This window comes from Corynebacterium sp. MSK158, from assembly GCF_030229085.1.
Taxonomy (GTDB): Bacteria; Actinomycetota; Actinomycetes; order Mycobacteriales; family Mycobacteriaceae; genus Corynebacterium.
Genome location: NZ_JASPHJ010000009.1, coordinates 1 through 112,304, shown reverse-complemented (window position 1 = coordinate 112,304; position 112,304 = coordinate 1). Strand labels below are relative to the sequence as shown.

Genomic DNA, 112,304 nt, shown 5'->3' with positions numbered 1-112,304 from the left:
GATGCAATATCGAAATCAGACCCTTGAAGCCCTAACCGCCTAGAATTAAACCAGTCCAACTTTCGGGGGCCAGTTCAGAAATTGGGGGCGGATTCTCTCTGCGGGGTTGTTTGGTCGTGTTGTTTTCGGGCATGGCTGCTAGCCGACTGGGATTTTACCCGGTCGGCTATCTTTACTCTTAGTGTCTAGGCTGCTAGGTCTTCCTGTGATGGTGCGGGATCGTGGTAGTGCTCGTGGTTGCGCATCATGGCGTAGAGGACGTTGAGCCGTCTGCGGGCTAGTGCTACTACTGCGGCGTTGTGTCTCTTGCCTTCACGGCGCTTTCGTTCATAGAATTGCCGGGAACGCTCGTGGAATCTGATGGATGCAAAAGATGATTGCCATAGGGCGTTCTTTAATTTTTTATTGCCAGCTCGGTTCAGTGAGTTCGACATGATCGAGGTCCCGGACTGGTTTGTCCGAGGTGATAATCCAGCGTAAGAGGCTAGGTGCCCAGCTGTCGGGAAGTCGGTCATGTCGCCCGCGGTCATGAGAATTTGTGCTGCCGTCTTTGGTCCGATTCCTGGCATGGATAGCAGGATTTGGGTGTGGGGGATGTCGTTGATGAGCTCGATGACTTCCTGCTCGATTTGTGTGCGGTGCTCGAGCTTTAAAAGCGCGTCCTTCGCCGACATTGCTACGCCCATTTCGGCATAGTGTGCACCAGCAATGGCAACTGTTTGCTCAGAGATGGCAGCGAAAATGGCATCGAGGACAGGTTCAGGATTGCGTGCCTTATAGCGTCGAGCGAAGGCAGCTGCCTTGGCCTTTCCGAGGCGTTTTATCTTGGTCGGTCCGCCGTAGCGTGCAAGTAGGTGCAGAACCCACTTGCGGTGAATTATCTGACCGCGAAGGGCCTGTTCGAATTGCGGGTAGCAGCCTACTAGTGCACTTCGAATCTGATTGATGAGCCTGGTGTAGGAGCGTGCTAAATCTTCGTCGATACCGTTGAGGACCTTCAGCTGGAGGAAGGCTTCTTCGACGCGGTCGACGCTGCGGAGGGATTCCGGAAGGTTCTTTGCAGCGTGGGCGATGATATAGGCGTCCCGGATATCAGTTTTGGCATTGCCAGCGTGGATGCGCGAGAGTTGACGCATAGCCAAACCGGGAAGGTAGCGCACGTCGATCCCGAGTTCTTGAGCAACCGCGACAGTTAGTCGACCAATGTTATTGGGCTGGTCCACGACGACAAGGACCTTGTGGTCGTGTGCGCTGAACGCTGAAAACAGTGCGCGCAGGGATTTTTCGTTTTGGTTGATGCGCTTAGATAGCACCTGGGTGCCGTCGATATCTAAGACGCAAGCGTGGTGAAAGTATTTACCGACGTCCATGCCGATGACATAGTCGTAGGTCATGCCAGACCTCCTAGCGAACTGAATGAGTATGGGACTTATTTCATCGCTGGTGGTCGGACATACTTCACGCTGGCATCCACATTACTTTGAGACCTCGCACATTCTGTGCGGGTCAGGTTCCTATTAGCAGTCTGGAGTATGTCACTGCCTTCGGCGGCATCACCCCCCCCCCGGATCATTATCAGACAGGGACGAAAACAAGCCATACCGAAGCCAGCGACTAGTTCCACTGCCCCAAGGCAGAAGGAACGCAGACAAACATAACCTGCCCCAGCATGGGGCTAGGAGTACGAATCCTGAGTCCCTTCAAGCGGAACTGCCAACAACGTAATGGGCGTTAGTGCGTCTTAGCGTTGGCCGCGTCAATTGCTAGACTATTTCTTCGTGATTGTAACCAATGATTTCGAAGTCAGGGTAGGAGCGCGCACGCTTCTCGACGCCCCCGGGCAGCACCTCCGCGTGCAGCCTGGCGACCGAATCGGCCTCATCGGCCGCAACGGCGCGGGCAAGACGACGACCATGCGCATTTTGGCAGGGGAGACGGAGCCTTATGGTGGTTCTGTGACTCGCTCGGGCCCCATTGGTTATTTGCCCCAGGATTCCCGCGAGGGAAATATCGAGCAAACGGCGCGCGAGCGCGTTCTTTCCGCACGCGGTCTGGATGATCTTAAGCGCCGAATGGCCAAGCAACAAGAGCTCATGGAATCGGCCACAGACGATAAGTTCCGGGATAAGGCTATCCGTAAGTATTCCCGCTTGGAGGAGCAGTTCGAGTCGCTCGGCGGCTATGAAGCCGATTCCGAATGCGCGCAGATTTGCGATAATTTGGGCCTGCCACAGCGCGTCTTAGATCAGAAGCTCAAGACTCTCTCGGGTGGCCAGCGTCGCCGTGTGGAGCTGGCACAGATCCTCTTTGCAGCTACTGAAGGCTCCGGCAAATCCCAGACCACGCTGCTCTTGGATGAGCCGACTAACCATTTGGATGCCGACTCTATTACGTGGCTGCGCCAATTCCTGTCCAAGCATGAGGGCGGGCTCATTATGATTTCCCACGACGTCGAACTGCTAGAAGCCGTGTGCAACAAGGTGTGGTTCCTTGACGCAGTCCGCGGTGAGGCCGATGTGTACAACATGGGCTATAAGAAGTACCTCGATGCCCGTGCTACCGATGAAGCGCGGCGTCGCCGAGAGCGCGCCAATGCCGAAAAGAAGGCGTCTGCACTGCAAAAGCAGGCGGCCAAGCTCGGTGCTAAGGCAACCAAGGCCGCTGCGGCAAAGCAGATGCTCCACCGTGCTGAACGCATGATGAGCGAGCTGGATGAGGTTCGCGTGGCCGATAAGGTGGCCAATATTAAGTTCCCCGAGCCGGCGCCGTGCGGCAAGACGCCAATGAATGCCAAGGGCCTGACCAAGATGTACGGCTCGCTGGAGGTTTTCGTGGGCGTAGACCTCGCTATCGACAAAGGCTCTAGAGTGGTCGTTCTCGGCTATAACGGTGCAGGTAAGACCACCCTGTTGAAATTGCTCGCCGGTGTGGAACGCACCGATGGTGAAGGTGGCATCGTCAGCGGCCACGGCCTGCGCATCGGCTACTTCGCGCAGGAGCATGACACCATCGACCCGGATAAGTCCGTGTGGCAAAACACCATCGATGCCTGCCCGGATGCGGATCAGCAGGAGTTGCGCAGCCTGCTTGGTGCCTTTATGTTTTCCGGCGAGAAGCTTGAGCAACCGGCGGGTACCCTCTCCGGCGGCGAGAAGACACGCCTTGCACTGGCCGCCTTGGTCTCCAGCCGCGCGAATGTACTGCTGCTCGATGAGCCCACCAATAACTTGGACCCAATTTCACGCGAGCAGGTGCTTGATGCACTGAAAACGTATACGGGCGCTGTGGTGCTGGTGACGCACGACCCGGGTGCGGTTAAGGCACTGGATCCGGAACGCGTGATCATCATGCCCGATGGTGATGAGGACCTGTGGTCCGATGATTATATGGAGATCGTGGAGCTAGCTTAGGGATATATGAAGACACTGCTGGAGAGGATGCCCGCCTGGCGGGAAAAGTTTTGGCTCATTCCTGCCGTGGCGGTGGCCCTCGCCGCAGTCGGTGCGGAAATGCTCATTGCGGTGGGTAGCAATTTTAATGTGTCGGCCACGCCCTTTTATGACGGCAGCGCCGATAGCGCGCAAGGGATTTTAAGCGCGGTAGCAACCTCGTCATTATCCTTGGCCGGCACCGTCTTTTTCATCACCCTGACTGCGCTGTCGGGCGTGGTCACGGTGATGGGACCACGCCTCCTGCACGAGTTTTTAAAGGATCGCTCCATTCAATCCACGTTGGCGATCTATCTGGCAACCTTTATTTTTGCGCTCTTGTCCCTGCGCGCGGTCCGTACCGGCGGCGGTGGGGAAGAAGAATATGTTCCTTCCCTCAATGTAGCCGTCACGGTGCTGCTGGCCATCGCCTGCGTTGTCTTCCTCATCTACTTCATCGTGCATATTGCGCAATCGATCAGCATGTCCCACGTGGTGCACGTGGTTGCCCAAGATGTAGAAAGCCACATGCGCCGGCTCATCCGCCGCGGTGAGGAGGAAGAGAAGGTAAAAGCGCCGGGGCCAGAGTTCTACACGAACGCGCAAAAGCGCCGCAGTAGTGAGACTGGCTATCTCAAATTCGTGGACTATGACGCCATCGCGCAGGCTGCAGCGCAAGAGGATTGCGCGGTGCACCTCGGCGTGGCACCGGGAGACCTAGTGCTGGAAGGCGAGGTCATTGCCCACGGCGTGCCACGGTTGCCGGAAGATATTGAACAGCATATCGTGCTCACGCAGCACCGTGAAAACGCCTCCGCCCACGATCCTCGGTTTACCGCCCGGCACCTCGCAGAAATTGCTGCCCGCGCTTTGAGCACCGGCGTTAATGACCCATTTACGGTAATTGACATCATTGACCGCTTCACCCAGATCCTCACCGTGATTGGGGATAAGCGGCTTCCGCAGGGCATTGTGCATGTGGGCGGCGAGTTTCGGCTGGATTATCAGACCTTTAGCTATGCTGAAATCGTTGAGGCGATGTTTGCACAGATTCGGCGTGATGCGGCCGATAATGCGGAGATTTACCTCAGCATGCTGGATAACCTCGCTAAGGTCGTTGCCCTTCTTCGCACAGCGGAACGCCGGCGCGTGCTTGACGACGCCGCCCGGGCCATCTACTCCGATGCCCGCCGCCAAGTAGGCGGCGAGGTGGAGCTGAAACAGTTGGAGGCTTCCTACCAGCACTTTCAGGCCAACCTAGCTGCGTGGGCGGAATCCGATAAGCCGGGCGAGGAGCACGCCGCGGACTAGACCGCGGCGTGGTTGTTGCTGGCGCTAGTTGCGGAATCCGTGCACCGGGGCCGGAATGAAGCCGCCGCGGTTAATGAACTGCGCATTGCCCACCTGATTGACCGGGATAACTGGGGCGTAGCCGAGAAGCCCACCGAAGCTGACCTCGTCGCCTACCTGGGCGCCAGGTACCGGGATGACTCGCACTGCGGTGGTTTTATGGTTCATTACGCCAATGGCGGCCTCATCGGCGATCATGCCCGAGATCGTCGCGGCCGAGGTATCGCCCGGCAGGGCAATCATGTCAAAGCCAACCGAGCAAATAGCGGTCATGGCCTCCAGCTTGTCCATAGAAATGGAGCCGGACTTGACCGCGTCGATCATGCCTTTGTCTTCGGAAACTGGGATGAAGGAACCAGACAACCCGCCCACGCGGGAACAAGCCATCATACCGCCCTTCTTAACGGCGTCGTTAAGCAGAGCCAAGGCTGCAGTAGTGCCGTGGGTGCCCACCTGGTCTAAGCCCATGTGCTCCAAGATGTGCGCAACCGAATCGCCCAATTCGGCGGTGGGGGCAAGCGAAAGGTCGATGATGCCGAAGGGCACTCCCAGGCGCTCCGAGGCCATGTTGCCCACCAGCTGCCCGGCGCGAGTGATCTTGAAAGCAGCCTTCTTCACCTCTTCTGCAACCTGGTCTAAGCTGGCCCCCTCGAGCGAGCCCAAGGCACGGTCGACCACACCCGGGCCAGAAACGCCCACGGAGACCACACAATCGGGTTCCTCAATGCCGTGGAAGGCGCCGGCCATAAAAGGATTATCTCCCACGGAGTTAGCAAAGACCACGAGCTTGGCGCACGCTATGGCGGAATCATCCTTAGTTAGCTCGGCCGCTTCCTTGATGACCTCGCCCATTTTCTTCGCCGCATCCATGTTTATGCCTGCGCGGGAGCTGGCGATGTTTACGGAGGAACACACAACGTCCGTTGTAGCCAGCGCTTCCGGAATGGAGCTGATGAGTTTTTGCTCCGCGGTCGTGGCGCCCTTTTCTACTAGGGCGGAATAGCCGCCCACGAAGTTGACGCCAACCTCCTTGGCTGCCTTATCCAGCGCCTTCGCTGCATCAACGGGGTTTCCCTCTACGCCGGCCACCACCAACGAGATGGGGGTTACGGAGATGCGCTTATTGACGATGGGGATACCGAGCTCGCCCTCGATGCCTTCGCACACCTCGACGAGGCGCTCTGCCTGCTGGGTGACCCGGTCATAGATGGCCTGGCAGGTAGCCTCCATGGTGGAGCGAGTGCATCCGAGGAGGGAAATGCCCATGGTCACGGTGCGGATATCGAGACGATAGTTCTCAATCATCTCGATGGTGTCCAAGATATTGGTGGTATTAAAACGCGTACTCATTCTAAATCTCGTTCATGGCGGTGAAGAGGTCTTCGGACTGAATGCGGATGGACTGGTGCTTTTCCTCCGCCACGGGGCGCATGCGCTCCTTGATGGTCTGGATGGAGACCTTGTCCGCATCGAATTCGACGCGCAGGATCATGGTGAAGTATCCGCCCATGAGCGTCTGGGAGACGTCGATGACGTTGATATCGAGTTCTGCAAGGGTAGTGGTCACCGCGGCGATGATGCCGGTGCTATCGGCGCCGGTGACGGTCATAATGGCATACATGCAGACAAGTCTATCTGCTTGCCGGGCACGCCGCGGTGGTTTGTGCGTGCCAGATAGGTGAGGGCGTCTGCACGCCGGCCGCGCCGTTGTTACGGTGGGGAGGCATGACTGATAAGAAGAAGATTCTGTACATCGGTGGACACGGCAAGGTCGGACTGCTGACCGCCCCTAAGCTGGTTGACGCCGGCCACGAGGTCCACTCCCTCATCCGCAACCCAGAACAGAAGCCCGAGATTGAAAAGATCGGCGCGACCCCGGTTATGGCGGATATTACTGAACAAACCGTGGATCAGTGGGCAGAGCTTTTCGCCGCTTATGACGCTGTAGTCTGGGGCGCCGGCAATGGCGGCCGCGGTGGAGCAGACCTCACCTGGGCCGTCGACCGCGATGGCGCGCTCGCTACCCTCGACGCCATGGACAAGCTGCAGCAGGAGGGCAAGAATGTGCCTGCCTATGTGATGATCTCTTATGTCGGCTCCCAGGTAGCAACCACGGATCCTGCCGATGAGAAGTGGTATGCCTATGTGGAGTCGAAGAAGGAAGTAGACAACCGCCTTGTACAGGCCAGCTTCCCGCACCTCATCCTCAAGCCAGCGATGCTGACCGAGGAACCAGCCAAGGGCATTGAGCAGATTGAGGATAAGATGCTGAAGGAGTCTATGACTTCTTCCCGCGAGCTGGTTGCGGACGTCATCGTCGAGGCCCTCGGCCGCGAAAACCTGCCGCAATCCCCGCTTGCCTTCGTTGATGGCGACACTCCGGTGAGCTCTATCAAGTAGGGCGCTAGACTGGCTGGCGCTATGACTACTAAGCCACCAGCTGTACTTATTGATTGCGATCCCGGCATCGATGATTGCCTCGCCCTTATGTACTTGGCGGGTTTGCATCATGCCGGTGAGATCGAGCTGGTGGGGGTTACCACCACGGCCGGCAACGTCGAGGTCCACCAGACCGCGGCTAATGCCCGCTGGATTTTGGATCTTTGCTCGCTTGCCGACGTCCCCGTAGCCCTCGGCCTACCCCTACCGCTCAAGGTGGATCTCACCACCACCCCTGAGACCCATGGCCCGACAGGGCTGGGCTACGCACATGCTCCCGCTGCCGCCGCCAAGCTGCAACAGCGCGATTGGCAGCAGGTATGGGAAGAAGCATTAGCCACCCACGACGGTCTGCAGCTGATCGTTACTGGACCGGTCACCAACCTTGCGGCTTTCGAAGCAACCCATAGCGAGGCTGCCGCGCGCTTCGGTGCCATCACCATCATGGGCGGCGCGGTCAATTACCGCGGAAACACCACGCCAACTGCCGAGTGGAACTTTTGGGTGGATCCACACGCCGCCGCCCAACATTTTCATTCAACCGCCCCACGCGTTCTCACCACGCTGTGTTCCCTCGAAGTAACGGAACAGTTTCTCATTACTCCGCAGCGCTTAGACGAGGTCCTAGAATTGTTGGGGGAGCACCCCACGGCACAAATCCTGCCAGACGTGCTGCGCTTTTATTTTGAATTCCACCAGGCGCAAGGGGAGGGATATCAAGCTCAAATCCACGATCTCTTGACCTGCATGATTGCTCTCGGGCGCATTAATTTCGGCGCGGTAGAAACCACCGTAGACGTCGAGGCGGAATCGTTACTGCTGCGGGGCACGAGCGTTGCGGATTTGCGCAACCATTGGGGCCGCGCCCACAACGCGCGGCTGGTAACAAGCGCAGACATGGAGGCCGCACACCACGAATGCGCGCGGGGATTGACGCTATTGGCTTCGCATTAGTGGCTTTTGACACGCAGAACCTCTACTATTATCCGCGGCGCACGTGCCGTGCGAGCTCGCTTTCCGAGGTGACATAGGAAAGCAGCACCATCCGCGGTCGGCGTTTACTTTGCCCATTTTTCGGTATATGGATTTGGACTTTTACTGTGTCACAGCTTTCTCTCACCCCCGCCCGCAAGGCTATGGTCATCGCGGGTGCGCTCATCGTCGCCGCGACCTGGATTTATCTGGTTCTTCTGCGTCCTACTGATTGGGATTCCGTTGCCGGATCGACAGAGGCGCTCATTACCCTCGCCGGTTATCTCGTTGGCGCCACGCTCCTTCTAGCCGGCACCGTTCCGGCGCTACCGGCGCGAACCATCGCCATCATCCCGGTAGCGCTAGTGCTCAATATTGTTGTTGGCGAAATCATCGGTTCTATCGGCGTTCCGCTGTATATCGACTCCGTGGGAACAATCCTGGTAGCCGCGCTCGCGGGACCCATTGCCGGATTGGCTACCGGTACATTGTCCTCCGTCGTATGGGGGCTGTTGAACCCTGCCGCCCTGCCCTTCGCCGCCGTGTCCGCCGCCACGGGGTTCCTCTCCGGACTGGTAATCAAGAAGGGCGCTTTCACCAAGGTGTGGTGGGTTATTCTCAGCGGCGCCGTCATCGGCATCATTTCCGGTATGCTCGCCGCACCAGTGGCTGCCTTTGTTTATGGCGGTACCGCTGGTCTTGGTACGGGCGCAGTTGTTTCGCTCTTCCGAGAGCTGGGCAATTCCCTCATCGCCTCGGTTACGCTGCAGTCCTTTATTTCGGATCCCCTGGATAAGGCACTGGTCTTCCTCATTGTCTGGGCAGCGGTCAAGGCACTGCCGCAGCGCACCCGAGAATCCCTCCAGCCACGTTAATGCAAGGCCTTCATCCCGCCACCGTTGTCACCATCGCGGCTTGCGGCTGGATCCTTACTTTGGCGCTGGATACCCCGGTGGCGTCGGCAAGCGTAGTGCTTCTCGCCCTAGCCTGCGGTACTGCCGCTACCCGCAACGCCTCCGTGATTTTGACAACTATGGCGCTAAGCGCCCCGGCGGCCCTTTCCATGCTGGTCATTCACGCCCCCTACGGTGATGACCCAGTGCTGCCACTGGTAACAAGCGACGGCCTGGTGCTCGCCGCCACCCTCAGCCTGCGGTTCTGCGCCCTCATGGCCTGCTTCATCGCGGCCATGGCAGCGCTGCGCATTGCTGATATCGCCAAATGGCTGCAAGTTTCGCGCGCTGGCCACAAGGTCGCATATATCGTTGGCGCCTCCCTGCAAACCCTGCCCCAAGGTGCGCACGCTTGGCGTTGCGTCCGTGAGGCCAACCAGCTCGCCGGCATCACCGTGACCTGGCGCAATACCATCTCGCGCGTCATTATTCCCGTCATCGCTCGCCTCCTCACCCAAGGAACCCAACGTGGCCAGGCCCTAGCCGCCGTCGGATTCGACCAAGAAGGGCAACGCACACTATTGCGTCCTGTTGCCGATTCCATAGTCTCTCGAGTCGTACGCCTAGTCATTCCGCTAGTTAGCTTTGCGGTGGTGATTGCAACATGGATCTAGCCCGCATTAAGCCCACCCCAGGGGCCATCTATCAAGTACTCGTCGAACCTGACAAAGCCGCCGAAGACGTGGCCGTGGAACTAGCGGAGTACCTATCTACCGAAGCCATCATCGGCACGGATGCCTCAGCACAGATTAGCTTCCTGCGGGAAACCTGCATCGAAGAAGTAGTTTTAGGCCTCGAGAATGCCGGCGTGCCTGCCCCTGAAATGCAGCGGCGCGGGGAGCGAATGCTTCGCGCTGTAGGACTGTCTGACTACTGCGAACATGACCCAACACAGCTATCCGGTGGCCAAACACGCAGGCTTGCGGCTGCCTGTGTTGCCATTCGCGAGCCAAAAGTCATGATTGTGTGCGAGCCTGCAGCCGGGCTGGACGCTAATTCGCGCACGCAAGTGGTTCGCCTCTTGCAGGCAATGCCGGGGACTTGCGTGATTTCCGTTTCTAGTTCCTCCTGGCCAGAGTTGGGTGGCGACATCATCGGAACAGACCCACTCGTAGCGGACCTCGACTTACCACGGGTTTCTCCAAGCCCCCGGACTGGGAGTATCGGTCCACTAACGGCACACAGGGGTGCAGTAAAGAAGAAATGGTGGCATTTTTCTCAGCCCACCGGCACGTCCTTCAGCGTCGGACCGGTAGAAATCCCTATCACGGAATCTGCGGTTACGTGGCTGCGAGGCGATAATGGCAGTGGCAAGACAACGCTCCTGCGCGCTGCTGCTGGGCTCGATGGCGCCGGATTAGTCCCGAATCCACCTGCTCTTGCCCTGCAATCGCCGTTTGATCAGGCGGTGTTTCCAACGGTGGAGGAGTTCGTCCCCAATGACACCTTGCGCAACCTGTTGGGACTTAATCCTGCAGATCATCCTCTCGATTTATCATCGTCTCGTTTGAGACTTGCGCAAATTGCCCACGTGATCGGGCAGCACCGACAGGCGGTCCTGCTCGACGAACCAGACACCTTGCTTTCCGCTGCCGACCGCTGGCTCATGCACCAATTGATCCACCATGCACTGCAGTCCGGCAGCGCCCTCGTGGTTACCTGCCACGATCCTAAGTTTGTGGCAGAAATAGAAACCTATGCCCAAGTGGCGGAAAAGACAGTGCCGGTGCCGCAACATTAGGCGCATACAACACTGCTCCCGGCTACTTCCAACATCAGTTTAGAAGCAGCTGGGAGCAGAAGTAGGTGTATGGGGTTACTGTGGGCTCGCCTGAACACCGCGGATGGATTGCTCTACTAAGTCAAGAACATTTTCCAGCTCCGCGGTATCGCCCAAGGCAAGCCGGTTAATGAATCCGTCCATGAATACCTCAAGATAGATGGCTAAGGTATCGATTCCTACATCATCTCGTAGGCGACCCTTATCCGCATTAGATGCCAATCGTGCGCGAACGGCTTCATCACGAACCGATTGATTTTCTTTCCACCGAGCGGCGAACGAGGGGTCAGTGCGTAGCAGGGAGGTGATTTCCAAGCGAGTGGCGAGCCAATCGTGGCGCTCAGGATGCTGGAGCATTTCTCGCATGACTTCTACCAAGCCATTTTGAGCCACGACTTCGGCCTGACGAGCGGCATCTTCTTGCGCCAAGGCAAGGAATAGCGACTCTTTGTCACCGAAGTGGTGAAAAATTGCGCCACGTGACTTACCCGTCGCTTGCTCCAAAAGCCGAACAGTCGCTCCCTCGTACCCGTGCTCTGCAAAGCAGCGGCGGGCACCTACGAGAATGTCGTGCCGGCGGCGGCTAAGTTCAGATTCGCTCACGATGGGCATAGTAGGGAACTCTCCTTAATGGGGGATGTCTAAAGAATCTTTAATCAGTAATTTTAAATAAGAAATAAAATCGACGTGACGAAACGCGGGGCCGCATTGCCCTTCCTGGGGAGGGCGGTGCAACCCCGCGTTGTCGACAGAACTTAGTCCTTTAGCTCCCCTCGGGTGGGCTAAAGGACTGCGCGAAGACGCTTAGTTCTTGACCATCTGACGCAGAACGTACTGCAAGATGCCGCCGTGGCGGAAGTAGTCAGCCTCACCCGGGGTGTCGATGCGAACGTCAGCATCAAATTCGACGGCCTCGCCGGACTCCTTGGTAGCGGTGACGTGGACGGTCTTCGGGATGGAGCCATCGTTGAAGGCGGAGATACCCTCGATGTCGAAGGTTTCCGTACCATCCAAGCCCAAGGACTCGTGGGACTCGCCCTGCGGGAACTGCAGTGGGATAACACCCATGCCAATCAGGTTAGAGCGGTGGATACGCTCGAAGGACTCAGTAATAACAGCCTTCACGCCAAGCAGGTTGGTGCCCTTAGCGGCCCAGTCACGGGAAGAACCAGTGCCGTACTCCTTGCCAGCAATGACAACGAGCGGGATGCCGGCTTCCTTATAGTTCTGGCAAGCATCGAAGATGAAGGCCTGCGGGCCGCCTTCCTGGGTGAAGTCACGGGTGTAGCCACCGGTGACGTCTACCAGCTGGTTAGCTAGGCGAATATTCGCGAAGGTACCGCGCATCATGACCTCGTGGTTACCGCGACGGGAGCCCAGGGAATTGTAGTCCTGGCGGGCAACGCCGTTTTCATCGAGGTACTGCGCAGCCGGGGTGCCCGGCTTAATAGCGGAAGCAGGGGAGATGTGGTCAGTGGTGACGGAATCGCCCAGCTTTGCCAGCACGCGTGCGCCCTTGATGTCTTCAACCGGGTTCGGCTCGGTTGGCATGCCATCGAAGTAAGGAGCCTTGCGGATGTAGGTGGAATCCTCATCCCACTTGAAGGTCTCGCCCTCCGGCACGTCCAGGGCGCGCCAAGCATCGTCGCCCTTGAAGACGTCGGCGTAGTCGGCCTCGTACATCTCGCGGGAGATAGCGGACTGGATGGTGTCCTCAATCTCCTGCGGGGATGGCCAAATGTCCTTCAAGAAGACATCGTTGCCTTCCTTGTCCTGTCCCAACGGCTGAGCGTCAAAGTCAAAGTCCATGGTGCCGGCAATGGCGTAGGCGATGACCATGATTGGAGAAGCCAAGTAGTTCATCTTGACATCCGGGGAGATACGGCCCTCGAAGTTGCGGTTGCCGGAAAGTACCGCGGTGGCAGCGAGGTCGTTCTCGTTGATGGCTGCAGAAACCTCGTCCGGCAGTGGGCCGGAGTTACCGATACAGGTGGTGCAGCCGAAGCCGGAGAGGTAGAAGCCCATGGCTTCGAGGTCCTTCCACAGGTCTGCACGCTGGAAGTAGCCATCAACAACCTGGGAGCCAGGAGCGCAGATGGTCTTAACCCATGGCTTGGACTGCAGGCCCTTTTCTGCTGCCTTACGGGCGATAAGGCCTGCGCCCACCATAACGGATGGGTTGGAGGTGTTGGTGCAGGAGGTGATAGAGGCAATGGCAACCATGCCGTGGTCCAAGGTGAACTCGCCACCGTTTTGGGACTCCACGGTAATTGGGTTGGAGTGACGGCCCTTCGCGCCAGTAGCCGAGGACTCGCCGTGACCCTCGCGGGCCTTGTTCAGGCCGCCGGTGACGTCTTCCATAGCTGGAGCGCCGCCTTCTGCGGACATGCGCTTTGCCTCGACAGAGGATTCGTCAACGCAAACCTCGTCGGTGGTGTAGTTAGCCAGATCCTTGCGGAATTGCTCCTTGGCTTCGGTCAGCAGGATTCGGTCCTGCGGGCGCTTCGGGCCAGCGATGGAAGGTACAACGGTGGACAGGTCCAGCTCGAGGTACTCGGAGTACTTTGCTTCTGGAGCGTCCTCCTCCAGCCACATTCCCTGTGCCTTGGCGTAGGCCTCGACGCGGTCGATCTGCTCCTGCGGGCGGCCGGTGAGCTCGAGGTACTTGGTGGTCTCCTCGTCAATCGGGAAGATCGCAGCGGTGGAACCGAACTCAGGGGACATGTTGCCGATGGTGGCGCGGTTTGCCAGCGGGACAGACTTAACACCGTTGCCATAGAACTCAACGAACTTCTGAACAACGCCGTGCTCGCGCAGCATCTCAGTGATGGTGAGAACGACGTCGGTCGCAGTAACGCCGGTAGGAATCTCACCGGTCAGCTTGAAGCCTACGACCTTTGGGATGAGCATGGACACCGGCTGGCCGAGCATGGCAGCCTCTGCCTCGATGCCGCCGACGCCCCAGCCCAGAATGCCCAGGCCGTTTTCCATGGTGGTGTGGGAGTCAGTACCGATACAGGTATCCGGGTAAGCAAGGCCCTCGTTGTCGAATACAACGCGGGATAGGTACTCGATATTTACCTGGTGGACGATGCCGGTTCCCGGAGGAACAACGCGGAAGTTGGAGAAGTTCTCAGCACCCCAGCGGAGGAACTGGTAGCGCTCTTCGTTACGCTGGTACTCAATCTCAACGTTCTTTTCCAACGCATCGGTAGAGCCGAAAGCCTCAACGATGACGGAGTGGTCAATGACCATTTCGGCCGGGTTGAGAGGGTTAACCTGATCCGGGGTGCCACCCAGTGCGGAGACGGCCTCACGCATGGTAGCGAGGTCAACAACGCAAGGAACACCAGTAAAGTCCTGCATGAGGACGCGTGCCGGGGTGAACTGGATTTCGGTGTCCGGTTCTGCTTCCGGATCCCAGTTTGCCAAGGCGTTAATGTGATCCTTGGTTACGTTCTTGCCGTCCTCGTTACGCAGCAGGTTTTCTGCCAGCACCTTGAGGGAGTAAGGCAACTTCTCCAAGCCGGAGACGGTGTTGATGTCAAAGTAGTCATAAGACTTGCCGTTGACGTCAAGGGTCTTCTTGGCCTCGAAGGAGTTCAAGCTTTCAGTCACAGGGAGCTCCATTCCTTGTTAATAAACAGTGTGTTCTGTTTGGTACTCGCCGCCTGTCGTCACAGCGGGGCAGTGCTCAGCGTCAGCGGTCACGAGTGTGACTCGACGCGACCATGGGGCCCGCTGTGTTGAAGGCGGCAAAGAACGCGATGGTTCACCTAGATATTGTAGAGGCTAAAACCTTCGGTCGCTGCCATTGTAACAGTACAAGCGTTCTGTTTTCATCTTTTCTAGAAATTCGGCGAGTTGAGGGGACGGACGTCTGCGGCCCGCCCGTATCTTGGGGGAGAAGAAGTTTAGGAGCCCTATATATAAGGAAGAGATACGCATGGTTCCTGCGGGCGTAGATGTAGCTGATTTGGCAAGCCAGCTGAAAGAGGACGGCGTGGCCTATACGTCCCCAGCGCTCAGCCAAGATGCACAGCTCAACGCGGAGGTAGCTCAAGGCTTGCGAGACGGTGACGGGGTGGCCGTGGTTGATGTGATGGCTGATCGGGCACCTGATGTCCGCGACATTGCCCAAGAGCTCCAGGATGCGACAGGTTTAAACACTGTCATCGTTCAAACCCCCCGCCATGTTTCTTCCGTTAGTGACACTTATAGTCGCGCTGACATTGAGTCGGTACAGGCGCAGATCCCGCCTGGGATTAAACAAGCAGACCTTCTGTCTGAGTACTACAAGGGACTAGACCAAATCAGCTTCCCTGTGGGCGCAGTAGTGGGGGCGGTTGCCGTAATCGCCATAATTGTTTTGGTCAGCTCTTTTCTGGCGGCCAGCCGGCGCGGGGTCTAGAGGTTGAAAAGACTCTATGTAAATCCCGGTTGGGGTCGGTCAGGCAAATAGGGTAGCGCGAGCACTGCGGAGCTCCACTTTTTAAAATTGGACAAATGCTCCCTTAAAATTAAGTTTGTTCGAAAAAGTATCGCGTTTCAGGGTGAAATTTTTGCGGGCCTTCGATGTGCGAAAAATTCGGGCAACCGGCCCGAAGATGGGTACCGAAGAACTCCGGGTGAATGTGAATGGCGCAGTTTCGTTCACTCACGGTGCGTCGAGAAGGTCGGTAGTGGATCGGGGAGGCAGAAGTTCGGTCTGGGCTTAGCTTGAACCTGGTACCTAATTGGGGACCGTAAATGGGGCGGGGGAGTGGTCAAAGTAAATTCTTAGGGGTTGACATCCGGTGGGGGAGTGGCTCTGTTGTCCTAGTTGTGGACGAGCTGGGGGCCGGTAGAGCGTATGGAACTCTGGTTAGACAGTGATTAAAGTCACAATAACGGGATGGTAACAGAATCATTGCAGGTTAGGTGCACATGTTGAGTCATGTGAATTAACTTGACTCACGTGAATTGCGGGAAAATTGTGCGAAATGGGCGTGTCGTGACGTAAGGTTCGGTTGTCGACTCAGGAGACATTTCTTGCTTCCTGGGTTCATGGGCTTAGCCTTGACTGTCACGAGAGAACTCGCACGGGTATGTGGGGAAGCACGCCTTGAGCGAAGGTTAGAACGTCGAGTGGCCGTTCTTGGAAGTCAATGAACTGGGACCAATCGAAAGTGATTGGGGACGCAGGCAAAGAACTTGAGCGATTGCAATGTTCGAAAAAATTACACATCAACCCACCTTCCGTTTATGAGGTGAGACGCGTTCATTAGAACTCCACCGTGTGGAAATTTTGGTGCGAACCTTTATATGGCTAAGGCTGAAAGCCTGTTGGCACAGAAGGTGCGCACGAAGAGGTCCATAGGGATAGGGTCTGGGAACGCCGAATCACTCCACAAGGGTCAGCCTCGTGCGGCCTGTTCATGGTTTGTGGCTGCTTGCCCTCGACGGCTCGGTAGTACTAAAAGGCTAGACCTTTTGGATTCCGGTCCGGCGCCGCGGCGAGGTCTGCCAGAACCCGTAGAGCAGTTCTCACGGTGCTCAGTGCAATGAAGACGTGATCGGGGCATACGGAATCGCGGGTTGTTAGACGCATCCTGGAGCGTATGTCGCGCGCAGCGCAAGAATAGAAGTGGATTTCGCAGTCGTGGGAATTTGTTTGAATAGAGAATAGTTGTAGACCATTTGTGGCCGACTTGTCGGACTCACGCAAGTAGACCTTTAGGCTCTCTTGCCAGAATGCAAGTTGTCTGTATATCGCTGTTGTGGGGAAACAGTAGCGGTTTGAGTCGTCCAGTAACGGCGCAGCAATCGTCCTTAACTCTCTCTAGTTCCAACATGAAAGCCCTAAGTCTGCTGAGGGTCCACCGAAAGAGCACACCCGGAGTGAAGTCTCAGCCAATGTAGGCAGTCCATCAACAATTACCGCTCTAGTGTCTGCGGGCACCAGGGGTTAGCTTCGCGTATCTATTGATATCTACTCGAGGCGAACCTCTAGGCCGTCCAATAAGACGTGCGATAACGCCTGTGTTTGTGCGAAATATGCAGGCGGGGAGCTCGGGCATACCTATGTCCGGAGTCTTCATGGACTCTCACTAAAGGAGCAGCGTGGGCCCAAACTAGGAGTATTTCAGTGGCCACCATTCGCCTTCCGCGCATTCGACATGTTCGCGCTTTCATTGCTGCAGTAGCAGGTACCGCAGCTATTTCAACGCTTTCCACCGTAGCCCCAGCGGGCGCCGATGAAGTATCGACGCCAAACCCGGGTACGGTCCACGATCAAAACTCAGACCACGTAGCAATTGACCGTGCGGTTGCCAACGCGGATTCACTGCAGGGTGCTGTAGAGGAGTCCCGGGCAGAGCTAGGTCGCGCGGAAGCAGATGTTTCCGGCGCGGAAGACCGTATAGCTCAGGTTCGAGCCCAGTTGGAACAAGTGAACGGCGAGCCGGGTGCTAACGAAGAGTATGTTGCCAGCTTGGAAGATGAGCTGCGCCAGGCGGGCGAGGAAAAGCGAGAAGCCGAGAATCGTGTTGCGCAGGAGCGCCGAGAGCTGGCCCAGAATGAAGCGCGACTGAACGCTACCCAAAGATTTGCGGAAGCCACTTTTGCCCGCCAGCAGCAGGCTACGTCCCAGGCGGAGGGGGCAAGCGGGGTACAGTTCTCGCAGCAGGATTCTCTTCCGGCAGCCCCAAATCAAGTAACCAATCTTGATTCTGGGAATTCTACCGATACATTTTCCGTCAATCCTCAAGACTTGACTCCAGGAGACAAGTCGCAGACCTTTACCGATGAGGTGGTAGAGGGTGGAACGCCTGAGGTTACGGGCGGCACGGACGTTGTAGAGAACCCGGAGGATTCATCCGTTGCTGAGCAGGATAAGACTACTCCAGAAGCGGACTTTGGAAACGCCCTCAATAAGGGTGCAACGCCGACGTTCCAGAACGTCGATTTCGGCACTGGATCCTCTGTGAACGATGCGCTCGGACTTGCGAATGATATCGCTGCAGCCGTTGATGAGGACGATGTGCGCACCCTCATGCAGGGCTCGTCTGACTTGCTAGGTTTGGGCAGCCCGAATACCGCACCTGCCGCCAGCGTTGACGCCCCCGAAGTGGACGAGGTGTCCGAAGTGGAGGAAAGCACCACCGGTGCAGACGCGGGCCGAGACGCTCAGATCGAGGCCGTAATTTCTCGCGCTGAGTCTCAGGTCGGCGTCCCTTATGTGTGGGGCGGTGGCGATAACAATGGTCCTACCGGTGGACTTCGAGACGGTGGCGTGGCTGATTCCTTCGGTGACTTCGGTCAGTCTGGCTTCGATTGCTCGGGGCTAGTCAAGTACGCCTACGCGGCAGCCGGCCTGGACCTTCCTCACTACACTGGTGCGCAGTACCAGCAGGGCAAGAAGGTTCCTCGCGCGAATGCACAGCGCGGTGACCTTATCTTCTACGGAGCTGGTGGAAGCCAGCACGTAGCTATCTACCTAGGCGACGGCCAAATGATTGAAGCGCCACAGTCTGGTCAGACTGTTTCAGTAGTCCCAGTACGCTGGGGTGGCGCAACTCCGGATGTCGTGCGCCTTCTCTAATCTCCAACTTTTGGTTGGTATGGTTTAGGGTATGACTGACGCACAACAGAATGCCCAAAACTTCGACGCCCTCCTCGTTCTTTCTTTCGGTGGCCCGGAAGGAAACGAGGAGGTCGTTCCTTTTTTGGAGAACGTTACCCGAGGTCGAGGTATCCCTCGCGAGCGGCTAGAAGTGGTGGGCGAGCACTATTACCACTTCGGAGGGGTAAGTCCGCTCAATGCACTTAACCGCGAAATCATCGATCATGTCGAAGGGGAGCTGAAAAAACGCGGACATAATCTACCGGTCTACTTTGGCAATCGAAATTGGCATCCCTTTGCCAGCGAGACTGCGGAGAAGATGTCTCAGGACGGAGTGCGAAGGGTAGCTGTCTTCGCTACTTCTGCATGGGGTGGGTACTCCGCATGCCGGCAGTATGATGAGGACATTCAGCAGATGCGCGAGCATCTGGCGGAGCAGGGTTTGCCGGACATTGAATTTACTAAGATTCGCCAATTCTTCGATCATCCGAAGTTCGTGGCCGAAATGACAGCCGCTGTCACAGAGGTCTGGGGACAGGTTCCGGAAGAAAAGAAGGAATCCACTCGCTTGCTGTTTACCGCCCATTCGGTTCCCGTCGCGCACGATAGTGTGGGCGGCGCGGAAGGCGATAAAAACCTTTACTCCCGCCAGGTGGCAGAGGCGTCGCGGTTGGTGGCCGCACAAGCCGGTATTTCTGACTACGACCTTGTATGGCAGTCACGTTCGGGCAATCCACGCACTCCGTGGCTCGAGCCAGACATTGTTGACCACACCACCAACATCCATAACAACGAAGGCGTGGACACGGTAGTGGTGTGTCCGATTGGCTTCATCTCAGACCATATGGAGGTCATCTGGGATCTCGATTCCGAGCTGCAGAAGGCGGCAGACGAGATGGGTGTCAAAGTTCTGCGCACTCGGACAGCGGGTCCGACTCCAAGGTTTGCGGAGATGGTGGTTGATCTCATCGATGAACTAGAGCAAGGCCGCGAGCGGGAGACCAGCGGGAGCGTGACGGTGCAAGGGTGCACAGTCAATGGTGCTCCGTGTGCAGCGGGGTGCTGCGATATCTGGTCCCGTTAACGGGCAAATTCTCCAAGCGCATAAGACACGCCCGTCATGCGCGCCTGGCGGATGTGGCGCCACAAGCGAAGCAATTGTGGATCAAGGCTGTGGTCATTGATGCGGTCAGTGACGGTTTCGATGATCGCGGCTACTCGGTCGGCCCGGGCAAAAAGCTTGGCTGCTCGAGCTGGCGTTGAGTGGGGAAGACCAGGTGTGTCATAGAAGTCGCTCAGGGTTCCCACGGTGAGGCGTGGGCTGGGCAAAGCCTCGGTGCTATACCCAGTTGCGGCGATGAGATCGGCGGACTCATTGGTTGCTTGAGAGAGGAGTGCGTCGGCTTCACCGGGGCTTAGCCAGGCGGGCGCGGGGAGCTGCTGCTTTTCGACGACCACTTGCCACGCAGTATGGCTGTGGCGAATGTGGGGTACGAGGACTAAGTTACGCAAGGGATCATTGGTACGAACTATGATTGCTCCGGCAGAACTTTGTGCGGCCGCGCTATAGGACTCCGATCCTGCAGGCAATGCGGGCGGCTCGCCTGGCCCGGACAGTGCGAGACGCACAATAGGCTCTGCACGTACACCGCGATGAGCGGTGAGCTCGGTGGTCTCCGCGCGCAGCATGGCTAATAGATCGACGAAGGGGGATTCGTCCCAGCATTCTGGACGTCCGCCTAGTTCAGTAAGCGCGTCCAGCAAGTCATCGGTGGTTTCATGTCCCCACAGCCACGAGCCAAGCCAGACGGCGGTGTTTTGTAAAGGTGACCATACTTCGGCGCGCATATCCATGGCGAGCCAGTCTAGTAGATAGACTAACGGGCCATGAGTTTTGATCCTTATGGCGGAGATATTTTTGCTGGCCACTCGCGGTCGAAGCCGCGGCAGTACCCAGAAGTGCCAGCCGAGCCCGGAATGGTAGTGGAAGTGCGCGGCGATGACTTTGTGGGTGCTGTTATGGGCGTGGATAAAACCGTTTTCGGTGAGGTGGTACGCCTTGAGGATCGCCACGGCGTAGAGCGCGTCTTTAATCTGGTTAAAGGCGGGTTCCTAGTGGAAGGCAAGCCAGTGACGCTTACCCGGTACGTCGAAAAGCAGGCTCCCCGCAAGTCCAACTCCGGCTCCCGCCGCGTAGAAAACGTGGAGGCAAAGGTTGCCGCGCCATCGCGCATTTGGGTGGAGGGCGTGCATGATGCCGCCATTGTGGAAAAGGTGTGGGGTCACGACCTGCGTGTGGAAGGCGTGGTAGTCGAATACCTCGAGGGTTTGGACAACTTGGAGGCGCGCCTCGCAGAGTTTCAGCCGGGGCCAGGCCGCAGGGTCGGAGTATTGGCGGATCACTTGGTTCAAGGCTCCAAAGAAACCCGATTAACGGAAACCGTGGGAGAGCATGTCCTGGTAACTGGACACCCCTTCATCGATATCTGGGCGGCGGTAAAGCCGCAGCGCGTTGGCCTGCGTGAATGGCCCGATGTGCCTTACGGCGAGGATTGGAAAACCGGTATTTGCCGCCGCGTGGGGTGGAGCGACCCGAAGGATGGGTGGCGTCATGTCTATAACGCCGTACATTCCTTCCGCGACCTAGACTCCAGCCTGATCGGTGCCGTGGAGCGCCTCGTGGACTTCGTTACTACACCTGAGTTGAGCAAGTCCGACTTGCTCTAGGGTTGGGCCAGGTTGGCGCGTTCGATGAGGTTGACGGCCAATTGCCACCCCGCCATCTCGGCGCTCCAGCCGGCCGCCTGGAGGCGTTGTGACATGGCTTGCTTGGAAATTCCTAGTTCTTCGGCGGCCTCATTCTGGTTGAGTCCTGCGCGGACGAGCGAGGTTGCTTCGCGCCCTTCAATGGTGCGCTTGTGCAGAACGTATCCAAGCAGGGCAAAGGTGGCCGCAATATCGCTTGCCTCCGAAGCGCGGCCGCGTTTATTGAGTTTGGCGTATACCTGCCCCATGCGGGCGGATTTCCGCAATGCAGCGGTTGCTACTTGGCGCGCGCCTTCCTCATCTTCTTGGTTGCCGGGGCTGATGCCGATGCCGATGGCCCAGTCGCCGTCGGCAAGCAAGGCCATGACCACGTCGCACACGGCAGTTGCTGAATCAACTACGGCGCAAATATCTTCCACGCCGAGCACGTGGAACTCGCCCACGCCATTGAGGGTGGAAAGAGCCGTTGCAGAGCGTTGGACCAACTCTGCGCGACGCACGGAGCGGCCTCGGTAGCGGGCGTGGACAGCAAGCACAAAAATCCTCCTTAAGAAACCAATTGCGGAATAGTCTACCGCTCTCACTTGACTTATGGGCGAGTGGGTAGGCGCGAATCCATATAGAGCCCGCCCAAGCCAATGGCAGCAAAAGCCACCATGGCGATAATGATGCCGGGCGAAGTTCGGCCGGTGAGGGCATCGCCGAAAAAGACGCCCAAGGCAGTGGTCGGGATGGAGCCGAGGAGAGTGGCCACGGTGAAGTGGCTAAGCTTCACGGGTGTTAGTGCGGCAACATAATTCAGGAGGCTGAAGGGGACGCCGGCCACCATCCGCAGCGAAGCGATGGCCAGCCAGCCGCGCCGCTCTAAGTGGGCATTGATTTTAAACACTGCTGGGTGGGTTAGGTGCGGCCGGATCCAGTCTCCGAGGAGCGTGCGGACGATGAGGAGCGAGAGGGCCGCTGACACCGTCAAGGCGCACAAGGAGAGGGCGAGGCCCTTCCATGGGCCAAAAAGTATTCCTGCGGCTACCGTCCACAACGTCCGAGGAAATGGAAGCTGCGTAAATATGACATAACCTAGGATAAAAAGGAGAGGAAACCACGCACCATAGCGGGTGGAGGCGACGCGAAGCTGGGACACGTTCGGCAGATCAAAGAAGTAAAAGAGTATCGCGCCGGTGGCGATGGCGGCGAGGACGGTTATCCAACGACGCATCGACCACTGGAGAATTGACCGCCAGGCGGACTGGGCGAGCGACATGAGGAACTGGCCGAAGCTGCGCGCCCAACTCAAAAATGTGGTCATGGGGGAGATCGTAGTCCTTGTGGGAGTACTGAATAGAAAAATCCGGCGGCTACCTTAGTGGTAACCGCCGGTCCGTTGTGCCCGAGGGGGGACTTGAACCCCCACGTCCGTTAATAGGACACTAGCACCTCAAGCTAGCGCGTCTGCCATTCCGCCACCCGGGCAGGGTGTTTGTCAGCCTCTCGGCTGGGCACTCCGATACTCTATCCTGCTCGAGGCTTGCTTTACAAATCGCCAGCGTATGGTGGGAAAAGATCCAGTTGCAGGGGCGTGGAAATACATGGTTGTAAGTCTGGGTAGGGGCTTTCCACGTGTGCCGCAGAATTTATGCACGCCGCGGCGGTTACACCACATCGACATCGCCTTGTGAGGTGGGGTACAAATGGGTCTATGACTTCTTACGCAGATGATTCCCGGTTTCCTGGTCCAGATCCTTACGCACCGCTGCGCGATGTCCCTTCCTTCGTTCTCTCGTCCACTGATGTGGTGGAAGGAGACGAGCTGCAGGAAAAGCTCCGCGCCCCAGAGAGCGTATCGCCTCAGCTTGCCTGGTCTGGACTGCCGGAAGGCACCAAGTCCCTGGCCGTGACCTGTTTCGACCCCGATGCGCCAACGGCTTCTGGTTTCTGGCACTGGGCGGCGTTCAATATCCCCGTCGAGGTAAGCGAGCTGCCTACCAATGCCGGTGCCGCCGAGGACTTGGGTATTGACGGCGTCATCAGCTTGCGCAACGACTCGGGCGAGCGCACCTACTTCGGTGCGAACCCGCCTGCCGGACACGCCCCGCATCGCTACCTTTACGCCGTCCATGCAGTCGACGTAGAGAAGCTCGATATCGACCCAGATGCTTCGCCGACCGTGCTTGGGTTCAACCTGCATTTCCATGCTCTTGGTCGCGCCATTTTGTGGGGCTGGTACGAGGCGAAGTAATGGCTAGTGGCTCTACTTCATCGCAGCCTAGCCCGCCGACGGCGCTGCGGGTGGGCGGCGCCTTCATGGTGGTCGCATTCGTGTTGGTCCTCTTTGCGTTAATCTCCGTCTTCACGGATGGATGGGGTGCCGATTTCGAATGGACGTATTCCAAAGCGGCGATTATTGTCGCCGCGATCATCGTCGGGGCCTTTAGCACCATGAGCAAAAGTCAGGCGGGAAGCCGCGCGCAGGTTGCAGCATTGGTCATCGCTATTGTGATCATTGCAGCAAGCCGCTTTGTGCCCGGCGATATCCTATTCACGCAACCACAGTTTTGGGTCGTGTTCTACGCCGGCTTCGCGGTGTTGTGCGCACTGATTCTCAAGCGCAGCGCCATGTCGCAGACCTAGTCAGCACCGCAAAGATTAAGGGTCCGCCTACTTCCTCTGCGTGCAGCAGGAGAAGTAGGCAGACCTTGTGTTGAGCAACCTTGGCCTGGACTAATCCAAGGGCTTCCAAGGAAGACCAGAGCCAACCGCCTGGGAAATATTGCTCAAACCGTGGGCACGGATTTGAGCGGCAATGCCGCGGTGGATATCGCGGATCCAGTCCGGACCACCGTAGATGAGACCGGTGTAGCCCTGCAGCAGGGAAGCACCGGAAGTGATGCGCTCCCATGCTTGCTCCGGCGTGGAGATGCCACCCACGGAGATGAGGGTGAGCTGGTCGCCGACTCGCTCATTGAGGCGGCGCAGTACCTCTAGGGAGCGCTCGGCTACCGGAGGGCCGGATACGCCACCGGCACCCATCTCCTTTACCTCGGCGGCTGGAGTCTTGAGCCCCTCGCGGGAAATGGTGGTATTCGTCGCTACGATTCCGTCGAGGCCGAGCTCGAGGGCTAGGTCTGCCACGGCGTCAACGTCAGCATCAGAAAGATCCGGGGCAATTTTCACCAGCACCGGAACCGCGGTGCATTCTTGCACGGCAGAGAGAATGGGGCGCAGCGATTCCACTGCTTGCAGGTCGCGCAGGCCCGGGGTATTCGGCGAAGAAACGTTGACCACCAGGAAATCTGCCAAGTCGCCCAATACCGACGCGGAGCGGCGGTAATCTTCTACAGCATGCTCGGCAGGGGTGACTTTGGTTTTGCCAATATTGATGCCAATGACATCGCTGTAGCGACGCTTGCGCAGGTTTTCTGCGGCGGCCGCTGCACCTTTATTGTTAAAGCCCATCCGATTCAAGATGGCCTTATCGGCCTTTAGACGGAAGAGCCGCGGAGCAGGATTGCCAGGCTGTGCTTGGGCGGTGACGGTGCCCAACTCTGCAAAACCGAAACCAATGGGAGTCCACGTATCAGCAGCTGCGGCGTTCTTATCAAACCCGGCGGCAAGTCCCAACGGGCGGGGGAATTCTACTCCGAAGACCTCTTGGCGCAGCACTGGATCATTGACCGGCAGGATCTTTGCCAGGGCTCGGTTAGCTGGCCCGGCCGCCTGCAGCCCGCTGAGCGCAGTGTTAATAATCTCGTGGATGCGCTCTGGGCTCAGCTTAAACATGCCCCGCAGAGCAAGCTGGTAGGCCTGCGCGCGCAGTTGGTCAATAGTGCTGGTCATGGTGTTAAGACTCCTTCTTCAGGTGCGGGGTGTCCACGAACTGTAGCCCGTGGCCGGTGGCGGAGGCGGCGACAAAGGTGCCGTCGCCAAGCACGGCAATATTCTGCGCATCCGGCACGGTCGAGAGATCTCCGCGCAGCTCTGGTACGCCTTTGCCAATTTCATAGGCATGAGCCTTATTGGTATCGGTGGCGCTCACCCACGCCAGATTGCGCTTATTATCCCAGGCTACGCCCCACGGGGTGCCCTCTACGTTGCCGTATTGGTGCAGGCGGACGACGTCATCGGACGTGTAGATAGCCAAGCGGCCGCCCTCGGTATCGGAGGCGAGGACCACACCGTTATCGCCCACCGCGATGCTGCCGACTCCCTGGCCAACGCGCAGTCGGCCGCCCGCGCGATCATTCGTCCAGTCCACGTTTTGGATGGTGGAATCCTCTCGGTGGATGCGCACCACTCCGTCATCGCCGGAGGAATTGGGCACGGCCAATAGCTGGTCCGAGCCGGCTTCCACCTCGATATCACCGTCGCGCTTACCGTCTTTATAGACGCCTACCGTGGTGGAATCGGCCGAGGTGGCAAAGATCTCGCCGCTGGAAAGCTGGGTGGCGGCGGTAACGGGGGAGTCCTCTTCCATATCGACCTCTTGGGGAGAGTCCGGGGATGCAGGATCGATGAGGAGAACCTTGTCCGGGCAGGCGAGCACGAAGCCCGATTCCGAAGAACTGAGGTCGCCACACTCCGCAGAAATGTCTAGCGAGGTAGCCTTCTTCTCTTCAAAATCCTTCTGGCTACCGATGAGAAGCTCGTCCTTGGTGCGCACTGCCAGCGAGTCATCAAAGGCGGCAAGGTCAGTGATGTCTCCCTCAAGGTCAACCACAGTGCCTTCTGGATCCGCCTTAGCCGGGGAGGCCGCTGGGGTGGCATTGCCCTTGACCGCGGTCTCTGGATCGGCGCCCACGCCCACTTCGGGCTGGCAGGCGGCCAACGCGGTGGCGCTAAGCGCCAGCAAACTAGAAAGGATAAGTGCGGAGCCAGATTGAGATTTCACGGCTACTAATCCTAACAGCGCGCGTTGTAAAAACTCGAAGCCCAGCGCGGCTGTAGTGTGAAGCGGGTGATTTCTAATACCGCAACTGACGCTGTTTCTTGGGCGCAGGTCATTGTTTTGTCCATCGTGCAGGGGCTTACCGAGTTTCTTCCGGTAAGTTCCTCCGGTCACCTGCGCATTGTTTCCGAGCTTTTTTGGGGCAACGACGCCGGCGCTTCCTTCACCGCCGTTATCCAGCTGGGCACGGAGTTGGCTGTGCTGGTCTATTTCGCCCCAATGATTTGGCAGATTCTCTCCGGCTGGTTCCGTGGCTGGGCTGATAAGTCCTCTCGCGGCCAGGACTGGCGCATGGGGTGGATGGTCATCGTGGGTTCCATTCCCATCGGAATTGTCGGCCTCGCATTCGAGGATGCGATTCGTGGCGCCCTGCGCAACCTGTGGATTACCGCCGCAATGCTCATTCTCTTCTCCTTGGTCTTCATCGCTGCAGAAAAGATGGGTAAGAAGGAACGCAGCTTTGACCAGTTGACCATGAAAGATGCCATTGTTATGGGCCTGTGCCAATGCTTGGCGCTCATTCCGGGTGTTTCCCGCTCCGGCGGCACCATTTCCGGCGGTCTATTCCTGGGGCTGGACCGCGAAGTGGCAACGCGCTTTAGTTTCTTGCTCGCCATTCCGGCTGTGCTGGCTTCGGGGCTTTTCTCGCTTCCCGACGCCTTTTCTCCCGAATCCGGCCAAGCCGCCTCCGGCCTGCAGCTTCTGGTCGGCACTGGCATCGCTTTTGTACTGGGCTACGCCTCCATTGCGTGGCTACTAAAGTTCGTGGGCAACCACTCCTTCTCCTGGTTCGCCGCCTACCGCATTCCAGTTGGCATCCTCGTAATGATCCTCCTGGCACTGGGAGTCCTGCAGCCGCTCTAAGACACACCGCGTTAGTATGGTGGCTATGCATTCTTGGCCACTACCTTCCTTCCGCCCTGTGCCGGGTGATGCGGCACAGCTGCGCTTGTACGATTCCGCGAACCAAACCATCGCTCCCGTAGAGGTCGCAGGGGATACCGCCACCATGTACGTGTGTGGCATCACGCCCTATGACTCCACCCACTTGGGCCATGCCGCCACGTATCTGACCTTTGACCTTATCTACCGCGCGTTCCTGGATGCCGGGAAGAAGGTTCACTACGTCCAAAACATCACCGACGTGGATGATCCGCTATTCGAACGTGCCGAACGCGACGGTGTGGATTGGCGTGAGCTCGGCACTTCTCAAATTGACCTCTTCCGTTCCGATATGGAGCTGCTTTCCGTTTTCCCGCCGCAGGACTACATCGGTGCCATGGAGGCCGTCGATGAAATCGTGGAAATGGTGCAGAAGCTTCTCGACGCCGGAGCGGCCTACGTCGTAGACGACCCCGAGCACCCAGATATCTACGCCTCCATCGAGGCCACCGAGCGCTTTGGGTATGAGTCCAATTACTCTGCCGAAGAGATGCGCACCTTCTTTGCCGAGCGCGGCGGCGATCCCGACCGCCCAGGGAAGAAGAATCCGCTCGACGCACTTATCTGGCGTGCCCACCGCGAGGGCGAGCCGGCATGGGATTCGCCCTTTGGGCCTGGCCGCCCAGGCTGGCATATTGAATGTTCCGCCATCGCTACCAATCGCTTGGGGTCTTCCTTTGATATCCAGGGTGGCGGTAGCGACCTGAAGTTCCCACACCATGAGTTTTCCGCTGCCCACGCCGAGGCCGCCCTCAACGTCGATCGCATGGCACAGTTCTACGTGCATACCGGCATGATTGGCCTCGACGGGGTCAAGATGTCTAAGTCCTTGGGCAACCTCGTCTTCGTTCACAAGCTCGTCGGAGCGGGTGAGGATCCCTCCGCTATCCGCTTGGGCGTCTTCGCAGGCCATTACCGCGACGAGCGCGACTGGTCCGACGAGGTGCTCGACGGCGCTAAGCGCCGCCTCGCCGCATGGCGGGAGGCTCTTGAGCAGCCAGGAAGCATGGCAGGGGCCGAAGAGGTCGTCGCCAAGCTGCGTGCCGCAATCGCCAACGACCTTGATACCCCGGCCGCGCTCGCTGCCGTGGATGAGTGGGCAGAGGCCGACCGTGGCACGGACGAGGACGGCGCGGCCGATTTGGTTCGCACCGCACTAAATTCGCTCCTCGGCGTGCAGGCTTAGGCAAGATAGGGCAGTATCTACAGCATGAGCATTCGCGCCGATTTCCAGCCCACCGTAGATGAGTTCATTAGTGACCTGAAGTCCTTCGCCACCGGCGATTACCTCAAGGAAGAGGAAAAGGAGTTCTGGGAGGCACCGTTTGACGCCAACGTCCTCCCAGAGCTGCGCGGCCACCTTGAGCAGATGCTCGATGGGCTGGATGCACTTCCGGACGATCCAGACGGACCACAGTTGGTCACCGTCTTGTCCAAGACCGTTCGCAAGTTGGCAGATTTTAATCGCGCTCAGCACGATGCCGTTCTCGAGCCAGAGGAAAAGGAAGAGCTCTCCGAGCTTATCTATAACGCCAGCGCGGCCACCGGAGCAGACGACGAAGCCCTGTCGCAGATTCCGGAACTGGACTTTTAGTTCTGCCCCTTCCGCCTTAGTAAGCGCCAGCTCGCGCTAACTGCGCGGCTGGCTTTTGCCGCCGTGCGCCCACAGCGTGAACGGCGAAACTATTTCCTACCTGATAGAGAAAGCTAGCTTTATTCTCGTGCCGCACTCCACCGCCGCTTCCGGCCTGACTAAGCCCGCCGCCATCTTCTGGGATATGGATGGCACCCTCACTAATTCGGAGCCCCTTTGGGCGGAGGCAACGTTTTACCTTTCAGAACTGCTGGGCAAACGGCTCACTCCCACCCAGCGCCTGGCTACTGTGGGCGCGACCTTTGATACCACCTTGGCAATCTGCGCGGATAATGCGGGGGTGGTGCTGCACCCCGGGGACAGCGAGCGTTACCGCGCCCGAATGTTTGACTATGTCAAGGGCCTTTTTGCTCGCCAGCTGGAAATCTTTCCGGGAATCCCTCCACTGCTTCAGGAACTGAAAGCGGATGGGGTGCCCATGATGGTCACTACCAATACCGAGCGCAATGTCGCTGACGCTGCTATCAATGCGTTGGGGCGGCACTATTTCGTCGATACTATCTGCGGGGATGAGGTTCCTGCCGGCAAACCAGCGCCGGATATGTACCGCGAGGCCGCCCGCCGCATTGGCGCAGATCCCGCAGAGTGCTTAGTTTTTGAAGATTCCGCAACCGGCATGCGCGCCGCAGTTGATGCCGGCTGTGCGGTTATCGGTTTGCCCGAAGATGATCAGGTTCAGGTACCGACCGAGGTCACCGAAATTTCTCGCCTCCGCGATTCGCGGCACCTCGCGGGAGCTAAGGCCACTGACGTCTATGAGTGGTTCGCTAAGATTTCGGCGCGGCAGTAGAAATTCAGAGTTCCACTACATTCTCTATCTACCTGTGGAACAATAGGTAGACGTGAAGAACTTTGAGACTCTTTTCGCCGAACTGGCCGAGAAGGCCGACCAGCGTCCAGCTGGTTCTGGCACCGTTGCCGCGCTGGATAAAGGCGAGCATTTCATTGGTAAAAAGATCATCGAAGAAGCCGGGGAAGTATGGATCGCCGCTGAGTATCAGTCCGACGATGAGCTGGCGGAAGAGATGTCCCAGCTGCTCTATTGGACTCAGGTCATGATGCTCAAGCGCGGACTTACCCCTGAAGACCTTTATAAGTACCTCTAGGCAACACCCCACAGGATGGAAGGATCCGCATGATCAAGATTGCTGTACCGAATAAGGGCTCATTGTCAGAAGCTGCCGTGGAAATCCTTACAGAGGCCGGTTACAAGGGCCGCGGGCATTCCAAGGCGCTCAACGTGGTAGATGCCGATAACGGGGTAGAATTCTTTTTCCTACGGCCGAAAGATATTGCCATCTATGTCGCCCGCGGGGTCTTAGACCTAGGCATTACGGGCCGGGACTTGGCACTTGACTCTAAAGCGAGCTTTGATGAAGTTTTGCCGTTAGGCTTTGGTGGCTCCACGTTCCGGTACGCAGCCCCGCAGGGGGAGGAGTGGGATATCTCTCAACTGGCTGGGCGGCGGATCGCGACGTCGTACCCCAATCTTGTCCGCACAAACCTCGCCGCACATGGGATTGAGGCCGATGTTATTCGATTGGACGGGGCTGTAGAGATCTCCATCCGGCTCGGCGTTGCCGATGTTATTGCTGATGTCGTGTCAACTGGTACTACTTTGCGCCAGCAAGGGTTAGCGCCGTTCGGGGACCCGATCATTGAGTCCGAGGCGGTAGTTATTAAGCGTACAGGGGTAGAAGTTGCGGAGGAAGAGCAGGTAGTGCTCGACCGCATTCAGGGAATTCTGCACGCTCGCACCTATCTGATGATCGACTACAACATCGCTCAATCCAACCTCGACGCAGCTGCTGGTATTACTCCAGGGTTGACCGGTCCTACGGTGTCGCCGTTAGCGCGTGAGAACTGGGTGGCAGTGCGAGCGATGGTTCCGAAGAAGCAAGCTAACCAAGTCATGGACCGACTTTCCCAACTCGGCGCGGAAGCAATTTTGGCTTCTGATTTACGTATCGCCCGCTTTTAGGGGGAGTAATTTTTCTGGGTCGGCCCAAATAGATTCAGTCGTGGCTAACATTAGCGCTTGAGGTTACTCATTCGAATATAAGTCTCGACAGGCAAAGGAGCCGAGCCATCATGGCAAAGTCCTCTAAGAAAGAAGAAAAGGACACCAAGTCTGCAGCAAAGGACGTGAAGAAGAAGGAAGCTGACACTTCCACTCACGCTGCACAGCAGAAGGTGGCCGAACAAAAGGCACCTAAGAACTCCAGCAAGAAGACTCGCACCGAGACCGACCTTCTTGGCTCCTTGGAAGTTCCCGCTGACGCTTACTACGGTGTGCACACCGTACGCGCCATGGAGAACTTCCAGATCTCTTACGTGACCATCAACACCATCCCGCACTTCATCCGCGGCATGGTCCAGGTCAAGAAGGCGGCCGCCATGGCAAACCGCCGCCTGCACGTTCTGCCAAAGAAGAAGGCTGAAGCCATCATCTGGGCCTGTGACCAGATCCTGGAAGAGGGCCGCTGCATGGATCAGTTCCCGCTGGACGTCTTCCAGGGTGGCGCTGGTACCTCGCTGAACATGAACACCAACGAGGTTGTTGCCAACCTCGCGCTGGAGTACCTCGGTGAGGAGAAGGGCTCCTATGACATCATCAACCCGAATGATGATGTGAACATGTCCCAGTCCACCAACGATGCTTACCCGACCGGCTTCCGCTTGGGTCTGCATGCAGCAGTGGATCACCTCATTGAGCGCATGGATGGTCTGCGTGCCGCATTCCAGGTCAAGGGCAATGAGTTCCAGGACATCCTGAAGATGGGTCGTACTCAGCTTCAGGATGCGGTTCCGATGACCTTGGGTGATGAGTTCAAGGGCTTTGCCAATAACCTGAACGAGGAGCAGGCATTGCTGCGCGATGCACAGCGTCGCCTGCTCGAGATCAACTTGGGCGCAACCGCAATCGGCACCGGCGTGAACACCCCGGCCGGCTACCGCCACCAGGTCACCGCAGCTCTGTCTGAGGTCACCGGCTTGGAGATGAAGACCGCCCGCGATCTCATTGAGGCAACCTCTGACTGTGGCGCTTACGTGCTGCTGCACGCCACCATCAAGCGCGCAGCAATGAAGCTTGCCAAGATCTGTAATGACCTGCGCCTGCTGTCTTCCGGTCCACGCGCTGGCCTGGCTGAGATCAACCTGCCTGCGCGTCAGGCCGGCTCCTCCATCATGCCGGGTAAGGTCAACCCGGTTATCCCGGAGGTTGTGAACCAGACCTGCTTCAAGATCTTCGGCAATGACCATGTCGTCACCATGGCCGCTGAGGCTGGCCAGCTGCAGCTCAACGTCATGGAGCCGGTCATCGGCGAGGCACTATTCCAGTCCATTCGCATCATGGGTAACGCCGTCGACGCCCTGCACGAAAAGTGCGTCACCGGCATTACCGCTAATGCAGACGTGTGCCGTGCCTACGTGGAAAATTCCATTGGTATCGTCACCTACCTGAACCCGTTCATCGGCCACCACAACGGTGACCTGATTGCCAAGGAGTCCCTGGAGACCGGCAAGGGCGTCAAGGAACTCGTCTTGGAGAAGGGCTTGCTCGATGAGGCTACCTTGAACAAGGTTCTGTCCGTTGAAAACCTCATGCACCCAGAGTTCCGCGGTCAGCTCTTCATCGACGAGGACTAAAGACTCGGCTTTTGAGAAGCAGTAGGGCATAGCGCCCCGCATAGTAGACCCCACGGTCTCTGCCATTTTCTCTTGATGTACAAGGAATACTGGCGAAGGCTGTAGGGGTCTTTTGCGTGCATGGAATCGGCGGTAGGTAGTTTCCTTTTACGGCCCTGTGCTGGGCGAATGCGGAGAAGGATACCGACCGTCTTATAGCGAGACGCTTAATACATGTGGGAATCAACACAAACGGACAATTCGAGTGAATAAATCGACGTGATAGGTGCACAATAGAAGATGTTGAGGACGGCATGCACTCTGTATGGAGACGCGTGCCCTTAGTTTGCATACAGAGCGTATGGAGTATGTCCATGGTTATTGTTCATATAGTCATCGTTCTCGCCGCCATCTTCTTGGGCGCGAGGATTGGTTCAATTGGTATCGGTATGGCCGGCGGCCTCGGTGTGTTGGCCCTTGGTCTCACCGGTGTCCCCATTACTAGGGAAGACATCCCGTTCGACGTCATCGGTATCATCATGACCGTCATTGCCGCCATCGCCGCGATGCAGAGGGCTGGTGGCATGGACTACTTGGTGCACATTGCAGAAAAGTTTCTGCGCAAAAACCCGAAGCGGATTACGTTCTACGCGCCCATCGTTACTTGGTTGATGACGGTGCTGGCCGGTACCGGCCACACTGCATTCTCCACGCTACCGGTCATTGTTGAGGTAGCTAAAGAAGGCAAGGTTCGCCCTTCACGCCCGCTTTCCATTGCGGTAGTTGCCTCTCAGATGGCAATTTGTGCCTCGCCTATTTCTGCCGCAGTGGTTCTCCTAGCCAGCCTGTTGGAGCCAGCTGGAGTGGGCTATTTGCAGGTGCTAGCAGTCGTCATTCCGGCAACGTTCCTGTCTATTTTCCCAGCTGCGTGGATTGCTAATAAGTTTGGCAAGGAACTAGATGATGACCCGGTGTACCAGGAGCGCAAGGCGCAAGGCTTGGTTAAGCAACCACTGGGGGCTGAGAACTTCCAGCCGCCGAAGGGTGCCAAGGCTTCTGTTCTGGTGTTCCTGGTAGCCATCGTCATCGTGATGGCATGGGCCACGCTGACCTCGGAGCAGGTCGGGCTAATCGCAGAACCAACCTTGCCACGTAATGAGGCAATTATGACGGTTATGCTTACCGCGGCCACCATCATCGTCATGATGACGAAGTTCCCGGCAGGGGATGTTCTCAATACGCCGGTATTTAAGTCCGGTATGTCCGCATGTATTTGTGTGCTAGGCGTTGCTTGGTTGGGTACCAGCCTTATCAACCACTACATGGACGATATTCAGTCTATGGCTGGTAGCGTTATTGAGTCTTCGCCGTGGCTGCTCGCGGTGGTCTTGTTCTTCGCCGCAGCGCTGCTGTACTCGCAGGCCGCTACGACCAAGGCCCTCATGCCAGCAGCCCTGGCTCTGGGCGTAAGCCCCCTTACCGCAGTCGCTGCTTTCCCAGCCGTCTCGGCTCTATTTATCCTGCCGACCTACCCAACGCTGCTGGCAGCGGTGGAGATGGACGATACCGGCTCGACTCGAATCGGCAAGGCTGTATTCAACCACCCATTCCTTATCCCAGGCACGGTCAGCATCGCGGTTTCTGTCCTCTTAGGCTACGCATTCGGCCTCGTCATCCTTTAAGAGGTAGACGACAAGTCCACCCGGAAGGCGCCCCTGGAGGGCGCCTTTTTGGATCGCAGCGTGGACAGGAGGATTGATTCAATTCACTTTCTTTCAAAAATGCGGGTTATTTAACTCGCGAGCTCGGTAGGCTAAGGACATGACTACTCAGCCATCCGATGTTGAAATTGCCCAAGCCCACCACCTGCAGCCAATCGCGGAGATTGCGGCCAAGGCGGGCATTCCTGCCGACGCCGTGATTCCCTATGGCACCACCAAAGCCAAAGTCGATATCACCAAGGTGGACTATTCCAAGGAAAACCAAGGCAAGCTGGTGCTTGTCACCGGCGTATCGCCCACACCTGCCGGCGAGGGCAAGTCCACCGTGCTCATTGGCCTTACCGACGCCCTGGATCAGTTGGGTAAGAAGGCCATCGTTGCCCTGCGTGAGCCCTCCCAAGGACCAGTGATGGGTATTAAGGGCGGCGCGGCTGGCGGCGGCTATGCACAGATCGTCCCCATGGAGGACATCAATCTTCACTTCACCGGCGATTTTCATGCCATTACCTCTGCAACCAACACCCTGGCCGCCATCATTGATAACCACATCCATCAAGGCAACGCCTTGGGCATCGACCCGCGGCGCGTGACGTGGCAGCGGTGCATGGACGTCAACGACCGTGCCCTGCGCAATGTGGTGACCGGCCTGGGCGGGCCGGCTCACGGTGTGCCTGCAGAAACCGGTTTCACTATTACCGCGGCCTCCGAGATCATGGCCATCTTGTGCTTGTCCACGAACCTCGAGGACCTAAAGAAGCGCCTCGGCGATATCACTATTGGGTTCACCTATGATCAGCGCCCTGTTACTGCGCGTGATTTGAAAGCGGAAGGTGCACTCACAGCGCTCATGCGCGATGCCCTCAACCCCAACCTGGTACAAACCCTTGGCGGCGTGCCGGCCTTGGTGCACGGTGGGCCATTCGCCAATATTGCGCACGGCTGCAACTCCCTGCTGGCAACCCACACCGCACTGCAATTCGGCGATATCGTCTTAAGCGAGGCTGGGTTCGGTTCCGACCTAGGCGGAGAAAAGTTCGTCGACATCAAGGCGCGCTTTGGCGGCCTAGATGTTGCTGGCGCCGTGGTCGTTGCCACCATCCGCTCGCAGAAATACAACGGCGGTGTGGCCAAGGATAAGCTCACCGAGGAAAACCTGGATGCCCTCAAGGCGGGCATAGTCAACCTAGAGCGACACGTAGAAAACCTGCGCAAGTTCGGGATCAAACCGGTAGTCGCGCTCAACCTCTTCTGGTCCGATACCGAAGCAGAACGCGAGTTCATGCGGCAGTGGGCCGAAGACTTCGGAGTGGCCTTGGAGGAAGCCAACGTGTGGTCCGAGGGCGGCGCGGGTGCTACCAAGCTGGCAGAGACCTTGCTGGAGAACCTGCAGGGAGGCGCCAAGCAGCTCTACGATCCGCAGGAGGGAATCGAGGCCTCCATCGAGACCATCGCTCGCGAGATCTATCGCGCAGACCGTGTGGAATACGGGGCAAAGGCGCTCAAGGATCTCAAGTACATTCAGGACAATGGCTGGGATAAGCTGCCGGTGGTCATCTCTAAGACGCAGTACTCCTTCAGCGATGATGCCTCTGCTCTGGGGGCGCCGGAAGGCCATACGTTGCATGTGCGCGAATTGCTGCCGCGCACCGGCTCGGGATTTATCGTTGTGCTCACAGGCAACGTCATGACGATGCCGGGACTGCCGAAGAAGCCGGCGGCCAATAATATCGACGTCGATAAGCAGGGCACCATTTCGGGCCTTTTCTAGGCAGGTGGGGCGCTAGTCCTTCGTATCTGCCGCGGAACCCGGCCAGCCCGGGTACTGCGGCGGGGTGCCGCCAAACTCCGGGCAGAGATCCTGGTGGGCGCACCATCCGCAGAGCTTGGATGGCTTCGGACGGAAGTCCCCGGCGCGCCCGTCGGCCTCAATCTTTGCCCACAGCTCGCCGAGATCGCGCTCGAAGTATTCGAGCTCTTCTCGGTTAGGCGTAAGAAACATCGAGTCCAACACCTTGAGGTACATCAGGCGCAATTGGTGGGGAATGGTGCCTAGAATGCGCCAGTAGACCAGCGCATAAAAGCGCATCTGGAATTGTGCATCCTGGGAATAGCGGGGAAGTGGCTTCTTGCCGGTTTTATAGTCCACGACTCGGACCTCGCCAGTTGGGGCGCGGTCCACGCGGTCGATGAAGCCGCGGACGGGGACCCCATTGGGCAGGACCGTGTTGACGTACATCTCTGTTTCTTGGCAATCAAAGCCTTGGGGATTTTCCATCTGGAAATAGCCTTTGAGCAGTTCTCTGGCAGCGACGAAGAAGTCGTAGGTGTCTTCTTCTGGCACGAGCTCTAAAAGTTCCTCGTCTTTGGCGGTCATCTCTGCCCAGGAGGGCTTAATCATCTTCACTGCGGCAGGATAGGTGCGCTCTTCGCGCGGTAGCTTGTGCATCTCTTCCAAAACGGCGTGCACAAGGGTTCCTTTGACCTGCGCGATGGTCTTGGGCTCGGGCAACTTGTCAATCGCGCGGAAGCGATAGAGCAGCGGGCACTGCTTATAGTCAGAGGCGCGCGAGGGCGATAGGGCCAGTGGGCGGGGTGTAGATGAAGTAGCCATGGTGTATCTAGCCTATCGCCGCGCGATTCGTGGCAAGCTAGGAGGTATGAGTTATACCGCAGATTTCCTAGATTTTATTGCTGCTTCTCCTTCTTCGTACCACGCTGCTGATGAGGTATCCCGCCAGCTGCGTGAGGCGGGATTTGAGGTACAGGATGAGGGAACGCAGTGGTCCGCTGCGCCTGGCGGCCACGTCATGGTGCGCGGCGGCGCGGTTGCGGCGTGGTACGTGCCAGAGGGCGCGGATAAGAATTCTGGTTTCCGCATCGTGGGGTCGCATACGGACTCGCCGGGCTTGGTACTGAAACCCACGCCGGATTTCTCAGCGGCCGGCTGGCAGCAGGTGGCAGTAGAGGTCTATGGCGGTGCGCTGCTGCATACCTGGTTTGACCGGGAGCTGACCGTGGCCGGGCAGATGGTCACCAAGGATGGTACGCGGCACCTAGTCAATACTGGCCCGGTCCTGCGCCTTCCGTCCCTGGCAATCCACCTCTACCGCAAGGATGAGTTTAAGCCGGATCGTCAGCACAACATGCAGCCGGTTTTGAGCGTTGGTGACCCGGAGGCATCCATCTTGCAAGTAGTGGGGGAAAAGGTGGGCGTCGCCAAGCAGGATATTGCTTCCTTCAACTTGATTACGGCCGATGCCGCTCGCGGCGAAGTCTTTGGCGCGGGCGAGCAGTTCATCGCGGCCGGACGGATGGATAACCTTTCGTCCGTACATGCCTCGTTGGAAGCGATGAAGAAGGCCGCCGAAAACTATCACGGCAAAGACGTCCTAGTCATGATGGCCTTTGACCATGAAGAGGTGGGCTCCAGCTCGCGCTATGGTGCGGGCGGTCCCATCCTGGCGGATGTACTTACTCGCACGGCGCGGGCGCTGGGGGCCAACGAGGAGGAACGCTTCCAGATGTTCTCCCGCTCGAGCTGTGTCTCGGCAGATGCCGCGCATTCGGTGCACCCGAATTACGTGGGCAAGCACGATCCCACGCACCATCCGATTATCGGCAAGGGTCCAGTGACCAAGATCAACGGCAATCAGCGTTATGCTTCCGATGCCACTACGGTGGCGTTATGGGAAGCAGCATGCGAGAAGGCAGGCGTGCCGGTGCAGCGGTTTGTGGGCAATAATGATGTGCCCTGTGGCTCGACCATTGGTCCCATTACGGCGACGCGTTTGGGCATCGATACCGTGGATGTGGGCGTGCCTATGCTGTCTATGCACTCGGCGCGTGAAATGGTAGGCGAGCGGGACCAAGTATGGCTCGCGCAGGCACTTGAGGCATACTTGGTGGGATAGTAATCGCAACCTCGAGGAGTCTTGAGACATGGCTTATTCCGGCCCGTTTGCCTATGGCGACCGCGTGCAGCTTACCGACGCCAAGCGGCGCCACTACACGGTCATTCTGGAAGAAGGAGGCCAGTTCCACTCCCACAAGGGCATCATTAACCATGATGACATCGTGGGTATGGACGAGGGCTCGGTCATTGAGTCCACCCTTGGCTCCTCCTTCCTGCTTTTCCGCCACCTGATGGTGGATCACGTGCTATCCATGCCGCGCGGTGCCGCGGTGATCTACCCCAAGGATGCGGCACAGATTTTGGTAGAGGGCGATATCTTCATGGGCGCGCGCGTGCTCGAGGCCGGCGCCGGTTCGGGTGCACTGTCCATGTCCCTGCTGCGCGCCGTGGGGCCAGAAGGCCATGTGTATTCCTATGAGGTGCGCGATGACCACCTCGAGTATGCGGTAGATAACGTCAAGGAATACTTTGGCGAGCAGCCCGAGTGGTGGTCGCCGCGTCTCGGCGATTTAGGAGATGTCACCGCCGAGGACTTGGGTGGGCCGGTAGACCGCGTGATCCTCGATATGCTCGAGCCCTGGGAACACTTGGAGACCGTGCGCGATCTTCTGATCCCTGGCGGAGTGTTCATGACCTACGTGGCAACGGTGCCGCAGTTGATGAAGGTCATGGAAGGAATTCGCGAGCTCAAGTGCTTTACCGAGCCTAAGGCCTGGGAATCACTGGTGCGCGAATGGAAGGTTGAAGGCCTGGCTACGCGCCCGGAGCACCGTATGAATGCGCATACCGCCTTCCTTATCTGGACCCGCCGCCTGGCCGATGGCGTGACCCCGCCGCGCCCGCAGCGCCGCGCCCGCAAGTAAAGCTGGAAATGGCTCACCTCAGCGCCCAGAATTTAAAGTGCAAGTACCCTCTTTCGCCGACTGGGCCGCGTTAGAGTAGTGGGCATGGATGAAGCCACGGACTATAAGCGGCAGATCAGCCAGCTTGCTGCCCGCAATCAGAAGTTGGCGGGCTTATTAAAAGAATCGCGTGGGAAGCTCGAGCAGCTTTTTGCGGAGCTTAACGCGCTGGCTGAGCCGGCATCGACCTACGGCGTTTTCTTAAGCTATTCTTCTTCCCACAGCGAGGTAGGAACCACCGCGGAGGTCTACACCAACGGCCGCGTGATGCAGCTTAAGGTTTCGCCCAATGTGGAACCGGGCAGCCTAGTGGCCGGCCAGCAGGTTCGCTTGGGCGATGGCTTCGTAGTGGTGGAAGGGTGCGCACCCGAGCGCACGGGCGAGCTCGCCACCGTGGTGGAGCGCCTGGGAGAGAGCCGCCTCATCGTGGCCAACTCCTCTGGCGAGGAAAAGGTGGTGCTGCTATCGCAGGCACTGCGCGAGGAAACCCGTGTGCCAGCAGGAGAAATTGTGCTCGTTGATCCCAAGGCTGCAATCGCGCTGGAAAAGGTGGAAAAGACGGAGGTCTCCCAGCTCTCCCTTGAGGAGGTCCCCGATGTGCGCTACGAGGACATCGGCGGGCTAGACGAGCAGATTTCCCAGATCCGCGATTCCGTGGAACTGCCGTTTATTCATCCGGACCTCTATCACCACTACGAGCTACAGCCGCCTAAGGGCGTCCTCCTCTATGGCCCGCCAGGATGCGGTAAGACGCTTATTGCTAAGGCCGTGGCCCATTCCTTGGCGCAGCAACTGGGTAGTGATGGGCCGAGTTACTTCCTCAATATCAAGGGCCCAGAGCTGCTCAATAAGTATGTAGGGGAAACGGAACGCCGCATCCGCCTCATCTTTGAGCGCGCTCGTGAATTAGCCCAGCTGAGTTCCGACCGTCCGGTGGTCATCTTTTTTGATGAGATGGAATCGATCTTCCGCACCCGTGGCTCAGGCGTGTCTTCGGATATGGAAACCACGGTGGTGCCGCAGCTGCTCACAGAGCTTGACGGCGTGGAGAGCCTATCCAATGTGATCGTTATTGGCGCTACCAACCGCGAGGAGCTCATCGATCCCGCCATCATGCGCCCCGGGCGGCTCGATATCAAGATCCGGGTTAACCGGCCGAGTAAACAGGGTGCCCGCGAGATTTTCGCCCGCCACTTTGCAGAATCCGTGCCGCACCAGGGCAGGCTAGAGGAGCTCATCGGCGCCGCGGTGGACGAGCTTTACGCCGATCGCCCCTTTGTGCAGCTGCACTTTTCCAGCGGGGAGCGCGAAATTTTGCACTACCGGGACTTTGTCTCCGGCGCGATGATTGCCAATATCCTCTCCCGCGCCAAGAAGCTGGCTATCAAGGACGAACTGCAACAGCGTGCGGGCAGTGAGCAGGGGATAGGCGGGCGCGAAGGGGGCATCGCCAAGCAGCATTTGCTCCAGGCCATTGCGGCCGAGCGCGCCGAATCCGAGTACGTGCCCACCTCTACCAACCCGGAGGAGTGGACCAAGATCATCTCCCAAGACCATGCTGGCGCCCGCGTTGAGCGGGTGGAGCTACTGACCGCTAGGAGGAGCGCATGAGCCGCGTTGTAGGTACCGAGACCGAGTACGGCATTGCCACCCCGGAGCTGCCGGAGTATTCGCCCATCATTTCGTCCACGCACGCGGTGGTGGCGTATGCCGCGCTCCACACTGGGGCGCGCTCGCGCTGGGACTTTGCCGAGGAACACCCGTTGCGCGATTCCCGCGGCTTCGATCTCAAGCGCTACCACACCGTGCCCGTGGTGGATCCCAACGCCATCGGGGTGGCCAATGTGGTCACGGCCAATGGCGCGCGCTTTTATGTCGACCACGCGCACCCAGAATATTCCGCGCCGGAATGCACTAATGCTTGGGACGCCACGCTTTACGACGCCGCAGGTGACACCACGCTCCTGCAAGCCGCCGCAGCCGTAGCGGGCCTGAGCGCGCAAGGAAAGTCCGTCCTTGCTAACCATGAACCGTGCCCTGCTTTGCGTTTCTATAAAAACAACGTGGACGGCAAGGGCGCGTCTTATGGCTCGCACGAGAACTATCAGTACTCCCGTGCCACGGACTTTGACACTATGGCGCAGGCCCTTATCCCGTTTTTCGTGGCCCGCCAGGTAGTTATCGGCGCCGGACGCATGGGGATCGGCGAATTTGGCGAGGAGCCAGGATTCCAGATCTCCCAGCGCGCTGACTATATTGAGCAGGAAATCTCGCTGGAGACCACCCTTAATCGCGGCATCATCAATACCCGCGACGAGCCGCATGCGGTGCACGCGGACTATGGGCGCCTCCACGTCATCATCGGAGATGCAAATATGTCGCAGACCTCCACGCTGCTCAAACTAGGCATGACCTCGTTGGTGCTCGATGCGATTGAGCAGGGTGTGGACTTTAGCGATCTTCGCTTGCAGGATGCCGTGGCGGAGGTACCACGCGTCAGCCGCGATCTCACCCTTCAGCATCGCCTCGAGCTTGCCGACGCCCGCCAGCTCACCGCCCTAGAAATCCTCGCTGAATACCGCGCCCGCGTAACCCCACGCACAGAAGCCGATCACAAGGTGCTCGCGGCCTGGGACGAGGTAGTTGCTCTTCTCACGAAGGACCCGATGCAGGCCGCACACCTTTTGGATTGGGTGGCGAAATATCGCTTGATCAAGGGCTACCTCGACCGCGGTATCGACCCGGCCGACCCAAAGCTGCGCCTGATTGACCTGCAATACGCGGAGATCGATCCTGCCAAGTCGCTACACCACGCGCTGGTGCGTAACGGCCAGATGCGGCAGCTCTTTAGCGCTGCAGAGATTGAAGACGCCGCCACCATTCCGCCAGAGGACACCCGGGCGTACTTCCGCGGCCGAGTGACGCAGAAATTCGGTGAGGACATCATTGCCGCAAGCTGGCAAAGCCTCACGGTGCGGTTAGGCGAGGAAACCGCGGCATCCTGGGCCACGGTTCCGATGGATGAGACCACCAGCCTGACTCGCGCCCAGTGCGAGGAGATCATCGACGCCGCACCTACGGTAGCGGATCTTCTTCAGGGACTAACTGACAGCGGTATCCAGCCCGAGTACCGTAACTAATAGTCAGACATCGAGGCAGAAGCGAAGGAAAGGACGTTCATACCATGTCAACCCACCAGTCGCAGGTCACCGGCGGTAACGGCGGCGATGACTCCACGGGGGAGGAGGAGTTTACCTCCACACAGCTGAGCATTAACACCACCGGCACCGATGAATTGCTCGATGAGATCGATGGGCTGCTAGAAAACAACGCCGAGGAATTCGTGCGCTCTTATGTCCAAAAAGGCGGGCAGTAAGGGTGAGTGACCAGCGCCCCGTCTTCGCCCGTCGCATCATGGGCATCGAGACGGAATATGGCTTAACCACCAGCGCGGGCCCAGGAGAACGCGTCCTGAGCCCTGATGAAGCGGCGCGCGTGCTTTTCCGGCCCATCGTCCAGGAACATTCTTCCTCTAATATCTTTTCCACCAACGCGAGCCGCCTGTACCTCGATGTCGGATCCCACCCCGAAATAGCCACCGCCGAGTGCGATAGCTTGAGCCAGCTTCTGGCCTATGAATGCGCTGGCGATGCGATAGTCAACCGGCTCGGCGAAAAAGCGGAGCAGACCTTTGCTGCCGAGGGGCACCCGCGCGCGGTGTACCTGTTTAAAAACAACGTGGATTCAGCCGGAAACTCCTTTGGCTGCCACGAAAACTACCTCATCAGCCGCCACATGGTGCTCAAGGATTTGGGGCTGGCACTCCTTCCGTTCCTTATTACCCGCCAGCTCATTTGCGGCGCCGGCATGATCCAGCCTGCTAAGGGCGATAAGCCCGCCCAATTCCTGCTCTCGCAGCGGGCGGACCAAGTCTGGGAAGGCGTATCTTCTGCCACCACTCGATCACGCCCCATCATCAATACCCGCGATGAACCACACGGCGATTCCAAGCGCTTCCGCCGCATGCACGTCATCGTGGGCGATTCCACCATGGCCGAGCCCACCATGGCCCTAAAAGTCGGTTCCACGCTGCTCATCCTGGAAATGCTGGAAGCCGGATTTGACCTACCGGAGTTCGACATCGAAAAACCCATTCACCATATCCGCGCCATCGCGCGCGATATGACGGGCTCGACCGAACTACCGCTCGCAGGAGGGGGATCCGTCACCGCACTCGAGGTCCAGCAGCAACTATGCCAGCGCGCTACCCAATGGCTGGAAGAACGGGAAGACGCCGGCACTCCCACCGTAGAAATGCGGCGCGTGGTGGATCTCTGGCAGCGCATGCTGCACGCCATTGAGACTCAAGACTTCTCCGGCGTGGACCGAGAAATCGACTGGGTCATCAAATTGGGACTGCTCGAGCGCTACCGCGCACGGCTGGGAGGTCACTGGGACCACCCCAAGCTCGCCCAGATTGATATGACCTATCACGATATCCGGCCGAGCCGCGGGCTCTTTCATGTACTGCAGCGTAAGGGACTTATTGATCGGTGGATTTCGGACGCCGACATCGAACGCGCCATGGACACCGCGCCCGCGACCACTCGCGCCGCGCTGCGCGGGCAGTTCCTGTCCGCTGCCCGTAGCCTCGGGGCCAACGTCACCGTTGACTGGACGCGCCTTAAGGTCAACCGGCCTGAGCCACGCACCGAGGAGCTTCTAGACCCCTTCGTGGCCCACGAAGAGCGGGTCGATGCGTTGCTAGACTATATGCGTCTACACCACAGCTAGAAGCACACGAGCCGCACCAGGGAGACAACACAACACGTGGCAGCACACAACCCCGCGCCGAAACGGCATGATGAGGCGGTAGAAAGACTCACCAACCTCTCTTTCGCGCTACAGGGCGCCGCCAACTCCGGCGGTAGCCCGGACCGCACCGCCTCCTGGATTCGCCGTCATGTAGCAGGATACGGCGATAAATCAGATGAAGCCTTCGCCAAATCACTGGCCCGAGATATCGCAACCCTCCAGCGCGCCGGGGTGCCCATTGTGCACTCAGGCGGCGAAGACGGGGCGCGCTATCGCCTCGACGCGAGTAACTATCAGCTACCGCCGGTAGAATTTTCCCCAGAAGAGGCCATGGTTTTGGGCATCGCTGGGGGAGTAGGCACAACTGGAGGCCTGAGCGATTTTTCCCTGTCGGGATGGACAAAGATTGCTGCCAGCGGCGCCTCGCGCAACCTCGCAGGCGCACCGGTTTACACGGCGGTCAATGACATCACGCGACTCGCCCCAGAAATCATCACCGCGGTGCTCGCTGCGGTGCGCAATCAGCTCCGCATTACGTTTTCCTACCGTGCTAATCCGGCTACTGAGCCGGTACGCCGTATCATGGACCCGTGGGGAGTGGTCAACCGGGACAGCCGCATCTACCTCGTGGGATTCGATGTGGACCGCAACGAACCGCGCGTCTTTCGCGCCCTCCGCGTCTCTGACATCAAACGCTCGCACGATCCCGCGGAGCACACCAGCCCCACAGTGGACCTGCAGGTCTTGGTAGAGCGTGCACTGCAACGCGGGGAAAAGGTGGATGCACGCCTTGTCATCCCGGAGGGGCAGGCGCGGGAGCTCATGGATGCTGGCAAGCAGCAGCCCGACGGCACGGTGATGCTGCGCAAAGTGGATAAGGACTGGCTCGTACGCACCGCGGCTGGGTATGCGCCGGAGGTACAAGTGGTGGAACCAGCGGAAGTACGCCAGGAGGTCGTTTCCCTTTTGCGCAGGGCAGCACATCCGCAGGAAGGACGCTAGTCATGGCTGATGGATCACAGAAGCTCCAGGCGCTCGTGCGCTCTTTGAACCTGATTCCGTACTTCAAGAATCATCCCGACAAGACGCCCATGGAAGCGGCCAAGGACTTAGGTATGGAACCCGGCGAGCTGAAGGAAGCTCTCGATCGCCTCTTTTGCTCCGGCACGGGGCGCAATACCGAAGACCTCATCGATCTCTCCTTTAGCTATCGCGATGGGGTAACCATCCATAATGATCAAGGCTTAAGCCAGGCACTGCGGCTCACCCCAACCGAAGCCGGTGCCTTGCTTCTTACCTTGGAGTCCTTGCAGGCGATGCCAGGGCTAATCGACGCCCGCGCGGTCGAATCCGCCGCCGCTAAGCTGCGCGGCATCATGGATGAAAGAACTGTTGCCATTTATGATTCGCTATCTACTCCAGCCCCTGAAGAGACGGATATCCAGGCGCTTTTGTCCCAGGCGGTTGATGAACGAAAGCGGATCCGGCTGCACTACTGGAGTGCTTCTTCGAATGCAGAATCCGAAAGGGTAGTGGATCCAGCCCGCATTTTCATCGTCGATTCCGAGGCCTACTTGGCCGCTTGGGAGGAAGCAAAGCAAGCGCATCGCACCTTCCGCATCGACCGCATTAGTAATGCTCGCATCGTGGAGGAAGAATCCCAACCGCACCTGAAAGACCTCGACTTTGATGCTTCTTCACCCTTTAAATTGGGCGATGGGGACACCGTGCAACTAGCAGTTAACCAAGAATTCACGTGGCTGGCTGAATATTACGATATGCGCCTAGGCGAAGACTTAGGAAATGGGGAAGTAGCTGCAACGATGCCAATGGGATCAGTGGATTGGCTTATTCGCTTTGCCCTTGCTCAAGCTGATAGGTTGCGGGTAGTGGCTCCTCAATCCGTGGTAAACCTCATTGCGGAGCGAGGAAACACCGCCTTGAGCGGCTATACTCAGTAGCCAGTTACTTGCCCGTTTACTGCGCCCGCCCGCCGGCAGATAAGTTGGCGGTGATGCTTCCCGGCATGCTGGTGCACTAATTGAAAGAGGTTTCTCCATGAGCATAGGACCTATGGAAATTGGCCTAATCGTTCTTGTCATCGTCTTGCTATTCGGTGCAAAGAAGTTGCCGGAATTGGCACGCTCTATTGGCCGTTCCGCGCGCATCTTCAAGTCTGAGGTCAATGAGATGCATTCCGAGGAAGCCCAGCGTTCTCAGTCTCAGGCACAGCTGAACCAGAAGCAGCAGTCTGATGAGGAGTTCTGGAACCGCCCAGACATGCAGCCGGGCCAGCAGAACAACACCAACACTCAGCAGTAAACGCCCCTAACCTGTCGCCGCGCGAACACCCCTACAGCGCGCGGATATGCACCCGCAATCCGTGCAGTAGGGAAGTGTTCGCTTCTTTGCGTTGAAAGAGCCACACTGATGTCGTCACAGTCACAGCCTCTATCTCCCCAGAAAGCAAACAAGAGCGTGAAGGGTAAGCTGCGCTTTTCGCGCAAGCAGAAGAACCCCACCGGGGAGATGACCTTGGTGGAGCACCTGCAGGAGCTGCGCCGTCGCATCATTATTTCCGTGTTAGCGGTTGTCGTCGGGGCCATCATTGGGTTCATTTGGTACCAGCGAGCACCATTCGGGCTATCTCCGTTGGGTGAAATTCTACGAGAACCGTATTGTGCGCTGCCCCCCGATAAGCGAGCATCCTTCAGCGCGGACGGCGAGTGCCGACTATTGGCCACCAGCCCGTTTGAAATGCTCCTGTTGCGCCTAAAAGTAGGTGCCTTGGCTGGCACCGTATTGTCCTCGCCGGTGTGGCTGTACCAGGTCTGGGCCTTCGTTGTGCCTGGTCTCCATAAGAACGAGCGCCGCTACACGTTGAGCTTTGTCAGCGCCGCGGTGGGCCTATTCGTTGCCGGTGCCGTGCTGGCCTATTTCATCTTGTCCGTGGGTTTGGAATTCCTCATGGGCATCGGCGCCGAGTATCAAACAGCGGCCCTGACCGGTGAGCGATATTTCTACTTCCTCCTGGCCCTGCTGCTTATCTTTGGCATTAGCTTTGAAATCCCACTGCTTATCGTGTCTCTGAACCTTATTGGCGTGCTCGAATATGAACACGTCAAAGACAAGCGTCGCATCATCATTGTCGTCGTGATGATTTTCGCCGCCTTCGTCACCCCAGGCCAGGACCCTTTCTCGATGGTGGTACTGGCTGGTTCACTCATCTTACTCATCGAGATCGCATTCCAGTTCTGCCGCCTCCATGACAAGCGCATGCAACGCGAACGCCCCGAGTGGATGGATCTCGATGATGAGACTGCTTCGCCGCTTGGTGCTGGACCAGGAGTCATCGGCGGGCCAACCCCTGTCGAGGCGCCGAGCAGAGTAAACCCTTCACCGGGATCTACTCAACCCGTTTCACAGCCAATACAACAGGCACAGCAGCAGCCACAGCAGACATGGAGCACCGGCGCCAGTGGGACTTCGTCGACCAGCGGCGGCTTTTTCGACGATGTACTCTAGGCACGGGTAGCCTGGGGAGTCATGACTGAAACTCATCTGGATTCTTTTACCGCAGCCCTGCCATACCCGTTGGATGAGTTCCAGGTAAAGGGCTGCCAGGCCGTGGAGGACGGTCATGGCGTACTGGTTTGCGCGCCTACTGGCGCCGGCAAAACCATCGTGGGCGAATTTGCTGTCTCTTTGGCGCTGAGCCGGGGAACCAAGTGCTTTTACACGACGCCGATTAAAGCCTTGAGTAACCAGAAGTACCACGACTTGGTGGAAGAGCATGGCGAAGAAGCCGTAGGCCTGCTCACCGGTGACGTATCGATCAACTCTGATGCAGAGATCGTCGTCATGACCACAGAGGTGCTGCGCAATATGATTTACGCAGAATCCGCGGCTCTGGATCGTCTAACCCACGTGGTCATGGATGAGATCCACTTTTTGGCTGACGCCTCCCGCGGCGCAGTGTGGGAAGAGGTCATACTCAATCTCGCGGATCATGTCTCCATCATCGGCCTATCTGCCACAGTGTCTAATTCGGAAGAATTCGGCGATTGGCTTTCTACCGTGCGCGGCGATACCACCGTCATTGTCTCCGAACACCGACCAGTTCCCCTCGACCAGTGGATGATGCTGGGACGCAAGATTTATCCGCTCTTCGAACCAGAATCTGGCGGCCAGGTCAACGCCGAGCTCGAGCGTAGGATCCACCGCCTTGAAGCTGGCGATACCGACGATGGTCGCGCGGACTATAAGTCTGGCAAGGGCTTTCGTGCGCGTGCGCGTCACAAGGGTGGCGGCCGCAGCGAATTCCACGGTAAGGGAAGGGGACGCTCCGGCGCCGCCCGGCAGCAGGATCGCTATCGCCCCTTGGGCCGCCCAGAGGTATTGAAGGTATTGCAATCGCAGGACATGCTTCCGGCGATCACCTTCATCTTCTCCCGTGCAGGCTGCGATGGCGCTCTCTATCAGTGCCTGCGCAGCCGCATGGTGCTTACCTCACAAGAGGAAGCACAGCACATCAAGGACATCGTCGATGCGGGTGTGGAAGGTATCCCTGAAGAAGATCTGCAGGTCCTAGACTTTAAGCGCTGGCGCGAAGCCCTGTCCCGCGGCTTTGCCGCGCACCACGCAGGTATGCTGCCCGCCTTCCGGCATATCGTGGAAGACCTATTCGTACGCGGACTCGTCCGCGCCGTGTTTGCTACCGAAACGCTCGCACTCGGCATCAATATGCCGGCGCGCACTGTGGTGCTAGAAAAGCTCATCAAGTTCAATGGTGAGGCGCACGTCGATCTCACCCCAGGCCAGTACACGCAGCTGACTGGCCGGGCAGGACGCCGTGGCATCGACACGTTGGGCAATGCAGTCGTGCAGTGGGCTCCCGCCATGGATCCGCGTCAAGTAGCTGGCCTTGCTTCTACCCGTACGTATCCTCTCATTTCCACTTTTGCACCGGGCTACAATATGGCGATCAATTTGCTGGGAATGCTTGGTTTCGAGGATTCTCTCCGCCTTTTGGAAAAGTCTTTCGCGCAGTTCCAGGCCGATGGCTCGGTTGTGGAGGAGACCCGCGAGATTGAACGCGCCGAGCATCGCGTGCGGGAACTGCGCAACCAGCTCGATGATGCCGTGGTCTCACTTGCACCGCCTGCTAAAGACGGGGAGGATCCCGCCGAGGTTCTCATGGACTATGTCCGCCTGCGCCGCGAGCTCACAGCGGAAGAAAAACAATCAAAAATCGATAGTGTCAATCAACGAAACCAAGAGGTTATCGCGGTACTAGGGCGTCTGCAGCTGGGCGATGTTATTGCCATGCCCGGCAAGAAGCGTCCTATTCTCGCCGCGGTTGTTACTCCCGCGAACCAAACTGCGGATCCCCGCCCGTGGATTACCACTGAGTCCGGGTGGTCGGGACGTATCGATGCAGCCGGAATCAATAACGCACCGATCCAAGTCGGTAGCATCAAGATCCCCAAGCCGGTGCGCAAGAACCCGCGCCGCAATACCCGATATGTGCAGGATGTCTTGCACCGTGAACACTTTGACCGGCCCAAGCGCATGAAGTCGCACACCCGCGCCCGGCCAAATAAGCGGGTAGGTCAGTTGCGCGACGCACTGCGTGCCCATCCTGCTCACGATTGGCCGGCTACTGACCGCGAACAGCTGGCGGGCCTGGCACAAAAGCTCGCACGGCGCGAGCGTGATCGAGACAAGCTGCAGTCCAAGGTCAATAAGGCTACGGATACATTGGGCCGCACCTTCGAGCGCATTGTGGACCTCCTCGCAGAGATGGACTACGTAGAGTTCACCGGGGTCGGTGCCGATCGCACGCCGGTGATCACCGAAGAAGGCGAGCGCCTTGCCAAAATTCACAGCGAATCTGATCTGCTCGTTGCTCAATGCCTCAAGCGCGGAATTTGGGATGAACTCGATCCCGCAGAGCTTGCCGGCGTTGCCTCCCTGTGCTGTTTCGAAAACCGCAAGGCCACCAGTGGGCAACCGGAAGCAGCCACCGAGCGCATGGCTGACGCTATGAATGCCACGTGGCGCGTGTACACCGAACTTACCGCTGATGAGCAGCGCCACCGGCTGCCGCCCACCCGTGAACCAGAGGCCGGATTCGCTTTGGCCGTACACCAATGGGCGGCAGGTGCACCCTTGGGCTACTGCATGGCTGCGGCAAACGAAGCCGGCGCCGAGCTCACCCCCGGTGATTTTGTCCGCTGGTGCCGCCAAGTTATCGACCTGCTCCAACAAGTGGCTAAGACGGGGTACGACGGCGAAATTCAACGCAACGCCCGCCGGGCTATCGACGCAATTCAGCGCGGTGTCGTAGCCATTGGCGCCTAAAATCCGCGGCGCGGACGAGTAGACTCTGAGACATGACTGATACTCAGACTTTTTCCGCTGATGTCTACGCCCAGCGTCTGCACGCCGCCCAAAAGGCAGCTGCAGACAAGGGCATCGATCTGCTATTGATTGGCACGGGACCAGACTTTGCCTACCTCACCGGCTCTTGGGTTTCTTCCCACGAACGCTTGACGGTCTTGGTCGTGCCGCAGCAGGGCCATGCATGGATCGCCGCGCCTAATACCGATATCACCGATATCAAGGCTGCACCGGTAGGTGAGCTGGATGTAGAGTTGCGTGGCTGGAATGACGGAGAAAATCCTTATGAGCTTGCACTGCGTGGCGCAGGCGACGGACTAGGCAAGGTAGCGCTGGGACAGTCGCTGACTGCAGACCACGTGCTGCGTTTCCAAGATCTGCTTCCACACGCCAGCTATGAACTGGCCACTTACGCACTGGCCGAACTCTTTACCCGCAAGGATGAGGCTGAGATTGCTGAGCTGCGCAAGGCTGGCCATGCCATCGACGCGGTCCACGCGCAAGTTCCACAGCTTTTGCAGGCCGGCCGCACCGAAGCCGAGGTGGCCCACGAGCTGGAAAAGCTCATCCTGCAGGAGCACTCCATTATCGATTTCGTCATCGTCGGATCGGGCCCGAATGGCGCCAACCCGCACCATAGCTTTTCGGATCGCGTGTTGGCGGAGGGAGAGCCAGTCGTCGTCGATATCGGCGGCACTTTGCCTTCCGGCTACCACTCCGATTGCACCCGCACCTACGTAGTGGGCGGGGATTTTTCCACGGCCCCGCAGGATTTTCAGGATGCCTATGCCGTGCTTGCCGACGCCCAAGCGGCCGCCCGCGCAGCATCCCACCCCGGCAGCACCGCCGCAGACATCGATGCCATTGCCCGCCAGGCGATCTCGGCAGCCGGTTGGGGCGACTACTTTGTCCACCGCACCGGACATGGCATCGGCCTGTCCACGCACGAGGAGCCCTTCATTATGGAAGGCAACGATCTCGCCCTGGAAGAGGGCATGGCCTTTTCCATTGAGCCGGGTATCTACTTGGAAGGCAAGTGGGGCATGCGTTTGGAAGACATCGTTGTGCTTACCAACGATGGCTACGAGTCCCTGAACCAAGCGCCGCGTGACGTTCGCTAATGGCTGGCGTACTGATTCTAGGCGGCCGTAGCGATATCGGCGGAGAAATCGCTAGGAGAGTAGCCCCAGGCCACGATATTGTGCTCGCCGCTCGTGGCACCCACGGAATGGAGGGCATGGAAGGCCGGCTCCGGGCGGCAGGTGCGCGCAGCGTGCATCTGCTTGATTTCGACGCCGCAGATTTTCCGTCCCATGCCGGGGTTGTGGATCGCGCCATAGAGCTGGCAGGCCCCCTTGAGCTTGCTGTCGTCGCCTTTGGCATCTTGGGCGATCAGCAGCGGGCAGAACGCGATGCTTCCCACGCGGTCGACATCGCCACAATTGATTATGCCGCGCAGATTTCACTGCTTACGCTGGTTTCGCAGCGAATGGACCGCGGCCATATCGTTGCCTTTTCCTCGATAGCAGGCTGGAGGGCCCGCCGGGCAAATTACGTGTACGGATCGACCAAGGCTGGTCTTGATGCCTTTTGTCAGGGGCTGGCGGACAAGCTGCACGGCAGCCAGGTAGGCCTTATTACCGCGCGCCCTGGCTTTGTCATCGGCAGCATGACCGAAGGAATGAAGCCGGCGCCACTTTCCGTGCGGCCGGCAGATGTGGCCGAGGCAGTTGTCAGCTGCATTGCCCGCGATGCACGGCGCGGTAAGCCGCGTTCGCGCACCGTGTGGATTCCTCGGGCGCTGCAGGGCCTAGCGTGGGTCATGCGGCTTGTACCGCGCCCACTCTGGCGGCACATGCCGCGCTAAACCTTGCGCTCTTTCTACTCTGCGCGCAGCAGGGGAGAGTTGATGTCGAAGATAAAACCGCGTGGGGCGAGTACGCGCAGTACTACTTCGGCGTCACCCTCGGCAATATTGTGAAAGACTAATCCGCCCCACGGGGTGACGGTGATGTCAACCTCTAATTGGCCGATGAGCTGCGCAAACTCAGCAGGGATGGCGCCGCGGTGCACGCCCGCCCCCAGATCTACAACGCCCGCAGGCAAATGATCATCTAACCAGCCAATAGGGCCTGGTTCTGCCAGGGCGGAGGCATCATGCTCTAGGGATTCGGTGCCTTGGAGCGCCTCCTCATAGTGGTCGGCGGCAGCCTGTGGAGTCAGTGGGGCAGAGGGGGCGTCGCCAAGCGGGGAATGCTCAAGGCGCAGGGCACCGTCCCCGTCGATGCTAAGGCTGACTGCAGCCGCATCGGTCGGTACGTCGTCGTGGGCGATAACGGCCAGTCCGGGTCCGCCTTCCACCGCTCCTAGCTCAGCCGCGATATCCTGGGCCGTTTGCTTGGCCTCCGCCGACAAAGGCGAAGCCAGCACCGGCATCGCCGTGGCGCGCAATCGCAACTCCTGGAGTTGCTGATTGAGTGCCTCTGCATCCTTAATGCCGCGCAACTCGATTGTGGAGAACCGGTCGATGTAGACATACCCATCCGCAACAGCACTGGCACACTGCGCCAAAGTGACCCAATCCTGGGCGTGGGTGCTGCCGCCGGCAACGTGGATGCGGATGCACGTGCCGTACTGGGGGTCTTCAAAAAGCGCAGGAGTAAACATGCGCACTAGTCTAACCTGCCGCGGTTGCACCTTCGCGCATGAGTGTTGCCAGCACTTTATCAGTCTGCCTCGTTAGACTGAGGCCATGCCGTTTATGTATTTTGCTCTCTACATGGTCGCAGAGACCCTGACTTTTTGGGCCGTCTCTAAATGGATCGGTGTTGGCTGGGCGCTTATCGCACTCTTTGTCACCATGTTCTTCGGAATGTCCATCGCTGGCATTGAAGTGCGCCGTTTGATGGGAAAGCAGGTCGAACGCACTGGGGACGGCGCATACGTGGTTCGCGGCGGCAATGTGGGCAAGACCGCCAGCAATGTGGGCCTTACCTTGGTAGGCGGCATGTTGCTTTCTTTGCCGGGCTTCTTGACGACGATCCTCGGAGCCCTCTTTATCTTCTCGCCGACCCGCGCCGTCTTCCGCACGTTGATGGCGGCCTCTTTGTACCGCAAGATCGAGAACATGGGCGTTAAGATCTACGAGGCCACCCCAATGGCGCAGCAGCACGACTCTTATGGTGACTTTGGCTCCTTTGGTCGTGGCCAAGCAACACAAAGTGGGCACTCCAGCGCGCAGAATGCTGGCTCGCATGAGGTGTTGGATGAGGAAGAGATCCGCCGCTGGAGTGAGAACCTGGATCCAGATGACTTCGGACCCTCCGGAGGCGAGTCCAAGGGCGGAAAGAACTAGTGATGCTGACTCTTGCCCGCCTCGTAGTGGCGGGTCTTTCTGGTCTGCTCACGTATGCCGCCATCGAGCCCCGTGGCTGGTGGTGGGCTGCCATTGTGGGCGTGGGCTTGCTGTACGCGAGCTTGCTGCCGTGGAGAACTAGGCACGTTTCCGCCCGTGTAGGCGCGCTTCTTGCAGTCGCGCATTCGCTCGTGCTGTACCTGCTAACACTGCCATGGATCGGCGAATTGGTGGGCAGCGGGCCATACATCGCTTTGGCCGTATGGCTTTCGGTATACGCCATTGTGCTGGGCCTTGGCGGCGCGGCGGTAGCGCGGTGGAAATACGGTTTTATTGCCTTCCCGTTCTTCTACCTCGCGGTGGAGGTGCTGCGTTCTTCGGTACCTTTCGGCGGTTTCTCTTGGGTGAAATTGGCTTGGGGACAAGTCGACGGACCGCTAGCCAACCTGGCGCCGTGGGGTGGAACCTCGCTCATTACCGCAGCCACAGTTTTGTGCGGCTGCGGTCTCGCTGCGCTCCTGATTCAACGCGGATGGAAGGCCAAGAGCTCCGCACTCCTAGCAGCTATCCTTCCCCTTGCAAGCGCGACGGTGGCAGGCTTAGGCATCAACCGAGACGATTTGACTGTCGGGGAAGCAAAGGTTGCCGCAATCCAAGGAAACGTACCCCGCATGGGCCTAGACTTTGCCGGGCAACGCCAGGCGGTCCTCAACAACCACGTTGCAGAAACAAAGAAGCTGGCCGCACGCGAAAAGGACATTGACCTAGTCATCTGGCCCGAAAACTCCTCCGATATCAATCCATTCCGTGACGGCAAGGCAGCCACGGCGATCAGTGGTGCCGTCGATGCGATAGATGCACCTGTTTTGGTTGGCACCGCTACGCGGGATGAGGTGGGAGCCCGCAACACAATGCAGGTCTTTGCTCCCGGACATACGGTGGGAGACCATCACTATAAGAAGTACCTGCAGCCCTTCGGTGAAACCATGCCCATGCGGGATTTCTTTGCCAAGTTTTCTGACTATGTGGACCTCGCCGGCGATTTTAAGCCCGGTGACGGCCCAGGTGTGGTCTCCATGGCGGGCGTGCCGGTTGGCGTGGCAACGTGCTACGAAGTTTCCTTCGATAGCGCCTTTAGGGAGTCGGTGAAAAATGGTGCACAACTACTGACTACTCCCACAAATAACGCCACCTTTGGCTATTCCGATATGACCTACCAACAATTGGCCATGAGCCGATTGCGTGCCATGGAGACGGATCGAGCCGTGGTGGTGGCGGCGACCTCTGGAGTATCCGCCATTGTTCACCCAGATGGACACGTTAGCCAGTCCACGGAGATTTTCACGCCGGAGGCATTGGTAGAGCAGTTGCCCTTGCGTAGCGGCGAGACCTTTTCCGTGAGGTTTGGTTCGCCCCTGCAATGGCTCATGGTTATTATTGGAACAGTCTGCGCACTGGTAGCTTTGCGCACAAACCGCCTGCGACGCACCCCGCGCCGCTCCGGCACAGATACATACGTAGGAGCATAAACACTGTGAGCACGCTTGAATCCTCGACCTTGGTCATCATCCCGACCTATAACGAGATCGAAAATCTTCCTCTCATTACTGGACGCGTCCGTGAGGCCGTCCCAGAGGTCCATATCCTCATCGTGGACGATAACTCTCCCGATGGAACTGGTGACAAGGCCGATGAGTTCGCAGCACAGGATGACCACATCCACGTTCTCCACCGCGAGGGCAAAGGCGGCCTGCTAGGCGCTTATATCGCCGGCTTTGAGTGGGGATTGGAGCGCGACTATCAGGTGCTGTGTGAGATGGATGCAGACGGCTCCCATGCCCCGGAACAGCTTCACCTGCTGCTGGAAGAGGTGGACAAGGGCGCGGACCTGGTTATCGGCTCCCGCTATATCCCAGGTGGCGAGACCGTCAACTGGCCGGCTTCTCGTGAGTACCTCTCCCGCCTTGGCAATATCTACATCTCCGTAGCGCTGGGCGCTGGCCTGTCCGATATGACCGCCGGTTACCGTGCGTTCCGCCGCGAGCTGCTCGAGTCCATCGACTTTGATGAGCTGTCCAAGGCCGGCTACATCTTCCAGGTGGATTTGGCTTTCCGTGCCGTCAAGGCTGGCTTCGACGTTCGCGAAGTTCCCATTACCTTCACCGAGCGCGAATATGGCGAATCTAAGCTTGATGGTTCCTTCGTGAAGGATTCCTTGCTCGAGGTCACCAAGTGGGGCGTTGCTCATCGCGCTGAGCAGCTGCAGGACTTCGGTGGCGCCGTGTCCCAGTTGGTCAACCGTGAAGTCAAGGACGGCTCCATTCACGATCTAGGCGTTCAGGCCCGTAAGGGCGCCGGCTGGGTCTCTGACTTCGCCAGCGAGATCGGGCATCTGGCAAAGCACCAGATTGCGCAGCTCAAGAAGTAGGCGCAACCGCAACGCATAAGGCCCGTACCGTCCCTTAGTTAGAGTAGGGAGGTACGGGCCTTTTGCTGCCGCAGAACTTTAAGAGTTCTTTTGCTGCTGCTCCTGCTGTTCCTTCAGGAGGCGGGCTGCGGAACGGCGGCGGGAACGCAGGTGGTTAATGCGCTCTTCAAGTAGCTCATCGAGCTCCTCGATGGAGCGGCGCTCACGCAGCATATCCCAATGGGTGCGTGGTGGCTTAGCGGGCTTAGACTCAACGCCTTCACCTTCTACCAGGTGACCCAGCTTGCCGTTCTTGCACATCCATTCCTCAGGGATTTCAGCATCATCCGCGAAAGGCACCTCGTAAATCTCGCCGTCTTCGGTGCGGTACTTCACCATCTGGCGCGGTGCGAGGTCGTGGTCGCGGTCGGTTTCGTAGCTGACTGCGCCCATACGGCTGCCACGGAGTACGCGATCTGCCATGCAACATCATCCTTTTCAAAGAGATCCCTGATTGAGTGCGAAGCAAAACTTCGCCTAAGAGCTACTAATTATAACGAACCCCCACGCGTCTTTGTTCCCAGCCCGCCTAAAATGGACTAAAGTGTATCGGGTGATCCGTACAGCTAGTCGTGAACGCAACGTCGGTTCCTGCCAATGGTGTGGGAAGGACATTGACCAAGGCGGTAGGGGGCGGCCACGAAAGTTTTGCAGCGCCTCCTGTAAGCAGCGGGCTTATGAGCAAAGAAATAACGTCAGTGGCACGGGGATTCCCGCCAATGCCGTGATCCTTACTCCAGAAAAGGCAGAGAGTTTGCGCGACGGACTTTTTGAACTACGTTGTTCCGCAGAAGATATCAACACCGCCGCGGAGGAAGGCGCTAGTGCGCAGGAGCTTGCCGGTTTGTGCGAAGAGCTTGTTGCCCTGGCGCGACGTCTAGAAGGACTTCGATAGAAGATGAAAAAGCTTTTTTATAACCGCAAGCTCGTCATCACCATCTTTGTGGTGCTGATTGTGTTGCTCACCGCCGTGGCCATTGGCCCGATGGTGTATTCGCTCCTCAAGGGCGCCGGAGTAAAAACCGAACCAGTTTCTGCCGACGGCGCAAATGCCGCATCAACGGAGCTCGATGGCACCTGGGAGGTAGCCAAGGGCCGTGCTAATAACCATACCTCGGTTGGTTTTACCTTTAACGAGGTTCTACCTGCGGAAAAGACCACCACATCGGGATCCACCACGGAGGTAACCGGCCAGGCGGATATTTCTGATTCCACCCTGAAAACAGCCACGGTCACCGTTGATATGGACGAGCTGACCACGGATAAGAAGGTCCGCGACCAGAACATGAAGTCCAAGCTCTTTGAGACCCAGCTTTTCCCGGAGTCTTCTTTTGAGCTGACTAAGCCGGCCTCGCTTGCCGACGTCCCGGATGACGGCTCCATTGGCACAGTCAAGCTCACCGGCGATCTGACGATCAAGAATAAGACGCACGAGATCACTCAAGATTTTGACGTCCTTCGCGATGGAGACCAGATCGTTATCGGCGGCACCGTGCCAGTTGATCGCCTTGATTACGGCGTAGAGACCCCGGAGATGCTCGCCGCGAAGGTCGAGGAAAAGGGAGAAGTAAATCTCCGCATTTCCTTCGAGAAGAACTAGCGAGGGCCTAGCCAGTGAATTCCCGTCAGATTATCCCGTTTATGTGGCTGCGACTCGTCGTTGTCATCGGCTTTACCATTTTCGTAGCCGTTCAACATATGTGGGTCATTGTGGCCATCTCGGTTCTTTTGGCGCTGTTGACTATCTGGCAGCTGTGGAGCGCTTACCGGAATCGCTAGTTAGGCCTTCACGGCGTTGAGGGAACTTCCCCGAATAACGTCAGTGTGACGTTATATAGTGGTGTAGTTGCCTCTGTTAGAAGGGCATATTTTTGCCCAATTTCAGCATTTTCGGTCGCCGAGCGAAACGCCGCCACTAATAGTTGGCCTCGGAATGAAGAGGTCCGGAAAGATAGATGGGGCCGGCTGTCACGGAGCTGCACTCCAATGAGCTACAAGCTGGAATCGATACATGCGCCTGAGTCTGGCGGCCGACTCAGGGCGCGGCCAAGGCCGCGGGGCGTCGCCAAGCAAAGCGCCGCAACATTGCGCGGACATTGAAAGAAGCTGAACCGGGCCCAGTAGATGGGCCGGAAAGATGAGTTAGCACTCGGGCGCATATGGGAGCGACACACGAAGGCCTTCGGATATCTGTAATTGTCCGATAATTCACATTATGTCACTTTAAAGATGGGTGCGGTTCCCTCTCTTTGCTCTATCGTCGTACATGGCTTGCTGTCGCGGTCCTGAGATGGCCTCCACCAAGGGGCAATCCCACCCCGCTGGCGTCCTGAAAGGCAGACGAGTGCGTAAAATTGACACCATGACAATTCAGCACGTAGTAGATAAGCCTTCCCGCGCAGCTCTCTTTCTTGTCCTTGAGATCAAGGACGGCGGTGAGCAAGCCACCCGCGATATGCTCACGGGGTTTGCCGGACTGTTTAAGTCCGTCAATTTCCGCTATAACGAAGGCGAACTTTATACCGTAGTTGGCATTGGTGCCTCCATGTGGCGACGTTTGACCAGTGCACCTATGCCCGAACGCCTGAAGGAATTTGAGGCAATTGACGCCGCGCATAAGGCCCCGGCCACGCCAGGCGATATTCTTCTACACTTCCGTGCAAATAACTATGACCTGTGTCATGAGATGGCCCGCCAAGTACTGGATCAGCTGGGCGATGCCGCCAGGGTTATCGATGAGACCCAAGGTTTCAAGTACCTAGACCAGCGCGACTTGCTGGGCTTTGTGGATGGCACCGCCAATCCCCTCGCCGAAGAGGCTTTAGATACCGTGCTGCTTGGCGACGACGCCGACTACCCCCGTGGCTCCTATGTCACCGTCCAAAAATATATCCACGACCTAGCCAAGTGGAACGAGCTGAGCACCGAGGAGCAAGAAAAGGTGATCGGCCGCACCAAGGCCGACGGTATCGAGTTGGATGACGATACCAAGCCCACTAATTCTCACGTAGCCCTCAATGACCTAGAGGAAGATATTTACCGCGAGAACATGGTCTTTGGCTCTTTCGCCGCGGGTGAGATGGGTACTTACTTCATTGGTTATGCCAAGGACCCAGAAAACGTCATGGAGCGCCTGCGCAATATGTTCATTGGCAAGCCGGAGGGAAACTACGACCGCATCTTGGACTTTTCCACCGCGCTTACAGGCACCAATTTCTTTGTGCCCAGCGCGGATCTGATGAAGAACTTCGACGAACTGCCGCCGGCCTAACGGCCGCCCACCTAACGCCGGCCCCCGCGGTTGCGGTGGGCCAACCCAAATTGCACCGAGTCAATCATCCCGAGCGTCATAAGGGCCTCGCGGAGGGCAAATTGGAAGGTCCACAAGCGGCGGAAGACTGGGTCGAATCCAGCGGCCGCTGCCTCCCGTAGGTGCCCATCAAAAAAGGATCGCTGCTGACGCAGGGACTCCAGGTAATGGGTGCCCACGTGTGTTTCGGACACGATGCGCAGGTTCGAGTTCTTATCTACTAGCTGGTGCATTTCGGTGGTGAACGGATAGTCCAACCCCGGCCACACATAGGCTCGCAAAGCCTGAAGCGAGGCCCTACCGGCCTCAGTCATCGACTCGGTCGCCACGATGGACTGGATTCCTGCCCGCCCATTAGGCGTCAAGAAGCGGTCAATTGCGCGGATGTACTCCTTGCGCTCACTAGCGCTGAGTTGTTCTACCTTTTCTACGGTGACGATGGCGTCATAGTGCCCGTGCCACTGCTTGGGGTTCGGGACGACGCCGGGAATGCGCTCGATATGGATGGAATCGTCTGCTCCCTCGAATACGAGGGCCTCGCGCATGTGGCTCATTTGGTCCACATCACTTGTCAAAACGTCCACTGTAGCGCGCCGCTTAGTCGCCCGCATCGCGGGCTGCATTCCGGCAGCCGGGTACACCAACAGGTGGGTTCCGGCGCCGGTACGGGTGGCGTCAAGCAGCCAATCCGCTGCGCGGCGCTGCGCATCTCCTAGGTCATCCCTGTCCACACTCGTGGGCTCACTCAGCGTCGTGACATCGACGAAGTGGCTCTTCGGTTCCTTGCGGCCGGCCTTGGGGCTATAGCTTTCCACCGTTTCCCTAATGGTGGTCGGTACACCACTGGAAAATATCCCACCTACATGGCTTAATCCATCGCCGGCATAGAGCCGAACCAATTCCAGAGGCAGCTCCCCTGGCTCCGACTTACCAGCACCTAGCACCTTGGCTTTGGGAAGGTAGCCCACTCCCAATAGGCGGCCGAGCACCTTTACCAGCTGCGAGGAAGAGGTAACGGTCCACTCTCCTGCCATATAACTTTCCGCAAATCCCAGCCAACCGCTAGCGGCAATGCGCTCAAACAAGGCATCATGCCCCACCTTGAGATCTGGTCCGCCTTCGGCTTCGAGGTCTAGTTCTAGTCCGGCATCATCGCAGGCCTTGGCAAATTCAGCCTCTGCCCGGCGGGCTTTCATTCCAGGCCAACGAGGTGCGGGCACCGTAGCCACATTGGGCCAGGATTCTGCATCGATAGAGCTCAAATGCTCAGGGCGGGTAAAAGTCATAATGCCAGGTGCGCTCCTTGGTGGGCGGAGGAAGTCACTATCCGGAACAACCTTAGTCAGCTTTGTGCGCACCCCGGTTTAGGCGCTCCGCACAGCCGCGCCGGTTCTTCCCACGGAAACCGCAACGGAGCGGCGGAAGTTTATCAGTCATTAAGTATGCGCGTTCTGTTTGAAGTGTTTAGACTGTATGGGTACTAAACATTAGCTTTCTTAAGGAAGGTCGCATTAAATCCATGACTGATACCCCTTATCGTCCTAACGGCGGCCGTCACCACGTCGTCGTGGTTGGCGCCGGCTTCGGTGGTCTCAACACCGTTCAGAAGCTGAAGAACGCCGATGTGGAAATCACCCTCATCGATAAGAAGAACCACCACCTGTTCCAGCCGATGCTGTACCAGGTAGCAACTGGCATGATTTCCGCCGGTGAGGTTGCCCCTTCCACCCGCCAGCTGCTGCGCGATCAGGACAACGTCCACTTCGTCAACGCTGAGGTAACTGATATAAACCTGGCGGATCAGACGGTGACCGCCGAGCAGGACGAGTTCTCCCGCACCTATGCTTATGACTCCCTGGTTGTCGCCGCAGGTTCCGGTCAATCCTACTTTGGCAACGACCACTTCGCTGAATTCGCCCCAGGCATGAAGACCTTGGACGATGCTTTGGAGCTGCGCTCTCGCATCATCTCGGCGTTTGAAAAGGCTGAGCTTACCGACGACCCCGCAGAGCGCGAGCGCCTGCTCACCTTCATCATCGTTGGTGCTGGCCCAACCGGCGTTGAGCTCACCGGCCAGATTGCCGAATTGGCAAACCGTACCCTCAACGATGTCTACTCCAACTACGGCACCACCTCTGCCAAGATTTACCTGCTCGATGGCGCCCCACAGGTACTGCCGCCATTTGGTAAGCGCCTAGGCCGCAAGGCTCAGCGCACCTTGGAGAAGGAAGGCGTACAGGTGCACCTGAACGCTATGGTGACCGATGTAACCGCGGACACCGTCACCTACAAGGACATGAAGACCGAGGAGGAGACCACCCTGACGGGTGCTACCAAGATCTGGTCTGCTGGTGTGGCCGCTTCCCCACTGGGCAAGATGGTTGCAGAGCAGGCTGGCGTCGAGGCAGACCGCGCAGGTCGCGTCTCCGTGAACGAGGACCTGACCGTGGGCGAGCACAATAACGTCTACATGGTCGGTGACATGATCTCCCTCAACCGCCTGCCAGGTCTGGCACAGGTTGCAATCCAGGGTGGCGCGCACGTCGCTAAGCTCATTCAGGCCAAGGTGGACGAGGAATCTACCGCTAATGAGAAGGAAGCCTTCGACTACTTTGACAAGGGCTCCATGGCCATCGTCAAGCGCTTCAACGCCGTCGTTAAGCTGGGCAAGACCGAGTTCGGTGGCTTTGCCGGTTGGGTAGCATGGCTTGGCCTGCACCTGACCTACGTTATTGGTCTGCGCAGCCGCTTGGCCGTGCTGGTTAACTGGGCAACCAATATCCTCTCCCGCGACCGCGGCAATCTGGAAATCACCAACCAGCAGCGCATCGCACGCAATATCATTAACAAGAACGAGAAGTAATAACTCCTCGCTCGCATCGCCGCCCCACCTGCTGCAAAGCAGGCTCTGGGCGGCGATTTTTATCTTCCCGGGCTACCCGTTGCTAGCGCCAGCGATTCCACTACTGGGGCGACCGAACGCCGATTTTCGCACATAGTTTCCGTGACCTTTGTTAGGCTGAGACACGCAACATGGGGTGCCGCACATGGTGCGGCTGAGAAATACCCATCGAACCTGCACTCAGTTAGAACTAGCGAAGGGATAGTTGTGGATTATGCTTTTCTGCGCGCACACGACGCTGTGCGCGAGTCCACGCCGCTTATTCAATGTTTGACCAATAAGGTCGTCAGTAACGTCACCGCCAATGCCCTGCTGGCCATCGGGGCTAGCCCAGCGATGGTCGATACGCCGGAGGAATCGCGCGAATTCGCGCAGGTAGCCAGCGGCGTACTCATCAATTGCGGCACGCCCAGCTCCGAGCAATACGGCGGCATGCGCGAGGCCATCGCTGGGGCGAGGTCCGCACAAACCCCTTGGGTACTCGATCCGGTAGGTGCCGGCGGCCTGAGCCAACGCACCGAATTCATGCGCGAGGTGCTGCCACTTGGCCCGGGCGCAGTTCGTGGCAACGCATCAGAAATCATCGCCCTCGCAGGTACCGGGCAGGGCGGCCGAGGCGTCGAATCTACCGATGGCGTGGAAGCCGCCTTGGACTCGGCAGTAGCACTTTCCCGGGATACCGGCGCCGTCGTGGCCATTTCCGGCCCGAGGGATCTTATCGTCCATGTCGGCGATACAACGCGTGCCGTCTACCTCGAATCGGGGCACCCGATGCTCCAGAACGTCATCGGTACCGGCTGTTCGCTTGGTGCTATCTGCGCCGCATATCTGGCAGCGTGGGAGGATCCTTTCGAAGCGATTATCGCAGCCCACGCGCACGTTGGCGCAGCAGGTAGCGTGGCCGCCGAAAAGCACCACGCCCCCGGCTCCTTTGCCGTTGCTTGGCTGGATGCGCTCTACGATGTTCCGACCGCGGATATCGAGGGCCTGGTCAAGCTCACTGACCTAGAGGAGGTTTAAGTGTCTATTGACTGGACGCTCTACTTGGTCACCGATCCAGATCTGGCTGGCGGTCGAGACAACGTGGTTTCCATCGTGCAGGAAGCTGTACGCGGCGGTGTTACCGTTGTCCAGCTCCGGGACAAGGAAGCTAGCGATGAACAGATCGAGCGCACCGCACGCGAATTGCTTGGCGTACTGGGCGATGTCCCGCTATTCATCAATGACCGCGTAGAGGTGGCCGCAAAACTCGGGTGCCACCTGCACATTGGGCAGGATGATATGGCTTTTCGCGAGGCCCGGGAGAAGCTGGGTGAGGGCCAGCTTATTGGCTTATCCATCGGCAGCCACGAGGAGCTTGCTGCTATTGCAGACGATGCGCGCCCAGATGTCATCGGCATCGGGCCCGTACATTCGACGGCAACGAAGAAAAACGCCCCAGCCGGCATGGGTACATCTGCGGCAGCAGCACTCGCCCACGCCGCACGTGAGCGTGGCATCGAGTCCGTCGCCATCGGCGGAATCAAGACCCATAATGCGCACGAGCTGGCGGGCAGCGACTTTGCCGGAATTTGCGTAGTCAGCGACATCATGGCGGCCGAGGACCCCGCAGCAGCCGCCGCCCAGCTTAAGGAGGCTTTCCATGGCTAAAGGCATCTATCCTCGAGTACTGTCCATTGCCGGCACCGATCCCACTGGCGGAGCAGGAATTCAGGCCGACCTGAAATCCATCTCTGCCGCAGGCGGCTACGGTATGAGCGTCGTGACGGCGTTGGTGGCTCAAAACACTCAGGGTGTTCGCAGCGTCCACATACCACCGGTGGACTTTCTGCAGGAGCAACTAGACTCCGTCATCGATGATGTGGAGATTGATGCGGTAAAGATTGGCATGCTTGCCGACGCCGCCATTACCGCCAAGGTCGCAGACTTCCTGCGGCGCCTGCCGGACGATGTCCCCGTGGTACTTGATCCGGTAATGGTGGCAACCAGCGGAGATCGCCTGCTGGAGAAGGAAGCAGAACAGGCCGTGCGCGATCTCTGCTCCCAGGTGGATCTCATCACCCCGAACTTGAAGGAATTGGCAGTCCTTACCCAGACGGACGAGGCGAGCGACCTAGAAGAGGCGATTGCCACGGCAAAGGAGTGGGCAAAGGCTGCTAATACCGCGGTCGTCGTCAAGGGCGGGCACCTCGATGCCGACATCGCCGACAATGCGGTGGTCAATGCGGATGGGTTGGTACACCGCGTTGCCGCAAGCCGAGTGGACACGAAGAATACGCACGGAACTGGCTGTTCCCTTTCTTCTGCCCTAGCCACCCGCCTGGGAGGCGGCGATAGCCCCGCGGCAGCTCTGGCGTGGTCCACCCAATGGCTGCACGAGGCGATTGCTAATGCGGATGCGCTTCACGTGGGCAAGGGACACGGACCCGTGGACCACCTGCACCGCTCGCAGCGTCTCATGCAGGCGGCCTCTGCCCTGCCCCAGCCGTACTTATCCGGCAAGCTGGTAGAACCGGAAAGCGTCGACCAGCCCCGCGTTCCCGCGGCCGGCCCACACACGCAACGCCTGTGGAATCTAGCCGGGGATCACTGGGAGGCTATCAAGGCACTGCCCTTTATTCGGGCCTTGGGCACGGGAGCGTTGGAAAAGGATGCCTTTGGCTTCTACCTCGACCAAGATGCCCAGTATCTTAATGCTTACTCCAAGGCATTGGCTCGCCTCGCCAGCCAAGCCCCAGAAGCGGCACAGCAGCTGCACTGGGCTGAGGGAGCGCATGATTGCTTGGCGGTGGAGGCCGAGCTGCACCGGGGCTGGCTCGAGAGCGATATCACGACCGCAGCATCCCGGGTTACTAGCGCCTATACGGATTTCCTCATCCGCTCGACGCATACGGATGACTACGCGGTGGGCGCTGCGGCGGTACTGCCCTGCTACTGGCTATATGCAGAGGTAGGCCTCCACCTTGCAGAATTTGATTCCCCCGAACACCCCTATCACTCCTGGCTTTCCATGTACGGCGGCGAGGACTTCCTTAACGGGGTTCGCGCGAGCCTCGACATCGTCGAACAAGCCCTTGCCGGGGCGGATGAGCGCACCCGCCTGCGGGCCGAGCGCGCCTATATTACCGCCAGCCACCATGAGGTCGACTTCTTCGACCAAGCCGATAGGCGCTTTTAGGCCAGCAAGTCCGACCCAGGGCGCGAAAGAACGGCGACGAGGAAGGTGGAATGCTCCGAGAAGAGCTTCATGTCCCACGAGGAGAAAGTGAAGTCGACTCGGTAGCCCACCTTCTGTGCCATGTCAAGGAAATCAGAAAATTCCCACCCACGGCCCTCGCCAAAGCCGGTGACGAGGCGACCACCGGGCTTGAGAGAATTATAGATATTGCGCAGAGCGGGCTCGCGGCCTTCCTTTGCTAGAAAGCCCATGACATTGCCGGCGGATACGGCGATATCAAAGGGACCTTCTGGCACCTCTTCCTCGCACAGGTCTCCCACGAACCATTGCCCCTCTGAGAAATCGTGCTCAGCGTGCTCGATGAGAATGGGGTCTACATCGACGCCCACTACGCTGTGGCCACGGCGAAGCAGCTCGCCGCCGACGCGGCCGGTGCCACAGCCGGCATCGAGGATGGTGGAGTTGCGCTCCACCATGGCGTCGATAAGCCGAGCCTCGCCATTAATGTCTTTCCCCTGTGCGGCAAGCACCTTCCATTTGCGGGCAAAGTTATGAGAGTGCTCGGGATTAGCTTCGGTTACTTCTTTCCACGTAGGCATAGATTCGATTATATTACCCGGCTTCGGTGTAAGATTTACCCGCTGCGTAAAATCGCCGCCTGCCCATTGGGAAAATATCCGCACTACCGCGCAAAGGAGGCTGAAAAGATGCCATCCGTACCTTCACCCTTTAGGGGCCGCAAGAAACCCGAGCCTCCTAGTAAGCCCACTTCCCTGGCGGTACCACCGGAGCGCGCCATCGAACATTGCCGCGTCTTTGTGGATGGCGAGGCGCTTCCCGGGGAGTATTCCACCAGCTCCGCGCTGGAAGCCATTGAGGAATACGGCCGCGGATTTATTTGGGTTGGTCTGCATGAGCCCTATGAGTCCCAGATGACCAAAGTGGCCTCCCAGTTTGGCATCCATGAACTCATCGTAGAAGACGCCGTTATGGCCCATCAACGCCCTAAGCTCGAACGCTACGATGATCAGCTCTTCGTGGTCGCGCGTTCGGTGAACTACCGCGATCATGATGAGGTCACGGATAAGCGCCAGATCATTTCTACCGGCGAGATCCAGATGATTATGGGCTCCAACTTCATCATCACCGTCCGCCACGGGGCAAAGCTGCCCAACCTGGCATATACGGTGGAAGATGAGCAGGACTTGGTGGAGCTCGGCCCAGTGGCCATGGCCTGGAAGATCCTGGATATGATGGTGGACCGCTACTCGGAGATTTCCCGCCTTATCAGTATCGAGGTCGATGAGCTGGAAGAAGAAATCTTTACCCCGAACCTCAAGTTTGATGTAGACCGCATCTACATGTTCAAGCGTGAGGTGCTGGAGATGAAGCATGCCATTGACCCACTTTCGGTGGCACTGAAATCCATGGTCTCGGACCACAAGGATTTAATTTCCAAGCAATTGCGCTCCTACCTGCGCGATGTCAACGACCATGAGCTCGTGGTCAAGGACCAAGTATCCAGCTTCGATGAGCGCCTTACCTCGCTTATCGACGCCTCGGTAGCCAAGGTAACGATGCAACAGAACTCAGATATGCGCACCATTTCCGCGGTCGTAGGCATGTGGGCCGCGCCTACCCTGGTGGCGGGTATCTACGGTATGAACTTCGACATTATGCCGGAGCTGCACTGGGCGCTGGGATACCCCATGGCGATTATCATCATGATCTTGGTCGTTGTGGGCCTGTGGGCTTGGTTCCGAAAGAACCACTGGCTCTAATCCCTCCGGTACGCTGGTGCTCTATGAGCGATATCACTGTTTATGGCGCTACCGGGCTGGTCGGCCAATTGGTGGCGCGCTACCTTGCCTCGATTAACGCGCCCTCTGTGACTCTGGCCGGCCGGAACCGACCGGTGCTAGCCGCGCTGCGCGATGAACTCAATCCGCACTGGGACATCGCCATCGCCGCCGCCGATGATGCCGCCGCTGTGGAGCGCATGGTGGAAGGTACCAAGGTGCTAATCACCGTGGTCGGCCCCTACAGTCTATATGGCGGCCACGTCGTTGCTGCCTGCGCGCGCCATGGCGTGGACTATGTTGACCTCTGCGGTGAGGTTCCCTTTATTCGCCGAAGCATCGATTCCCACCACGCCACCGCCCAATCCACGGGTGCGCGCATCGTTCACTCCTGCGGCTTTGATTCCGTGCCCTCAGATATTGGCATGCTCAATCTCTACCAGGCGGCAGGAAAGCCGTTTGCACGAGTACAGATGGTCGTCGACAAGCTCAAAGGCGGAATCTCTCCGGGCACCATCGAGTCTTCCCTGCAGGTCTCGCATGCTGCGCACGCGGATAAAGAGGTAGCCCGCAACCTGCACAATCCTTACTCACTGGACCCGGATCCCAAGGCCGGGCCACGCTTAGACGGCCTCCAGAAGGACTTCGAAATTAAAGAGCTCGACGGCGTGGGCTGGGTAGGCCCCTTTTTCATGTCCATGTTCAATACCCGCGTGGTGCGCCGCTCTAACGCTCTGCTGGGGCGCGCGTGGGGCACACGCCTATTTTACAAGGAAGCATGGTGGGCTGGCACCGGTCTTGCCGGTCGCGTACGCGCCTATGGGCTGGCGCTCGCCACCAAGATACTTTTCGATGGCACTCAGTCGCGCCTGCGCCCACTGGTGGAAAAGGTCCTGCCCACACCCGGACCTAGCGGTGCGCATTTCCAAGTCAGCCACCACGGCATTACCGAAGATGGCGAACGTTGGCGGGCAACTGTGTCGGCACAAGGCGACCCAGGTTATGAAGTCACCGCAATGATGATGAGCCAGGCTGCGCTCTGCTTGCTCGATTCGCGCTCCGGTACTAACCGCGCAGGCGGCGTACTCACCCCGGCCACCGGACTTGGAAAGCCTTATCTGCAGCGGCTTTCCGCCCACGGCATGTCTTTTACCGCCGCTCGGGTGAACTAACGCAGAATCATTGTGCGCAAGGTGGTGCGGGCGATAAGCGCGCGGCCTTGCCGCATCTCGACGCTCCACACATGGGTGCGGCCGCCTAGCTGCACTGGCGTAGCCACGGCTTCTAACTCGCCCTCACCTGTGGATCGAATAAAGTCGCTGGAGTTATTGACGCCGACCGCGGGGGCGTCGGCAGCCGCCACGCTGGCAATGGAGGCCACGGTTTCTGCGATAGAGCAATACAACCCGCCGTTGGCTACTCCCCAGGGCTGGTGATGCTCCGGCAGCACCTGCAGTGTCGCCCGGGCCTCGCACGGGCCCACGTGGGTGAACTGCAGTCCTAGCAATGCCGCAAGGCCGCCGTTTAGGGCATTGAGAGACTCCAGTTCTTCTGCAGTGAGCACACGCGTGTGCGCGAGGTGGAGCAAGTCATTGAGTTTCTGCGTATCCGACATAGTCCACCAGCCTAGCCATTGATGCCAGCCTCGCATCCTAGTGACGTAGGATAGGCAGCATGACTGATAAGAATGAACTTGCTCAGATTGGCGTCGTGGGATTGGCGGTCATGGGTTCTAATTTGGCCCGCAACTTTGCCCGCAACGGCAATACCGTAGCGGTGTATAACCGCAGCCCTGAAAAGACTCATGCACTCATTGAGGCCCACGGTGAAGAAGGCAACTTCGTGCCTTCGGAATCCATCGAGGACTTTGTGGCTTCTTTGGAGCGCCCACGCAAGGCAATCATCATGGTCAAGGCTGGCAAGGCCACCGATGCGGTCATCGATCAGCTGGCCGAGGCCATGGATGATGGCGATATCATCATCGACGGCGGAAATGCCTTGTTCACTGACACCATTCGCCGCGAGAAGGACGTAGCCGCCCGCGGCAAGCATTTCGTCGGCGCCGGAATCTCCGGCGGCGAGGAGGGCGCGCTCAATGGCCCCTCCATCATGCCCGGCGGCCCCAAGGAGTCGTGGGACACCCTCGGCCCGATTCTTGAGTCCATCGCTGCGAATGTGGACGGCACCCCGTGTGTCACCCACATTGGTCCCGACGGCGCCGGCCACTTTGTCAAGATGGTCCACAATGGCATCGAGTACGCCGATATGCAGGTCATCGGAGAGGCTTATCAGCTGCTGCGCTATGGCGCAGGCATGGAGCCGGCCGAAATCGCAGAGGTATTCCGCGAATGGAACTCCGGCGACCTTGATTCCTACCTCATTGAAATTACCGCCGAGGTTCTGGCCCAAAAGGATCCGGAGACTGGCGCCCCGCTTGTCGACGTCATCGTGGACGCCGCCGGCCAGAAGGGAACCGGCCGCTGGACTGCCATCAATGGATTGGAGCTCGGCGTTCCGATTACCGGTATTGCCGAATCCGTCTTCGCCCGCGCGCTGTCCTCCTCCACCGCGCAGCGCAGCGCCGCACAAGAAGGCCAGCTTCCCGCCGGCACCATCAAGGCGCTCGATGTGGACAAGACTGAGTTCATCGAGGATGTCCGCCGCGCACTCTATGCCGCCAAGCTCATTGCCTACTCCCAGGGCTTTGACGAGATTAAGGCAGGTTCCGAAGAATTCGGTTGGGACGTTGACCCGCGCGATCTAGCAACCATCTGGCGCGGCGGCTGCATCATCCGCGCCAAGTTCCTGGATCGCATCCGCGCAGCCTATGACAATAATGCGGACCTGCCCGCCCTCATTCTCGACCCCTACTTCAAGGGCGAGCTGGAAGACCTCATCGACCCTTGGCGCCGCGTGGTTGTCGCCGCTACCCAGCTGGGACTTCCGGCACCGGTCTTTGCGTCGTCCCTCTCCTACTACGACAGCCTGCGTGCCGAGCGCCTGCCGGCCGCTCTCATTCAGGGCCAGCGCGATTTCTTCGGCGCCCACACCTTCAAGCGCACCGACAAGCCGGGCACCTTCCACATTGAGTGGTCCGGTGACCGCAGCCTGACCCAAACTGACTAGATTCGCAGTGACGTGTTCAGGGGCCCTTCGGGGCCCCAATCACGTTTCCGAGCAGGTCTTTCCCGTTGAATGCGGCGATCCGACACGCTGCCGATAGGATGGGAAAGCGATGACTACTTTTGCCGATCTCGGCCTTCCCCAGCGCCTGGTGCACGTTCTGCACAACCAAGGCATTACCGAACCGTTTCCTATTCAAAAAGCCGCGATTCCCGACGCCCTCGCAGGCAAAGACGTACTCGGCCGCGGCCCTACCGGGTCGGGCAAAACCTATACCTTTGGCCTGCCCATGCTCGCCCGCCTTGCCGGAACAGGTGCATCCAAGCCTGCTCATCCCCGTGCGCTCATCCTCGCCCCCACCCGCGAGTTGGCTACTCAAATTCACCAGCGCCTTGATGAACCTGCGGCAACGCTGGGCTTAAGAGTGCTCGCTGTCGTGGGCGGGGTAAATATTAATCACCATATCCGCTCCCTCGCCCGCCCCGTTGATGTTCTTGTTGCTACCCCTGGCCGTGCCCAGGATCTCATTGACCAGGGCAAGCTGCATTTGGATGCGGTCCAGATTACTGCACTGGATGAAGCCGACCAGATGGCCGATATGGGCTTTTTGCCCCAGGTACGCAAACTTCTGCGCCTAACTCCGGCGCAAGGCCAGCGCTTGCTGTTTTCGGCGACGCTTGACGGCGAAGTCAATAAGCTGGTGGAGCAATTCCTCCATGACCCGGTGGTCCACTCCACAGCCCCGGTGCAAGCTGCAGTGGATTCCATGTCCCATCACCTCTTTTTCGTCGGCGAGCGTCCCGCCCGCAACGAGGTGGTGCTGCGCATCGCTGCCCGCCAAGGCAAAACCATCATGTTTATGCGCACCAAGCACGGCGTGGACAGGCAGGTCAAGAAATTGCGTCGCTCTGGCATCAACGCTTATCCATTGCATGGCGATAAAGGCCAAGGCGCGCGTACCCGCGCAATCGAAGGCTTCGCCGATGGCAGCATTCCGGTCTTGGTCGCCACCGATATTGCCGCCCGCGGTATCGATATTGCGGACGTTTCACTCGTCGTTCACGTCGATCCGCCCGCAGAGCACAAAGCCTATCTCCATCGCGCCGGCCGCACGGCACGCGGCGGTGCTGCGGGTACCGTGATCACTTTGGTCATGGATGAACAACGCAAAGAAGTAGCCGCTCTCATTAAGAAAGCCGGGGTCACAGCTACGGAGCACGATATTTCTCACCGTGACAATCCTGCTGGCGCACCGATCCTTAAGGAGATTACGGGCGCTCGCAAGCCCAATGGCCCTGCCCTTCCCCCACCCGGGCAGAGCGCGCCCCAGAAACCGGCGAAATCTGTCAAGAAGTCCAACTCTCAACGCCGCCGCTCGGACGGCAAAGTCGCCCGCCGCCGACGCCGTTAAGTCAAGGAGGTGAACGCTCATGCGCATCTTGAGCCCTGAGGACTGGAGTGCTCAACAGCATGAACACGAAAAGCAAGCCACAGACCGCTTAGAGCGCTTCCGGCATCCTGGCAGCTACCACCCTGTTTTCGATTTTCTCTTTGAGTACTACCCCGTACGTCCCTCTCACCTAAAGCGCTGGCACCCGGGGGTAGGAACTGCGCTAGCAGGCACTCCTCCGCACGCTGAATGGCGGGATTACCACGCCACCTCAGAAGGCATCACCGTCGACCTCGCCAGCTTTCTAGAGCGTCGAGGTGACTCGGTTCGCTATATCTCCAATCTGCTTCGGCGTTCCGCTACCAATCCGGTCCACTTTGACTGCTTCGGTCTTCATGAATGGGCAATGGTCTACCACACGGATTCCCCGCGTCATTCGTTGCCCTTGCGGCTCGGTGCGGACGGCACCAACCGGGTTGTCGATGAGCACTCAATTAAGTGTTCTCACTATGATGCTTTCCGGTTCTTTACCCCTCCCGCTCGGCCTCTTAACCTCACTGTCCTGCATCGTGAAGATCAGCCCAACAATGACCAGGCAGGCTGCGTACACGTCACGATGGATCTATATAAGTGGGCCTGGAAGCTGGGACCACTCGTACCAGGCGAACTTTTCCTTGAATGTCTGGATTTGGCTATTGAAGCGCGCATCCTTGACATGGAGGCATCTCCTTATGACTGCCGTGATTGGGGACTTGGCGTGGTACCCATCGAGACCCCTGAGGGCAAGGCCGAGTACGTCTCGAGGCAAAGAACGCTGGCGCTCACAGCTAAACCACTGCGAGACCGGCTTGTCGCTGTGATAGATCAAGCACTTGCCCCGCTAGAATGAGCCACTAACAACGGCAGTTTGTTTGGGAGGAAGACACCACATGGCACGGCATTCAAACGGGAAAAATAGCTTCGCAGTAGCGGGATGGGTTATTGCGGTGGCTATTATCGCGCTACTGGCCATAATTGCCTTGGTGGTCTTCCTTTTGCGCGGCGCAGGCAATGACGACGGCGAAGACTCCGCCGCACCCGCCGCAGTGGAAAGCAGCACCGAAGACGCACCGGAGACCAGTACGACAGCTGCTTCCAGTGCTTCCACCTCCGCTGCCCCCAAGAGTTCTTCCCCGAAGAGCTCCGCTCCAGCGACGAGTTCCGCAGCAGCTCCCAAGCCCGATGTGACGATGGCGGCAAATACGCTCCTGCTCTTGGATACCTCTACGGCCATGGCGCCGATGTACGGCCCTGTATCCGAAGCCTTGGGCACCACTGCTTCTGACCTAGCCGCTGACGGCGGAGCAGTTTCTTTGTGGAACTACTCCTCTCCTATCTCCGAGACCGCCACGGTTGGGTTCCGACAAAACCTGGGCTTTGGCGATGGCAACGCTGTATCCGGCACGCTCAGTGGCTTTGGAACTGGCGGTGTTCCGCAAACGCGCAGCGCCGTTGTAGCAGCTGTCGCGAATGCCGCCGATCAAGCCGCTGGAACTGGCGACAAGGCACGCGTAGTCGTAGTAACTACTGGCACCGAGCAGGACATGGATGATGCTCAATTCACCTCCGCTCTTAAAGACGCCACCTCCAAGGACGTTTCCCTCAGCGTCGTCCATGTCGGTGAAGGCAATGTCGATGCCGCACTGAAGTCCGCGGCTGATAGCTTCACCTCTGTTGACTCAGCCGATGAAGCGACGGTCTCTGGAGCAATTAATAAGGCCGCAGGAGTCTAATACGCAGCTCTTCCTTGCCCACGGCACCGAACGACGCCTCGTTCGGTGCCTTTCTTGTCGGCTTATTGTGACTAGTGCTCTCCTACACCTCGGAACTACAGGCGCTGCACCAGATATAAACACAGAGTCGTCTCGGGTACTAAGCCTGGGCTGGACTTCGATCCCGCGAGGCCACACAGCGCGGAATAGACTGTCTTGGATGGTGCACTCATTGCGATAGAAATCAAAAATCCACCCTCCTTCCCCGTGAGCTGGGAAGGAGGGTGGATTCTGTGTGGACGAGCCTAGGAGCTCTTGCGCTTGCGACGAGCGGCCAACTCGTCGAGGCCGACTACATTGTCTTCGGCGAAGTCTTCGATGCGCTCCGAAGGGAAGGAAGAAATGGTGCCGGACAGCTCCTTCAAAATGCCTGGAACTGCAATGCCGAAGACGCCTTGGCCGCCGGCGAGCAAGTCAATGACCTCATCGTTGGAACGGCACTCATAAACGGTAGTGCCGTCGGATACGAGGGTGAGCTCTGCTAGGTCATTCACACCACGATCCCGCAGGGACTCAACTGCCAATCGGATATTTTGCAGAGAGATGCCGGTATCCAGGAGGCGCTTCACAATCTTGAGCACCAGTACATCCTTAAAGGAGTACAGGCGCTGGGAGCCGGAGCCGCGCGCCGTGCGGATGGAAGGGTTGACCAGGTTGGTGCGTGCCCAATAGTCCAGCTGGCGGTAGGTGATGCCGGCAACTTGGCAAGCGATGGGAACGCGGTAGCCCACCTCTTCGTCGGGTCCGACGTCAAAAAGCGATTCCTGTACGTAGGTGGATTCGGACTGGGAGTCCTCGTTAATGCTCACGTAATTACTCCAATGGGGTTTGTTGGAAGTTCTAAAGATCAATTAAAAGCCAAGCGCATACGCCCGTCAAGCGCTGATTGCTCAACTGTCAAGTACAACTTTAGACTTCTTAAACCCCATTGTCACCATTAGTCACACGCGTGTCATTAACTTTTTTCGTCGTCATCCCCCGATAGGAAATCCTTTTCCTCCATACCCAAAGACCTCATCATGGCTTCAAAATCCGCATCTGCCTGGGCATTTCCCGACGCCGAGGTCGAGGAATCATTGTTTTCGCTGGCTGGTAGATTATCGCCTGCGGCGTGGGTGGAAATTTCCAGGTCGAAGTACTCTTTCACGTCTGCATCACTGGCATATACGGAAACCTGGGCAAGGAGATCCGCCTCGGCTGAAATGGGGACGTGGAAATATTCGGATACGGCAAGTGCGTCGCTCAACCGAGAGTCATAAACCTCTCCGTTCGGAGCCTTAATATCTACCATGAACGTTCCCTGGTGGTAGTTGGCAATTTCAATGGCCTCTACCCCGCCAGTGCCCTCTAGTACCTCGCAGATAAGATCGTGCGAGGTGGGACGATTAGGCTGGTGGCCGTCTAAAGCGGCAGCTAGTTGCATGCCTTCAATCGGGGAGATCCACACGGGGATCAACCGGTTCTCTTCCGGCCAGCGCAGCACAGCGCACACATCGTCTTCGGGGCCTACCTGGTGGATACCGTGAAACTCTAGGGATACATCACTCATAAATACCACTCTCCCACAAACGCGGGATTACGTGTGTATTAGGAGTGGTATTCGTCGCGCAGATCCGACTTCACCAGAGTTGCGTGCAAGGAGACCACTAGAGCGGTCATTTGCTGGGAGATTTCCTCTGCCTTCTGATGCGCGGTATCAGAGTTTGAGTGTGCCACGGGAGCTGCCGCCTGGGAAATCAAATCAGCCTGCCGGCGGGCGTTATTACGCAGGGACTTGAGTTCACGGGCGCCAAAACCAAAAGCTTTGAGGGCCACCGCGGCAGAGGCAATGGCTACGTCGTCGGTATTGAAAAAGCCTGCGGCATCCGGGCGGATGAGGCCATATTTAACCAAGGAAGCTACATCATCTTCGCTGGCACTAGCTTGGGTAGCTACCTCTACGTCGGTCAGGCGCGTGACCACAGGGGCCCTAAACTGCTGCGGCGAGAGTAGGGTTTCTGCATTTCCCGCAGAAACAATGGCGGTCACCTGGCCGGAATCCATGGCTTCTAGCTGCTCGCGGATAACCTTCAGCGGCGTATAGTTATCGCGCTGAGTGGTGAGAATATACCGCAGTCTGTCCACGTCTTCTTGGGTGAAACGGCGATAGCCAGAGGCCGTGCGCTGTGGACTGATGAGCCCCTCAGATTCAAGGAAGCGAATCTTAGACACCGTGACGTCTGGGAATTGCTGATTCAGCGTTTCCAAAACCACGCCAATGGACATGGTCTTTGGCTTCTTAGCTTTAGGGCTGGTGCGGCGTACTGCTGCTGCCGAAGAATCTGCTGCGCTCACTGTGTCTATCTCTTAGGGGTACTGAAAGTTCTTATCGTGCCATAAGTAGACTACACCGCCCCTCCTAGTAAGGAAGCGCGGCTAGTCTACGTAAAAAATTAGCTCTGGTTAGCGATGAAAACCAAGCGGAACTTGCCAATCTGGATTTCGTCTCCTACCTCGAGCACCTGGGAGTTGCGAGGCTCGCGGTTAACGTAGGTTCCGTTCAGGGATCCCACATCAACTACCTCAAACTTGCCGTCATCATTCTTGCGAAACTCCGCGTGGCGGCGGGACACCGTAACGTCATCGAGGAAGATGTCTGCCTCAGGGTGGCGGCCGGCGGTAGTAGTCGCCTGATCCAACAAGAAGCGGGCACCTGCGTTCGGGCCACGCTTTACCACGAGGAGGGCCTGACCTTCCGCCAGATTGTCGGCGCCGGCAACGGTAGCATCATTGCCATTCGCGCCGTTTTCCATCTCCTTGAGCAGGTCTGCGCGGAATACAGATGTGGTCTCTACCTGTGGTTCCGGGGTTCCGGTGTTCTCGCTCATTGTTACCTCCGGGGATTAGTTACGAGTTACTTATAACAATACTAGCGACTCATTTGAATCCGTGACCCCTTCGCGGGGAATTATTTCACCGGAAAATGTTTCCGATGCCGCTCAGCACGGAATTTCCTTTGCCCGCAAGGGGGTTATCGGACACCATGTAGGTCCATGTAGCACTCGGACGAGCGAGGCCGGCGTCATCGAGGTGTGCCCCGGCGGCGTCGATAAGCACTGTACGGAAAGTCTCCACAGACTTGTCTACGGCCCTCTGAGCCAAGTCCTTAAACTCCCTCACCGCAATGCGGTGGTACTCGTCGATGGGAGTCTCTCGGGCGATGGCGCGCAGATGGATCGACTCGCGCACATCGTCCATGAGCTCTAGGTGGTCGGCCCAGGCCAAGTCCAAGTGATACAGCATGATTTCGCGCGCGGCCTTGATGCGGGCTTCCTCTGGAACCTCCGATAGCTCTGCTGCACGCTCCGGAGCACGTTGGGATAGTTCCTGCCACGCTTGATCAGTATCCAACAGCTTGGCTCGGCGCTCATCAATAATGATGCGCTGATCAGCTAGGAGCTGGTTATACTTCCAGGTCTGGGCATGAATTTCGAGTAGTTGACCCTCGGTCACGCGCTGGCAGTGTGCCACGAAATCACTTACTCGCTTGGATTCAATGCGCCCATCTTCTGCCGGTTGAGCACGCACAGTCTCGCCGTCGCCGCCTTGCTGGACCACATCATCTTCGAGGGAGACGAAGAATAGGGATAGGCCCGGATCGCCTTGCCGACCCGCACGGCCGCGCAACTGGTTATCCAAGCGGGCGGTGCGGTGGCGGGAGGTACCGATAACCGCCAAGCCACCTAACTCCGCTACTGCATCATGGTCAGCTTCGTTAGCACCGCCCAGCTTAATATCGGTGCCGCGCCCGGCCATCTGAGTAGAGACAGTGACGCGTCCAATATCGCCGGCCTCGGCGACGATCTGTGCCTCCTGCTCATCATTTTTGGCGTTGAGTACATTGACTTCAATGCCCCGCTCGCGGAGTGCATCCGCCAGATCTTCCGACTCGGCGACATCCTGCGTGCCCACGAGGATGGGTTGGCCCGTGGCGTGAATGGTGGCTATTTCCTCCACGATGGCGGCAGATTTATCATCGACGGTCGCAAAAATGCGGTCTTGCTCATCAAAGCGCTGCAGCGGCTTATTGCGGTCAATCACGGATACATGAAGATCATAGAACTGCCGCAGCTGATCGGTCGCCTCCACCGCGGTACCCGTCATGCCGCACACAAGTGGGTAACGTCGCATAAGTTCTTGCAGCGTAATGGTGTCGAGGATGCGCCCACCTTCGGAAACTTCGAGGCCTTCTTTGGCTTCTACTGCCGCTTGGAGCCCGTCGGGCCAGCGTTGTAGGTCGGCAACGCGGCCCCGGGAGGCGTCGATAAGCTGCAGTTTTCCATCCACCACGATGTAGTGGACGTCCCGGATAAGCAGGGCCTTTGCATGCAGGGCGAGGTTAACCTTCACCAAGATGGTGCCGATGTTTTCCTCCGAATAGAGCGAATCAATGCCCAATTCCTGCTCCACGCGGCGGGCACCAGTCTCCGTCAGCTGAACGGTGCGGCCGTCCTCAGAGATGGAGTAATCCAGCATCTCGCGCAAACGGGAAACCACATTGGTGATGTGCCCGGTGGGGGCCTCACCTGGACGATTTCCGGCCAGCACCAGGGGCACAAGGGCCTCATCCACTAGGACAGAGTCGGCCTCGTCTACGAGGGCAACGTCGCCGGCGGCCTGCACCGTGTGGGAGCGATCAGTAATTTGGTTATCACGGAGCAGATCAAAGCCCAGTTCGTTGACCGGTGCGTAGATAATATCCTGCGCGTACGCAGCGCGTCGCTCATCCGGTGTCATGCCCTCCGTAACCGAGGCAACGCTCAATCCAAAGAACTCCACGACAGGACGCATCCATTCGGCGTCGCGGGCGGCAAGATAGTTATTGACGGTGACAACGTGGACGCGTTTGCCAGTCAACGCGAAACCCGTAGCCGCCATGGCACCCACCAAAGTTTTGCCTTCGCCGGTGGCCATTTGGATGACGTCTCCGGTAAGCAGGCGAAGTACGGCTTGGGACTGCACATTGAACGGATGCATCCCTAGGGTGCGCTCGCACGCTACTGCTAGGGCCGCGAGGAATTGCGCCTTATCCGCAATCTCGCCGCCTGCAACGGCATCGCGTGCAGCTTGGGCTACAGCTGCGTCGTCCTGCTGGCCCAATGCCCGAGCCGCTTCATCGGCGGAACCCACGATGGCCTTGGATTTCTTATCGTTACGCTCGCTTTGCGAGCCCATTGCTTTCCAGAACCAATCGAACGCGCCCATACCTCATCCTCCTTATTTGGATTGCTCCTATCGACTGTAGTCAACCTGGTATGGCTTGCGGGTAAGAGGCCCGTTATTGTAGTTCTCATGCAATCCGTCAATGTTAAGCTGCCTTCGAGCCGGGGAACCGAGATGGCCGGAACCATCGACTTCCCGGATTCTCCCCCGATCGCCTATGCCATCTTTGCCCATTGCTTCGCCGGCTCGCGCCACACTCCCGGTGCTGCCCGCACCGCGAAACAGCTCACCGAGTTCGGCATCGCCACTTTGCGTTTCGATTTTCCCGGTCTTGGCCAGTCCGCCGGAGAATTTGGCGATACTACCTTTAGCCAAAATGTTGATGATATCCATGCCGCTGCCGCCTGGCTGACGGAGAACTACTCTGCTCCACAATTGCTCATGGGCCACTCGCTCGGTGGCGCCGCTGCATTGAAGGCGGCCACCACCATGAAATCACTTAAGGCGGTAGCCACCATTGGCGCGCCCTTTGATCCTGCCCACTCCGTGCTGCACTATGCGGACAAAATTGGCGAGGTCGACGCCAACGGAGAGGTGGAAGTAATCCTCGGTGGCCGCGGCCTTATCATTTCCCGCAAGTTCCTCGAGGACTTGGCCGATACCAACCCTGAGGAGTACCTGCCCAAGCTCCGCAAGCCGTTGATGGTGTTGCACTCACCCATTGACCAGACGGTGGGCATAGACAATGCGCAAAATATCTTCCTGCTCACGCGCTACCCCAAATCCTTGGTTTCCCTGGACAAGACCGATCACCTGCTCACCAAGCAGGGCACGGCAGCCCGCGCTGCGGATCTCATCGGTGCGTGGGCCGAGCAGTTTATCGTTCCTGATTACCGCCCGGAGGAAGTAGGAACCGACGCCGCCGTTGCGCAGCCGGCCACCGGCACCAAATTCGGCGTGGTCGTCCGCCATAATGACCACAACCTCAGTGCCGACCGAACGAAGAAGAATGGCGGCAAGGGTAAGGGCTTTACCGCAGAGGGCCTTGTTATGTCCGCGCTGGCTACGGCCGCCACCCAAGCAATCAAGGATGCCGGCAAGAGGCTTGCGCTTGACGACGTCCACGTGAGCATCACCCAAACCGGCCCCGCTAGCTTCGAACGCCGCATCGAGCTTGCCGGAAAACTGTCAGCGGAAGAAAAGTCCGCCCTGCGCTCTGCCGCGAAGGACACCGATGTTGAGCGCATGCTCGGCAACGTCACCATCGTGGACGTGGACGCGCACTAATGGCAGCCTTTGATCCCTCGCGCCGCTGCCCGTGCGGCACCGGCCTGACCTACGGCGAGTGCTGTGGCAAGTACCATGCCGGCACCAACGCCCCCACTGCGGAGGCGCTCATGCGCTCGCGCTTTAGCGCCTTTGTTACTGGAGACGAAGCCTATCTCCTCCGTACGTGGGATCCCGATACTCGCCCTGCAACACTCGACTTGGCTGATTCTCCCGTCCGGTTTTATCGCCTCGATATCCTGGACACCCAAGCAGGCGGATTGCTCGATAATTCCGGCGTAGTGGAGTTTGAGGCCTTTTATAAAGGCGCGGCCGTTGGCTCACAACGCGAGCGTTCCTCGTTTCGCCGCGTCGGCGGCGCTTGGGTGTACTCCAGCGGCGAGTTTTAGCGCAGGTTACACCCCAAATTTCACAGTAGAATCCTACTGATGTAATCTAGACAAGTCGCACAGTTCGACGGCGGGCTATGGCGCAGTTTGGTAGCGCACTACACTGGGGGTGTAGGGGTCGCAGGTTCAAATCCTGTTAGCCCGACAAATATTCAGCCGGCACCGTGAAGGTGCCGGCTTTTTCTATTCCGCGTTTACACCGCAAGCAAGATCGCAATTCCCAGCAGAATGAGGACCGTGGGAAACAGCACGCTTTCCCACTTTTCCAGTGCTTCTGCAATGCCTGGCCGCGTGGCCACAAACCGCGCTGCCCACACTAGGGGCACCACCAGTATTAAGAAAGCCACGCAATAGATCGCTACCTCAGCCGGCGTAGAGGTGGTAAAAACTGGCACATAGACGCCGATATTGTCGCCACCGTTGGCAAAAGTCACCCCGGCTACCACCATGGCGCTCAGCCTTTTACCCGAAACGTCGTCATCGTCATCCTCACCCCGGAATGCTTGCCACGCTGCCCATAGGCCCAAAATCAATGGAATGAGACCAAAGTAGCGAATCAGTTCCTCAGGCAAAACAGCATTAAAGCCCAGCCCGACAACGGCAGAGGCCGCTAGTATGCCGAGAAAACCCAAATACTGACCTAGCAGAATCGCGGGCGTCGTGCCCTTGCGTCCAGCTCCACGGGCGAAGAAGAGGGACAACACCACAATGTCATCGATGTTGGTGGCCACGAATAGTCCAGTAGCCGCTGCGAGAGTAGTAAGCACTCTCCCACCCTATCGCCTCATGACACTTGTCATGGAATAGTGATGACAGCTCTTATCCATCATTCCTGTTGGATACGGATACTTTCCAGGTATGAGCACTATAAACCCATCTACTGCACAGCCGCCAGCCATCAACGTATCGGGAGTAAGCAAATCCTTTGCTAGTAAATCCTCCAGACCTATCCGTGCGCTCAGCGAAATTTCCTTCAGCATCGCCCAAGGCGAGATCGTAGGCCTACTAGGCACCAATGGAGCAGGCAAAACCACCCTTTTTGACCTCATCCTCGGGCTTACCACCCCCACCTCCGGCAGCGTTTCCGTGCTTGGACACACACCGCACACCGCGATCCGCGCGGCACAGATTGGCGCCGTGCTGCAAACCGGTGGCCTGCTACCCGAGCTCACAGTCTTGGACACACTAAAGATGATTTCCTCTGCCTTTCCCCATCCCCTTCCCATCGGAGAAGTTGCCAAACAAGCAGACCTAGACCGGATCCTGCACCGCCCAGTAGGAAAATGCTCTGGTGGCGAGCAACAACGTGTGCGATTCGCCCTCGCTATTTTGGGCAATCCCCAAATCCTATTGCTCGATGAGCCAACAGCTGGCATGGATGCTCAAGCGCGCCACGAGTTCTGGTCCACCATGCACAGACAAGCAGACCAGGGACGCACCATTGTCTTCGCTACGCACTACCTCGAAGAGGCAGACAATTTTGCAGAAAGGATAATTCTCCTACACGAAGGAAAGCTGCGAGCCGATGCAAAGGCCACAGAACTGCGCGAACAGTCGGGCAAGCGCATAGTCGAGGCGAAGTTCGACGGCACACTTTTAAATGCGAAAAAGCTACCCACCGTCGCCGAGATTTCCTTGTCTGGCGGCTACGCCCGGATAACCACCAGTGACTCCGATGTACTTGCGAAATTCCTTCTCAACCACACCTCGGCCTATGACCTGACTATTCGCAAACACTCCTTAGAGGACGCATTTCTTGCTTTGACATCATCCCAGTCCTAACCCGTCACTCCGTTGGCCACTTCGTGAAAGGAACATGCCATGACCACACAAGCTGCAACGACCAGTGCGCGCACTCTCCGGTTTGCCACTCACAACCTGCTGCGCCTTCGTCGCAACCTTACTCCTCTCTTTTTCAGCACCATCTTGCCGGTATTTTTTTACCTCCTCTTTGGCACCATGATGGATTTTGGTGATGCCCCCTTTAAAGGAGGAAACTTCGCCGCCTTAGAGATGATCAGCATGGCCCTTTACGGCGGCGTCGCTGGTTCCGTATCTGCCGCTGGCTCCGCCGTGACAGATGCGAAGACTGGGTGGGCGCGTCAATTAGCCCTCACTCCCCTGCACCCACGACAACTGCTGTGGGCAAACCTCATATCAATCGGCTTTCAGGCACTGCTCCCCATCACCGCGGTGTTTATCACCGGTGCCATGACACAAGCTTCAATGCACCCCCACCAATGGGTCTTAGCCATTATCGCCTGCGTCCTAGTTTCCATTCCCTTTGGCTTTTATGGCTTGGTGTGGGCCATGGCTTTGCCCACCGACAATTCTGTCGCAATCGCCTCGACCTCCGTTGTCCTCTTCCTCTTTGCCGCCAATGTATTCACTCCCCTTACCGAGCCGCTGATGGAATTGGGCCGCTTCACTCCCCTCTTTGGCCCGGTCGTGCTCGCCCAGTGGCCCCTTGCAGAAGGCATGCAGTTTCTTAGCGGGGAGGAAGGCACCGTGTCGCACCCCATGTGGGCCGCATGGTTAAACTTCGCGGTATGGACGACCATCTTTCTCACCGCTTGCCTGGTGCTGCGCTCCCGCGACAAGGCGCGCCGTTAATGGGCCCCTTTCGCGATCCGTGGCGCGGTTTTAGCCTAAATAGCGCTCTTTTCGCCAGCGTATGGTTGGTCTTCCTCGTTCCCGGGTTGGTGATGACCTTTGCCGCGCCGGGAACGACGCTCGCTGAACGAATTGGGGCGTCTGCGTGCGCTTTAGCGTTTAGTGCCGTCTACTTCTTTTCTTTTGGCGCTGTGGGCTACTACCCACGCGGATGGCGGTTAGGACAGCGGATCGGGCTCTACTGGGTGTCACTCGCGGCCATCGCAGCGATATCAATTTGTTTCTTCGGGATAATAGCCGTCACGTTTGTGCCCTACCTTGCGGCGCTGATCGGCTTTAACCTTCCGCTACGCCGAGCATTAGCGCTTACCCTGCTAATGGGGACCGTGCTCGCCACCACCACGTGGTTCTTCACTCCTGAAAGCACCGGCTGGGCCCTGATAGTCCTCTTCGTCTGGCCAATACTACTAGTGCTGCTAGGTACATTTTCCCAGCGCGAAGATAGCCGCGCTGAATTGGAGCATGAATTGGACTTGGCACGCCAACGCGAGGATATCGCTACCGATGTTCACGATCTCTTGGGCCACTCTTTAACCGTTATCAACCTCAAATCAGAGCTTGCCCGCCGTCTAATAGATTCGGATCCGCAACGGGCGCAGCAGGAGCTCCAGGAGGTGAGCATGCTTTCTCGGAGAGGCTTGGCGGAAGTCCGCTCCACAGTAACCCGGATGCGCATGCCCACTTTTGAAGGGGAAATCCACGCGACTTACAGGGCTCTCGACACTGCCGGCATTGAGTCGTACTTGCCCTCTGCGGCCAAAAGCGCTGGGCTGTACGATGCCGAATTTTCCTGGGCCCTGCGTGAGCTAACCACAAACGTGGTCCGGCACTCAGGCGCAGCGCACTGTTGGGTTCAGGTGACAGACCACCAACTCCAAGTGGTGGACGATGGCTGCGGGTTTGACGCTGAGGAAAGCCTTTCTCGTGCCCACGGTGGGATTGTCGGTTTGCGCAAACGTATAACAGATGCTGGCGGACAGCTGCTTTTTGCGCGCCGCAAGGGCTGTACTCTGGCTTTGGTTACCATGAATGGCGATACGGACTTTCTTCCTCTTACTACCGCCGGAGGCTCAGGCAATGACTGATCCCATCCGAGTTCTCATTGCTGAGGACCAATCATTGGTGCGTGGGGCCCTAGTTGCCCTCTTGGAGACAGAGCCAGATATCAGCGTTGTGGCTGAGTGTGCAACGGGCGCGGAGGTTGCGGGGCTCGTCGCCAAGCATGGCGTCGACGTTGCGCTACTTGATATTGAAATGCCCGGTAAGAACGGTCTTGATGCGGCCGCTGAACTTGAGGGCACGGGTTGCCGCAGCCTGATTGTCACGACCTTTGGGCGCAGTGGCTACGTCAAACGTGCTTTGGAAACAGGCGTAGCTGGCTTCGTAGTCAAGGACACCCCACCCGAACAACTTGCCGAAGCCATTAGGCGAGTGCACGCCGGTCTAAAGGTCATCGACCCTGCACTGGCCCAAGAGACTATTTTCACGCCCGACAATCCACTAACCGCACGCGAAAAGGAGGTTACACGTCATGTCTTGGAGGGTAGCGACACCCGCCAGATTGCCGGACACCTTCACCTGAGCACTGGCACAGTGCGCAATATTGTCTCTTCGCTCATCGCCAAAACAGGAACTGGGAACCGTTTTGAGGCAGCAACTACGGCACATGCCCGGGGGTGGATATAGAAAAAGGGGAGCCCGCTGCGGGTCCCCTTTATTGCTTGGTTTCCTATTCTGGCTTCTTTAGCTCGAGGACATTGACCATGCCCTGAAGAACCACGTCCATCACCTTGGAAGCTAGGTTGAAGTAGAAATTAGCCGAGTGATGGCGCAGGGCTCCTACGGTACTCAACTGCGAGAGACCGTGGATGCAGGCCCACAGCACCGCAATCTGGGTAAAAAGAATCCATGGCGATCGAGGTCCATTCGACTCAGAAATGGCATCGCGCACCAGATTCATGATGAAGGTAAAGGCCTTACTCATATCAAATGGCTGCTCAGTATCGCTGGACTCATCGAAAGAGACGGGGACAATCGAGCGGCTTGATACTTCAATGAGAGCGACGAAGCCGACAGGGTCTTCCAGCGCATACTCCAGATATCCGAAGCCGGTTGCCTTAATATAATCCAGCCCGTGGGATCCTTCTGGCACGGCCTGGTTCTGGCGCATGATCGCTAGCGTATTGGCTTCATCCAAAGACTCTTCCAAAGAACGCAGCAGGTGAGAATTACCATCGAAAAGATGCTCCGCGTCTGCCAAATCTACGCCTGCTCGCGCAGCAGCTGAGCCGAGATGCAAGCCAGGAAGACCGTTATAGGCAATCTCTTCGGCCGCACCACGGAAGATGGCTGCACGCTTTTCCTCAGCCGTAGACTTTGGCATGTCCTTTGCTGCTGTAGTAAACGGTTCCGCTGGATCCCCGACGGGTGCTAGCGGTTCAAAGGGCGCAATCTCCCCGTCACGCAAGCTATCTTCCAACCCAGAGAATAAAGTCTCAATGCAAGCATTGAAGGTCTGCTTCTTCGCCGCAGGCGAGAGATGACGCATAATGCCGAACGTGGCCAAGTGCGTAATACCCTGCAACTCAGACAAGAAAGTAAGTGTTTGAATCACTACCAAGCGGTGATCAAAATCGCCGCGCGCTGCAATGGCGGCTTCCCGCATGTGTTCAAGCATCCAGCGGAAGGCGGGCGGGAAGGCATCAAAGCTTTTCGCCTCTTCGATGCCGTCCTCAAAGTTGGGAAAGCTCGTTGCCGTCTCGCCGTTGTTATAAGCGGCGAAGTAAGTGGGGTTATCAACAGCCAAGTTGAAGTAGACCTTGGCAGACTCGCGAAGTTTCTGGATCGCGGTCGCGTCATCCGGCAAATTATCGAGTGCCTCGTAGGACGCTACTCGGAGACGCTCATCCAAGAACCGGCTGGTCTGAATGAAAAGGTCGTGGTCATCTTCAAAGAAGGACTTAGCTTCATCGACTGGAACAGCGATCTGCTCCGCCACAGCACAAACCTTTAAAGCGTCGCACCCACCCTTAGCCAAGATACGGGCACTCTGCTCCAACAAACGCTGCTTAGTGGAGCCCGCATGGGAAACGGTGCCTTCAAGATTGTTCACAAATATAATCCTAGCGATCTGATGCAAAATTGCTTGGGATACGCTTACTCTATAGGTTGAGTCACCCACAAAAAGGTGGGAGCACCAAAATAGACCTTTTCCAGCTTTATGCCGCTGGTCTTTATATAGCTTTGGCCCCTGCCCTTGCGGGCTGGGGGCCAAAATAGAAGGTAGCCATTCGCCCTGTAAGCGGGCGAAGCTATTTACTCGTTGCCGATCTTGCCGTCAGCTGCGTCACGAGCCTTGTCGATCTGGTCAGCCTTGTCCTCGCCGAGCTTGCCCTTAGCTGCATCAGCTGCCTTGTCCAGGCCCTTGTCGCTAAGCTCTTCGCCCTTGTCGGAGTTCAGTGCGTCCTTTGCCTTATCGAAGATACCCATGTGGTTATCCTTTCTTCTAGTTCTAGCTTTATCTAAAAGCTGCCGTGTCCGGCAACACACCCCAACGTACCGACACTTGAGCCAACATGCCACCGAAAAGTTCTTTAGGTCACTAGACCAAATAAGTTTTACTACTCCATATCCAAGTTGCCCTCAGGGGTATGTGGACACCCCCGCAGCCTGACGACCACCCAATAGGGCCTGCTGCTTTAGCCCGGCCCTAGCTATGCTTAAAGAAAAGCAGTGAAGTATTTTAGCCAAAAGCCAATTTTCCTAAGTCTTGCAAATGATAGCGTTAGACGGTATCGACGATTCTCCGACGAAGGCACTGCACCATGGCTTCCACTAACCCAGCGCGACCATCTACTCCGGAGACGGGCATGGAATTCTTTGGCTTAGTATGGCCGGGCAAGGAGGCAGCTCGAGCAGCAGCTAGCACCCCTCTGCCACGCCATTTCACGCGTGATTCTGCACTCAGTACAGCTGTCGGTGCGGACAACGCGATTATTGCCGCAGATAATCTTCCAGTACTTCAGGAACTTGCCAGCCGTGGAGAGCTCTTTGACGTCATTTACATAGACCCTCCCTATAACACCGGCAAAGACTTTGTCTACCGCGACAATTACCGTTTGCGCCGGCAGATGCGCTCGGGGAGCTATGCAGAGTGGCACTCGCAATGGTTATCTATGATGCTTCCCCGGCTCATCTTGGCCCGGCAAGTATTGTCAACAAATGGTTTTATTTTCGTATCCATTGGAGAGGACGAAGTAGCCAATACCCGCAAGGTACTCGATGAAGTTTTTGGAGAGGAGTGCTTTGCCGGCCAATTGATTTGGAAAAAGGCAGGAACCGGCAAGAATGATTCTAAGTACGCGGTGGTAGAGCACGAATATATTCTGTGCTACGCCCGTACTCCTGATAACCCTGGATTCAATGTCGATCTCCTTGGCCACACTTCCACCAAATACAGCCATGAGGATGACAAAGGGAAGTACTCCTTGGTGCGGTTGGACTCTAAAACCCTTGGGTACCTTCCCTCCCTCGACTTCCCTATCTCCGGGCCCGACGGCAAGGAATATTGGCCGGACCAGCCGGTGGGAAAAGAAAAAGTCGCCCGTTGGCGCTGGGGCCGAGATATGGTTGAACAGCGCTTCGATGAGCTCGTCTTCCGCCGAGGGTTTGTTTATACCAAGAACTATCAGAAGGTGGGAGCACGCCCCCGCTCCATCTTGGACGGGGAGCGCTTTGGGGTGACCCGCACTGGCCGGCGCAATGCTGAAGACGTAATGGGGCTAGAGGGCATTTTCGAGTTTCCAAAACCGGTGCGCTTGATTAAGCACCTCATTTCCATTGCAGGTGGAAAGGATGCGCGCGTCCTCGACTTTTTCGCGGGCTCCGGCACCACTGCACAGGCTGTAGTGGAACTCAATAACGACGATGGGGGCACTCGGTCTTTTCACCTTGTGCAAATACCAGAGCCAACCTCCCCGCGTAGCGCTGCTCATCGCGCGGGCTTTTCTACCGTGGCAGACATTTGCATTGAAAGGGTGCGCAAGGTCCCAGGCGCATCCTTTCAGGTCTATCGCCAGGACTAAGTCTGTGCGGTACCGGACGGGCGACCGGGAATGCCGAAGAAGTCTAGGACGCGGTCGGTAGCGAAGAATTTGCCTACCTCATTGTGCGCGTCTGCTGTACCACCAGGCCATACGTGTGAGCCTCCGGCGATACGGATGTGTTCCAGCGGTGCGGTACAGCCGCTCCACTTCATATCGAGTGCATTGTTGACTAGGCGGGTCGTGTCGACCTTGGTAGAGCAACCATTGCGCTTACGGTCCTGTTCCAGCACCGATTCCACGGAATAGTACTTGGTCTTATGGCGCGTTCCACCGTAGTAACCCACCACGGGGTCCACGGTGCCGTGAATATCCAATCGACCCACGGGGGAATGAGCACAGTCTTTAAGAATATCTTTGTAGTAGGCAGCGGAAACGGTAGCCACGGACTTAAAAACATCGGGCATCTGACAGGCCAGGTAGGCGGCAAACCCGCCGCCGTTCGACATGCCGGTAGCAAAAATCCGGGAGTCATCTACCCGATACGTTGCTCGAACGGCATCAATGATGTCGCGAACAAATTTTTTATCTTCTGTTGTTGACGTCTTGGCATAAGGAGCAGGGCTCCAAGCCTTCTTTTTACCTTCTGCGAAAACAGTGATGGCATCAGCGGCGTCGAGGCGGGAATAGCCGCGGAGATTCTCGGCAGATTGTCCCCAGCCTGGAAAAGCCAGGACGATGGGCCACTTTTTATCCCCCGTGTAGTCCTTGGGCAAGCTAAGGATAAAGGAGCGCCCCGATGGCAGATTAACGGTGGTATAGCTTCCTGGCTCGGGTCCGCTTAGCGGTGCAGAGGTTGGAATCCCTAGGTTTTTCGTCTCAGTTGGGACTGCTGGGGGCGCGGAGTCGGGCGAATCGGCCGAACATGATGCGCCGGCAACCGCAAGGAAACTCACTGCTACCGCACCAACCACGGCCCGTAGCGACCTCGCGTTCATCTTTGTCGTCCCTTCTGCCATGCGGTCCATAGTTGCTTATAGCGGCCACCATAATCTAACAGTTCGTGGTGACTGCCTTGCTCCACCACCCGCCCGTTATCCATTACGGCGATGCTATCGGCTCGTGCGGCTTGGTCTAGTCGGTGCGCCACTACCAGTGCTGTTCGCCCACGGGTGACCTCTGTCGCGGCTTCTTCCAGAGCTTCCGCCCCCACCGATCCGGCCTCTGCGGTGGCCTCATCCATGATGACGATCTGGGGATCTAAAAGCAATATTCTCGCCAGCGCAAGCTGCTGCGCTGCTACTGGGTCAAGGTGGATTCCCCGAGCGCCAATGACTGTATCTAGGCCCTCCTCTAACTGCGCATACCACTGTGCGCCGACGCGCTGTAATGCATCTTCCATTTGTGCGTCTGAGGCTTGCGGGGCGGCCAAGGACAAATCTTCGCGTAGGGTTCCTGAGAATACGTGAACCTCTTGGGAAATCATCGCTAAACGCGCCACCCTTTCGGAATCAGAAAGGGCCGATACCTCTACTCCATCCACCAAGACTGTTCCGGTAGCCGGGACTCGCAGTCCGGCTAGAAGAGCAGCGACCGTGGTCTTTCCCGCACCAGAGGGTCCCACTAAAGCTACGGTGTGTCCAGCGGGAAGCTTAAGGTTTATGTCCCTCACGGCCCAGCCGCCGTCTTCGTAGCTGAAGCTCACTTCTTTTAATTCGGCAACTCCACGTGGAGACGGGGCGCCAAAGTCTGGCACCGCCCGTGGTGGATCCATAACCACCCCAACTATCCGAGACAGGGAGGCATAGCCGGATTGAACGGTATCGATTACTCGCATCAATCCCATGAGCGGACCCCGCAAGCGGATAAGAAGGAGCATGGTCGCGGTAACTGCGCCAACGGTGAGCGCCCCAACCTGCACCACCCAAAAGCTAACGAGCAAACCGCAGACCAGCATTACTAGCTCAATGACCGTCATCCAAAGCTGCAGGACCATCATTGTCCTTCGCGCGGCGTACCCTTTGTCCACCACCTGTGCGGAGGCACGTTCAATACCGGCATGCATCTGGTTTTCCATGCCAAAGGCGCGCACAGTCTCTCGCCCTCGAATTGCCTCTAGGAGCCTGCGTGCCCGTTCCGCCATGGCACCGCGTTCGTCGGTATAGCGCTGCGGAGCGCGCTGCAGGTACTGGCGCGCAGCAATGAAATATAACGGCGTAACTGCACCTACTACCAGTAGGTATTGCCAGTTGAGGCTGACTAGTGCCACCCCAGTGGTTGCGATGGCGAAGGCAGATTTCGTCAGCACAGGGACGGTCTCGGTTACGGCAGCCGATAGTTCTGCTACATCATCGGTAGAGCGAGAGACCAAATCCCCAGTGCCGGCTTCCTCCACCCGGTGGGTAGGCAGGCGAAGAGCGGTAGAAACCATATCTTCCCGCAAAGCGGAGATCACTCTTTCGCTCAGGCGCGAAAGGACATAGAACCCCGCCGCGGAAAACAGTGCCGAAACCGCGGCCACCAGCACCAGCGAGATACCGATCGATACCATGGCGCCCTGAGTAATGACAGCGTCAACGATCTTTCCCAACAGGATGGGGATCGCTACATTGCTGCCGGCGCCTGCGGTAAGCAAGGCCAAGGCCGCTGCGGCTTGGGGGCGGGCACCGGGGACGTCGGAAAGCTGGCGTCCCACTTCCTTACGCACTTGGGGCCAGGAGGCCGTAGGAAACCGCATCATAGCTCCGCCCCCACTGCTGCCCACGCCGGCGAAGTGGTGAAGACAAGCGTGGGCTTAGGCCCGCGGTGATGCGCCACCCGCTGGGCAATTTCCTGCTCGGTCACCGAGTCCACGGCGGTTGTGGGATCGGCTAAAACTAGGATCTCCGCGTCCGCCGCAATGGCTCGTGCAAGCGCCACGCGCTGTTGCTGTCCGCCGGAGAGATTTCGGCCGCCTTCTCCCACCTCACGGTCCAACCCGCCCGGGATATCTTCCCCTGCAGCCACGAAGAGGGCTCGTTGTGCACTCGCGCTATCCGGATGAATATTGTCCCCCACGGTCCCCTCAAAAAGCATGGTTTCGTGTGGAACAACCAGGAATCGCTCGCGCGGCAAGAAGACTAGATCCTCTGGAACAGGCTCGGGCACCACGTTGACCCCAGGAGCGAGGGCTGGTACCTGCGGTTCGCTCTTTTCCACCCCGGGGGCGGCAAGGAGGGCGGTAATGCGCTCAGCGCTTGCCTGCGCTGCCGCCCACCGCGAGGCGATATTTCGGCCCAGCATCGTCATCGGCGTGATAATGAACTGCGTAAGGCCGATGACCGTAATGAGTTCACCTACGCTCATCATGGAACGCATGGCCATCATTCCGGCACCAATACCCACAGCAATGACATATACCGAGCCCAAAATCTCCGTAGTCGCATTAAGCCGCGCTTGGGCAGCATTGGCTTCCACCGTTCGCGCATAGGCGGCACCAGACACCGCGGAATAACGCCTACTCACAGTGGCTACAGCGCCCAGCCCCTTAAGGATCCGCAGGCCCTGGACCACATCGGTGGCCATGGAGCTGGCTTTGGCCAACGCCGCTTGGCGGACTCCGGAACGCGTACGCAGAGGCTTTGCCGCCCGCACAGAGCCCCACACCATTAACGGCCCGCCACACAAAATAGCGATGCCTAAAGGCAAGTTAATACGGCTAGCCATGATCGCCACATACACAATGGCGGTGATCTCAGCGACGGGGAAAACTGTCATCATCACCGCATTCTGCACGCGCCGTGCGTCCGTGGAGGCGATGGCAAGCAGCTCGCCGGCGCTGCGAGGCTCGCCTGCGATGCCCCGCGGATCCTGAATCCTATCCGTGATGGCCATGCGAACATCGTGCCCAATTACTAGCATGGCTCGCGCGTTAAGGCCGCGTCCGAACCATGCGGCTATGGCATTAAGACCAAAAGCTGCCCCCAATACCACCAGCCACATGCCTAGTCGGTCAACGGATCCTTTTGACACAGCTTCATCAATGGCGTGTCCCACTATCACTGGAGTCGATCCGTTAAGCAGAAAAGATACAGCCATGCAGAGTGCGGCCGGCACAGTGAGGGATGGACGAGAAAAGACAGTCTTTAGCAGCCACCTGGGATCTGATGGTGCAGGAAGTGTCCTCATAGGCTGCCATTCTAATTCGCGGTAGGTTAGATGGACTATGTCGACTCGCCACCCCGATCCCAGCCACTTCCCTAGCTACCGCAGGGCCTCCACTAGACAAGGCCCCGGCTTCCGCGATGCCGCGCACCGCACCGCTTCCGCCCAGGCCTTCCGCCGCGGCGCGAGCACCTATCACGATGTGCGCCCCGGCTATCCGGACGAGGTTTCTGCCCTTATTGCTGACGCCCATACCGTTGCCGATATCGGCGCCGGTACTGGAAAACTCACCGAGTCCCTACCCAATGCTCGGGTTGTGGCTCTGGAGCCCTCTGCCGATATGGCTAGTATTCTCGCAGCCCACCTCCACCTGCCAGTCCTTCGTGCTACGGCCGAAAACACCGCGCTTGCCGACGCCTCCTTAGACGCCGCCTGCCTCGCCCAAACCTGGCACTGGGTCGACGTGCCAGCCGCCTGTGCAGAGCTTGACCGCGTCCTCGCGCCAGGCGGGAAGATTCTCTTGGTGTGGAATACGCTCGACGTCAACGCGGACCCCTGGATCCTGCGGCTGTCTCGCATCATGCACTCCGGCGATGTACATAAGCCAGGCTTTTACCCGGACTATATGGCGCCGTGGTCTTTGGACCGCGAGCTGCGCTTGACCTGGGAGAACGAATTAACTCCCGAACAGCTTCACCAGCTGATGCACACCCGATCCTATTGGCTGCGCAATGGCGAAGACATCCATGAACGTATGACCCACAACCTGGATTGGTACCTCTACGAGCACATGGGGTTTAAGCCGGGGCAAAAACTACGCATCCCGTACCGCACGGATGCCTTCGTGCTGGTACGGGATTCGGATTAGAGCAGGACCTGCGCCAGTAGCGAGCCCACCACGCAGGAGGTGAACACCGAGATGGCGCCGGGAACGAGGAAGGAGTGGTTGATGACGAACTTGCCAATGTGGGTAGTGCCCGTGCGGTCGAAGCCGATGCAGGCTAGGTCCGAAGGGTAGGTTGGCAAGATGAAGTAGCCATACGCTGCGCCGTAGAAACCAACGATAATGGCGGGATCGATGCCGAGCTGCAGGCCAATCGGAGCGATGGCAACCAGGGCGGCGGCCTGGGAGTTAACCAGCTTGGACACGATGACCAGTACCACCGCGTAGGCCCACGGGGCGGCCTCCACCACGGACCCGAGGTTGGACTCTAGGGCATCGATATGGGCCTCGAAGAAGGTATCTGCCATCCATGCCACACCAAAGACCGAGAATACTGCGGTCATACCGGCCTTAAAGACTGGCGTAGAAGCGATCTTCTTCGGGTCTGGCTTGCAGGTGAGCAGGATGATTGCGCCGGCAACAAGCATGACCATTTGGATAACCAGGTTCATCGAAAGCGGGCTCAACTCGCCGTCATCGCCTGGGACGAGTGGGCGCAGGAATTCGAACGCACCGAGTGCCACCACGCTGGCGATAGCCACGAGGAAGATAACCACCGCGCGTTTTGCTTCTGGCGAAAATTCCTCATCCATGAGCGACCCGGTGGACTGGTGAATGCTTTCTGCGAACTCAGGATCCTTCATGCGCTCCTGGAATGCCGGGTCCTCGTCCAAGTCCTTGCCGCGGCGCAGCGACCACAGCGCAGCGAGGATAACGCCGGCAAGCGAGGCGGGCATAGCCACCATGAGGATCTGCGGAATGGAATAGGCGTGATCGATAGCGCCGGCATTTTCCGCGATGATGGACGCTAGGGATACGGTGGCCACGGACACTGGAGAGGCCGTAATACCCATCTGAGCCGACGTCGATGCCACGGCCATGGGGCGCTCTGGGCGGATGCCCTTCTTCAGGGCAATATCCTCGATGATAGGAAACATCGTGTACACGACGTGACCCGTACCGCACAGCACCGTCAGGAACCAAGTGGTCAGCGGGGCGAGGATGGTAATGCGCTCTGGGTGGGCACGGAGAAACTTCTCGGCAAATTGCATCATCACTTCTAGGCCGCGCGCCTGTTGCAAGGTGGCGGCGCAACCGATGACCGCAATGATGGTCAGCATCACAGATACCGGCGGCTCACCCGGGGCGAGGCCGAAGACAAAGACCATGAGCATCAATCCGATGCCGGAAATAAGACCAAGTCCGATGCCACCATAGCGAGTGCCCAGAAGCAGGGCACTGAGGATGATGATGACCTGAAGCACGATGGCCAGAATTGAATCTGGCGCAATTACGCTGGCTAGCATGCTGAGCCTTCCATCACGAGAGAATTTTTGACTGGTTATATCCTATCCAAACCCACATGAACGGACATAAACGGAAAGGCGAGCGAATTCTCACACCGTGTCTCGGTGCAATAATCGCTCGCCTGAGTGCTATAATCCCAGCGTAACGGGCATACTGCTAGCGCTTCTTGCCGCGCTTTTCCCTCACTCGCACTGCGATGCGGATAGGCGTTCCGTGGAAGCCAAACCGCTCGCGGAACTTGCGCTCAAGGTAGCGGCGGTATGCCGCGTCCAAGAAGCCCGTCGTAAACAAGACGATGGTCGGCGGCTGGGTCGAGGCCTGCGTGGCGAACAATACGCGCGGCAGACGATTATTCTTCATCGGCGGCGGATTAGCCGCGATAGCCTCACGCAGCCAGTTATTCAGCTGTCCCGTGGACACACGCTGATCCCAGCTTTCCAGCGCCTCAATCATAGCCGGCTCCAGCTTCTGCAGCGCACGGCCCGTTTCCGCAGAGATATTCACGCGCGTGACCCACGGCAAGTGGCTCAGCTGCTGATCAATCTCGCGGTCCAGGTAGTAGCGGCGATCCTCATCCATGAGATCCCACTTATTAAACGCGATCACCAGGGCTTTACCCGCCTCGAGCACCATATTGAGCACGCGCTGGTCTTGCTCGGAGATCTCCTCAGAGGCGTCGATAAGCATGATGCAAACCTCGGCCGCATCGATAACGCCGCGGGTACGCAGGGATGCATAGTACTCATGCCCCTGCGCATTCTTTACCTTCTTGCGCAGGCCCGCGGTATCAATGAACTTCCACAGCTGCTCATCCAGCTGCACTAGAGAGTCCACCGGATCCACGGTGGTTCCCGCGACGTTGTCGACCACGGAGCGCTCCTCGCTGGTGAGCTTATTCAGCAGCGAGGACTTGCCCACATTAGGCTTGCCCACCAGTGCGACGCGGCGAGGGCCAGAGGTAATCGCGGTCTGCCGAGGTTCTTCAGGGAAGACCCGCAAAATCTCATCGAGCACGTCCGCACCGCCGCGGCCATGCTGGGCGGATACGGGCCACGGATCGCCCAAGCCCAAGGCATAAAACTCCGCCATATCCGCGTACTGATTATCGGAATCGAACTTATTCGATACCAAAATCACTGGCACAGGCGACTTCTGCAGACGGCGAGCCATGACCTCATCCGTCTCCGTGATGCCCACCTTGGTGTCCACCACCATAACGATGACATCGGCGGTTTCCATGGCTACTTCTGCCTGGCGGGCAATCGCCGCATGGATACCCTTCACGTTGGGATCCCAGCCGCCGGTGTCCTGCACCAAAAAGCGCTGGCCATTCCAGTCCGCAACGTAGGAAATTCGGTCACGAGTAACGCCAGGGTGGTCCTCTACCACCGCTTCGCGGCGGCCAAGGAAACGGTTAACCAAGGAGGACTTACCCACATTGGGGCGACCGACTACGGCCACCGTGCACAGGGCTTCTTCCGTGTGGTCATCGGACTCCACACCGAAGGCACGGGAGAGTTCTTCCCATTCCTCTTCGCTCAGAGGCTCTTCCGCGTTCGAATCGTCGCCATAATCAGCCTCACCAAATTCCGAGTCATCGAAGTCATAGTCAAATTCTTCGGAATTGAAATCATCGGCGGCCCAGCCAGGTGAGGCTTCTACCACCTCGTCATCGAACTTACCGGCTGGGTAATGGAACTGAGTCTCCGACTCTTCCTGGGGATCGTGATTAGTCATTGACAGACTCCTTTACCACGTTAATCAGAGCTTCCAGCACATCCTCTGGGCTCATATTGGAGGTATCGACTAGGGTTGCGTCTTCCGCTGGGCGCAGAGGTGAGGCCTTGCGGGAAGAATCCGCCGCATCACGGCGCTGGACATCTGCGAGTACCGTCTCGTAATCCGAAGCGATGCCCGCCTTTTCATTCTGGGCTTGGCGGCGCTGAGCGCGGACCTCGGCAGAGGCGGTCATGAATGCTTTAGCGGGGGCGTCGGCAAGCACAACCGTGCCAATATCGCGGCCTTCTACAATCGCGCGGTGAGCCTCGCGGGCAAGCTTTCGCTGCAGCGCAACCAGATTCTCGCGCACCTCCGGAATGGCAGATACGGCGGACACGTTGCGGGTGACTTCGTCTTCGCGAATAACGCGCGAGACGTCCTCGCCGCCGAGGAGAACTTCGGTGGAGTCCGGGTCATCGGATACTCCCAAGGGCAGATTGGCCGTAGCCGCAATAACCGCGGCGGTATCAGCAGGGTCGACGCCTTCACGCAGCACAGCAAGCGTTGCCACTCGGTACATTGCACCAGTGTCGACGTACTTTGCATCCAGCTGCTTGGCCAGCGCACGGCACGTGGTCGACTTTCCAGTTCCAGATGGGCCATCCACGGCGAGGATGAGACCCTCATTCGGCATATTAGAAATCATTACATCTCCACCGCCTTGTACAGGCTAGTCAGCTCGCTGGAATTAAGGGCACGCAGACCTCCAGGCTTCATATCTCCCAGCTGAACCGTATGCAGCTTGGTGCGCACCAGGCGCTGCACGGGGAAGCCGGCCTCCTTCAACATGCGGCGCACGATATGCTTGCGGCCTTCATGCAGTTCAAGACGCACCAAGGAATAACCCTGGTTGGTATCAACTACCTGTGCAAAGTCGGCCTTTGCCAGTCCGTCTTCCAGCTCGATGCCTTCCTTGAGCTGGCGCACGAGCTTCCTATCGGCCTCGCCCAATACGGTGGCGAGGTAGGTCTTGGTCACCTCGTACTTGGGGTGCATCAAGCGGTTGGCCAACTCGCCATCATTGGTGAGGATGAGCAGGCCTTCCGTATCGGCGTCGAGGCGGCCAACGTGAAAGAGTCGCTGGCCAGCTGCGACCTTTTCTGACACCACGTCACCCACACACGGGCGCCCTAGGTCATCAGACATGGTGGACTGCATGCCGCGCGGCTTATTGAGCACAAAGTATTCGTGCTCCTCATTGACGTTGACGCGCACGCCGTCTACTCGGATGACGTCAACGGAGGGGTTTACCTTGACGCCTTGCTTGACGATGATCTTGCCGTTGACCTCAACTCGGCCGGCATCGATGAGGATTTCTGCGTGGCGGCGGGAAGCGACGCCCGCCTTAGCGAGCACCTTTTGGAGGCGCTCTCCCTTGGGCTTGTCTTCATCGACCAACCAATCGGCGCCCAATTCGCGGGCTACGGATTCTGCAGTAGCCTTCTGCTTTTTCTTTGACACATGCTGGTGACGGGCCGGCTTGGCATTGGAGACAATGATGTCACTGTCTCGCTGCTTCTTATCCGGTGTGCCGTCACGGCGAGCGGGAGGAGTCACGTACGTGTCCTTTTCTCTCGAAGATATGAAATTACCTGGGCAATCCTACCCCACGCTAGTACTCTTCGTCGATCGCCTCTACGTCAGGCAACAGCGGCGCCAAGTCAGGCAGGCGCTCCAAAGAATCGATCCCCAATAACTCGAGGAATAATTCCGTTGTCTCGTACCGGTGCGCGGCGCCCTCAAAATCGTCCTGCGGCAGCTCCCGGACCAACCCGCGCAGGTTAAGGGTCCGCATTACGCCATCGACATTGACGCCGCGAACCGCCGCCACCTGCTGGCGAGTAACGGGCTGACGGTAAGCCACTACCGCCAAAGTCTCTAGGGCGGCACGGGAGAGTTTGGTTTGGGCGCCATCCAAAAGAAATTCTTCCACTGCCCCGGCATTTTCGGTGCGCGTATAAAAGCGCCACCCCTCTTGAGTCTCGCGCAGGTCGATACCAGAACCGCGACTATCCAACTCCCGCTGAATAGAACGCAAGCAATCACTAACGACGTCCCTTTCTGCCCCCAGCGCACGCGCCAAAGACTCCACAGAGGCTGGGGAGTCCAGCACGAGCAAAATGGACTCAAGACGGGAACGCAGCTGCGAGATGAGGGGAAGATCCATAGCGCTCGAGTTTACTGGAGAAGAAAAAGTCGCTGAAAATTCTCCAAATCACTTTCGCTCCCTACTGTGACTCGGCTAACATATTGTCATGGAAACTATCACTCGCACTGACAGACTCATCCTCATCCCGCTGTCCGCCGCTAATACCGAAGAGACCCACAAGGTCTACAGCGACGGACGTATCTGGAACCACCGTCCCAATGGGCGCTTTGCTGACATCCGCACCACGCGTGCACTCGCACAAGCATCCTCCGAGTCGTGGGACGCCCACCGCTTCGGGCCTTGGGCCGCGTATATGCGCCACAACCCTTCGGAATTCGTCGGCGTCGGTGGTGCCATCTTCGTCGACGAGGCAAACTTCTGGGACATCAAATACCGCCTGCGCCCCGCCCATTGGGGTGCCGGTTTTGCCACAGAGATCACCACGGCAGCAGTTAAATGCATCCGCCAAGTGGACCCTGACTCACCGATCACGGCCCGCGTAACAACAAATCACCCGGCGGCCATCCGGGTCATCGAAAAGCAAGGGCTCCAACAGGTATGGGAAGGGCGCCGCATAGGCACCGAGGACCACGCCGAGGAACCAGACGTACGCGTCTACTCCGACCGCGAGCTCTCCCCCGAGACACTGGAATTCATCCAGCAGCGCCCTTAGTCCCAGTTCGCTGCGGCAACTACCGCTGGGTCAACATCCAGGCCCGTCCACGAGAGGTCCAGCTGACCCAGCGCTTCTTCTTGTTGAGCATCAACCGCCTTGGCTTTGTACAACTCCAACAGGGCCAAGAAACGCCCCACTACCTGCATAGAAACCGTACAGTCGCGGGTTAGCGCACCAAAGCTGGTCCATTGACCTGCGCCGAGTAGCTTGAGTGTTTCCAAGATCTTGCCGGCCTGCTCTGGTACCGATACTGCTACGGCGTGCACGTGACCGGTTGCCACCTCCTCCGGTGGTTTGGGGCGGAACACGCCCGCAGCTAACTCGGCAAAGCTGGCCGGCGTATGGCCGAGCGAAACTGGAGGCAAAAGTTCAGCAAACTTCTCCTCGATGGAAACCGCGCGCGGATAGCTGCGCTGCGCCTCGCGCTGCCACACGGCGAATTGGTCCGCTGCTTGCTTATAAGCCTTGTACTGCAACAGACGGGCAAAAAGAAGGTCGCGCGACTCCAGCAGTTCTAAGTCTTCAATATCGTCGACGTCACCGCGCGGCAGTAGCCGCGCCGCCTTCAAATCCAAGAGCGTAGCTGCCACTAGCAAAAAATCAGTGGTCTCATCCAGATCAGCGGACTCTCCCAGCTGGCGTGTATACGCCACGAATTCGTCCGTCACTTCTGACAGCGCAACGTCAGTCACGTCCATCTTCTTGGACTGAATGAGCTGCAATAGCAGGTCAAATGGGCCTTCAAAATTCCGCAGTGCAATGCGAAAGCCCGTAATCTCCGGCTGGGTCACGATACCTTAAACGGTCGAGCGCTCGATGACCTCTTTGGCCAAGTTCCGGTACTGCTGTGTGGCCGGGGAGTTTGGTGCCCAAGTAGTAATCGGCTCGCCGGCTACCGAAGTCTCTGGGAATCGAACGGTCCGAGTAATGACGGTGTCAAAGACCTTATCGCCAAAGTAATCCACCACTCGGGACATAACTTCCCGGGCGTGCTTGGTCCGGCGGTCAAACATAGTCACTAGGATTCCCATGACCTCGAGGTCAAAGTTAATGCGATCAGAAACCTTTTCCACGGTATCGGTCAACAGCGCCAAACCGCGCAGGGAGAAGAACTCACACTCCATAGGGATGATCACACCCTGTGAGCAAGCAAGGGCGTTGACGGTAAGCAAGCCCAAGGAAGGCTGGCAATCAATAATGATGAAATCATAATCGCGGCGCACCGGACGCAGAGCCCGGGCAAGGGTGTGCTCGCGACCGACTTCATTGACCATCTGAATTTCTGCGGCGGAAAGGTCGATATTTGCCGGCACCAGATCCAAGCCCGGTACACCGGTGTGCTGGATAGCGGAATGAATAGAGGTGTGACTATCGAGCATCACGTCATAAATGGTGTCCTCGATATCATCATGCGTGAGACCAAGGCCTGCCGACAGCGCTCCCTGGGGGTCAAGGTCAACCAAGAGGACTTTACGGCCATACTCCGCCAAGCAGGCGCCCATATTGATGGTAGAGGTGGTTTTGCCGACGCCACCCTTTTGGTTACACATCGAAATAATGGTGGCCGGCCCATGCTTCTCCAAGGGTGCGGGTTCCGGTAGCTCACGGATAGGACGACCGGTCAGCCCCACCTCTACGTCAGAGGCAGAAAAGAGACCCTCTTCGCTCACAGTCACACCTGCTTCCTTGACGCCAAGTTCCGGACCATGACACTTGGCTTAGGGTTGATTACAACGTTGTCATTAAAGCGTACCCGCTACAGCCCAAAAGTACCGAGACTTAGTGTATATCAAGCGTTTAGCGTTGACTAGAACGGCGTTTGAGGATTGCCACTAGAGCTATGAGTGCGATGAGCACCGCTGCGGCTGCCCCTCCTATAATCCACCCTAGATATGAGCCGCCGTCTTCTTCTTTGGGTTCCTTTTGCTGGCGCTCATCGAGGTTTTCCGCGACGGATTGATAGTTGGGGTCCTGTAGGGTGACGATGAGTGCGGCCCCAGAACCGTCATTGCGCAGCAACTGCATAATAAAGGGATTATCAGGCGCTTCGCCTTCCGGATAGGTCAGCGTGAGGGTTCGAGAAGAGGCGTCCACGTCGCGTTTTACGCCTTGGATGATATTGCCCTCGCCGTCAAGGTAGCGCAGCGTGACGTCGTTTTCTTCCGTGTCCTTGAACTGCTGGTAAAGGTCATAGGCCTGCTTGAGGCCCATCTTCGCGGTAATAGTATTGCCTTCGATTGTGGATTCAAGGTTGACGTATTCCGCGCCTTCCAGGTTGGCTTCCCCAGCAGGCTTGCGCTCCGGCTTTTTACCTGGAATAACCGGCAAGTTGCTATTTTCTTTCGACGGCGCGGGCTTGTCAGCTCCACCCTCGGCATCTTTTCCGGCTGGCGCCTTGCCACCTTGAGCCGGCTTATCAGAGCCCGGATCCGGCGCTGGCGCTGGGTTCGGGCCACCTTCCGCGCCATCAATTTCTTCCTGAATGTCCTCCTGCGCAACCGACCCATCGGCTACTAGCGTCAGGGTCGCATTCATACCTTGGGCAGAAACAGGAACCGAGACTTGGCCGCCTTCAGCTGGGGCGGTGATGGTAGCGGAGGTACCAGAGGCAGATACATTCCACCCGTCGCCGAAGTAGCTAGCTTCGGCCGGCACGGGCAAGCTTACAGTCGTGGTCTGACCGGCAGGAACCGAAATGGGAGCAGCAATAGCAGCTTCTACTTCCGGCGGCAGCTGCGCGTGTGCCACCGCTGGGAAAAGCAATGCGGAAGATAGCACCGCACCAGCTATACGAGTTGAAAACATAGTGGTCCTTTCTTAAGCACGAGGATGAGCAGTGCGCCAAACCTCGCGCAAGGAATCGGCAGTGACGTGAGTATATATTTGCGTTGTCGTCACCGAGGAATGTCCCAGCAATTCTTGCACGGTGCGCACATCAGCGCCGCCTTCAAGCAGGTGCGTCGCAAAAGAATGCCGCAAGGTATGCGGAGAAATGGACTTCCCCACTTGCGCCCGCTGCGCTGCCGTCTTCAACACAGTCCATGCACTTTGTCGCGATAAAGCCCCACCGCGGGTATTGAGAAACAGCGCCGGCGTCTTACCTTTGCTCAGCGCCGGTCGCGCCCGCACCAGGTAGGCATCGAGAGCCTGGCGAGCATGCGAGCCCACTGGCACAACCCGCTCTTTGTCTCCCTTGCCCCGCAGGCGTATTACCTCCTGCGCGGAGGAAACGTCATCAACGGTAAGGGAGATAATTTCTGAGATGCGCGCGCCGGTGCCATAGAGCATCTCCAGCAGGGCACGGTCGCGCACATCTACTGGGGTCTCAGTAGGGGTCGCTTCAATGAGGGCGGTGACCTCGTCAACCGATAATGTCTCAGGCAAATGCTGCCCAGTTGACGGAGGGGTTACCTCAACCGCGACATCGACGTCCACTACGCCTTCTGACACGGCAAATTTATGCAGTCCGCGAGCAACGATGAGCGCTCGGTTGGCTGAGGACACCGCCATGTGTGAGCGTAGTTCTTTAAGATAAGCCTCCACCATCGGTCGCGTCACCGACCGCAGATCTTCTACCCCGTTATCCCCCAACCAGGCAAGGTAGCGGCGGACATCGCGGCGATAGTTGCTCAAGGTATTGGCAGAAACGCCTCGCTCGACTGCTAGATGATTAAGCCACGTCTGCGCTAAGCCTTCGAGCGCACTCACAGCTGCTTTAGGTCCGCGCCCGTGCGGCGGGAGCTCATTGAGGTCGGTCGAAGGTCGAACGGCTCCTCCACGCTGCGGGTTCTCTTGCCGCCGCGCAGCACCGCGTAGGCGGCCAAGATACCGCTGCAGGCGATGGAATTGACGATGTCACCGCGCAGTACCTTCTCAACGGCCTCATCGAGGCCCACCCAGGCGACTTCCATATCGGCTTCTTCGTCACCGGTAGCCTCCATCCGGGGGACGTCGGAAAGCTCCGAGGCAAGGAATACGCGAACCGCCTCCTCGCAGAAACCTGGCGAAGTCACAAGGTCCGTCAACACGGACCACGTCTGCGCGCTCAGGCCGGCCTCCTCCTGCAGTTCACGCTGGGCGCCGGTCAACTCATCCTCACCGCGTACGTCGAGTAATCCCGCTGGCAGTTCCCACAGGCGCTTTCCTACGCTGTGGCGGTACTGATACACCATCGCAATACGCTCGTCTGAGTCCACTGCCACGACGGCCACAGCACCTAGGTGCTCGACTACTTCCCGGGAGGCAGAAACGCCACCGGGCATGACTACCTCGTCGCGGCGCAGAGCAATAATGGGGGCTTCAACAAGCAGCTGCGAATCAAGCACCTTGAAATCATGCGCCATGGGCTATTCCTTTCCCGGCAAGGCGGAGTCAGCAGTTTCGGTGGCGCCATAGTCACCCTGGCCACCATCAAGTTGTTCCTGGGTGGCCAGAATGACCGCAATGCGCTCCACTGCCCGTTCTGTGCTATCGACCGTAGACAGCTCCGCGTCCTGATCACGCACTTGGGCTAGCGCCTTATCATCCTGGGTCTGCTTGGTGCGCCCGCTCAACACCACGGACCCATTGACCTCATCCAACCCGGTGGCAAATTCTGCCAGCGCGGTTGACGGGTAACCTCGCAGGCCATTTCCAGAGACCACGATGATGGCCTGGGCAGGCACGATGGTGCCGTCCTCGTAATCAATAAAGCCCTCGTCGCGCAGCTTATGGAGCACGTCTGCACGCTCGTCTACCGAGGCCAAAGGCTTCGTGCTCTCAGGATCCATAGACAGCGCAGTACCCAGGACCTCACCGCTGAGGGCTCCTGCAGAATCCAAGTCCTTGATATCTGCCTTCTTGGGCGCAGTATCTTTCAAGATGGGAAGCAGCTTGTCCTTAGTTTCGGGGCGCAAGAAGTCCTTGGTCAGCTTAATCTCGCCGGCCTCCGTGGCATCGGAAGACTCCAAGAGCTTCCGAATCGCGTCCACGTCTCCGCCGTTGGCGTCATCGGTGGTCACGATGAGCACTGGGCGCTGTGACAATGCGCCGTCAACCATTTCCGCCCCAGAATCCCCAACGATCTTATCGCTGGCGTCATTTTGGGTCTGCAGAATCTTATTGTCTTGGACCACCTTGCGGTGCTCCTCGCGGATCGGATCGTCGTCCGCCATGCTGGTGGTCAAGTTCGGCGCAATCACTAGGGCGCCCAAGGCTACGCCTACCGCGGCGCCGAAGCCCAAGCCTGCTACAAGCTCAGTCTTTGCCATGCCTTATGCGCCCCCAAAGAGACTAGACCAGGTTTCGCTAAGGTTGCTAGCAAAGTCCTGGCTGCCGCCAAAGCCGACGATGAGGATGACCGCCGCAATGGCAACGAGGATTCCCAGCACTGCCCACAGCCAGCCGAGGTTGGAGGAAGGCGCACTGTAGAGATTGATTACCGCATCAGCGTCAACCACCTTGGTACCGGCCTTGAGGCGGGACAGCACGGCCGAGGGGTTGGTGCGGTCAGCAAAGATATCATCGAGGTCTACCCCACCGCCTGCCTGAACGATGAGATCCGCGCCGTGATAATCAGCAAGAAGCAGGCCTAGGTCGGTACCTGAGTGTGTTGCTGCGGGGAAAGTCATCGCACCGATGCCGAGGTCCTGGATGCGGTCGAGGCCTTCTACCTCGCCTTCCGGGTCCGCAGGAACGATTACGCGGGCACCGCAACGCAGAGCTTCATCGCTCACGCCATTGGGATCCCCAATAATGAAATCTGGCTTATACCCTTGGGCCAGCAACGAATCTGCCGCCGTGCCCACTGCGATCAGCAGCGGCTCATACTCGCGAATAAAGTTGCGCAGCTGCTTGAGCTGTTCGCGGTGCCTATCGGTAGGTGAAAAGAGGACAACCTTGCGGCCGGCGATTTCGGAGCCGGAGGCGGGGACGCCGAGGCCGTCGATAAGCAGCGGGCCTTCCGAGTTAATAAAATCAATGGAATTGCCAAAGAAGGATTCCATGTGGTCAATCAGCGCGCCCTGCGCTGCGGTGAAGTTCTTTTCTGCTCGCTCACGAGTTACCACGCGGCCGGTGCCGAGCGCTTTATCGCCGCTAAAGACGGTGCCGTCCTCCCCGATGCGCGCCTTTTTGCCCTCTTTGAACTCGGAAACAAAGGACTGCCCCACGCCTTCAAGGAGGGTAATGTCGGCGTCAAGCAACATGTGCGGGCCATAATTTGGGACAGTGCCGGTAGAAAATTCCGCCACATTAATGACGGCGGAGGGCTTAAGGTCTACGAGAGTTTGAGCCTCGTGGCGAGAGATATTGGCCGCATCAATTACGGCGACATCGCCTTCACTAAACTTTTTCATCCCCTTAGCGCCTGGAGTGCAGTCGCGCAGTGCACCAGGCTGCTCGGGGTTACGGGAAAACAGAGCCATGGACCCTATTGTGGCGTGATTATGGTTTCGAGTGGGCGAGGCGCGCGGAAGCTTCTTCCTGTGCGCGGTCAAAAAGCTCCTGCGCGTGCGCGCGGCCGGTCTCGGTATCGTCCAACCCCGCCAGCATGCGGGCCAGCTCCTCCACGCGCTCCTCCTGTGATAGCTCGGCCACGCCAGAGGTAAATTTCTCCTTCGATACATGCAGGTGCGCATCCGCGTACGCTGCGACCTGTGGCAGGTGCGTTACCGCAATCACTTGGTTATGCACCGCCAAGCGCGCCAGGCGGCGGCCGATCTCTACCGCTGCGCGCCCGCCCACACCGGCATCTACCTCATCGAAGACTAAGGTGGCGCCGTCCTCGTCTGCCAGCACGACCTCCAAGGCCAGCATGACACGGGAGAGTTCGCCGCCCGAGGCAGCAGAGGCGATCGGCTTACCGTTCAACTGCAGCTCGGCTGCGTCTGCGCCGGACTTAGAAAATTTCGCCTGCGTAAGCTCGACCGTCAAGGTCGAATTTGGCATGGCCAAGCCGTGGAGCTCCTGCGTTACCTGCTCCCCCAAAGCTTTCGCCGCTTTCCGACGCCCCCTTGTCAGCTCCCCTGCCCGCTCAATCATCACCGATTCAGCGTCTTTGACCTGCTTTTTTAGCTCCTCCAGGGCTTCTGTGGAGGTATCCATGGACTCCAGTTTTGCCGCTGCCTCATTGCGCCAGGCGAGCACGCCATCAATATCCCCCGCGTACTTCCTAGTCAACGTGCGCAATTCCTGCTGCCGCTGGAGGGACTTTTCCAATAGGTGTGGATCTGCCGGCAGTCCGGCTAGATACCCACCGAGCTCACCGGAGATATCGCCCAACTGCGTCGAGATCTCGCTGAGCCGTTCGCCCAAGGCCGCCAGATCCTTATCGGTGGATCCCGCCAAGGCAGAAACCGCCCGGCCCAGCAAGGCCGAGGCAGCCTCCTCCAGCTCCTCGGTGCCGTCGATCGCAGCCAACGCAACTTCCGCCGACTCGCGCAGCCCATCGACGTCTTGCAGCTTGCGAACCAACTGCACCAGTTCCTCATCCTCGCCGGGTTCTGGGGCGATGCCATCGATCTCATCGACGGCGAACTGCAGACGGTCAACTTCCTGCGCCAGCTCGCGGCGCTGCTCCGTGCGCCGCTTATAGTCCTTCGCTAGGCTGCGCCACTTTTTAAAGGCCTCGGTATAGCGCTCCCGCACACGGGCCAATTTCGGATCCGCACGATCAACCGCACCCAGTTGTTCCTCGGGCGCGAGCAGACGCAGCTGGTCATTCTGCCCGTGGACCGTAATGAGCTCGCGCGCGAACTCGCCCAGGGTTGCAGCCGGTACTGCGCGGCCGCCTAAATAGGCCCGCGATCTTCCCGCGGCAGAGACTGTGCGTGAAACGATATACTCGCCATTTTCGTCGGGCTCTCCGCCTACCGAATCCACCAGCTCACGGATCGAGTCCTTTGCAGAGGAAAAATGTCCCTCCACTGCAGCCTTTTTCGCGCCATCGCGCACCCGGGAGGCATCCGCGCGACCACCTGCTAAGAGCCTTAAACCAGTAACCACCATGGTCTTACCCGCACCGGTTTCACCGGTAAGCACGGTAAGGCCCGCGGATAGTTCCGCGGAGCTCTGGCTAATAACGCCCAGATCATTGATGGAAATATCGACGAGCACTATTTCTCCTTCGGCCCGCGCCACCCTTCCACGGGCAGGCGCAGCTTCGAGACTAAACGGTCAGTAAAAGGTTGGTCATCCAAGCGTACCCACCGCACCGGACGCTCGCCTCGCACTACTTCCACTCGTGCCCCTGGTGGCATCGCAAATTCGCGGAAGCCATCTAATATCACGGTGGCTGGAGTCGTGCGCATCGTCGATTCGACAGCCACTAAAGAATTGGGCGATACAACCAATGGCTTGGTAAACAGCGCATGCGCATTATTAGGTACCACCAAAATTGCATCTAGGGAGGGCCACAACACCGGACCACCTGCGGAAAACGCATAGGCGGTCGATCCAGTGGGAGTGGAAATCAGCACGCCATCGCAGCCAAAGGACGACACCGGCCGGCGGTCAACTTCCAAGATTGCATCCAGGACGCCGGAGCGGTTTTGGTTTTCCACCGAAGCCTCGTTCAAAGCCCAGCTGCGACTAAGAAGGGTTCCCTCCTCATCAAAGATGGACACATCAATGGTGAGGCGGTCTTCAATGCGGTAGCGCTTTTCAATGACCCGCACCAAGGCCTGGTCAAGGGATTCAACCTCCCACTCAGCCAGAAATCCCACGTGGCCTAGGTTGATACCCAGCACCGGAATATCTACGGCCCGCGCCATGTCGGCGGCACGGAGGAAGGTTCCATCGCCGCCTAAAACCAATACCAATTCGCACCCTGAGGCCGCATCTTCAGTGTGAGGTACATGCTTTAATCCCGGCAGTACCTTTTCGTCCGCGCACACTCGAACAGTAATTCCCGCATCTTGCAAAAGCTCCGCTGCACGCGACGTCGCCTCCAAATTCTGCTGGCGGTTGGCATGAGGTACCAACAGGATCTCACGTGTCATTGCGGGCCTTCCTCGACTGCGCGGTCAATCATTTCTTCCACTTTAGCCAGATCTGTGGGCTGGCCGTCCTTTTTCAGCCACAGGAAATACTCCACATTGCCGCTTGGCCCAGGCAGCGGGGATGCCACAGCCCCATGCATGCTAAGCCCCAGGGACAACGCAAATTCAGCGACTTCCTTGGTTACTTCTTTGCGCAGCTCCGGTGAACGAACCACGCCACCGCTTCCAAGGCGCTCTTTGCCCACTTCAAACTGAGGCTTCACCATAGGCAACAGCCAAGCGCCGTCCTTCAGGCAATCCACAATGGCCGGCAATACCAAGCGGAGGGAAATGAAGGACAAATCGCCTACCATGCCATCGCAGGGGCCGTCGGTAAGCTCCAGCGTTAAATTCCGGATATTCGTACGGTCTAAAACGGTGACGCGATCATCGTTTTGCAGGCGCCAGAGCAGCTGCCCATAGCCCACATCGACAGACAGCACTTCCTGCGCACCGTGTTCCAGACACACGTCCGTAAAGCCACCGGTAGAAGCGCCGGCATCGAGGATGCGGCCGTTCATGTCGACGTCGAACGCCGCCAAAGCACCCAATAGCTTGTGAGCGCCACGTGAAGCCCACTTGTCTTCTTCGGCTTCCTCTACCTTGATGGAAACCTCGGGCTCTACAATCGACGCCGGCTTTTGCGCCTTGAAGCCACCCACCGTGACACGGCCAGATTTAATCATCTCCCGTGCCTGCTCACGTGACCGCGCAATCTTTCGGCGCACCAGCTCCGCATCTAACCTACGACGTTGTGGGGGCATTAATTCTCCTGCAATGCATCGCGCAACACATTGTGAGCGCGATCAAGCTGATCTACTTCAGCGGCCAAATCCGCTGCGTCTTCTCCAAGGATCTCTGCTACTTCCGCATCGATCTCTGCCGGTTCCTTGACGGCTCGAAAGTCGTGCGGCTTTACCGCCATTGCGCAACAACCTTTTCCGCACGCTCGCTACGCGGCTGAATATAGCGCGGCGGCGACGGCATAGCCCATGCAACTTCCAACACCGTGCGCAATGCTTGAACGGAGGTAGACTTTTCGTCGCCGCCCTCGAGCAGAAGGTCATGGCCATCGCACCGCGCCGTAAATCCACCCTGTGCTCCGGGACGAGCGACGGAGACAGGAAGGGCCAACTCGTGCATTCCTGCGCCAATAAAGTTTGGCCGTGCCTCCACAGGTGCTTCAATCAGCTCCAACTCACCAGAAACGCCGGTGAGCACATGGAAGGTATCCATTGCTGCGGAGTTGCCACCTGCAATATCAGTATCCAGACGGTCACCCACAGCAAGTGGCTTCTTCGCGCCGATTTGCTTTGCCGCAAAAGTAAACATGGCCGGCTCGGGCTTACCAGCAGATACCGGCTCTACCCCAGTGGCTGACTGGATGGCGGCAACCAGAGAACCATTTCCCACAGCAAGACCCCTCTCAATTGGCAGAGAGGTATCGAGATTCGAAGCAAAGAACTTGGCTCCCTGACGGATGGCCAAGGCACCTTCAGTCAAGTGTTCCCAGCCAACCGAGCGGTCAAAGCCTTGCACTACGGCAGCGGGCTTGTCATCAGCGCTGGAAACTACCTTGAAACCCATCTCTCGGGCCAAGTCACGGAGGGAATCGGCACCGATGATAAGCAGCTTTGCCCCAGCTGGGACCTCTTCGGCCGCCAGTTGGAGAACCGCTTGCGCAGAGGTAACGATCTGTTCCGTACCCGCGGTGAGACCGATGTCCGCCAGCATCTCCGCCACTGCCTGTGGGCTGCGCGAAGCATTGTTGGTCACATACACTGCCGGCACTCCGCAGGTGTTGATGACGTCCACCACGTTAGAAAGCGGGCGACCGCCTTCCCACACGGTGCCATCGAGATCGAGAAGGAGAGCGTCGTGCTTACTGAGAACCGTCACTACTTGCACTCCTCAAGGCGCTCGGCAGCATCAGTCCAGTCGCCTTCATCAATAGAAACTGCGTGCTCAAACCAGTCCCGAGCCTCGTCCTTTCGGCCTGCTTCAAGCAGAGCATTACCGTAGGCATAAGCGAGACGGCACGCGCTTACCCCGCGGGCATCGCGGTCAGGATGTGCGCGCTGAATGGTGACAACCGCAGACTCAGCTTGCCCCATGTCTAGGCGGGCGCCGGCCAAAACAATTGCCAGCTCAATCGTGGACTCTTCATCAAGTTCCGATGCTTCCTCCGCACGGCCTAGCTCCAGCGCCTTCTCCGGGCGGCCCAAGCCGCGCTCGCAATCCGCCATTACTGCGAGCATTCCGGGGCCACCGGAAATGCGGCGCGCGGCACGCAGCTCAGCAAGCGCTTCCTTCCACTCGCCCGCACGATACGCAGCAATGCCATTGACCTCACGGGCGATAGCAACTCGGCCTGCACGATCCTTGGCAGCGCGTGCGTGCCGCAGGGCCAGCTTAGGATCATCTTCCATCCAGGTCGCAGCCATGATCATATGCTTAGCGACGGCCTCGGAGTTCTCCTTCGATAGCGACTTCAGGTCCTGCAGCACCATCGGGTCCAAGTCGTTGACATCTACCTCAGCCGGGATGTCTGGGTCACTCATGCGACGGTTAATACGTTCCTCACGGTAACCGGAGCGCTGTGGCGAAAAAGACTTCTTCTTCCGGGAATCGCCCTTAAAATCACGGCCCTTGTTATTGCGTGGCTTGCGGTCACGACCGCCGCGCCCATTGGGATTGCGCTCCGACATTCAGCCCTACCCTTTCTTGGTTGGAACTAGCACAGAAATACCGGCCCTATTCTACAACCCGCAAACAAAAAGCCGGAATTTAGATCCGGACGCGCTGCCGCAGCGTTACCCAAACATTACTCATCAAACCAACCCAGAGGCACACCGTAACGAAACGGATGCTACCACCAGGAACAAGTAGCGCGCCTAGCGCGCCGTAGACAACAAATAGCAGGCCCCACAGCGCCTGACGACGCACCGCCTTCCTCAATGCAGCCCAACCGAGAAGAATCACTGCACACACAATCAAAACCGCACCACTCGCAGTATCCCACCAGCCCTCACTGCCACCTTCACACGAAATAGACAAGAGCAAAGAGCCCGGCAGCGCAGTACCGATACCGAATAAGACCCTAATTCCAGAAGCATCTAGCGGTCTTTCAGAAGAGAAGGAAAACACCGCTAAATGTCCTTAAGCCGCTGCGAAAAATAGTCACGGTTAAATTCTTGATTCTCAGCGAATTCCCTGAGCACGCCTGGCCAAATCGGATACGCATCAATGAGGTTCTCTGCGACATTCAATAGTGGTGAGAATGCAATCTCGCCCCATCTAACCCCTATCCCTACTCGTTCAGAGTAAGCTGTGCTGCTCAATGGGCCTAGAGCCCACTGGCTACCGGAAGCAGCATTCATCCATGTACCGCTGATAGCCAGTATTCGGGAAACCTTGTCCTCGTAGCTGTCCTTGGAGTTTAAGACGTCAAGCACCGCGTCGAACGGAAATTCTTTAGAGCCCTGGGTGACTTGTTCTTCCTGCTCCGGCGATAGCTCCGCGAGCATCGCGGGAATAGCAACCGCGTGAAACTCTTCCAGACGTTTTCCAAATTGCTGATGATAGCCATCGAACCACATGAGTTTCCTCCCAAACTATCGAGTGAGCAAGCATAGCAAAGATGCAACGAAAAAATTTGCCCTTCAGGACATCATTCGGAATAACCCTCAAGATGGCATCACATACAATCGCGGTAAAACGACGAATGAAGCCGTAGAATGTTCCGGCACTTTATAGTGTGCCTTGTCTTCTACGGCCTCATTGTTTCTGTATTTTGTTGTGTTTTGTTGTTTGGTGTCGGCGGTGACTTACTCTCCCACAACCTCCCGGTTGCAGTACCATCAGCGTGTGCAGGCTTAGCTTCCGGGTTCGGAATGGGACCGGGCGTTTCCCTGCAGCTATTGACCACCGACAAACATACGAAGCATTAGTACAAACCCCTTTTTTGGGTGCCCACTTTGTGTGGGTGTTGTGTCAGATACTGCATAGTGGACGCGGTCACGACAGTGACAATGTTTTCTTTTTCTCTTGTTGTTTTGCCAAGTCACACGTAGTGTGTTGGTGTTTGTTGTGGTCAATTAGTACCAGTAGCCTTCACACCTTACAGTGCTTCCAGGTCTGGCCTATCTA

At 58.1% G+C, this 112,304-nt stretch carries 108 protein-coding genes, 2 tRNA genes and 1 rRNA gene; 62 read left to right on the top strand and 49 right to left on the bottom strand.

The window, feature by feature from the left end; genetic code table 11:
- Nucleotides 1-185: 185 nt before the first annotated feature.
- Nucleotides 186-1,394 carry an IS110 family RNA-guided transposase gene (locus QP915_RS08525; RefSeq protein WP_284769033.1) on the bottom strand — a complete coding sequence of 403 codons (1,209 nt, stop codon included), beginning with the start codon at nt 1,392-1,394 and terminating at the stop codon, nt 186-188.
- A 384-nt stretch (nt 1,395-1,778) separates the two neighbouring features.
- Between QP915_RS08525 and QP915_RS08520 the strand changes: the two genes are divergently transcribed.
- Both QP915_RS08520 and QP915_RS08515 read left to right on the top strand, forming a co-directional pair.
- Nucleotides 1,779-3,410 (top strand): ABC-F family ATP-binding cassette domain-containing protein, encoded by a 1,632-nt coding sequence (locus QP915_RS08520; protein ID WP_005328391.1) that lies wholly within the window; start codon nt 1,779-1,781, stop codon nt 3,408-3,410.
- A gap of 6 nt (nt 3,411-3,416) precedes the next feature.
- Nucleotides 3,417-4,739, top strand: coding sequence for a DUF2254 domain-containing protein (locus QP915_RS08515; RefSeq protein ID WP_284769032.1), 1,323 nt, complete (start codon nt 3,417-3,419; stop codon nt 4,737-4,739).
- Between the two features lie 24 nt (nt 4,740-4,763).
- Here the strand turns inward: QP915_RS08515 and QP915_RS08510 are convergent, their stop codons facing one another.
- Together QP915_RS08510 and QP915_RS08505 are read right to left on the bottom strand one after the other, a co-directional pair.
- Entirely contained in the window at nt 4,764-6,128 is a 1,365-nt protein-coding gene (locus QP915_RS08510) for a PFL family protein (RefSeq protein ID WP_284769031.1), read from the bottom strand.
- Between the two features lies 1 nt (nt 6,129).
- Entirely contained in the window at nt 6,130-6,399 is a 270-nt protein-coding gene (locus tag QP915_RS08505; RefSeq protein ID WP_179386521.1) for an ACT domain-containing protein, read from the bottom strand.
- A 104-nt stretch (nt 6,400-6,503) separates the two neighbouring features.
- Here QP915_RS08505 and QP915_RS08500 point away from each other — a divergent pair, with 104 nt between their 5' ends.
- The 5 genes from QP915_RS08500 to QP915_RS08480 all read left to right on the top strand — a co-directional run bounded on the left by QP915_RS08500 (nt 6,504) and on the right by QP915_RS08480 (nt 10,883).
- Nucleotides 6,504-7,178: an NAD(P)H-binding protein gene (locus tag QP915_RS08500; protein WP_284769030.1), complete on the top strand. Its 675-nt coding sequence runs from the start codon at nt 6,504-6,506 to the stop codon at nt 7,176-7,178.
- A gap of 21 nt (nt 7,179-7,199) precedes the next feature.
- Nucleotides 7,200-8,171 (top strand): nucleoside hydrolase, encoded by a 972-nt coding sequence (locus QP915_RS08495; protein WP_284769029.1) that lies wholly within the window; start codon nt 7,200-7,202, stop codon nt 8,169-8,171.
- A gap of 182 nt (nt 8,172-8,353) precedes the next feature.
- Nucleotides 8,354-9,064 carry an ECF transporter S component gene (locus QP915_RS08490; RefSeq protein WP_284769036.1) on the top strand — a complete coding sequence of 237 codons (711 nt, stop codon included), beginning with the start codon at nt 8,354-8,356 and terminating at the stop codon, nt 9,062-9,064.
- Entirely contained in the window at nt 9,064-9,756 is a 693-nt protein-coding gene (locus tag QP915_RS08485) for an energy-coupling factor transporter transmembrane component T family protein (RefSeq protein WP_284769028.1), read from the top strand. Before QP915_RS08490 ends, QP915_RS08485 begins: the two co-directional genes overlap by 1 nt.
- A complete protein-coding gene (locus QP915_RS08480; RefSeq protein WP_284769027.1) occupies nt 9,747-10,883 on the top strand; it encodes an ATP-binding cassette domain-containing protein in 1,137 nt (378 codons plus the stop codon). The genes QP915_RS08485 and QP915_RS08480 overlap by 10 nt, the downstream gene beginning before the upstream one ends.
- Nucleotides 10,884-10,958: 75 nt before the next feature.
- On the opposite strand, the gene QP915_RS08475 is transcribed toward QP915_RS08480, so the two are convergent.
- Both QP915_RS08475 and acnA read right to left on the bottom strand, forming a co-directional pair.
- The gene (locus tag QP915_RS08475; RefSeq protein WP_239277734.1) at nt 10,959-11,534 is read right to left on the bottom strand and encodes a TetR/AcrR family transcriptional regulator; all 576 of its coding nucleotides are present in this window, start codon (nt 11,532-11,534) and stop codon (nt 10,959-10,961) included.
- Between the two features lie 192 nt (nt 11,535-11,726).
- On the bottom strand, nt 11,727-14,540 hold the full coding sequence (gene acnA / locus QP915_RS08470) for an aconitate hydratase AcnA (RefSeq protein WP_239277736.1): 2,814 nt from the start codon (nt 14,538-14,540) through the stop codon (nt 11,727-11,729).
- Nucleotides 14,541-14,868: 328 nt separating this feature from the next.
- Between acnA and QP915_RS08465 the strand changes: the two genes are divergently transcribed.
- The 3 genes from QP915_RS08465 (at nt 14,869) to QP915_RS08455 (ending at nt 19,609) form a co-directional block, all read left to right on the top strand.
- The gene (locus QP915_RS08465) at nt 14,869-15,333 is read left to right on the top strand and encodes an Rv1476 family membrane protein (protein ID WP_284769026.1); all 465 of its coding nucleotides are present in this window, start codon (nt 14,869-14,871) and stop codon (nt 15,331-15,333) included.
- Nucleotides 15,334-17,049: 1,716 nt separating this feature from the next.
- Nucleotides 17,050-18,504, top strand: a complete 1,455-nt coding sequence (locus QP915_RS08460; protein ID WP_284769025.1) for an NlpC/P60 family protein — start codon at nt 17,050-17,052, stop codon at nt 18,502-18,504.
- A 31-nt stretch (nt 18,505-18,535) separates the two neighbouring features.
- The gene (locus tag QP915_RS08455; RefSeq protein ID WP_284769024.1) at nt 18,536-19,609 is read left to right on the top strand and encodes a ferrochelatase; all 1,074 of its coding nucleotides are present in this window, start codon (nt 18,536-18,538) and stop codon (nt 19,607-19,609) included.
- Here the strand turns inward: QP915_RS08455 and QP915_RS08450 are convergent.
- On the bottom strand, nt 19,606-20,379 hold the full coding sequence (locus tag QP915_RS08450) for an Rv1486c family protein (RefSeq protein WP_284769023.1): 774 nt from the start codon (nt 20,377-20,379) through the stop codon (nt 19,606-19,608). The genes QP915_RS08455 and QP915_RS08450 overlap by 4 nt on opposite strands.
- A 33-nt stretch (nt 20,380-20,412) precedes the next feature.
- Between QP915_RS08450 and QP915_RS08445 the strand changes: the two genes are divergently transcribed.
- Nucleotides 20,413-21,252, top strand: a complete 840-nt coding sequence (locus QP915_RS08445; RefSeq protein ID WP_200435636.1) for a DUF3097 domain-containing protein — start codon at nt 20,413-20,415, stop codon at nt 21,250-21,252.
- On the opposite strand, the gene QP915_RS08440 is transcribed toward QP915_RS08445, so the two are convergent.
- The 3 genes from QP915_RS08440 to QP915_RS08430 all read right to left on the bottom strand — a co-directional run bounded on the left by QP915_RS08440 (nt 21,249) and on the right by QP915_RS08430 (nt 22,761).
- On the bottom strand, nt 21,249-21,827 hold the full coding sequence (locus QP915_RS08440; protein ID WP_269952973.1) for a MarR family transcriptional regulator: 579 nt from the start codon (nt 21,825-21,827) through the stop codon (nt 21,249-21,251). The genes QP915_RS08445 and QP915_RS08440 overlap by 4 nt on opposite strands.
- Nucleotides 21,828-21,880: 53 nt before the next feature.
- Nucleotides 21,881-22,597 (bottom strand): TVP38/TMEM64 family protein, encoded by a 717-nt coding sequence (locus QP915_RS08435; RefSeq protein WP_284769022.1) that lies wholly within the window; start codon nt 22,595-22,597, stop codon nt 21,881-21,883.
- A gap of 78 nt (nt 22,598-22,675) precedes the next feature.
- Nucleotides 22,676-22,761, bottom strand: a tRNA-Leu gene (locus QP915_RS08430).
- 226 nt (nt 22,762-22,987) lie between these two features.
- Here QP915_RS08430 and QP915_RS08425 point away from each other — a divergent pair.
- Entirely contained in the window at nt 22,988-23,527 is a 540-nt protein-coding gene (locus QP915_RS08425; RefSeq protein ID WP_005324806.1) for a YbhB/YbcL family Raf kinase inhibitor-like protein, read from the top strand.
- Nucleotides 23,527-23,919, top strand: coding sequence for a hypothetical protein (locus tag QP915_RS08420; protein WP_284769021.1), 393 nt, complete (start codon nt 23,527-23,529; stop codon nt 23,917-23,919). The genes QP915_RS08425 and QP915_RS08420 overlap by 1 nt, the downstream gene beginning before the upstream one ends.
- A gap of 90 nt (nt 23,920-24,009) precedes the next feature.
- Here the strand turns inward: QP915_RS08420 and QP915_RS08415 are convergent, their stop codons facing one another.
- Together QP915_RS08415 and QP915_RS08410 are read right to left on the bottom strand one after the other, a co-directional pair.
- Entirely contained in the window at nt 24,010-25,125 is a 1,116-nt protein-coding gene (locus QP915_RS08415; protein WP_284769020.1) for a quinone-dependent dihydroorotate dehydrogenase, read from the bottom strand.
- Between the two features lie 4 nt (nt 25,126-25,129).
- Nucleotides 25,130-26,176 carry a YncE family protein gene (locus QP915_RS08410; RefSeq protein WP_284769019.1) on the bottom strand — a complete coding sequence of 349 codons (1,047 nt, stop codon included), beginning with the start codon at nt 26,174-26,176 and terminating at the stop codon, nt 25,130-25,132.
- A gap of 66 nt (nt 26,177-26,242) precedes the next feature.
- On the opposite strand from QP915_RS08410, the gene QP915_RS08405 reads away from it, so the two are divergent.
- The 9 genes from QP915_RS08405 (at nt 26,243) to QP915_RS08365 (ending at nt 35,948) form a co-directional block, all read left to right on the top strand.
- Entirely contained in the window at nt 26,243-27,097 is an 855-nt protein-coding gene (locus QP915_RS08405; RefSeq protein ID WP_284769018.1) for an undecaprenyl-diphosphate phosphatase, read from the top strand.
- 25 nt (nt 27,098-27,122) lie between these two features.
- On the top strand, nt 27,123-28,361 hold the full coding sequence (gene mshC, locus QP915_RS08400; RefSeq protein ID WP_284769017.1) for a cysteine--1-D-myo-inosityl 2-amino-2-deoxy-alpha-D-glucopyranoside ligase: 1,239 nt from the start codon (nt 27,123-27,125) through the stop codon (nt 28,359-28,361).
- Nucleotides 28,362-28,385: 24 nt separating this feature from the next.
- A complete protein-coding gene (locus QP915_RS08395; protein ID WP_005324796.1) occupies nt 28,386-28,769 on the top strand; it encodes a hypothetical protein in 384 nt (127 codons plus the stop codon).
- A 127-nt stretch (nt 28,770-28,896) separates the two neighbouring features.
- Nucleotides 28,897-29,619, top strand: a complete 723-nt coding sequence (locus QP915_RS08390) for an HAD family hydrolase (protein ID WP_284769016.1) — start codon at nt 28,897-28,899, stop codon at nt 29,617-29,619.
- 52 nt (nt 29,620-29,671) lie between these two features.
- Entirely contained in the window at nt 29,672-29,935 is a 264-nt protein-coding gene (locus tag QP915_RS08385; RefSeq protein WP_204609052.1) for a phosphoribosyl-ATP diphosphatase, read from the top strand.
- A 29-nt stretch (nt 29,936-29,964) separates the two neighbouring features.
- Complete coding sequence (gene hisG / locus QP915_RS08380) at nt 29,965-30,810, top strand: ATP phosphoribosyltransferase (protein WP_284769015.1); 846 nt, start codon at nt 29,965-29,967, stop codon at nt 30,808-30,810.
- 110 nt (nt 30,811-30,920) lie between these two features.
- Nucleotides 30,921-32,480: an aspartate ammonia-lyase gene (gene aspA, locus QP915_RS08375; protein WP_239274247.1), complete on the top strand. Its 1,560-nt coding sequence runs from the start codon at nt 30,921-30,923 to the stop codon at nt 32,478-32,480.
- A gap of 353 nt (nt 32,481-32,833) precedes the next feature.
- Entirely contained in the window at nt 32,834-34,141 is a 1,308-nt protein-coding gene (locus QP915_RS08370; protein ID WP_239278806.1) for an anaerobic C4-dicarboxylate transporter, read from the top strand.
- A gap of 139 nt (nt 34,142-34,280) precedes the next feature.
- Nucleotides 34,281-35,948, top strand: a complete 1,668-nt coding sequence (locus QP915_RS08365; RefSeq protein ID WP_284769014.1) for a formate--tetrahydrofolate ligase — start codon at nt 34,281-34,283, stop codon at nt 35,946-35,948.
- A 12-nt stretch (nt 35,949-35,960) separates the two neighbouring features.
- On the opposite strand, the gene QP915_RS08360 is transcribed toward QP915_RS08365, so the two are convergent.
- A complete protein-coding gene (locus QP915_RS08360; protein WP_284769013.1) occupies nt 35,961-36,791 on the bottom strand; it encodes a RecB family exonuclease in 831 nt (276 codons plus the stop codon).
- A gap of 46 nt (nt 36,792-36,837) precedes the next feature.
- Between QP915_RS08360 and QP915_RS08355 the strand changes: the two genes are divergently transcribed.
- The 13 genes from QP915_RS08355 to QP915_RS08295 all read left to right on the top strand — a co-directional run bounded on the left by QP915_RS08355 (nt 36,838) and on the right by QP915_RS08295 (nt 52,079).
- Entirely contained in the window at nt 36,838-38,091 is a 1,254-nt protein-coding gene (locus QP915_RS08355) for a M18 family aminopeptidase (RefSeq protein ID WP_284769012.1), read from the top strand.
- Between the two features lie 28 nt (nt 38,092-38,119).
- Nucleotides 38,120-38,956, top strand: a complete 837-nt coding sequence (locus QP915_RS08350; protein ID WP_005324783.1) for a tRNA (adenine-N1)-methyltransferase — start codon at nt 38,120-38,122, stop codon at nt 38,954-38,956.
- Nucleotides 38,957-39,040: 84 nt separating this feature from the next.
- Complete coding sequence (gene arc, locus QP915_RS08345) at nt 39,041-40,606, top strand: proteasome ATPase (RefSeq protein ID WP_284769011.1); 1,566 nt, start codon at nt 39,041-39,043, stop codon at nt 40,604-40,606.
- On the top strand, nt 40,603-42,135 hold the full coding sequence (gene dop, locus QP915_RS08340; RefSeq protein WP_284769010.1) for a depupylase/deamidase Dop: 1,533 nt from the start codon (nt 40,603-40,605) through the stop codon (nt 42,133-42,135). The genes arc and dop overlap by 4 nt, the downstream gene beginning before the upstream one ends.
- A 44-nt stretch (nt 42,136-42,179) precedes the next feature.
- A complete protein-coding gene (locus QP915_RS08335; RefSeq protein WP_204609071.1) occupies nt 42,180-42,371 on the top strand; it encodes a ubiquitin-like protein Pup in 192 nt (63 codons plus the stop codon).
- 38 nt (nt 42,372-42,409) lie between these two features.
- Nucleotides 42,410-43,789 (top strand): Pup--protein ligase, encoded by a 1,380-nt coding sequence (gene pafA, locus QP915_RS08330; protein WP_502869327.1) that lies wholly within the window; start codon nt 42,410-42,412, stop codon nt 43,787-43,789.
- A gap of 36 nt (nt 43,790-43,825) precedes the next feature.
- Nucleotides 43,826-44,812, top strand: a complete 987-nt coding sequence (locus QP915_RS08325; protein WP_284769008.1) for a helix-turn-helix transcriptional regulator — start codon at nt 43,826-43,828, stop codon at nt 44,810-44,812.
- Between the two features lie 2 nt (nt 44,813-44,814).
- Nucleotides 44,815-45,771, top strand: a complete 957-nt coding sequence (locus QP915_RS08320; RefSeq protein WP_284769007.1) for a helix-turn-helix transcriptional regulator — start codon at nt 44,815-44,817, stop codon at nt 45,769-45,771.
- A gap of 97 nt (nt 45,772-45,868) precedes the next feature.
- Complete coding sequence (gene tatA / locus QP915_RS08315; RefSeq protein WP_269945208.1) at nt 45,869-46,132, top strand: Sec-independent protein translocase subunit TatA; 264 nt, start codon at nt 45,869-45,871, stop codon at nt 46,130-46,132.
- 108 nt (nt 46,133-46,240) lie between these two features.
- On the top strand, nt 46,241-47,335 hold the full coding sequence (tatC, locus tag QP915_RS08310) for a twin-arginine translocase subunit TatC (RefSeq protein WP_502869263.1): 1,095 nt from the start codon (nt 46,241-46,243) through the stop codon (nt 47,333-47,335).
- 21 nt (nt 47,336-47,356) lie between these two features.
- Nucleotides 47,357-50,173, top strand: coding sequence for a DEAD/DEAH box helicase (locus QP915_RS08305; RefSeq protein ID WP_284769006.1), 2,817 nt, complete (start codon nt 47,357-47,359; stop codon nt 50,171-50,173).
- A 32-nt stretch (nt 50,174-50,205) separates the two neighbouring features.
- A complete protein-coding gene (locus tag QP915_RS08300; protein WP_284769005.1) occupies nt 50,206-51,333 on the top strand; it encodes a M24 family metallopeptidase in 1,128 nt (375 codons plus the stop codon).
- On the top strand, nt 51,333-52,079 hold the full coding sequence (locus QP915_RS08295; RefSeq protein WP_284769004.1) for an SDR family oxidoreductase: 747 nt from the start codon (nt 51,333-51,335) through the stop codon (nt 52,077-52,079). The genes QP915_RS08300 and QP915_RS08295 overlap by 1 nt, the downstream gene beginning before the upstream one ends.
- Before the next feature lie 14 nt (nt 52,080-52,093).
- On the opposite strand, the gene QP915_RS08290 is transcribed toward QP915_RS08295, so the two are convergent.
- Nucleotides 52,094-52,879, bottom strand: coding sequence for a precorrin-3B synthase (locus tag QP915_RS08290; RefSeq protein ID WP_284769003.1), 786 nt, complete (start codon nt 52,877-52,879; stop codon nt 52,094-52,096).
- Nucleotides 52,880-52,964: 85 nt separating this feature from the next.
- Here QP915_RS08290 and QP915_RS08285 point away from each other — a divergent pair, with 85 nt between their 5' ends.
- The 3 genes from QP915_RS08285 to QP915_RS08275 are packed head-to-tail and all read left to right on the top strand — an operon-like array spanning nt 52,965 to nt 55,995.
- Nucleotides 52,965-53,567 carry an FxsA family protein gene (locus QP915_RS08285; RefSeq protein WP_284769002.1) on the top strand — a complete coding sequence of 201 codons (603 nt, stop codon included), beginning with the start codon at nt 52,965-52,967 and terminating at the stop codon, nt 53,565-53,567.
- Between the two features lie 2 nt (nt 53,568-53,569).
- The gene (gene lnt, locus QP915_RS08280; protein ID WP_502869326.1) at nt 53,570-55,096 is read left to right on the top strand and encodes an apolipoprotein N-acyltransferase; all 1,527 of its coding nucleotides are present in this window, start codon (nt 53,570-53,572) and stop codon (nt 55,094-55,096) included.
- 5 nt (nt 55,097-55,101) lie between these two features.
- Nucleotides 55,102-55,995: a polyprenol monophosphomannose synthase gene (locus QP915_RS08275; protein WP_225746958.1), complete on the top strand. Its 894-nt coding sequence runs from the start codon at nt 55,102-55,104 to the stop codon at nt 55,993-55,995.
- 78 nt (nt 55,996-56,073) lie between these two features.
- Here QP915_RS08275 and QP915_RS08270 read toward each other — a convergent pair whose 3' ends face one another.
- On the bottom strand, nt 56,074-56,457 hold the full coding sequence (locus tag QP915_RS08270; protein WP_023021567.1) for an RNA polymerase-binding protein RbpA: 384 nt from the start codon (nt 56,455-56,457) through the stop codon (nt 56,074-56,076).
- 130 nt (nt 56,458-56,587) lie between these two features.
- On the opposite strand from QP915_RS08270, the gene QP915_RS08265 reads away from it, so the two are divergent.
- The 4 genes from QP915_RS08265 to QP915_RS08250 all read left to right on the top strand — a co-directional run bounded on the left by QP915_RS08265 (nt 56,588) and on the right by QP915_RS08250 (nt 59,305).
- A complete protein-coding gene (locus QP915_RS08265; protein ID WP_034655353.1) occupies nt 56,588-56,929 on the top strand; it encodes a hypothetical protein in 342 nt (113 codons plus the stop codon).
- Nucleotides 56,930-56,932: 3 nt separating this feature from the next.
- On the top strand, nt 56,933-57,634 hold the full coding sequence (locus tag QP915_RS08260; RefSeq protein WP_284769000.1) for a YceI family protein: 702 nt from the start codon (nt 56,933-56,935) through the stop codon (nt 57,632-57,634).
- Between the two features lie 14 nt (nt 57,635-57,648).
- On the top strand, nt 57,649-57,813 hold the full coding sequence (locus tag QP915_RS08255) for a hypothetical protein (RefSeq protein ID WP_284768999.1): 165 nt from the start codon (nt 57,649-57,651) through the stop codon (nt 57,811-57,813).
- Between the two features lie 583 nt (nt 57,814-58,396).
- Entirely contained in the window at nt 58,397-59,305 is a 909-nt protein-coding gene (locus QP915_RS08250) for a Dyp-type peroxidase (RefSeq protein WP_284768998.1), read from the top strand.
- Between the two features lie 11 nt (nt 59,306-59,316).
- Here QP915_RS08250 and QP915_RS08245 read toward each other — a convergent pair whose 3' ends face one another.
- Nucleotides 59,317-60,630 carry an SAM-dependent methyltransferase gene (locus QP915_RS08245; RefSeq protein WP_284768997.1) on the bottom strand — a complete coding sequence of 438 codons (1,314 nt, stop codon included), beginning with the start codon at nt 60,628-60,630 and terminating at the stop codon, nt 59,317-59,319.
- 233 nt (nt 60,631-60,863) lie between these two features.
- Here QP915_RS08245 and QP915_RS08240 point away from each other — a divergent pair, with 233 nt between their 5' ends.
- From QP915_RS08240 to QP915_RS08225, 4 genes are all read left to right on the top strand, one after another.
- A complete protein-coding gene (locus QP915_RS08240) occupies nt 60,864-62,207 on the top strand; it encodes an NAD(P)/FAD-dependent oxidoreductase (RefSeq protein WP_284768996.1) in 1,344 nt (447 codons plus the stop codon).
- Nucleotides 62,208-62,453: 246 nt separating this feature from the next.
- Nucleotides 62,454-63,266, top strand: a complete 813-nt coding sequence (thiM, locus tag QP915_RS08235; protein WP_284768995.1) for a hydroxyethylthiazole kinase — start codon at nt 62,454-62,456, stop codon at nt 63,264-63,266.
- Nucleotides 63,267-63,896 (top strand): thiamine phosphate synthase, encoded by a 630-nt coding sequence (thiE, locus tag QP915_RS08230; protein WP_284768994.1) that lies wholly within the window; start codon nt 63,267-63,269, stop codon nt 63,894-63,896.
- Nucleotides 63,889-65,424, top strand: coding sequence for a bifunctional hydroxymethylpyrimidine kinase/phosphomethylpyrimidine kinase (locus QP915_RS08225; RefSeq protein ID WP_284768993.1), 1,536 nt, complete (start codon nt 63,889-63,891; stop codon nt 65,422-65,424). The genes thiE and QP915_RS08225 overlap by 8 nt, the downstream gene beginning before the upstream one ends.
- Here the strand turns inward: QP915_RS08225 and QP915_RS08220 are convergent.
- On the bottom strand, nt 65,421-66,023 hold the full coding sequence (locus QP915_RS08220; RefSeq protein WP_239278830.1) for a class I SAM-dependent methyltransferase: 603 nt from the start codon (nt 66,021-66,023) through the stop codon (nt 65,421-65,423). The two genes, QP915_RS08225 and QP915_RS08220, sit on opposite strands and share 4 nt — an antisense overlap.
- Before the next feature lie 108 nt (nt 66,024-66,131).
- Here QP915_RS08220 and QP915_RS08215 point away from each other — a divergent pair, with 108 nt between their 5' ends.
- Nucleotides 66,132-67,205 carry a magnesium and cobalt transport protein CorA gene (locus QP915_RS08215; RefSeq protein WP_284768992.1) on the top strand — a complete coding sequence of 358 codons (1,074 nt, stop codon included), beginning with the start codon at nt 66,132-66,134 and terminating at the stop codon, nt 67,203-67,205.
- Nucleotides 67,206-67,228: 23 nt separating this feature from the next.
- A complete protein-coding gene (locus tag QP915_RS08210; protein WP_284768991.1) occupies nt 67,229-68,395 on the top strand; it encodes a saccharopine dehydrogenase family protein in 1,167 nt (388 codons plus the stop codon).
- Here QP915_RS08210 and QP915_RS08205 read toward each other — a convergent pair.
- Nucleotides 68,392-68,838, bottom strand: a complete 447-nt coding sequence (locus QP915_RS08205; protein ID WP_284768990.1) for a PaaI family thioesterase — start codon at nt 68,836-68,838, stop codon at nt 68,392-68,394. The genes QP915_RS08210 and QP915_RS08205 overlap by 4 nt on opposite strands.
- 59 nt (nt 68,839-68,897) lie before the next feature.
- On the opposite strand from QP915_RS08205, the gene gnd reads away from it, so the two are divergent.
- The 4 genes from gnd to QP915_RS08185 all read left to right on the top strand — a co-directional run bounded on the left by gnd (nt 68,898) and on the right by QP915_RS08185 (nt 73,508).
- Nucleotides 68,898-70,349 (top strand): NADP-dependent phosphogluconate dehydrogenase, encoded by a 1,452-nt coding sequence (gene gnd / locus QP915_RS08200; RefSeq protein WP_284766463.1) that lies wholly within the window; start codon nt 68,898-68,900, stop codon nt 70,347-70,349.
- Between the two features lie 109 nt (nt 70,350-70,458).
- Nucleotides 70,459-71,757 carry a DEAD/DEAH box helicase gene (locus QP915_RS08195; RefSeq protein ID WP_284768989.1) on the top strand — a complete coding sequence of 433 codons (1,299 nt, stop codon included), beginning with the start codon at nt 70,459-70,461 and terminating at the stop codon, nt 71,755-71,757.
- A gap of 19 nt (nt 71,758-71,776) precedes the next feature.
- On the top strand, nt 71,777-72,625 hold the full coding sequence (locus QP915_RS08190; RefSeq protein ID WP_284766461.1) for a 3-methyladenine DNA glycosylase: 849 nt from the start codon (nt 71,777-71,779) through the stop codon (nt 72,623-72,625).
- A gap of 40 nt (nt 72,626-72,665) precedes the next feature.
- A complete protein-coding gene (locus tag QP915_RS08185) occupies nt 72,666-73,508 on the top strand; it encodes a hypothetical protein (protein WP_284768988.1) in 843 nt (280 codons plus the stop codon).
- 284 nt (nt 73,509-73,792) lie between these two features.
- Here the strand turns inward: QP915_RS08185 and QP915_RS08180 are convergent, their stop codons facing one another.
- The 5 genes from QP915_RS08180 to secA2 form a co-directional block, all read right to left on the bottom strand.
- A complete protein-coding gene (locus tag QP915_RS08180) occupies nt 73,793-74,356 on the bottom strand; it encodes a MerR family transcriptional regulator (protein ID WP_204609122.1) in 564 nt (187 codons plus the stop codon).
- Between the two features lie 146 nt (nt 74,357-74,502).
- Nucleotides 74,503-75,096 carry a bifunctional nuclease family protein gene (locus tag QP915_RS08175; protein WP_225746973.1) on the bottom strand — a complete coding sequence of 198 codons (594 nt, stop codon included), beginning with the start codon at nt 75,094-75,096 and terminating at the stop codon, nt 74,503-74,505.
- Between the two features lie 38 nt (nt 75,097-75,134).
- Nucleotides 75,135-75,881 carry a transcriptional regulator FtsR gene (ftsR, locus tag QP915_RS08170; RefSeq protein WP_284768987.1) on the bottom strand — a complete coding sequence of 249 codons (747 nt, stop codon included), beginning with the start codon at nt 75,879-75,881 and terminating at the stop codon, nt 75,135-75,137.
- Nucleotides 75,882-75,979: 98 nt separating this feature from the next.
- On the bottom strand, nt 75,980-76,414 hold the full coding sequence (gene odhI / locus QP915_RS08165) for an oxoglutarate dehydrogenase inhibitor Odhl (protein WP_284768986.1): 435 nt from the start codon (nt 76,412-76,414) through the stop codon (nt 75,980-75,982).
- A gap of 85 nt (nt 76,415-76,499) precedes the next feature.
- Nucleotides 76,500-78,791, bottom strand: coding sequence for an accessory Sec system translocase SecA2 (secA2, locus tag QP915_RS08160; RefSeq protein ID WP_284768985.1), 2,292 nt, complete (start codon nt 78,789-78,791; stop codon nt 76,500-76,502).
- 87 nt (nt 78,792-78,878) lie between these two features.
- Here secA2 and QP915_RS08155 point away from each other — a divergent pair, with 87 nt between their 5' ends.
- The 3 genes from QP915_RS08155 (at nt 78,879) to QP915_RS08145 (ending at nt 80,570) form a co-directional block, all read left to right on the top strand.
- On the top strand, nt 78,879-80,036 hold the full coding sequence (locus QP915_RS08155; protein WP_284768984.1) for an alpha/beta hydrolase family protein: 1,158 nt from the start codon (nt 78,879-78,881) through the stop codon (nt 80,034-80,036).
- Entirely contained in the window at nt 80,036-80,425 is a 390-nt protein-coding gene (locus tag QP915_RS08150) for a YchJ family protein (RefSeq protein WP_284766453.1), read from the top strand. Before QP915_RS08155 ends, QP915_RS08150 begins: the two co-directional genes overlap by 1 nt.
- Nucleotides 80,426-80,496: 71 nt before the next feature.
- A tRNA-Pro gene (locus QP915_RS08145) sits at nt 80,497-80,570 on the top strand.
- Nucleotides 80,571-80,619: 49 nt separating this feature from the next.
- On the opposite strand, the gene QP915_RS08140 is transcribed toward QP915_RS08145, so the two are convergent.
- Nucleotides 80,620-81,192 (bottom strand): cadmium resistance transporter, encoded by a 573-nt coding sequence (locus tag QP915_RS08140; RefSeq protein WP_284768983.1) that lies wholly within the window; start codon nt 81,190-81,192, stop codon nt 80,620-80,622.
- A 91-nt stretch (nt 81,193-81,283) separates the two neighbouring features.
- Between QP915_RS08140 and QP915_RS08135 the strand changes: the two genes are divergently transcribed.
- The 4 genes from QP915_RS08135 to QP915_RS08120 are packed head-to-tail and all read left to right on the top strand — an operon-like array spanning nt 81,284 to nt 84,784.
- The gene (locus QP915_RS08135) at nt 81,284-82,207 is read left to right on the top strand and encodes an ABC transporter ATP-binding protein (protein WP_284768982.1); all 924 of its coding nucleotides are present in this window, start codon (nt 81,284-81,286) and stop codon (nt 82,205-82,207) included.
- 39 nt (nt 82,208-82,246) lie between these two features.
- Nucleotides 82,247-83,038: an ABC transporter permease gene (locus QP915_RS08130; RefSeq protein ID WP_284768981.1), complete on the top strand. Its 792-nt coding sequence runs from the start codon at nt 82,247-82,249 to the stop codon at nt 83,036-83,038.
- Complete coding sequence (locus QP915_RS08125) at nt 83,038-84,183, top strand: sensor histidine kinase (protein WP_284768980.1); 1,146 nt, start codon at nt 83,038-83,040, stop codon at nt 84,181-84,183. The genes QP915_RS08130 and QP915_RS08125 overlap by 1 nt, the downstream gene beginning before the upstream one ends.
- A complete protein-coding gene (locus QP915_RS08120) occupies nt 84,176-84,784 on the top strand; it encodes a response regulator (protein WP_284768979.1) in 609 nt (202 codons plus the stop codon). The genes QP915_RS08125 and QP915_RS08120 overlap by 8 nt, the downstream gene beginning before the upstream one ends.
- Nucleotides 84,785-84,827: 43 nt before the next feature.
- Here the strand turns inward: QP915_RS08120 and QP915_RS08115 are convergent, their stop codons facing one another.
- Nucleotides 84,828-86,210 carry a TetR/AcrR family transcriptional regulator gene (locus tag QP915_RS08115; protein WP_284768978.1) on the bottom strand — a complete coding sequence of 461 codons (1,383 nt, stop codon included), beginning with the start codon at nt 86,208-86,210 and terminating at the stop codon, nt 84,828-84,830.
- Nucleotides 86,211-86,413: 203 nt separating this feature from the next.
- On the bottom strand, nt 86,414-86,587 hold the full coding sequence (locus tag QP915_RS08110; RefSeq protein ID WP_080970414.1) for an antitoxin: 174 nt from the start codon (nt 86,585-86,587) through the stop codon (nt 86,414-86,416).
- Between the two features lie 335 nt (nt 86,588-86,922).
- On the opposite strand from QP915_RS08110, the gene QP915_RS08105 reads away from it, so the two are divergent.
- A complete protein-coding gene (locus QP915_RS08105) occupies nt 86,923-88,182 on the top strand; it encodes a site-specific DNA-methyltransferase (protein ID WP_284768977.1) in 1,260 nt (419 codons plus the stop codon).
- On the opposite strand, the gene QP915_RS08100 is transcribed toward QP915_RS08105, so the two are convergent.
- The 3 genes from QP915_RS08100 to QP915_RS08090 are packed head-to-tail and all read right to left on the bottom strand — an operon-like array spanning nt 88,179 to nt 92,307.
- A complete protein-coding gene (locus tag QP915_RS08100) occupies nt 88,179-89,159 on the bottom strand; it encodes a CE1 family esterase (RefSeq protein ID WP_284768976.1) in 981 nt (326 codons plus the stop codon). The genes QP915_RS08105 and QP915_RS08100 overlap by 4 nt on opposite strands.
- Nucleotides 89,135-90,877, bottom strand: coding sequence for an ABC transporter ATP-binding protein (locus tag QP915_RS08095; protein ID WP_284769034.1), 1,743 nt, complete (start codon nt 90,875-90,877; stop codon nt 89,135-89,137). The genes QP915_RS08100 and QP915_RS08095 overlap by 25 nt, the downstream gene beginning before the upstream one ends.
- Complete coding sequence (locus QP915_RS08090) at nt 90,877-92,307, bottom strand: ABC transporter transmembrane domain-containing protein (RefSeq protein WP_284768975.1); 1,431 nt, start codon at nt 92,305-92,307, stop codon at nt 90,877-90,879. Before QP915_RS08090 ends, QP915_RS08095 begins: the two co-directional genes overlap by 1 nt.
- Nucleotides 92,308-92,344: 37 nt before the next feature.
- On the opposite strand from QP915_RS08090, the gene QP915_RS08085 reads away from it, so the two are divergent.
- On the top strand, nt 92,345-93,151 hold the full coding sequence (locus QP915_RS08085; RefSeq protein ID WP_284768974.1) for a class I SAM-dependent methyltransferase: 807 nt from the start codon (nt 92,345-92,347) through the stop codon (nt 93,149-93,151).
- On the opposite strand, the gene QP915_RS08080 is transcribed toward QP915_RS08085, so the two are convergent.
- The 5 genes from QP915_RS08080 to scpB form a co-directional block, all read right to left on the bottom strand.
- Nucleotides 93,148-94,533, bottom strand: coding sequence for an anaerobic C4-dicarboxylate transporter (locus tag QP915_RS08080; RefSeq protein ID WP_284768973.1), 1,386 nt, complete (start codon nt 94,531-94,533; stop codon nt 93,148-93,150). The two genes, QP915_RS08085 and QP915_RS08080, sit on opposite strands and share 4 nt — an antisense overlap.
- Nucleotides 94,534-94,690: 157 nt before the next feature.
- Entirely contained in the window at nt 94,691-96,271 is a 1,581-nt protein-coding gene (der, locus tag QP915_RS08075) for a ribosome biogenesis GTPase Der (protein ID WP_284768972.1), read from the bottom strand.
- Entirely contained in the window at nt 96,264-96,959 is a 696-nt protein-coding gene (gene cmk / locus QP915_RS08070) for a (d)CMP kinase (RefSeq protein ID WP_150850985.1), read from the bottom strand. Before cmk ends, der begins: the two co-directional genes overlap by 8 nt.
- Nucleotides 96,959-97,870, bottom strand: coding sequence for a pseudouridine synthase (locus QP915_RS08065; RefSeq protein WP_284768971.1), 912 nt, complete (start codon nt 97,868-97,870; stop codon nt 96,959-96,961). Before QP915_RS08065 ends, cmk begins: the two co-directional genes overlap by 1 nt.
- A 55-nt stretch (nt 97,871-97,925) precedes the next feature.
- Nucleotides 97,926-98,480: an SMC-Scp complex subunit ScpB gene (scpB, locus tag QP915_RS08060; RefSeq protein WP_200436151.1), complete on the bottom strand. Its 555-nt coding sequence runs from the start codon at nt 98,478-98,480 to the stop codon at nt 97,926-97,928.
- Between the two features lie 88 nt (nt 98,481-98,568).
- Here scpB and QP915_RS08055 point away from each other — a divergent pair, with 88 nt between their 5' ends.
- The gene (locus tag QP915_RS08055; protein ID WP_284768970.1) at nt 98,569-99,135 is read left to right on the top strand and encodes a GNAT family N-acetyltransferase; all 567 of its coding nucleotides are present in this window, start codon (nt 98,569-98,571) and stop codon (nt 99,133-99,135) included.
- On the opposite strand, the gene QP915_RS08050 is transcribed toward QP915_RS08055, so the two are convergent.
- The 16 genes from QP915_RS08050 to rrf form a co-directional block, all read right to left on the bottom strand.
- Complete coding sequence (locus QP915_RS08050) at nt 99,132-99,929, bottom strand: segregation and condensation protein A (RefSeq protein ID WP_005324675.1); 798 nt, start codon at nt 99,927-99,929, stop codon at nt 99,132-99,134. The genes QP915_RS08055 and QP915_RS08050 overlap by 4 nt on opposite strands.
- 6 nt (nt 99,930-99,935) lie before the next feature.
- Nucleotides 99,936-100,808, bottom strand: coding sequence for a ParA family protein (locus QP915_RS08045; protein WP_239278878.1), 873 nt, complete (start codon nt 100,806-100,808; stop codon nt 99,936-99,938).
- Nucleotides 100,809-100,935: 127 nt separating this feature from the next.
- Nucleotides 100,936-101,943, bottom strand: a complete 1,008-nt coding sequence (locus QP915_RS08040) for a hypothetical protein (protein ID WP_284768969.1) — start codon at nt 101,941-101,943, stop codon at nt 100,936-100,938.
- Nucleotides 101,944-101,955: 12 nt separating this feature from the next.
- Nucleotides 101,956-102,846 (bottom strand): site-specific tyrosine recombinase XerD, encoded by an 891-nt coding sequence (gene xerD / locus QP915_RS08035; RefSeq protein ID WP_284768968.1) that lies wholly within the window; start codon nt 102,844-102,846, stop codon nt 101,956-101,958.
- Complete coding sequence (locus QP915_RS08030) at nt 102,843-103,481, bottom strand: NUDIX domain-containing protein (protein WP_284768967.1); 639 nt, start codon at nt 103,479-103,481, stop codon at nt 102,843-102,845. The genes xerD and QP915_RS08030 overlap by 4 nt, the downstream gene beginning before the upstream one ends.
- A gap of 3 nt (nt 103,482-103,484) precedes the next feature.
- Nucleotides 103,485-104,387, bottom strand: coding sequence for a copper transporter (locus QP915_RS08025; protein WP_284768966.1), 903 nt, complete (start codon nt 104,385-104,387; stop codon nt 103,485-103,487).
- A 3-nt stretch (nt 104,388-104,390) separates the two neighbouring features.
- Nucleotides 104,391-105,542: a putative cytokinetic ring protein SteA gene (gene steA / locus QP915_RS08020; protein WP_284768965.1), complete on the bottom strand. Its 1,152-nt coding sequence runs from the start codon at nt 105,540-105,542 to the stop codon at nt 104,391-104,393.
- A gap of 19 nt (nt 105,543-105,561) precedes the next feature.
- Nucleotides 105,562-107,232, bottom strand: coding sequence for a DNA repair protein RecN (gene recN, locus QP915_RS08015; RefSeq protein WP_284768964.1), 1,671 nt, complete (start codon nt 107,230-107,232; stop codon nt 105,562-105,564).
- Nucleotides 107,232-108,116 (bottom strand): NAD kinase, encoded by an 885-nt coding sequence (locus QP915_RS08010; protein WP_284768963.1) that lies wholly within the window; start codon nt 108,114-108,116, stop codon nt 107,232-107,234. The genes recN and QP915_RS08010 overlap by 1 nt, the downstream gene beginning before the upstream one ends.
- Nucleotides 108,113-108,919 (bottom strand): TlyA family RNA methyltransferase, encoded by an 807-nt coding sequence (locus QP915_RS08005; RefSeq protein ID WP_239282549.1) that lies wholly within the window; start codon nt 108,917-108,919, stop codon nt 108,113-108,115. Before QP915_RS08005 ends, QP915_RS08010 begins: the two co-directional genes overlap by 4 nt.
- On the bottom strand, nt 108,919-109,080 hold the full coding sequence (locus QP915_RS08000) for a hypothetical protein (RefSeq protein WP_005324658.1): 162 nt from the start codon (nt 109,078-109,080) through the stop codon (nt 108,919-108,921). Before QP915_RS08000 ends, QP915_RS08005 begins: the two co-directional genes overlap by 1 nt.
- Nucleotides 109,071-110,054: an HAD-IIA family hydrolase gene (locus QP915_RS07995; RefSeq protein ID WP_284768962.1), complete on the bottom strand. Its 984-nt coding sequence runs from the start codon at nt 110,052-110,054 to the stop codon at nt 109,071-109,073. Before QP915_RS07995 ends, QP915_RS08000 begins: the two co-directional genes overlap by 10 nt.
- Nucleotides 110,054-110,863 carry a tetratricopeptide repeat protein gene (locus QP915_RS07990; RefSeq protein WP_284768961.1) on the bottom strand — a complete coding sequence of 270 codons (810 nt, stop codon included), beginning with the start codon at nt 110,861-110,863 and terminating at the stop codon, nt 110,054-110,056. The genes QP915_RS07995 and QP915_RS07990 overlap by 1 nt, the downstream gene beginning before the upstream one ends.
- A gap of 79 nt (nt 110,864-110,942) precedes the next feature.
- A complete protein-coding gene (locus tag QP915_RS07985; protein WP_284768960.1) occupies nt 110,943-111,302 on the bottom strand; it encodes a hypothetical protein in 360 nt (119 codons plus the stop codon).
- Nucleotides 111,303-111,304: 2 nt separating this feature from the next.
- Entirely contained in the window at nt 111,305-111,754 is a 450-nt protein-coding gene (locus QP915_RS07980) for a hypothetical protein (RefSeq protein WP_284768959.1), read from the bottom strand.
- A 215-nt stretch (nt 111,755-111,969) separates the two neighbouring features.
- A 5S ribosomal RNA gene (gene rrf, locus QP915_RS07975) occupies nt 111,970-112,087 on the bottom strand.
- Nucleotides 112,088-112,304: the final 217 nt, after the last annotated feature.

What these genes read in the sequence shown, in the direction of transcription:
- QP915_RS08305 (WP_284769006.1), top strand. Translation starts at nt 47,357, where the DNA reads ATGACTGAAACTCATCTGGATTCTTTTACCGCAGCCCTGCCATACCCG.
- QP915_RS08220 (WP_239278830.1), bottom strand. Translation starts at nt 66,023, where the DNA reads ATGCCTACGTGGAAAGAAGTAACCGAAGCTAATCCCGAGCACTCTCAT.
- QP915_RS08525 (WP_284769033.1), bottom strand. Translation starts at nt 1,394, where the DNA reads ATGACCTACGACTATGTCATCGGCATGGACGTCGGTAAATACTTTCAC.
- tatA (WP_269945208.1), top strand. Translation starts at nt 45,869, where the DNA reads ATGAGCATAGGACCTATGGAAATTGGCCTAATCGTTCTTGTCATCGTC.
- QP915_RS08245 (WP_284768997.1), bottom strand. Translation starts at nt 60,630, where the DNA reads ATGACTTTTACCCGCCCTGAGCATTTGAGCTCTATCGATGCAGAATCC.
- QP915_RS08425 (WP_005324806.1), top strand. Translation starts at nt 22,988, where the DNA reads ATGACTTCTTACGCAGATGATTCCCGGTTTCCTGGTCCAGATCCTTAC.
- QP915_RS08500 (WP_284769030.1), top strand. Translation starts at nt 6,504, where the DNA reads ATGACTGATAAGAAGAAGATTCTGTACATCGGTGGACACGGCAAGGTC.
- QP915_RS08420 (WP_284769021.1), top strand. Translation starts at nt 23,527, where the DNA reads ATGGCTAGTGGCTCTACTTCATCGCAGCCTAGCCCGCCGACGGCGCTG.
- QP915_RS08490 (WP_284769036.1), top strand. Translation starts at nt 8,354, where the DNA reads ATGGTCATCGCGGGTGCGCTCATCGTCGCCGCGACCTGGATTTATCTG.
- QP915_RS08095 (WP_284769034.1), bottom strand. Translation starts at nt 90,877, where the DNA reads ATGCGGTTTCCTACGGCCTCCTGGCCCCAAGTGCGTAAGGAAGTGGGA.
- QP915_RS08210 (WP_284768991.1), top strand. Translation starts at nt 67,229, where the DNA reads ATGAGCGATATCACTGTTTATGGCGCTACCGGGCTGGTCGGCCAATTG.
- QP915_RS08195 (WP_284768989.1), top strand. Translation starts at nt 70,459, where the DNA reads ATGACTACTTTTGCCGATCTCGGCCTTCCCCAGCGCCTGGTGCACGTT.
- QP915_RS08360 (WP_284769013.1), bottom strand. Translation starts at nt 36,791, where the DNA reads ATGGCTACTTCATCTACACCCCGCCCACTGGCCCTATCGCCCTCGCGC.
- arc (WP_284769011.1), top strand. Translation starts at nt 39,041, where the DNA reads ATGGATGAAGCCACGGACTATAAGCGGCAGATCAGCCAGCTTGCTGCC.
- QP915_RS08030 (WP_284768967.1), bottom strand. Translation starts at nt 103,481, where the DNA reads ATGGCGCATGATTTCAAGGTGCTTGATTCGCAGCTGCTTGTTGAAGCC.
- QP915_RS08215 (WP_284768992.1), top strand. Translation starts at nt 66,132, where the DNA reads ATGCCATCCGTACCTTCACCCTTTAGGGGCCGCAAGAAACCCGAGCCT.
- QP915_RS08445 (WP_200435636.1), top strand. Translation starts at nt 20,413, where the DNA reads ATGAGTTTTGATCCTTATGGCGGAGATATTTTTGCTGGCCACTCGCGG.
- QP915_RS08350 (WP_005324783.1), top strand. Translation starts at nt 38,120, where the DNA reads ATGGCTTATTCCGGCCCGTTTGCCTATGGCGACCGCGTGCAGCTTACC.
- QP915_RS08455 (WP_284769024.1), top strand. Translation starts at nt 18,536, where the DNA reads ATGACTGACGCACAACAGAATGCCCAAAACTTCGACGCCCTCCTCGTT.
- QP915_RS08285 (WP_284769002.1), top strand. Translation starts at nt 52,965, where the DNA reads ATGCCGTTTATGTATTTTGCTCTCTACATGGTCGCAGAGACCCTGACT.
- QP915_RS08300 (WP_284769005.1), top strand. Translation starts at nt 50,206, where the DNA reads ATGACTGATACTCAGACTTTTTCCGCTGATGTCTACGCCCAGCGTCTG.
- cmk (WP_150850985.1), bottom strand. Translation starts at nt 96,959, where the DNA reads ATGATTTCTAATATGCCGAATGAGGGTCTCATCCTCGCCGTGGATGGC.
- QP915_RS07980 (WP_284768959.1), bottom strand. Translation starts at nt 111,754, where the DNA reads ATGTGGTTCGATGGCTATCATCAGCAATTTGGAAAACGTCTGGAAGAG.
- QP915_RS08395 (WP_005324796.1), top strand. Translation starts at nt 28,386, where the DNA reads ATGAGCATTCGCGCCGATTTCCAGCCCACCGTAGATGAGTTCATTAGT.
- QP915_RS08355 (WP_284769012.1), top strand. Translation starts at nt 36,838, where the DNA reads ATGAGTTATACCGCAGATTTCCTAGATTTTATTGCTGCTTCTCCTTCT.
- lnt (WP_502869326.1), top strand. Translation starts at nt 53,570, where the DNA reads ATGCTGACTCTTGCCCGCCTCGTAGTGGCGGGTCTTTCTGGTCTGCTC.
- gnd (WP_284766463.1), top strand. Translation starts at nt 68,898, where the DNA reads ATGACTGATAAGAATGAACTTGCTCAGATTGGCGTCGTGGGATTGGCG.
- QP915_RS08185 (WP_284768988.1), top strand. Translation starts at nt 72,666, where the DNA reads ATGGCACGGCATTCAAACGGGAAAAATAGCTTCGCAGTAGCGGGATGG.
- QP915_RS08155 (WP_284768984.1), top strand. Translation starts at nt 78,879, where the DNA reads ATGCAATCCGTCAATGTTAAGCTGCCTTCGAGCCGGGGAACCGAGATG.
- QP915_RS08120 (WP_284768979.1), top strand. Translation starts at nt 84,176, where the DNA reads ATGACTGATCCCATCCGAGTTCTCATTGCTGAGGACCAATCATTGGTG.
- QP915_RS08085 (WP_284768974.1), top strand. Translation starts at nt 92,345, where the DNA reads ATGTCGACTCGCCACCCCGATCCCAGCCACTTCCCTAGCTACCGCAGG.
- QP915_RS08150 (WP_284766453.1), top strand. Translation starts at nt 80,036, where the DNA reads ATGGCAGCCTTTGATCCCTCGCGCCGCTGCCCGTGCGGCACCGGCCTG.
- hisG (WP_284769015.1), top strand. Translation starts at nt 29,965, where the DNA reads ATGATCAAGATTGCTGTACCGAATAAGGGCTCATTGTCAGAAGCTGCC.
- QP915_RS08190 (WP_284766461.1), top strand. Translation starts at nt 71,777, where the DNA reads ATGCGCATCTTGAGCCCTGAGGACTGGAGTGCTCAACAGCATGAACAC.
- QP915_RS08125 (WP_284768980.1), top strand. Translation starts at nt 83,038, where the DNA reads ATGGGCCCCTTTCGCGATCCGTGGCGCGGTTTTAGCCTAAATAGCGCT.
- tatC (WP_502869263.1), top strand. Translation starts at nt 46,241, where the DNA reads ATGTCGTCACAGTCACAGCCTCTATCTCCCCAGAAAGCAAACAAGAGC.
- QP915_RS08485 (WP_284769028.1), top strand. Translation starts at nt 9,064, where the DNA reads ATGCAAGGCCTTCATCCCGCCACCGTTGTCACCATCGCGGCTTGCGGC.
- QP915_RS08335 (WP_204609071.1), top strand. Translation starts at nt 42,180, where the DNA reads ATGTCAACCCACCAGTCGCAGGTCACCGGCGGTAACGGCGGCGATGAC.
- QP915_RS08495 (WP_284769029.1), top strand. Translation starts at nt 7,200, where the DNA reads ATGACTACTAAGCCACCAGCTGTACTTATTGATTGCGATCCCGGCATC.
- QP915_RS08110 (WP_080970414.1), bottom strand. Translation starts at nt 86,587, where the DNA reads ATGGGTATCTTCGATAAGGCAAAGGACGCACTGAACTCCGACAAGGGC.
- QP915_RS08000 (WP_005324658.1), bottom strand. Translation starts at nt 109,080, where the DNA reads ATGGCGGTAAAGCCGCACGACTTTCGAGCCGTCAAGGAACCGGCAGAG.
- QP915_RS08205 (WP_284768990.1), bottom strand. Translation starts at nt 68,838, where the DNA reads ATGTCGGATACGCAGAAACTCAATGACTTGCTCCACCTCGCGCACACG.
- QP915_RS08100 (WP_284768976.1), bottom strand. Translation starts at nt 89,159, where the DNA reads ATGGCAGAAGGGACGACAAAGATGAACGCGAGGTCGCTACGGGCCGTG.
- dop (WP_284769010.1), top strand. Translation starts at nt 40,603, where the DNA reads ATGAGCCGCGTTGTAGGTACCGAGACCGAGTACGGCATTGCCACCCCG.
- QP915_RS08505 (WP_179386521.1), bottom strand. Translation starts at nt 6,399, where the DNA reads ATGTATGCCATTATGACCGTCACCGGCGCCGATAGCACCGGCATCATC.
- QP915_RS08465 (WP_284769026.1), top strand. Translation starts at nt 14,869, where the DNA reads ATGGTTCCTGCGGGCGTAGATGTAGCTGATTTGGCAAGCCAGCTGAAA.
- secA2 (WP_284768985.1), bottom strand. Translation starts at nt 78,791, where the DNA reads ATGGGCGCGTTCGATTGGTTCTGGAAAGCAATGGGCTCGCAAAGCGAG.
- QP915_RS08450 (WP_284769023.1), bottom strand. Translation starts at nt 20,379, where the DNA reads ATGGATATGCGCGCCGAAGTATGGTCACCTTTACAAAACACCGCCGTC.
- QP915_RS08435 (WP_284769022.1), bottom strand. Translation starts at nt 22,597, where the DNA reads ATGACCACATTTTTGAGTTGGGCGCGCAGCTTCGGCCAGTTCCTCATG.
- QP915_RS08480 (WP_284769027.1), top strand. Translation starts at nt 9,747, where the DNA reads ATGGATCTAGCCCGCATTAAGCCCACCCCAGGGGCCATCTATCAAGTA.
- scpB (WP_200436151.1), bottom strand. Translation starts at nt 98,480, where the DNA reads ATGGATCTTCCCCTCATCTCGCAGCTGCGTTCCCGTCTTGAGTCCATT.
- QP915_RS08290 (WP_284769003.1), bottom strand. Translation starts at nt 52,879, where the DNA reads ATGTTTACTCCTGCGCTTTTTGAAGACCCCCAGTACGGCACGTGCATC.
- QP915_RS08370 (WP_239278806.1), top strand. Translation starts at nt 32,834, where the DNA reads ATGGTTATTGTTCATATAGTCATCGTTCTCGCCGCCATCTTCTTGGGC.
- QP915_RS08415 (WP_284769020.1), bottom strand. Translation starts at nt 25,125, where the DNA reads ATGACCAGCACTATTGACCAACTGCGCGCGCAGGCCTACCAGCTTGCT.
- pafA (WP_502869327.1), top strand. Translation starts at nt 42,410, where the DNA reads ATGGGCATCGAGACGGAATATGGCTTAACCACCAGCGCGGGCCCAGGA.
- QP915_RS08040 (WP_284768969.1), bottom strand. Translation starts at nt 101,943, where the DNA reads ATGTTTTCAACTCGTATAGCTGGTGCGGTGCTATCTTCCGCATTGCTT.
- der (WP_284768972.1), bottom strand. Translation starts at nt 96,271, where the DNA reads ATGACTAATCACGATCCCCAGGAAGAGTCGGAGACTCAGTTCCATTAC.
- QP915_RS08515 (WP_284769032.1), top strand. Translation starts at nt 3,417, where the DNA reads ATGAAGACACTGCTGGAGAGGATGCCCGCCTGGCGGGAAAAGTTTTGG.
- QP915_RS08175 (WP_225746973.1), bottom strand. Translation starts at nt 75,096, where the DNA reads ATGAGTGATGTATCCCTAGAGTTTCACGGTATCCACCAGGTAGGCCCC.
- QP915_RS07990 (WP_284768961.1), bottom strand. Translation starts at nt 110,863, where the DNA reads ATGTCGGAGCGCAATCCCAATGGGCGCGGCGGTCGTGACCGCAAGCCA.
- QP915_RS08225 (WP_284768993.1), top strand. Translation starts at nt 63,889, where the DNA reads ATGGCTAAAGGCATCTATCCTCGAGTACTGTCCATTGCCGGCACCGAT.
- QP915_RS08510 (WP_284769031.1), bottom strand. Translation starts at nt 6,128, where the DNA reads ATGAGTACGCGTTTTAATACCACCAATATCTTGGACACCATCGAGATG.
- QP915_RS08090 (WP_284768975.1), bottom strand. Translation starts at nt 92,307, where the DNA reads ATGAGGACACTTCCTGCACCATCAGATCCCAGGTGGCTGCTAAAGACT.
- QP915_RS08130 (WP_284768981.1), top strand. Translation starts at nt 82,247, where the DNA reads ATGACCACACAAGCTGCAACGACCAGTGCGCGCACTCTCCGGTTTGCC.
- odhI (WP_284768986.1), bottom strand. Translation starts at nt 76,414, where the DNA reads ATGAGCGAGAACACCGGAACCCCGGAACCACAGGTAGAGACCACATCT.
- QP915_RS08010 (WP_284768963.1), bottom strand. Translation starts at nt 108,116, where the DNA reads ATGACACGTGAGATCCTGTTGGTACCTCATGCCAACCGCCAGCAGAAT.
- QP915_RS08080 (WP_284768973.1), bottom strand. Translation starts at nt 94,533, where the DNA reads ATGCTAGCCAGCGTAATTGCGCCAGATTCAATTCTGGCCATCGTGCTT.
- QP915_RS08475 (WP_239277734.1), bottom strand. Translation starts at nt 11,534, where the DNA reads ATGCCCATCGTGAGCGAATCTGAACTTAGCCGCCGCCGGCACGACATT.
- QP915_RS08240 (WP_284768996.1), top strand. Translation starts at nt 60,864, where the DNA reads ATGACTGATACCCCTTATCGTCCTAACGGCGGCCGTCACCACGTCGTC.
- QP915_RS08250 (WP_284768998.1), top strand. Translation starts at nt 58,397, where the DNA reads ATGACAATTCAGCACGTAGTAGATAAGCCTTCCCGCGCAGCTCTCTTT.
- QP915_RS08320 (WP_284769007.1), top strand. Translation starts at nt 44,815, where the DNA reads ATGGCTGATGGATCACAGAAGCTCCAGGCGCTCGTGCGCTCTTTGAAC.
- mshC (WP_284769017.1), top strand. Translation starts at nt 27,123, where the DNA reads ATGCATTCTTGGCCACTACCTTCCTTCCGCCCTGTGCCGGGTGATGCG.
- aspA (WP_239274247.1), top strand. Translation starts at nt 30,921, where the DNA reads ATGGCAAAGTCCTCTAAGAAAGAAGAAAAGGACACCAAGTCTGCAGCA.
- QP915_RS08025 (WP_284768966.1), bottom strand. Translation starts at nt 104,387, where the DNA reads ATGGCAAAGACTGAGCTTGTAGCAGGCTTGGGCTTCGGCGCCGCGGTA.
- QP915_RS08295 (WP_284769004.1), top strand. Translation starts at nt 51,333, where the DNA reads ATGGCTGGCGTACTGATTCTAGGCGGCCGTAGCGATATCGGCGGAGAA.
- steA (WP_284768965.1), bottom strand. Translation starts at nt 105,542, where the DNA reads ATGGCTCTGTTTTCCCGTAACCCCGAGCAGCCTGGTGCACTGCGCGAC.
- QP915_RS08365 (WP_284769014.1), top strand. Translation starts at nt 34,281, where the DNA reads ATGACTACTCAGCCATCCGATGTTGAAATTGCCCAAGCCCACCACCTG.
- QP915_RS08260 (WP_284769000.1), top strand. Translation starts at nt 56,933, where the DNA reads ATGAAAAAGCTTTTTTATAACCGCAAGCTCGTCATCACCATCTTTGTG.
- QP915_RS08055 (WP_284768970.1), top strand. Translation starts at nt 98,569, where the DNA reads ATGGAAACTATCACTCGCACTGACAGACTCATCCTCATCCCGCTGTCC.
- QP915_RS08105 (WP_284768977.1), top strand. Translation starts at nt 86,923, where the DNA reads ATGGCTTCCACTAACCCAGCGCGACCATCTACTCCGGAGACGGGCATG.
- QP915_RS08005 (WP_239282549.1), bottom strand. Translation starts at nt 108,919, where the DNA reads ATGCCCCCACAACGTCGTAGGTTAGATGCGGAGCTGGTGCGCCGAAAG.
- QP915_RS08270 (WP_023021567.1), bottom strand. Translation starts at nt 56,457, where the DNA reads ATGGCAGATCGCGTACTCCGTGGCAGCCGTATGGGCGCAGTCAGCTAC.
- QP915_RS08135 (WP_284768982.1), top strand. Translation starts at nt 81,284, where the DNA reads ATGAGCACTATAAACCCATCTACTGCACAGCCGCCAGCCATCAACGTA.